Origin of the sequence: Cytobacillus sp. IB215665, from assembly GCF_033963835.1 — a bacterium.
GTDB lineage: Bacteria > Bacillota > Bacilli > Bacillales > SM2101 > Nanhaiella.
In genome coordinates this window covers 1-115,343 of sequence record NZ_JAXBME010000007.1, presented here as the reverse complement: position 1 = coordinate 115,343, position 115,343 = coordinate 1, and the positions used below count along the sequence as shown (strand labels likewise).

98 protein-coding genes, 1 pseudogene and 1 riboswitch (1 of these 100 running past the window's edge) are annotated in these 115,343 nt (G+C 33.5%); of the genes and pseudogenes, 59 read left to right on the top strand and 40 right to left on the bottom strand.

Features of this window, described 5'->3' with window-relative positions:
* Window positions 1-75: the 3' portion of a hypothetical protein gene (locus SLH52_RS11350; RefSeq protein ID WP_320209390.1), read on the top strand. The gene continues 90 nt to the left of window position 1, outside the view; 75 of the gene's 165 nt are visible here — the last part of the coding sequence; its start codon lies off the left edge, out of view; the stop codon is at window positions 73-75.
* A gap of 46 nt (window positions 76-121) precedes the next feature.
* Here SLH52_RS11350 and SLH52_RS11345 read toward each other — a convergent pair whose 3' ends face one another.
* On the bottom strand, window positions 122-1,885 hold the full coding sequence (locus SLH52_RS11345; RefSeq protein WP_320209389.1) for a B12-binding domain-containing radical SAM protein: 1,764 nt from the start codon (window positions 1,883-1,885) through the stop codon (window positions 122-124).
* 285 nt (window positions 1,886-2,170) lie between these two features.
* Here SLH52_RS11345 and SLH52_RS11340 point away from each other — a divergent pair, with 285 nt between their 5' ends.
* Window positions 2,171-3,169: a Gfo/Idh/MocA family oxidoreductase gene (locus SLH52_RS11340; protein WP_320209388.1), complete on the top strand. Its 999-nt coding sequence runs from the start codon at window positions 2,171-2,173 to the stop codon at window positions 3,167-3,169.
* Window positions 3,170-3,370: 201 nt separating this feature from the next.
* Here the strand turns inward: SLH52_RS11340 and SLH52_RS11335 are convergent, their stop codons facing one another.
* Genes SLH52_RS11335 through SLH52_RS11325 form a run of 3 tightly spaced genes read right to left on the bottom strand, consistent with a single transcriptional unit; the run spans window position 3,371 to window position 5,912 of the window.
* On the bottom strand, window positions 3,371-4,156 hold the full coding sequence (locus SLH52_RS11335; protein WP_320209387.1) for an SDR family oxidoreductase: 786 nt from the start codon (window positions 4,154-4,156) through the stop codon (window positions 3,371-3,373).
* 31 nt (window positions 4,157-4,187) lie between these two features.
* On the bottom strand, window positions 4,188-5,558 hold the full coding sequence (locus SLH52_RS11330) for an aldehyde dehydrogenase (protein ID WP_320209386.1): 1,371 nt from the start codon (window positions 5,556-5,558) through the stop codon (window positions 4,188-4,190).
* Between the two features lie 21 nt (window positions 5,559-5,579).
* Window positions 5,580-5,912, bottom strand: coding sequence for a metalloregulator ArsR/SmtB family transcription factor (locus tag SLH52_RS11325; protein ID WP_320209385.1), 333 nt, complete (start codon window positions 5,910-5,912; stop codon window positions 5,580-5,582).
* A 176-nt stretch (window positions 5,913-6,088) separates the two neighbouring features.
* On the opposite strand from SLH52_RS11325, the gene SLH52_RS11320 reads away from it, so the two are divergent.
* Both SLH52_RS11320 and SLH52_RS11315 read left to right on the top strand, forming a co-directional pair.
* Entirely contained in the window at window positions 6,089-6,805 is a 717-nt protein-coding gene (locus SLH52_RS11320; RefSeq protein ID WP_320209384.1) for a lysophospholipid acyltransferase family protein, read from the top strand.
* Between the two features lie 501 nt (window positions 6,806-7,306).
* Window positions 7,307-7,957, top strand: a complete 651-nt coding sequence (locus SLH52_RS11315; protein ID WP_320209479.1) for a peroxiredoxin-like family protein — start codon at window positions 7,307-7,309, stop codon at window positions 7,955-7,957.
* Between the two features lie 248 nt (window positions 7,958-8,205).
* Here SLH52_RS11315 and SLH52_RS11310 read toward each other — a convergent pair whose 3' ends face one another.
* A complete protein-coding gene (locus SLH52_RS11310) occupies window positions 8,206-9,222 on the bottom strand; it encodes an LCP family protein (protein WP_320209383.1) in 1,017 nt (338 codons plus the stop codon).
* A 629-nt stretch (window positions 9,223-9,851) separates the two neighbouring features.
* Between SLH52_RS11310 and SLH52_RS11305 the strand changes: the two genes are divergently transcribed.
* The 10 genes from SLH52_RS11305 (at window position 9,852) to SLH52_RS11260 (ending at window position 22,293) form a co-directional block, all read left to right on the top strand.
* The gene (locus SLH52_RS11305) at window positions 9,852-10,865 is read left to right on the top strand and encodes a 2-oxoacid:acceptor oxidoreductase family protein (RefSeq protein ID WP_320209382.1); all 1,014 of its coding nucleotides are present in this window, start codon (window positions 9,852-9,854) and stop codon (window positions 10,863-10,865) included.
* Window positions 10,866-10,870: 5 nt separating this feature from the next.
* Window positions 10,871-13,159 carry a thiamine pyrophosphate-dependent enzyme gene (locus SLH52_RS11300; protein WP_320209478.1) on the top strand — a complete coding sequence of 763 codons (2,289 nt, stop codon included), beginning with the start codon at window positions 10,871-10,873 and terminating at the stop codon, window positions 13,157-13,159.
* Window positions 13,160-13,602: 443 nt separating this feature from the next.
* Entirely contained in the window at window positions 13,603-15,792 is a 2,190-nt protein-coding gene (locus SLH52_RS11295) for a PAS domain S-box protein (protein ID WP_320209381.1), read from the top strand.
* A 301-nt stretch (window positions 15,793-16,093) separates the two neighbouring features.
* Window positions 16,094-16,216, top strand: a complete 123-nt coding sequence (locus SLH52_RS11290; protein ID WP_320209380.1) for a hypothetical protein — start codon at window positions 16,094-16,096, stop codon at window positions 16,214-16,216.
* 283 nt (window positions 16,217-16,499) lie between these two features.
* The gene (locus tag SLH52_RS11285) at window positions 16,500-16,745 is read left to right on the top strand and encodes an aspartyl-phosphate phosphatase Spo0E family protein (RefSeq protein WP_320209379.1); all 246 of its coding nucleotides are present in this window, start codon (window positions 16,500-16,502) and stop codon (window positions 16,743-16,745) included.
* A gap of 783 nt (window positions 16,746-17,528) precedes the next feature.
* Window positions 17,529-18,353 (top strand): electron transfer flavoprotein subunit beta/FixA family protein, encoded by an 825-nt coding sequence (locus tag SLH52_RS11280; protein WP_320209378.1) that lies wholly within the window; start codon window positions 17,529-17,531, stop codon window positions 18,351-18,353.
* A 72-nt stretch (window positions 18,354-18,425) separates the two neighbouring features.
* Window positions 18,426-19,451, top strand: a complete 1,026-nt coding sequence (locus SLH52_RS11275) for an electron transfer flavoprotein subunit alpha/FixB family protein (RefSeq protein WP_320209377.1) — start codon at window positions 18,426-18,428, stop codon at window positions 19,449-19,451.
* Window positions 19,444-20,739 carry an FAD-dependent oxidoreductase gene (locus tag SLH52_RS11270; protein WP_320209376.1) on the top strand — a complete coding sequence of 432 codons (1,296 nt, stop codon included), beginning with the start codon at window positions 19,444-19,446 and terminating at the stop codon, window positions 20,737-20,739. Before SLH52_RS11275 ends, SLH52_RS11270 begins: the two co-directional genes overlap by 8 nt.
* Complete coding sequence (locus SLH52_RS11265; RefSeq protein WP_214482118.1) at window positions 20,739-21,020, top strand: ferredoxin family protein; 282 nt, start codon at window positions 20,739-20,741, stop codon at window positions 21,018-21,020. Before SLH52_RS11270 ends, SLH52_RS11265 begins: the two co-directional genes overlap by 1 nt.
* A gap of 838 nt (window positions 21,021-21,858) precedes the next feature.
* The gene (locus SLH52_RS11260; RefSeq protein ID WP_320209375.1) at window positions 21,859-22,293 is read left to right on the top strand and encodes a DUF3888 domain-containing protein; all 435 of its coding nucleotides are present in this window, start codon (window positions 21,859-21,861) and stop codon (window positions 22,291-22,293) included.
* A gap of 342 nt (window positions 22,294-22,635) precedes the next feature.
* Here SLH52_RS11260 and SLH52_RS11255 read toward each other — a convergent pair whose 3' ends face one another.
* The 5 genes from SLH52_RS11255 to SLH52_RS11235 form a co-directional block, all read right to left on the bottom strand.
* Window positions 22,636-22,992 carry a hypothetical protein gene (locus SLH52_RS11255; protein ID WP_320209374.1) on the bottom strand — a complete coding sequence of 119 codons (357 nt, stop codon included), beginning with the start codon at window positions 22,990-22,992 and terminating at the stop codon, window positions 22,636-22,638.
* A gap of 144 nt (window positions 22,993-23,136) precedes the next feature.
* Window positions 23,137-23,898, bottom strand: coding sequence for a DUF4931 domain-containing protein (locus SLH52_RS11250; protein WP_320209373.1), 762 nt, complete (start codon window positions 23,896-23,898; stop codon window positions 23,137-23,139).
* 49 nt (window positions 23,899-23,947) lie between these two features.
* Entirely contained in the window at window positions 23,948-25,456 is a 1,509-nt protein-coding gene (locus tag SLH52_RS11245; RefSeq protein WP_320209372.1) for an ATP-binding protein, read from the bottom strand.
* A 144-nt stretch (window positions 25,457-25,600) separates the two neighbouring features.
* Window positions 25,601-26,809, bottom strand: coding sequence for an S-layer homology domain-containing protein (locus SLH52_RS11240; RefSeq protein WP_320209371.1), 1,209 nt, complete (start codon window positions 26,807-26,809; stop codon window positions 25,601-25,603).
* Window positions 26,810-27,147: 338 nt separating this feature from the next.
* Entirely contained in the window at window positions 27,148-28,722 is a 1,575-nt protein-coding gene (locus tag SLH52_RS11235; RefSeq protein WP_320209370.1) for a cation:proton antiporter, read from the bottom strand.
* Window positions 28,723-29,016: 294 nt separating this feature from the next.
* Here SLH52_RS11235 and SLH52_RS11230 point away from each other — a divergent pair, with 294 nt between their 5' ends.
* Together SLH52_RS11230 and map are read left to right on the top strand one after the other, a co-directional pair.
* Window positions 29,017-30,711 (top strand): M3 family oligoendopeptidase, encoded by a 1,695-nt coding sequence (locus tag SLH52_RS11230; protein ID WP_320209369.1) that lies wholly within the window; start codon window positions 29,017-29,019, stop codon window positions 30,709-30,711.
* A 268-nt stretch (window positions 30,712-30,979) separates the two neighbouring features.
* Window positions 30,980-31,744 carry a type I methionyl aminopeptidase gene (gene map / locus SLH52_RS11225; RefSeq protein WP_320209368.1) on the top strand — a complete coding sequence of 255 codons (765 nt, stop codon included), beginning with the start codon at window positions 30,980-30,982 and terminating at the stop codon, window positions 31,742-31,744.
* A gap of 1,066 nt (window positions 31,745-32,810) precedes the next feature.
* On the opposite strand, the gene SLH52_RS11220 is transcribed toward map, so the two are convergent.
* Window positions 32,811-34,370, bottom strand: coding sequence for an ATP-binding protein (locus SLH52_RS11220; RefSeq protein ID WP_320209367.1), 1,560 nt, complete (start codon window positions 34,368-34,370; stop codon window positions 32,811-32,813).
* A 700-nt stretch (window positions 34,371-35,070) separates the two neighbouring features.
* On the opposite strand from SLH52_RS11220, the gene SLH52_RS11215 reads away from it, so the two are divergent.
* Window positions 35,071-36,144, top strand: coding sequence for an aminopeptidase P family protein (locus SLH52_RS11215; RefSeq protein ID WP_320209366.1), 1,074 nt, complete (start codon window positions 35,071-35,073; stop codon window positions 36,142-36,144).
* Between the two features lie 297 nt (window positions 36,145-36,441).
* Here the strand turns inward: SLH52_RS11215 and SLH52_RS11210 are convergent, their stop codons facing one another.
* A complete protein-coding gene (locus tag SLH52_RS11210; RefSeq protein WP_320209365.1) occupies window positions 36,442-38,586 on the bottom strand; it encodes an ATP-dependent Clp protease ATP-binding subunit in 2,145 nt (714 codons plus the stop codon).
* 769 nt (window positions 38,587-39,355) lie between these two features.
* Here SLH52_RS11210 and SLH52_RS11205 point away from each other — a divergent pair.
* Window positions 39,356-40,444 carry an endospore germination permease gene (locus SLH52_RS11205; RefSeq protein ID WP_320209364.1) on the top strand — a complete coding sequence of 363 codons (1,089 nt, stop codon included), beginning with the start codon at window positions 39,356-39,358 and terminating at the stop codon, window positions 40,442-40,444.
* Between the two features lie 67 nt (window positions 40,445-40,511).
* On the opposite strand, the gene SLH52_RS11200 is transcribed toward SLH52_RS11205, so the two are convergent.
* Window positions 40,512-42,248, bottom strand: coding sequence for an aromatic amino acid hydroxylase (locus SLH52_RS11200; protein WP_320209477.1), 1,737 nt, complete (start codon window positions 42,246-42,248; stop codon window positions 40,512-40,514).
* 454 nt (window positions 42,249-42,702) lie between these two features.
* Here SLH52_RS11200 and SLH52_RS11195 point away from each other — a divergent pair, with 454 nt between their 5' ends.
* On the top strand, window positions 42,703-43,155 hold the full coding sequence (locus SLH52_RS11195) for a VanZ family protein (RefSeq protein ID WP_320209363.1): 453 nt from the start codon (window positions 42,703-42,705) through the stop codon (window positions 43,153-43,155).
* A gap of 29 nt (window positions 43,156-43,184) precedes the next feature.
* A complete protein-coding gene (locus tag SLH52_RS11190; RefSeq protein ID WP_320209362.1) occupies window positions 43,185-43,997 on the top strand; it encodes a DUF2268 domain-containing putative Zn-dependent protease in 813 nt (270 codons plus the stop codon).
* Window positions 43,998-44,213: 216 nt separating this feature from the next.
* Here SLH52_RS11190 and SLH52_RS11185 read toward each other — a convergent pair whose 3' ends face one another.
* The 4 genes from SLH52_RS11185 to SLH52_RS11170 form a co-directional block, all read right to left on the bottom strand.
* A complete protein-coding gene (locus tag SLH52_RS11185) occupies window positions 44,214-45,326 on the bottom strand; it encodes a Ger(x)C family spore germination protein (RefSeq protein ID WP_320209361.1) in 1,113 nt (370 codons plus the stop codon).
* Window positions 45,319-46,401 carry a GerAB/ArcD/ProY family transporter gene (locus SLH52_RS11180; protein WP_320209360.1) on the bottom strand — a complete coding sequence of 361 codons (1,083 nt, stop codon included), beginning with the start codon at window positions 46,399-46,401 and terminating at the stop codon, window positions 45,319-45,321. Before SLH52_RS11180 ends, SLH52_RS11185 begins: the two co-directional genes overlap by 8 nt.
* Window positions 46,402-46,460: 59 nt before the next feature.
* A complete protein-coding gene (locus tag SLH52_RS11175) occupies window positions 46,461-47,948 on the bottom strand; it encodes a spore germination protein (protein ID WP_320209359.1) in 1,488 nt (495 codons plus the stop codon).
* A gap of 138 nt (window positions 47,949-48,086) precedes the next feature.
* The gene (locus SLH52_RS11170; RefSeq protein WP_320209358.1) at window positions 48,087-49,166 is read right to left on the bottom strand and encodes a GerAB/ArcD/ProY family transporter; all 1,080 of its coding nucleotides are present in this window, start codon (window positions 49,164-49,166) and stop codon (window positions 48,087-48,089) included.
* Between the two features lie 631 nt (window positions 49,167-49,797).
* Here SLH52_RS11170 and SLH52_RS11165 point away from each other — a divergent pair.
* Window positions 49,798-50,016, top strand: a complete 219-nt coding sequence (locus SLH52_RS11165; protein WP_214482139.1) for a hypothetical protein — start codon at window positions 49,798-49,800, stop codon at window positions 50,014-50,016.
* Between the two features lie 639 nt (window positions 50,017-50,655).
* Window positions 50,656-51,114: a hypothetical protein gene (locus tag SLH52_RS11160; protein ID WP_320209357.1), complete on the top strand. Its 459-nt coding sequence runs from the start codon at window positions 50,656-50,658 to the stop codon at window positions 51,112-51,114.
* A gap of 198 nt (window positions 51,115-51,312) precedes the next feature.
* On the opposite strand, the gene SLH52_RS11155 is transcribed toward SLH52_RS11160, so the two are convergent.
* Window positions 51,313-52,845, bottom strand: a complete 1,533-nt coding sequence (locus SLH52_RS11155; protein WP_320209356.1) for an esterase/lipase family protein — start codon at window positions 52,843-52,845, stop codon at window positions 51,313-51,315.
* Between the two features lie 627 nt (window positions 52,846-53,472).
* Here SLH52_RS11155 and SLH52_RS11150 point away from each other — a divergent pair.
* The 4 genes from SLH52_RS11150 (at window position 53,473) to odhB (ending at window position 59,423) form a co-directional block, all read left to right on the top strand.
* On the top strand, window positions 53,473-53,592 hold the full coding sequence (locus SLH52_RS11150; protein WP_214482142.1) for a sporulation protein YjcZ: 120 nt from the start codon (window positions 53,473-53,475) through the stop codon (window positions 53,590-53,592).
* A gap of 355 nt (window positions 53,593-53,947) precedes the next feature.
* Window positions 53,948-54,754, top strand: a complete 807-nt coding sequence (gene proC, locus SLH52_RS11145) for a pyrroline-5-carboxylate reductase (RefSeq protein WP_320209355.1) — start codon at window positions 53,948-53,950, stop codon at window positions 54,752-54,754.
* A gap of 569 nt (window positions 54,755-55,323) precedes the next feature.
* Complete coding sequence (locus tag SLH52_RS11140) at window positions 55,324-58,161, top strand: 2-oxoglutarate dehydrogenase E1 component (RefSeq protein WP_320209354.1); 2,838 nt, start codon at window positions 55,324-55,326, stop codon at window positions 58,159-58,161.
* Window positions 58,161-59,423, top strand: a complete 1,263-nt coding sequence (gene odhB / locus SLH52_RS11135; RefSeq protein ID WP_320209353.1) for a 2-oxoglutarate dehydrogenase complex dihydrolipoyllysine-residue succinyltransferase — start codon at window positions 58,161-58,163, stop codon at window positions 59,421-59,423. Before SLH52_RS11140 ends, odhB begins: the two co-directional genes overlap by 1 nt.
* Window positions 59,424-59,475: 52 nt before the next feature.
* Here odhB and SLH52_RS11130 read toward each other — a convergent pair whose 3' ends face one another.
* Window positions 59,476-60,144, bottom strand: coding sequence for a TetR/AcrR family transcriptional regulator (locus SLH52_RS11130; RefSeq protein WP_320209352.1), 669 nt, complete (start codon window positions 60,142-60,144; stop codon window positions 59,476-59,478).
* A 188-nt stretch (window positions 60,145-60,332) separates the two neighbouring features.
* Between SLH52_RS11130 and SLH52_RS11125 the strand changes: the two genes are divergently transcribed.
* Both SLH52_RS11125 and SLH52_RS11120 read left to right on the top strand, forming a co-directional pair.
* Window positions 60,333-61,073 carry an SDR family oxidoreductase gene (locus SLH52_RS11125; RefSeq protein WP_320209351.1) on the top strand — a complete coding sequence of 247 codons (741 nt, stop codon included), beginning with the start codon at window positions 60,333-60,335 and terminating at the stop codon, window positions 61,071-61,073.
* 462 nt (window positions 61,074-61,535) lie between these two features.
* Window positions 61,536-63,197 carry a glutamine--tRNA ligase/YqeY domain fusion protein gene (locus SLH52_RS11120; RefSeq protein ID WP_320209350.1) on the top strand — a complete coding sequence of 554 codons (1,662 nt, stop codon included), beginning with the start codon at window positions 61,536-61,538 and terminating at the stop codon, window positions 63,195-63,197.
* Between the two features lie 117 nt (window positions 63,198-63,314).
* Here SLH52_RS11120 and SLH52_RS11115 read toward each other — a convergent pair whose 3' ends face one another.
* Both SLH52_RS11115 and SLH52_RS11110 read right to left on the bottom strand, forming a co-directional pair.
* Window positions 63,315-64,124, bottom strand: coding sequence for a lipid II flippase family protein (locus tag SLH52_RS11115; protein WP_320209349.1), 810 nt, complete (start codon window positions 64,122-64,124; stop codon window positions 63,315-63,317).
* A 176-nt stretch (window positions 64,125-64,300) separates the two neighbouring features.
* Window positions 64,301-64,606: a hypothetical protein gene (locus SLH52_RS11110; RefSeq protein ID WP_320209348.1), complete on the bottom strand. Its 306-nt coding sequence runs from the start codon at window positions 64,604-64,606 to the stop codon at window positions 64,301-64,303.
* A gap of 320 nt (window positions 64,607-64,926) precedes the next feature.
* Between SLH52_RS11110 and SLH52_RS11105 the strand changes: the two genes are divergently transcribed.
* Window positions 64,927-66,198 (top strand): MFS transporter, encoded by a 1,272-nt coding sequence (locus SLH52_RS11105; protein WP_320209347.1) that lies wholly within the window; start codon window positions 64,927-64,929, stop codon window positions 66,196-66,198.
* Here SLH52_RS11105 and SLH52_RS11100 read toward each other — a convergent pair.
* On the bottom strand, window positions 66,139-66,966 hold the full coding sequence (locus SLH52_RS11100; RefSeq protein ID WP_320209346.1) for an AraC family transcriptional regulator: 828 nt from the start codon (window positions 66,964-66,966) through the stop codon (window positions 66,139-66,141). The genes SLH52_RS11105 and SLH52_RS11100 overlap by 60 nt on opposite strands.
* 536 nt (window positions 66,967-67,502) lie before the next feature.
* Between SLH52_RS11100 and SLH52_RS11095 the strand changes: the two genes are divergently transcribed.
* Window positions 67,503-67,946: a hypothetical protein gene (locus SLH52_RS11095; RefSeq protein WP_320209345.1), complete on the top strand. Its 444-nt coding sequence runs from the start codon at window positions 67,503-67,505 to the stop codon at window positions 67,944-67,946.
* Between the two features lie 10 nt (window positions 67,947-67,956).
* Here the strand turns inward: SLH52_RS11095 and SLH52_RS11090 are convergent, their stop codons facing one another.
* The 5 genes from SLH52_RS11090 to SLH52_RS11070 form a co-directional block, all read right to left on the bottom strand.
* Window positions 67,957-68,190, bottom strand: coding sequence for a hypothetical protein (locus SLH52_RS11090; RefSeq protein ID WP_320209344.1), 234 nt, complete (start codon window positions 68,188-68,190; stop codon window positions 67,957-67,959).
* Between the two features lie 184 nt (window positions 68,191-68,374).
* Window positions 68,375-69,982, bottom strand: a complete 1,608-nt coding sequence (locus SLH52_RS11085) for a multicopper oxidase (RefSeq protein WP_320209343.1) — start codon at window positions 69,980-69,982, stop codon at window positions 68,375-68,377.
* Window positions 69,983-70,437: 455 nt separating this feature from the next.
* Window positions 70,438-71,292, bottom strand: coding sequence for an SDR family oxidoreductase (locus tag SLH52_RS11080; protein ID WP_320209342.1), 855 nt, complete (start codon window positions 71,290-71,292; stop codon window positions 70,438-70,440).
* 732 nt (window positions 71,293-72,024) lie between these two features.
* On the bottom strand, window positions 72,025-72,945 hold the full coding sequence (locus SLH52_RS11075) for a hypothetical protein (RefSeq protein ID WP_320209341.1): 921 nt from the start codon (window positions 72,943-72,945) through the stop codon (window positions 72,025-72,027).
* Window positions 72,920-73,486, bottom strand: coding sequence for an RNA polymerase sigma factor (locus SLH52_RS11070; RefSeq protein WP_320209340.1), 567 nt, complete (start codon window positions 73,484-73,486; stop codon window positions 72,920-72,922). Before SLH52_RS11070 ends, SLH52_RS11075 begins: the two co-directional genes overlap by 26 nt.
* A 987-nt stretch (window positions 73,487-74,473) precedes the next feature.
* On the opposite strand from SLH52_RS11070, the gene SLH52_RS11065 reads away from it, so the two are divergent.
* The 3 genes from SLH52_RS11065 (at window position 74,474) to SLH52_RS11055 (ending at window position 77,008) form a co-directional block, all read left to right on the top strand.
* Window positions 74,474-75,493 carry a phosphotransferase enzyme family protein gene (locus tag SLH52_RS11065; RefSeq protein ID WP_320209339.1) on the top strand — a complete coding sequence of 340 codons (1,020 nt, stop codon included), beginning with the start codon at window positions 74,474-74,476 and terminating at the stop codon, window positions 75,491-75,493.
* A gap of 90 nt (window positions 75,494-75,583) precedes the next feature.
* Window positions 75,584-76,060 carry a GyrI-like domain-containing protein gene (locus SLH52_RS11060; protein ID WP_320209338.1) on the top strand — a complete coding sequence of 159 codons (477 nt, stop codon included), beginning with the start codon at window positions 75,584-75,586 and terminating at the stop codon, window positions 76,058-76,060.
* A 237-nt stretch (window positions 76,061-76,297) separates the two neighbouring features.
* Window positions 76,298-77,008 carry a class I SAM-dependent methyltransferase gene (locus SLH52_RS11055; RefSeq protein WP_320209337.1) on the top strand — a complete coding sequence of 237 codons (711 nt, stop codon included), beginning with the start codon at window positions 76,298-76,300 and terminating at the stop codon, window positions 77,006-77,008.
* A 249-nt stretch (window positions 77,009-77,257) separates the two neighbouring features.
* Here the strand turns inward: SLH52_RS11055 and SLH52_RS11050 are convergent.
* A pseudogene (locus SLH52_RS11050) lies at window positions 77,258-77,554 on the bottom strand (Type 1 glutamine amidotransferase-like domain-containing protein); the annotation flags it as partial.
* A gap of 900 nt (window positions 77,555-78,454) precedes the next feature.
* Here SLH52_RS11050 and SLH52_RS11045 point away from each other — a divergent pair.
* The 5 genes from SLH52_RS11045 (at window position 78,455) to SLH52_RS11025 (ending at window position 85,190) form a co-directional block, all read left to right on the top strand.
* A complete protein-coding gene (locus tag SLH52_RS11045) occupies window positions 78,455-79,888 on the top strand; it encodes a carotenoid oxygenase family protein (RefSeq protein WP_320209476.1) in 1,434 nt (477 codons plus the stop codon).
* A 198-nt stretch (window positions 79,889-80,086) separates the two neighbouring features.
* Window positions 80,087-81,304 (top strand): acetyl-CoA acetyltransferase, encoded by a 1,218-nt coding sequence (locus tag SLH52_RS11040; RefSeq protein WP_320209336.1) that lies wholly within the window; start codon window positions 80,087-80,089, stop codon window positions 81,302-81,304.
* Between the two features lie 49 nt (window positions 81,305-81,353).
* On the top strand, window positions 81,354-82,544 hold the full coding sequence (locus tag SLH52_RS11035) for an acetyl-CoA C-acyltransferase (RefSeq protein WP_320209335.1): 1,191 nt from the start codon (window positions 81,354-81,356) through the stop codon (window positions 82,542-82,544).
* A 128-nt stretch (window positions 82,545-82,672) separates the two neighbouring features.
* Window positions 82,673-83,821 (top strand): acyl-CoA dehydrogenase family protein, encoded by a 1,149-nt coding sequence (locus SLH52_RS11030; RefSeq protein ID WP_320209475.1) that lies wholly within the window; start codon window positions 82,673-82,675, stop codon window positions 83,819-83,821.
* Between the two features lie 118 nt (window positions 83,822-83,939).
* On the top strand, window positions 83,940-85,190 hold the full coding sequence (locus SLH52_RS11025; RefSeq protein ID WP_320209334.1) for an ATP-binding protein: 1,251 nt from the start codon (window positions 83,940-83,942) through the stop codon (window positions 85,188-85,190).
* A 160-nt stretch (window positions 85,191-85,350) separates the two neighbouring features.
* Here SLH52_RS11025 and SLH52_RS11020 read toward each other — a convergent pair whose 3' ends face one another.
* Entirely contained in the window at window positions 85,351-86,109 is a 759-nt protein-coding gene (locus tag SLH52_RS11020) for a carbon-nitrogen hydrolase family protein (protein WP_320209333.1), read from the bottom strand.
* Between the two features lie 456 nt (window positions 86,110-86,565).
* Between SLH52_RS11020 and SLH52_RS11015 the strand changes: the two genes are divergently transcribed.
* Both SLH52_RS11015 and SLH52_RS11010 read left to right on the top strand, forming a co-directional pair.
* On the top strand, window positions 86,566-87,390 hold the full coding sequence (locus SLH52_RS11015; protein ID WP_320209332.1) for a LiaI-LiaF-like domain-containing protein: 825 nt from the start codon (window positions 86,566-86,568) through the stop codon (window positions 87,388-87,390).
* A 67-nt stretch (window positions 87,391-87,457) separates the two neighbouring features.
* Complete coding sequence (locus SLH52_RS11010) at window positions 87,458-88,039, top strand: GNAT family protein (protein ID WP_320209331.1); 582 nt, start codon at window positions 87,458-87,460, stop codon at window positions 88,037-88,039.
* A gap of 371 nt (window positions 88,040-88,410) precedes the next feature.
* Here SLH52_RS11010 and SLH52_RS11005 read toward each other — a convergent pair whose 3' ends face one another.
* Complete coding sequence (locus SLH52_RS11005) at window positions 88,411-88,680, bottom strand: hypothetical protein (protein WP_320209330.1); 270 nt, start codon at window positions 88,678-88,680, stop codon at window positions 88,411-88,413.
* 315 nt (window positions 88,681-88,995) lie between these two features.
* Between SLH52_RS11005 and SLH52_RS11000 the strand changes: the two genes are divergently transcribed.
* Together SLH52_RS11000 and SLH52_RS10995 are read left to right on the top strand one after the other, a co-directional pair.
* Window positions 88,996-89,799, top strand: coding sequence for an EcsC family protein (locus SLH52_RS11000; protein ID WP_320209329.1), 804 nt, complete (start codon window positions 88,996-88,998; stop codon window positions 89,797-89,799).
* A 121-nt stretch (window positions 89,800-89,920) separates the two neighbouring features.
* Entirely contained in the window at window positions 89,921-90,103 is a 183-nt protein-coding gene (locus tag SLH52_RS10995; protein ID WP_320209328.1) for a hypothetical protein, read from the top strand.
* Between the two features lie 207 nt (window positions 90,104-90,310).
* Here the strand turns inward: SLH52_RS10995 and SLH52_RS10990 are convergent, their stop codons facing one another.
* Window positions 90,311-90,703 (bottom strand): CPBP family intramembrane glutamic endopeptidase, encoded by a 393-nt coding sequence (locus tag SLH52_RS10990; RefSeq protein ID WP_320209327.1) that lies wholly within the window; start codon window positions 90,701-90,703, stop codon window positions 90,311-90,313.
* 466 nt (window positions 90,704-91,169) lie between these two features.
* Between SLH52_RS10990 and SLH52_RS10985 the strand changes: the two genes are divergently transcribed.
* From SLH52_RS10985 to SLH52_RS10960, 6 genes are all read left to right on the top strand, one after another.
* Window positions 91,170-91,307, top strand: coding sequence for a DUF6254 family protein (locus SLH52_RS10985; RefSeq protein ID WP_320209326.1), 138 nt, complete (start codon window positions 91,170-91,172; stop codon window positions 91,305-91,307).
* Window positions 91,308-91,798: 491 nt separating this feature from the next.
* Complete coding sequence (locus SLH52_RS10980) at window positions 91,799-92,230, top strand: DUF2383 domain-containing protein (RefSeq protein ID WP_320209325.1); 432 nt, start codon at window positions 91,799-91,801, stop codon at window positions 92,228-92,230.
* A gap of 124 nt (window positions 92,231-92,354) precedes the next feature.
* A complete protein-coding gene (locus SLH52_RS10975) occupies window positions 92,355-92,945 on the top strand; it encodes a TetR/AcrR family transcriptional regulator (RefSeq protein WP_320209324.1) in 591 nt (196 codons plus the stop codon).
* Between the two features lie 203 nt (window positions 92,946-93,148).
* A complete protein-coding gene (locus SLH52_RS10970) occupies window positions 93,149-93,856 on the top strand; it encodes an SGNH/GDSL hydrolase family protein (RefSeq protein WP_320209323.1) in 708 nt (235 codons plus the stop codon).
* Between the two features lie 195 nt (window positions 93,857-94,051).
* Window positions 94,052-94,870, top strand: a complete 819-nt coding sequence (locus SLH52_RS10965) for an SDR family oxidoreductase (RefSeq protein ID WP_320209474.1) — start codon at window positions 94,052-94,054, stop codon at window positions 94,868-94,870.
* Between the two features lie 124 nt (window positions 94,871-94,994).
* A complete protein-coding gene (locus SLH52_RS10960) occupies window positions 94,995-95,501 on the top strand; it encodes a ferritin-like domain-containing protein (protein WP_320209322.1) in 507 nt (168 codons plus the stop codon).
* Window positions 95,502-95,757: 256 nt separating this feature from the next.
* Here SLH52_RS10960 and SLH52_RS10955 read toward each other — a convergent pair whose 3' ends face one another.
* From SLH52_RS10955 to SLH52_RS10935, 5 genes are all read right to left on the bottom strand, one after another.
* On the bottom strand, window positions 95,758-96,417 hold the full coding sequence (locus SLH52_RS10955; protein WP_320209321.1) for an ABC-2 transporter permease: 660 nt from the start codon (window positions 96,415-96,417) through the stop codon (window positions 95,758-95,760).
* Window positions 96,414-97,271: an ABC transporter ATP-binding protein gene (locus SLH52_RS10950; protein ID WP_320209320.1), complete on the bottom strand. Its 858-nt coding sequence runs from the start codon at window positions 97,269-97,271 to the stop codon at window positions 96,414-96,416. Before SLH52_RS10950 ends, SLH52_RS10955 begins: the two co-directional genes overlap by 4 nt.
* Before the next feature lie 283 nt (window positions 97,272-97,554).
* Complete coding sequence (locus SLH52_RS10945) at window positions 97,555-97,860, bottom strand: YfzA family protein (RefSeq protein ID WP_320209319.1); 306 nt, start codon at window positions 97,858-97,860, stop codon at window positions 97,555-97,557.
* Between the two features lie 282 nt (window positions 97,861-98,142).
* The gene (locus SLH52_RS10940) at window positions 98,143-99,312 is read right to left on the bottom strand and encodes an ABC transporter permease (RefSeq protein WP_320209318.1); all 1,170 of its coding nucleotides are present in this window, start codon (window positions 99,310-99,312) and stop codon (window positions 98,143-98,145) included.
* 1 nt (window position 99,313) lies between these two features.
* Window positions 99,314-100,051, bottom strand: a complete 738-nt coding sequence (locus SLH52_RS10935) for an ATP-binding cassette domain-containing protein (RefSeq protein ID WP_320209317.1) — start codon at window positions 100,049-100,051, stop codon at window positions 99,314-99,316.
* Window positions 100,052-100,215: 164 nt separating this feature from the next.
* Here SLH52_RS10935 and SLH52_RS10930 point away from each other — a divergent pair, with 164 nt between their 5' ends.
* From SLH52_RS10930 to queF, 7 genes are all read left to right on the top strand, one after another.
* Window positions 100,216-100,917: a LytTR family DNA-binding domain-containing protein gene (locus tag SLH52_RS10930; RefSeq protein WP_320209316.1), complete on the top strand. Its 702-nt coding sequence runs from the start codon at window positions 100,216-100,218 to the stop codon at window positions 100,915-100,917.
* Window positions 100,918-100,929: 12 nt separating this feature from the next.
* Window positions 100,930-101,916: a sensor histidine kinase gene (locus SLH52_RS10925; RefSeq protein WP_320209315.1), complete on the top strand. Its 987-nt coding sequence runs from the start codon at window positions 100,930-100,932 to the stop codon at window positions 101,914-101,916.
* Window positions 101,917-102,624: 708 nt separating this feature from the next.
* Window positions 102,625-103,809 carry a DUF5692 family protein gene (locus SLH52_RS10920; RefSeq protein ID WP_320209314.1) on the top strand — a complete coding sequence of 395 codons (1,185 nt, stop codon included), beginning with the start codon at window positions 102,625-102,627 and terminating at the stop codon, window positions 103,807-103,809.
* A gap of 642 nt (window positions 103,810-104,451) precedes the next feature.
* Window positions 104,452-104,495: riboswitch (PreQ1 riboswitch) on the top strand.
* Between the two features lie 275 nt (window positions 104,496-104,770).
* Complete coding sequence (queC, locus tag SLH52_RS10915; protein ID WP_320209313.1) at window positions 104,771-105,439, top strand: 7-cyano-7-deazaguanine synthase QueC; 669 nt, start codon at window positions 104,771-104,773, stop codon at window positions 105,437-105,439.
* Window positions 105,436-105,873: a 6-carboxytetrahydropterin synthase QueD gene (gene queD / locus SLH52_RS10910; protein WP_320209312.1), complete on the top strand. Its 438-nt coding sequence runs from the start codon at window positions 105,436-105,438 to the stop codon at window positions 105,871-105,873. The genes queC and queD overlap by 4 nt, the downstream gene beginning before the upstream one ends.
* Complete coding sequence (queE, locus tag SLH52_RS10905; protein WP_320209311.1) at window positions 105,873-106,601, top strand: 7-carboxy-7-deazaguanine synthase QueE; 729 nt, start codon at window positions 105,873-105,875, stop codon at window positions 106,599-106,601. The genes queD and queE overlap by 1 nt, the downstream gene beginning before the upstream one ends.
* 94 nt (window positions 106,602-106,695) lie before the next feature.
* Window positions 106,696-107,193, top strand: coding sequence for a preQ(1) synthase (gene queF, locus SLH52_RS10900; RefSeq protein ID WP_214482190.1), 498 nt, complete (start codon window positions 106,696-106,698; stop codon window positions 107,191-107,193).
* Window positions 107,194-107,652: 459 nt separating this feature from the next.
* Here queF and SLH52_RS10895 read toward each other — a convergent pair whose 3' ends face one another.
* Both SLH52_RS10895 and SLH52_RS10890 read right to left on the bottom strand, forming a co-directional pair.
* Window positions 107,653-108,213 carry a hypothetical protein gene (locus SLH52_RS10895; protein WP_320209310.1) on the bottom strand — a complete coding sequence of 187 codons (561 nt, stop codon included), beginning with the start codon at window positions 108,211-108,213 and terminating at the stop codon, window positions 107,653-107,655.
* Window positions 108,214-108,539: 326 nt separating this feature from the next.
* Window positions 108,540-109,502 carry a DUF2268 domain-containing putative Zn-dependent protease gene (locus SLH52_RS10890; RefSeq protein ID WP_320209309.1) on the bottom strand — a complete coding sequence of 321 codons (963 nt, stop codon included), beginning with the start codon at window positions 109,500-109,502 and terminating at the stop codon, window positions 108,540-108,542.
* Between the two features lie 758 nt (window positions 109,503-110,260).
* Between SLH52_RS10890 and SLH52_RS10885 the strand changes: the two genes are divergently transcribed.
* Genes SLH52_RS10885 through SLH52_RS10870 form a run of 4 tightly spaced genes read left to right on the top strand, consistent with a single transcriptional unit; the run spans window position 110,261 to window position 112,452 of the window.
* A complete protein-coding gene (locus tag SLH52_RS10885) occupies window positions 110,261-110,497 on the top strand; it encodes a helix-turn-helix transcriptional regulator (RefSeq protein WP_320209308.1) in 237 nt (78 codons plus the stop codon).
* Window positions 110,481-110,828: a DUF2178 domain-containing protein gene (locus SLH52_RS10880; protein WP_320209307.1), complete on the top strand. Its 348-nt coding sequence runs from the start codon at window positions 110,481-110,483 to the stop codon at window positions 110,826-110,828. The genes SLH52_RS10885 and SLH52_RS10880 overlap by 17 nt, the downstream gene beginning before the upstream one ends.
* A gap of 45 nt (window positions 110,829-110,873) precedes the next feature.
* Window positions 110,874-111,743: an ABC transporter ATP-binding protein gene (locus SLH52_RS10875; RefSeq protein WP_320209306.1), complete on the top strand. Its 870-nt coding sequence runs from the start codon at window positions 110,874-110,876 to the stop codon at window positions 111,741-111,743.
* Window positions 111,727-112,452, top strand: coding sequence for an ABC transporter permease (locus SLH52_RS10870; protein ID WP_320209305.1), 726 nt, complete (start codon window positions 111,727-111,729; stop codon window positions 112,450-112,452). Before SLH52_RS10875 ends, SLH52_RS10870 begins: the two co-directional genes overlap by 17 nt.
* Window positions 112,453-112,987: 535 nt before the next feature.
* Here the strand turns inward: SLH52_RS10870 and SLH52_RS10865 are convergent.
* Together SLH52_RS10865 and SLH52_RS10860 are read right to left on the bottom strand one after the other, a co-directional pair.
* Complete coding sequence (locus SLH52_RS10865; protein ID WP_320209304.1) at window positions 112,988-113,566, bottom strand: hypothetical protein; 579 nt, start codon at window positions 113,564-113,566, stop codon at window positions 112,988-112,990.
* Window positions 113,550-114,083 (bottom strand): RNA polymerase sigma factor, encoded by a 534-nt coding sequence (locus SLH52_RS10860; RefSeq protein WP_320209303.1) that lies wholly within the window; start codon window positions 114,081-114,083, stop codon window positions 113,550-113,552. The genes SLH52_RS10865 and SLH52_RS10860 overlap by 17 nt, the downstream gene beginning before the upstream one ends.
* Window positions 114,084-115,343 lie beyond the last annotated feature (1,260 nt).

The following is a 115,343-nucleotide window of genomic DNA, read 5'->3' as shown; positions in this document are numbered from 1 at the left end:
CTAGGGGATTATAATGCAATGAAGCCCTATGAAGGGGCACTTGAGTCGAAAAACAAGAACTGTGACAAAGAGTAGCAACTTTTTATTCAAAGGTGGAGATACATCTCCACCTTATGTTAAATTATTTGGTGTTAGCTATATTATCTATCGTTGATGTAAAGTAACTTGTCTTGTTTGTCGATGGATCGAAATATACTAATAACAATGTTTGCTCATGAACAATTTTATTTGATAATAAATATTGTGAAAGATTAAAACTAAGCTCTTCAATGACGGTGTGCTTGTGTATATCTTTTTCACTAAGTTGTAAATGTGTAAATTGACGTCCAAAAACGTGAGGGTTGTTAACAATATCACGATAATATGCTGCTCTAATCGGTTTTTCTAGTGAATCATTCCACCACGGTTTACGTGGTTTATGCTTTTGCTTACGTAAATAATCATATTTCATTAATCCTGAAATAATGTCCATATCTTTTACATTTGTTTCGTGCAAAAATTGATATAACCTTTTAAATAAATCCTCCAATTGATGTCCAATTCTAATCCAGCCTTGTTCATCCCAATACGTACCGAATAATTGAAAGAAATCAAATGGAGTAGGATAGCTATTAGTTACAAGAAATTCTATCGTTTGATCCATTCTGTGGTCATTCCAATACTTTTCTAACACGTCTTCAACCTGTTTAATACGCATAATGTCGTCAAATGGTAAAATATCATTTTCCAGAATTTCATATGGTGATGTGTCCATATATTTATATCCGTGGTCATTTGCAGTTAGTCGAAGTCCTGTTCCTCGTAGCATTTTCAAAAAGCCAAGCTGCAGTTCTTCAGGTCGCATAGCAAAAACATCATTAAAAGTCTTACGGAATGATCCATAATTTTCTTCAGGCAGGCCGGCAATTAGATCAAGGTGCTGGTCAATCTTACCACCATCCTTAACCATCGTCACAGTACGTGTCAGCTTTTCGAAATTTTGCTTGCGCATGACAAGCTCGTTTGTTACATCATTTGTTGACTGAACACCTATTTCGAATCTAAACAGTCCAGGTGGTGCTTCTTGATTCAAAAACTCAATGACTTCAGGACGCATAATGTCAGCAGTAATCTCAAATTGGAACACGGTACCTGGCTTATGCTCATCAATTAAAAACCTGAACATCTCCATCGCATAACTTCTGCTTATATTAAAGGTTCGATCGACAAACTTTATTGTTCTAGCACCGTTATCCATTAAATAACGAATATCATCTTTTACCTTTTCCCGATCAAAATAACGTACCCCAACTTCTATTGATGAGAGACAAAATTGGCAACTAAAAGGACAGCCACGGCTTGTTTCAATATAAGTTACTCGCTTGGATAAACTTTGCCTGTCTTCTTCTAAACGAAAAGGTGAAGGCAGTAACTTTAGATCAAGCTTTTTTTGCGGACGCTTTATAACTTTTTGTTTTTCTTGTCGATAAGCAATCCCATCAATTTTTTCAAAATTATTGTCAAGATTAAGTTCGTCAAGCAATTGCTTAAAAGTTTCTTCACCTTCTCCGATGACGATAAAATCAACTTCAGGAATTTTATCTAACCATTCGCTTACATCATATGTCACTTCGGGACCACCTAATACGATCGTAAGCTTTGGGTTTATTTTTTTTAGCATTTTTATTACTTTTATTGTTTCTTCTATATTCCAAATATAACAACTGAAACCAACTACATCTGGTTTTTTTCTGTATATATCAGTCACGATATTCATTGCTGGGTCTTTAATAGTATATTCTGCAAGCTGTACATCATAATCTGGTTCAGCGTATGCCTTTAAATATCTAATTGATAGGCTTGTATGAATATATTTTGCATTTAATGTACTTAAAACTACATTCATTAGATTTTTTATCTCCTTTTACTTTCGGTATAGCAATAACACGTCGATTTATTCTATCATAATTTTAGCCGAAAATTGTATTCTAAAAACAAGCAGTTATTGTTATACAAGTTTTTTTCTTTTTCTAATGCTCATATCGTCTCAATTGTTGCAAAACTAACCAATATTTAACGGTGTTATAGGTTGTATATAGTTATTAAGCAGGAAAAAAGCATAACATTTAATTCACATACCGTCTTTTAATTTTTCTATTATAATAGAAATAAAAGTTTAGGAGATGAAAGAATGTATAAGAAGATTAGATGGGGGATACTAAGTACTGCGAATATAGCTCAAACTGCAATTATTCCAGCGATTCACAAAGCAAATAATGCTGAAGTAGTTGCTATTTCTAGCGCAAATGATCGCGTGAAAAGTGTTGCTGAATCATTATCCATACCTAATGTATATAAAAGCTATCAGGATTTATTATTAGATTCTAATGTTGATGCTGTTTACATACCTCTACCTAATGGTTTACATGCAGAATGGGTAAAGGAGGCTGCTACACACGGTAAACATATTTTATGTGAAAAACCAGCAGCACTGAATTCTTCAGAGATGAAGGACATCATTGACACATGTCGGAAGAATAACGTCATTTTTATGGAAGCATTTATGTATCAATTTCATCCACAACATAAAAGAGTAAAAGAAATTATAGCATCTGATGAAATTGGTGACATTAAACTAATGCGTTCAAGCTTTTCATTTACATTAAATGACCTTGAAGGTAATATCCGTATGGTTCCTAAATTAGGAGGGGGGAGCTTGTATGATGTTGGTAGCTACTGCATCAATGCAATTCAGTACATATTAGATTCGGAACCTATTGAAGTTTTTGCTCAGGCTCATATACACGAAGAATATCATGTAGATATGTCAACTTATGCTCTAATAAAATTACAAAACGGTGTGATGGTTTCTTTTGATTGTAGTTTTGAAAGGTCTTTTAGCGCATATTATGAAATGGTGGGTACGAAAGGCAAACTGGTTTTACCGAGGGCATTTACACCTAACTTATATAATAACGTAGGCAAAATAATCGTATCAAATGAGCAAGAAGAGTCTAGAGTAGAGTACTATGAAGCAGACCAATATGTTCTGCAAATAGAACATTTCTCTAATTGTATATTGAACAAATCGCAACCTATGTATACCGGAGAGCAAAGCCTAAAAAACATGAAAGTCATCGATGCATGTTTTCAATCTATAACAGCAGGTGAAAAGGTAAACATAAGCTAATATTTTATGAACCAGAGCAAATTTATAGGTCAAATTTACATGTTTATGGGTCAAATTGAAAGTTTATCAGTCAATTTCCTGTGTTTATGGGTAAAATTATTAGTTTTATCGGTCAATTTCCTATATTTATTTGTCAAATTAAGTTCTTTCTAAAAATCTAAAAGGAAAAGCTGTCTCAAATTTGAGACAGCTTGCTTCATGTTATTTAGTTGGTTCAACCATGCGTCGAACAATTTTAGGAATAAGTTTGCGAGGTCCAAATCTAACAGATGTCGCCATAATACGGTTCATTAAACCAGGTATGATTACCGTCTTGCCCTTCTGTAAACCATCATATCCTGCTATTGCTACTGACTTAACATCCATCACCTTGCCACCCGTGAAATTTTTTGAGTTATCCATGTCGGCAGCAGATTGAAAGCCAGTTTCAGTAGGTCCTGGACAAAGAACACTAACTGATACGCCAGTACCTTCTACTTCATTTGCAATGGCCTCAGAAAGAGATAACACATATGCTTTTGATGCCGAATAGTTAGATAAATATGGTCCAGGCTGAAAAGATGCTGTTGATGCTACATTTAATATTTTGCCAGATTTTCTTTTAACCATTCGTGGCAAGAATAGTTTAGTTAAATAAGTAAGTGCTGTGATGTTCACTTGAATCAATTCCAATTCTTTGTTGATATCCGTTTCAGCAAAGAACCCAAAACTTCCAAAGCCAGCGTTGTTTACAAGAACTTCAACATCAATCTTTTCATTTTCACAATAATTGTATATTTGCTGTGGCGATTCAGGGTTTGATAAGTCTTTTGAAAGTACCTTTGCTTTAATATTGTAGGTTTTCATTAAGTCGTTAGCTAAATCATTTAACTTTTGCTCATTTCTCGCGATAAGTAAAACGTTATGATTATCTTTAGCAAATAGATGGGCTAATTCAAAGCCAATTCCACCAGAAGCTCCAGTAATTAATACAAAGTTATTAGACATATAATAGCACCTTCCTAATTTACAAGAATTTTTATTTTAATATTTTTTTTGCCAGCTTTAGTCCATTTTTCATATTTGGGTAACGTAATGGTATGTCAAATTTAGTCGTTTGCTTTAGAACACTTTTGTAATGGGAGAACGTATCAAAACTATGTTTACCATGGTATGCACCTACTCCGCTAGTTCCAACGCCCCCGAATGGAAGGTGAGGAGAAGCTAGATGGTAGAGCGTATCGTTAATACATCCACCACCGTAAGAGATGTTGTTAATGATGTGCTCTTGAGCTTGTTTATTGCTAGAAAACAAATATAGTGCTAGAGGCTTCGGTCGTTCGTTTACCATGTTAATCACTTCACTCGCATCACTATATTCAATGACAGGTAGTATTGGACCGAATATTTCATCTTGCATTATTGAATCGTCCCATGTGATATGATCTAAAATGGTAGGTTCAATCGCATGCAATTTTTCATCTATATTTCCACCAACGATAATGTTTCCGTCACTTAAATATTTCACTAGGCGCTGAAAATGGCGCTCATTGACAATATGAGTATATTCTTCATTAGTAAGAGCATTATCAGAATAAAACTCATTGATTATTTTCTTCATATTATTGACGAGCTCGTCTTTTACACTATGGTGAACGAGCATGTAGTCTGGAGCAACACAAGTTTGCCCAGCATTAAAGAATTTACCCCATACGATTCGTTTTGCTGCAAGTTTTAAATCAGCTGTTTCATCAACAATTACTGGACTTTTGCCACCAAGTTCTAAAGTCACTGGAGTTAAGTTTTTTGATGCAGCTTCCATCACAATCTTGCCAACAGGGACACTGCCTGTGAAGAAGATATAATCAACGGGTTCATTTAAAAGTTGTGTACTTTCTTCTACTCCGCCCTCAACAACAGCTATATACTCTTCATCAAAGGTTGAAGACAGCAGTTCTTTTAAAATTGCTGAAACAGTCGGTGTTAACTCTGAAGGTTTTAAAATGACAGTATTTCCACCAGCAATTGCACCAAGAATAGGAGTGAGTGCTAGTTGGAATGGGTAATTCCACGGAGCAATAGTAAGGGTAACACCGTAAGGTTCAGCATATCGATAGCTTGATGCGCCAAAGTGTGAAATCGGGGTTTTAACTCTTTTTGGTTTAACCCATGACCTCAAGCCTTTTTGAATAACTGAAATCTCAGCTAATACTAAGCCGATTTCAGACATGTAAGTATCAGCTTCAGATTTGTTTAAATCAGCCTTTAACGCGGTAGTAATCCCACGTTCATTTTCAAGAATGGCTTCTTTCAACTTGCTAAGGGCGTTCAATCTGAAAGTAACATCTTTCGTTTTACCGGTGAAAAAAAACTTTTTTTGTTTTTTTACTAAATCGCTAATTTCAGTCATATTAAATTCCCCCTATACTTTTTATTTCAATTCACAGTTGTTTTCCAGTAATGAAATAAGATGTTTCATATGCTCTACTGCTTGAAGAAGGGTTAAGTAGTAATAATTACCTGTGCCCTGTTGTCTGACATCAACAAGACCAGCTTGTTTTAAGTTTTTTAAATGATGCGAAATTGCTGGTCTAGATAATGGGAGCTTTTCAGCTATTTCATTTACATTAAGTCCTGTTTCTTCATGTTCATCTAACAAAAGTATGATATCTTGTCGCGTTTTATCTGAAAGGACTTGGAAGGCAGGGATCGCTTCACGGAATACTGCTAAAATATCTTGAGGTTCTGTTTTATGTTGCTTCATGACGACACCTCGTTCTTTCGTTTAAACTTTTAAACCAAATGTATAATATTATAAACCAAATGTCAATGTATTCGATTCAATTGTAGTCTATAGTTGAAAAAATATTAAACTATCATTAATATAAATAGACGTGAGCAAGATAATTCTATAATTTATGAGAACTGGATGGTGTCAACATGATTCGTACAATCGTATGGTTTATCTATTTTTGGCTACATTTACTATTTACTGTCCCCGCCTTACTAAAAGCGAGACAGCTAGATAAAAGAGAATTGCACTCAGAAAGAGACCAAATCGTTTTAAGAGAAACAAGACGGTGGTCTAGAACATTAGTCAATCTTACAGGCTCAACGATCAATGTGAAAGGTAAGGAAAACATTCCAGATCATCAGCCTGTTCTTTTCGTAAGTAATCACCAAGGGAATTTTGACATTCCTATTATATTAGGTTTTCTAGACAAAAAAATGGGGTTTATTTCTAAATTGGAAATTAAAAAATATCCTATTATTTCTCATTGGATGTTATTGATGAGATGTGTGTTTATGGATCGTAAAAATATTCGTCAATCAGTTAAGGCAATCAATTTAGGGATTAACAATTTAAAAGAAGGACATTCACTTGTTATTTTTCCTGAAGGAACTCGAAGCAAAGGAAATGATATAGGTGAATTTAAACCAGGTAGCTTTAAGTTAGCGACTAAATCAGGCGTGCCAATTGTCCCAATTACGATCAATGGCTCATATAAAATCATGGAGGCTAACAAGAATATTCTTAAAGGAGCGAATGTTGAAGTAATTATTTCTAAACCTATTTCAAAAGAAGAGTACGATGGTATGACGATCAATGATCTTGCAACAAATGTACAAAATATTATTGAAAAAGAATTAGTATGAGCCTATCTTAATCGTATTTACATTAAGAGATATTTAGCCATAATAGAAGAGTCTGAAGCTAAGAGCAGGCTCTTTTATTGTCTTGAGGGAAGTTGTATTACAAATATATTTCACTCCGTAAGTATGCTGAGCATCCATCCGATCGTTGAAAGCTGCTTGAAAGAATCAGTCCGAAAGCTTGTTTTTGCATTGATGGTTGTTATTCGTTTTAAGAAATAAATACGTACACAGCTAAAGCTCGTGAAACCTTTTCTACAACGATAACTAACAATGTAAACTACTTTGCGGGCACTAATTTGGTTACAATAGCAACAAAGTTTACGAAATGAGCCTAAGAATTGAATTTGTGAAAAATATAAATTGTAAGCGAGCTTACAGAAAAAAATCGAAGGTAGATATAGAATAAAAAAATAGTGTTAAGAAAATCATATTGTTAGTAATTTGGAAAGTCCTAACCGATGGATGGTACTTGTTATCATTAAAGTGAATTTATTAAAAGGAGTGAGTATATTGACAACATTGGCAGAACAACTAAAGGCGTACAACGAAAATGCAGTGAAAAAAATGCCTGAAGAGGTTTTAAATAAAATGGTTCAAGCAACTACAGACCTTGCACAATCAGATATTGCAAAAGGATTAGAAATAGGTGATCATGCTCCAGATTTTACTTTGTCTGATCCGACAGGAAAAGAACTTAATCTATATGAGCAGCTAAAAAAAGGGCCGGTTATATTAACCTTTTATAGAGGTGAATGGTGTCCTTATTGCAATCTAGAACTTAGGGCATATCAGCAAGCATTACCGGAAATAAATGCTTTAGGTGCGCAATTGATTGCTATTAGTCCTCAAACACCAGATCATTCATTGTCAATGAAGGAAAAAAATGAACTGGCATATCCAGTCCTAAGTGATGTGGGATCTCACGTAATTAAGGAATATAATTTATTATTCGACTTACCAAAATATTTAGTTGAAGTGTACAAAGGTTTCGGTATTAATTTAGAAGAATTTAACGATAGTGACTGGTCATTGCCTGTTCCAGCAACATTTATAATCGATAAGAATGGAAAAATTAGGTTAGCTTCTGTCAATCCTGATTATACGAAACGTATGGAACCATCAGAAGTAATTAACGAACTACAGTCATTATAATTCTAAAGGGTCTAACCTCTATTTGAGTTAGACCCTCTTATTATATTGTTTATCATTGACTGAAATTCATTTTACTAAGAATTAAATTTACTTATATACTTAGCACTCAGGGCATCTTTTCTACTTTGGCTGATTTCACATTGCGTGTTGCTATAACGTTAAATGAGAGCAACTGCATAAGTTCATTTGTTGCTGTCCTATATTTTTTACAATAGCAACAAAGTTTGTGAAAAAGAGCTTATAGTAAGTTAGTTATTATTTTGTACTTTATCATTTAAATGGTTGTCTGCAGTGTTAGTCTCCACATTTGTTGTTTCAATATTTAAGTGTGCTTTTAAATCCTGTTTGATTATTTCGAACGCATCATAATCAACGATATAGTCGTATTGATCGTTTGAATAACCAGGTACTGTGTACGTTTCTATCGTTACGTCTCCTGTTGCATAATCATAGAAGGATAACATTTCATCAAATGTCAAATTTGTAATAATATTATCTCCAATTGCGTCAAGTACATTTCCGTATTTTGTTATAGAACCGAGTGATGCAGCTTTTTTTACTATAGCTTCTAAAATCAACTGTTGTCGTTTCCCTCTCTCCACATCGGTATCAATTTTCCTTGTTCTTGCTAAAGCGAGAGCTTCTTCACCGTTTAGTGTTTGCAATCCTTTTTCAAGGTTGATTGCTTTTGAACGGTCTTGACTATCCTGCTCTGAAAATGTAACAGGTACATCAACTTCTATCCCGTTGAGGGCATCTACTATATCCATGAAAGAGTTGAAGTTAACAGTAGCATAATAATCAACAGGTATATCAAATAATTCCTCTACGGTTTGTACAGCGCCATCTGCTAAACCAAAATGATATGCGCTATTAATTCGATGATTTTCTCCATCATAAAATTGTAAAGGAACATAAGAATCTCGAGGGATGTGCACAAGTTTAACTGATTTCTTGTCCTCGTTAAACGTAGCTAGTAACAATGCGTCAGTTCGTGGTCCTTCGCCTAATCTGTCTCCAATATTTCTAGTTTCACTGTCGTCAACACCCATTAATAAGATAGAAATATTGTCTGATTTAGGATCCACCTCATCAGTACGTCTTTCTGATTGTTCTCCTCTGTCAAGTTCTTTATGTGCTTTTTCAACAGTTGTTTGTGCTTTATTAAATAGAACGGATGCGTATACCCCTCCAGCTAATATGAGGAACAACAAAGGAATTGTTACGTATATAAGTAGTTTTCGACGTTTTGTATTTTTTAGCATTAGTTTCCTCCAAATTAAATCTACTATTCGTAAATAATAACATAAGCAAAAAACATAAAAGTTACAAGTAAGTAACAAAGACAATACAAAATGCTAGTTTTTAATACAAAACCTGCATATAAGGAGCAAGTTTCACTTTTTTTCGCACGGAGTTCCCTGATAAATTGTTGTTTTTCCTACTAAAAAATAACCATATATACAATTAGAGTACGCGGTATTTTATTTCTATAAAAACGACATCTTTATATCCTAGTTAAAGAACGATACCCAACTAAAGGTGAATAGATGCCCAAAACTTTAGTTACATACGTGTTTAGCTCCTATTACAAAAAGTAACACTTAACGCGAAAACAGCCTTTCGCATTAAGCAAGTTATCAAATCATATGAGGTTTGTATGAAATAAAATAGAAATTTTTGTGAAATTACCTAAACTGTATTATCACAGAAAATAAACTGTTATATATTATGTTAGCGTTTGCAAAACTTTAAAACTCAACAATTGCAGAAAAAAATAAAAATTGTATTACAAAAAAATAATAAATGTTTGACTTTTGTCACAGTCAAAAATCATATAAAAAACTACAATTAGATATAGGGGAATTCAGTAAAAAAGATTAGGGGTGATGTAATGTCAATACTACCGAAGAAAAATGAACTTGGTTTTTATGAAATTAGATTAGAATCAATAGGAGGCCTTGGGGCTAATTTAGCTGGAAAAATGCTAGCAGAAGCAGGTGTACTCGGGCTTGGATTGAACGGTTCCAACTTTTCCTCATACGGCTCAGAAAAAAAAGGATCGCCTGTAAAAGGTTTCGTTCGTTTTTGTGACCCAGATACAGAAATTAGAGCACATAGTCCAATCGAACAGCCACATGTCATCGGAGTTTTTCATGAAGCATTATATAAAATGGTCGATGTGGTCAGTGGATTGGCTTCGGATGGTATCGTATTAGTTAACTCAGTTCGAGAGTTCGATGCTGTTAAGGATGATTTACAACTTAAATATGGAACATTGGCGATTGTTGATGCTCTGGGAATAGCAGTTGAAGAAAAAACAAAGGTCAATACAGCTATGCTTGGTGCGTTGTTTAGAATATGCGATTTCTTAGATGCAGACGCTATGCGTGACGTTATTCGAAAAACATTTGAAAAAAAATATCCACATTTAGTAGAACCGAATATTCGAACTTTTAATCGTGGATATGAGCATGTACAGTTTAAAACATACGAAGTCCCAGGCGAAGTAGTTGAAAAACAGTTTAATAGATTAGAAGCAAAATTAGGGTATGATACACAAACTTCCGGTGGAATAATTACTGCCAATGCAAATAGTATTGTTAAAGATTTAAGTGGTTCTCGCCAAGGTTTCTTACCGCAATTTAACCAAGATAAATGTATAAATTGTGCTGCTTGTGATACAGTTTGTCCAGATTTTTGCTTTGTATGGGAACAAGGTGAAGACAAACGTGGTCGAGAGCAAATGTTTCTTAAAGGAATTGATTATCAATATTGTAAGGGATGCCTTAAATGTGTCGAAGCTTGTCCTACTTCTGCATTAGCAGATTTGCGAGAAGAGATTGGTTTCGCTGAAAAGAATCAAGTAAAGCATAAATTCCCATTAGTATCAGGAGGTGTTTTATAGTGGCAATGATAGAGGAAAGTGTAAATATAGTTAATAGAGCTGAGCAAGTCGTCACGTTTGAATCAGGAAATGAAATGGCCGCAATGGCTGCTGCACAAATTAACTATCATATAATGGGGTATTTCCCTATAACGCCATCAACAGAAGTTGCTCAATACCTAGATCAAATGAGATCAAGGGGAGAACATGACATCCAGCTAATAGCTGCTGATGGTGAGCATGGTTCAGCAGGTATATGTTATGGGGCATCTGTTGCTGGAGCTAGAGTTTTTAATGCAACGAGCGCCAATGGGTTATTATATATGATTGAACAATTACCAGTACAATCTGGAACTCGTTTCCCTATGGTTATGAATCTCGTAACACGTTCTGTAAGCGGGCCGCTTGATATTAGAGGTGACCATTCTGACTTATATTATGCTCTAAATACAGGGTGGGTTATTTTAACGGCTAGAAGTCCTCAGGCAGTGTACGACATGAATATTATCGCGCTGAAAATTGCCGAGCATGCTGATGTGAGGTTACCTGTAATAGTTGCATATGATGGTTTCTTTACTTCCCACCAAAAAAGAAAGGTAGAGTATTTCAAAGATCGGAAAGTTGTACAAGAGTTTGTTGGAGAATGTCCTACTGATTATCCTCGAGCAGTTGATATACATAAGCCTGTTACAATTGGGGCACATATGAATGGTGATGACCTAATAAATAATAACTACCAGCAATCAGAAGCGCTTTATAACTCATCAGAAGTATATAAGCAAATTACTCGAGAGTATGCTAAGTTATCAGGCAGAGAATATCCTATACTAGACTTATATAAAATGGAAGATGCAGAAGTGGCATTATTTCTATTAAATTCTGCCGCTGAAACAGCGAAGGATACAGTGGATAAACTTCGAAGTCAAGGTGTGAAAGCTGGGGTAATTAGTCCAAATATTATTCGTCCGTTTCCTACAGAAGAGGTTAAGCATGCATTGAGAGGTGTTAAAGCGCTATTAGTAGGTGAACGAGCTGATTCTTACGGAGCTAATGGACCAAATATCACACATGAAGTGAAATCAGCCCTCCAAGAAGATAGAGATAATAAAACGATTGTACTGAGTCGTGTTTTTGGAGTGGGTGGAAAAGATTTTTTTGTTGACGATGCAGAGGCTTTCTTTAATGAGGCAATTTCTGCGGTAGAAAAAGGATATGCCGATAAAGTATTTGATTACTACGGACATATAAAAGGATATCCAGAAGATTCACTTAAGCAAGTTATAAAACCAATGCACGGTGATACGTTTAAATCAGGACTCATTAAAGTAACTGAAGATGTAGAAACGAATAAATTAAAAGTGAAAATTCCTCCATTAAGAGCACTAACTAGCAAGCCAAAACGTATAGCATCAGGGCATGGTGCATGTCCAGGTTGTGGGATTTTTTCTGGGTTAGAGTTGTTCTTTAAAGGCATTGAAGGCGACATAGTTGTCTTATTTCAAACTGGTTGTGCGTATGTAGTAACTACAGCATACCCTTATAGCTCACATAAGCAAACGATGATTCATAATTTATTCCAAAATGGCCCGGCAACTCTATCAGGTACAGCAGAAGCTTTCTTCGAAATGAAACGACGTGGAGAGATCGATGTTGCAGATGATGTAACATTCGTAATGGTTACAGGTGATGGAGGTATGGATATTGGAATGGGCTCTGCGATAGGGACAGCTCTACGTAACCACAAAATAATTATGCTTGAATATGATAATGAAGGGTATATGAATACTGGCTCACAAATGTCATATTCTACACCTTTGGGGCATATGACGAGTACTACAGGTGTAGGTAAAATACAAAGTGGTAAAGCATTTCATCATAAGGATACTGCTCAAATAATGGCTGCTACTAATATTCCATATGTCTTCACTGGGACAGAAGCATTTCCGCAAGATTTGGTCAAAAAGGCAGCAAAAGCACAATGGTATGCACAAAATGTTGGCACAGTTTATGGGAAGATTTTAATCACATGCCCTCTAAATTGGAAGTCTGAGGATCGTTTCGGTCAGAAAATTATGGAAGCAGCTGTTCACTCTTGCTTTTTCCCACTATATGAAATTGAACGTGGAGAAACAGCGATAACATACAATCCAGAAACGAAGAACAAGCGAATTCCATTAACAAATTGGTTGAAATTTATGGGTAAAACTAAGCATCTTTTAAAGGAAGAAAATGGAGAGTTGCTTAGCGAGTTTGAAGATGAGGTAGAAAGAAGATGGCAACGTTTAAAAGCATTTAATGACAATCCATATTTGTAAATAAACAAGAGGCTAACTCATTAGAAGAGTATTGTTTGCTCGGTAAGGTCAATTGATATGTTGACTAAAACGAGTGACTATACTTTAAGAGTTAGTCTTTTGTTTTGTACTATAGTGACAAAGAAGTGTAAAGCATAGTTTCTATTTTGAAGTGATACAAAATATTTACATTAATACAAACTTTAACTATGATATAATGTATTATAATAAAAAATTCGACAATTTTGAATAATCCTACATTATTCAACAAAGATTGTTACTTGCTACATTTTGATTAGACCCATAAACGGTGCAACTTCGATTCCTGTATAAGAGAAGCTCTATGCAGTTTTACGTTACTACTATCTTTTTTAAGATGAGAAGAGGCTATGAAGCGTTTTTTCTAATGATGAAAAGACGACAAATTGAGACAGTATTTGTTTTAAAGGGGAGGGTTAATGAACTTGAATGAAACAACTCATGATAACGAAGTTGAAAAGTTAAAAAGACAAATATCTCAGCTTGAAAACAGTAATAAGCAGCTTCAACAACAACTACTTAACATTCGTACATACTATAAGAAAGCAAATGAAGCTATCGTTGTATTTGATAAAAAAGGTAATTTTGTGAAAGTAAATGAGATGGCATGCGAAATATTTGAACTTCCCGAAGAACAATTACTTACTAAGAACATGACAGATTTTCTAACTGTCATTCCAAAAGAAACTATGATTAAGAGATTGACCATTTTTGAAACAAATAAGCAAATATCTAATGAATTTCCGATAAGGTTGAATAATGGAACATTAAAATATATAGAATATGGAACAACCATAAACGATATTGGAGATTATTGTGTTTCACTATTTAGAGATGTGACAAAACGTAAAAAAATAGAGCAAGAACGTTCTATAAATGAACAAATGTTACTAGAATTGTTTGACCATACTGTAGATGGCATACTTATTTTCGACAAAGATGGTCAATTTATTGACATGAATGAACCTATGAGGACATATTTAAATATAAGAGAAAATCAAATACGTTCTTTTAATATTTTTCAATTTGTACATATGAATGACCAGCAATACATAAAGACTGTGCTAAAGAATCTTGTCATAAACCGTAGAAAGAAGGGAGTACTACATGTCGTACTCCTTGATGGTAAAGAAATATACGTTGAATACTCAGTTGCAGCAAATGTAAATAGTGGATCTAGGATAGCGATCATACGTGATATCACTCAAAAACGAGATATGGAAATTGAACTTGAAAAAAGTGAAGAAAGGTTCCGAGCGATTTTTGAGCATGCCCATGAAGCGATTATGTTATATGATGACAGTTTTCAAATAAAAAAAGCAAACCATGCTGCAAGTCGTACTTTCGAATTACCTCTTGATATTCTTATTTCAAAAAAATTGTCCGACTTTGTTGACAATAAACATCCTAAAATGAGGGATTTATTAGGGAAATTCCGTAATAATATTGAAATTAGAGATGATTTAGTTTTTTATATGCCTAATGGTGAGAAGAAATATCTTGAATTTACAACTAAGAAAGGAATTATAGATGGTTTAAACGTAGTTGTGTTTAGAAATATTAGTAAACGCATTGAGATTGAACATCAGCTTAGAGAAAGTGATCAGAGGTTTAGAAATACGTTTAATTGGGCGTTGGATGGCATTGTTTTTTGGGATCATCAATTCAATATCGTTGATGTAAATCCAGCAGCATGTGATATATATGGTTTAAGTCAAGAAGAATTAACAAGCTCGAATTTAACAGATTTTATAGATGACCTAGCATGTGAAAATGGAGGTCTAGTAAACTTTAACGAAGAAGGCGAATCAACGGGTAGATTAAAAATAAGGGATAGTAGAAAACAACTTAAGTATCTTGAATTTGCTGCAAAGCAAAATGTTGTAGAGGGGCTTAATATCACAATTGTCAGGGACGTTTCTGAACGGATCGGTATGGAGGAGCATATAAGAAAATCAGACACACTTAGTGTTGTCGGTCAACTTGCTGCAGGTATTGCACATGAAATTAGAAATCCAGTTACCGCATTAAAAGGTTTTATACAATTACTAGAAAGTAGTATTAAAGAAAATTATCAAATGTATTTTGAAGTCATTACATCTGAAATTAATCGTATAGAAACGATCATAACTGATTTTTTGATGTTGGCAAAACCTAAGCACGAATTATTTGTACATAAGGACGTATCAACAATTGTCAAAGAAACAATTGATTTATTATCCGCACAGGCATTGCTTCATAATATAGAATTTGTCACAGTTTTTGAGGATGGTTTACCTTTTATGTATTGTGAACCAAATCGACTGAAGCAAGTATTTATTAATATCATAAAAAATGGCATTGAAGTGATGAGTAACGGTGGAACGATTACTGTTAAAACCGAAATGAGAAACCAATCTGAACTGATGATTATGATTCGTGATGAAGGTAACGGTATGCCAAAAGAAATGTTATCAAGATTAGGTGAGCCATTTTTTACAACAAAAGAGTCTGGAACAGGTTTAGGACTGATGGTAAGTTATCAGATTATCGAAGAACACAAGGGCAGTATACATGTTGAAAGTGAACAAGGACAGGGTACAATTTTCTATATTACATTACCAGTCGAGAAATGATCGACCCTATTTCATATTCATTGTTATGTAACTCAGCATGTAACACGAGTATAAACTTTTGCGATTATAGCATCAATTAATAAGGCTGTTTACGAATTGTATGTTGCTTTATGTACTAAGGAATAAATACGTATAAATCAAACTTTCATGGAATTTTTTCTCATTAATAATAAAGTCAATTTTGTACTAATTTAGTTACATTTTACGAAATGAGCTTATTTTATTTAACATTTGTATATACCTTGTCATATAATTAACTAAAGTAAAAAATGTTGGTCCAGGTAAAAAGGGGGTCATATACATGAAAATCAAACAAAAGATTGGTTTTTATACACTACTTTGCTCAAAAATGAGTATCATTTCAAAAGCGGAACAAGAAGAAATCATGACAAAGATAAATAACAACAAAAAAATTAAATATTGATATATGCTCTAAAGCTAAAAGCTAGGTGAAGAATATAGGTTCACCTAGCTTATTTGTTGTTTATATGCCATTTATTGAGGATAAAAATATAATCTTTATTAGAAGATTTTGTCTAATTTTGCGAATCTATTTACAAGAAAAGAATATTTTGTAATAATTCACAAGTAATCATTTTTTTAGTATGTTTGGAAAACGACATTTAGAGTGAAGTAGATCATTTCATACAATTTTGTGACAACTTCCTCTAAAGATCGCATTTGAGGGGAGAATGGTGGAGAAATTTATGAATAAGCTTAATAGTCTTCAATTAAAGATTGATAAAAAAAGAAAAGATATGTTAACGTTAGCTTCAAAAAGAGATTACTCAAGTAAAGAGGTTGTTAAGTGCAGTCAAGAATTGGATAAGCTAATTTATAAGTACCAACAACTAACGTTGAAGAAACAAGAACGTCTATCTTATCAAGTATTTTTCTTTTGGGACAAGCCTATGAAGAAAGGTAATGTGAAATCTGGAACTAAAACAGGATGATTGCATATAGTTGAAGAAGATAAGATTGGATTTACCACTTTACAAACGTTAGAAAAATACTTAAAATAAGTTTATATAATATTAATTATTTTAATGTTTATAATAATTTAAATATTCAAACAAACTCCAATTAATACAATAATTTCACCTCCACATTTATATTTATATATGATGTATTGTGATGAACGTCACAGACTATCTTGCGAAGATTTGGTCAAATAAAGATTGAGATAACGCTTACATTATTCGACATCATATTCAGCATTTTAGAGACTCTCCAAAGAAACTCACCTAGACAAAACTTAAAACCGCCGTAGAATACTCAATACTCTTTTATCGATAAATAAATCTTATTGGACACCTAATAACCCGAGTACCAAGCATAAACACTATGCCGTTTTCCTTTTAACAAATGGTTGATTAGAATTAGGCTCTTTTCGGAAACTTTGTTGTAAATTTTCCTACATTATAACAGTTATAGGCTTTGAGGCTTCGTTCATCATATAACATAATGCCTCGAATACTATAGTACGAAAAAAAGCCTTTTTTATAGACATTATTGTGAAAATAATAACAAAATGTTATGGAGCATTCGTTTGAGAAACGTCAGGTTGGTTAGACAGCAGCATTATTGCTAATTGTTATTCACATTACACTATGTCTCAAATATTATAGCAAGATTTAGACGTACAACTGAATGATGTAATAGAGCTTATTCAAAAAAGCGCAATAGCTTTTTGAATGAACTCATTTATAAATTTTTTAGAGGAGTGAGGGTAACGAATGCACATCGTAGTTTGCGTTAAACAAGTACCAGACACAAAGATTATTAAAATTAATCCTAAAACCAATACGTTAGACCGCCGGAGTGCTCCCGCTATTTTGAACCCGTATGATGCTCATGCTGTTCAAGAAGCAGTCCGCTTAAAAAAGCTAGTAGGTGGGAAAATTACAGTATTATCAATGGGTCCACCGCAAGCAGATGCCGTAATTAAAAAATGTATTGAAATAGGCGCAGATCAAGGATTTTTAATTTCTGATCGGGCGTTTGCTGGAGCTGATACGTTAGCAACTAGTTATGCATTGTCGAAAGCTTTAGAGAAAATTAAGAAAGATCAACCAATAGATTTGGTGTTATGTGGAAAGCATGCCATAGATGGTGATACAGGGCAAACTGGACCAGGAATAGCAAGAAGGTTGGATATACCTCCGATTACAAATGTTATTGAAGTGGTGGAAATTAACCAGTCAGAAGAAACGATGTTAGTTAAAAGGAAATTATCAAATGGATATGAACTCATTCAAACAACTATCCCATCACTCTTAACAGTTGAAAAAGAAATAAATGATATTGAATATGCACCATTACCTAACATGATAATGGCTGCACGTTATTCTCCTATAGTTTGGACTGTTAATGACCTTGAAGATGTAGATCGAAAGCAACTAGGACTAAAAGGTTCTCCGACGATAGTAGGCAAAATGTTTACACCACCTAAGCCAGAAGGTGGAAAAATAATTGAAGGGACAGTTGATGAACAAGTCAATCAAATTATTAATCTACTTTTGGATAAGAAAGAGTTATTTGAAGAAAAAGTTGAAGGATGAAGAAAGCTGCTTGAACTATCAGATAACCTCTAACAACGACTACTTATCAAAGAATGAATAGGGGGAAACGATATGGAAGAAAACAGAGGTGTTTGGGTCTTTATAGAGCAAAATGATGGCAAGATAGAAGGTGTTTCATTAGAACTACTCGGAGCAGGTAGAAAACTAGCAGATAAACTAGATGTTGCTTTGGCAGGGGTTTTACTAGGTGATGGTGTGAAGGAGCTGAGCTCAGAGATATTTGCATTTGGTGCAGATGAGGTTTATGTCATTGATGATCCGATTTTGAAAGATTATCGAACTGAAACTTACATGGATGGGGTCGTGAAAGTTAGTGAAAGATATAAACCAGAGATTTTTCTATATGGTGCAACTCCGAATGGGAAGGACCTTGCGAGTGCTGTAGCAACAGATTTAAGTACTGGGTTAACAGCAGATACAACGATGCTAGACGTAAATGTCGATAAGAGATTATTAGAAGCCAGTCGTCCTGCTTTTGGTGGAAATATTATGGCAACGATTTTGTGTAAGAAGCATCGACCACAAATGGCTACTGTACGCCCGAAGGTTATGAAAGCGCTATTACCAGATTACGGTCGTTCAGGTAACATGATTGAAGAAACGATTGATTTACAGGAAGATCAATTGCGCACAAAGGTATTGCAAATAGTGAAAGATGTGGATAAGAAGGCAGCGCTAGCTGAAGCGCATGTTATTGTAGCCGGTGGCAAAGGTTTAGGTGATGAGAAAGGATTTCAACTCATTCATGAGTTAGCGGATGTAATTGGAGGTACAGTTGGAGGTACTCGTGATGTAGTAGAAGCTGGATGGCTACCACACGAAAACCAAGTTGGACAGACTGGAGAAACAGTAACTCCTAAAATATATTTTGCTATAGGAATATCTGGTGCAATTCAACATGTTGTTGGCATGAAAAACTCCGAATATATCATTGCCATTAATAAGGATGAAAACGCACCTATATTTGATGTGTCAACATATGGAATTGTAGGAGATGCGCTTGAAATAGTTCCAAAACTAATCGAACAATTCAAGAAGGCACGTACTCAGAAGGACGGTGAAGTTAGCTATGTCTGAAAAATTTGATGTAATAGTCGTAGGAGCAGGCCCAGCAGGCACTTCTTGCGCATATACTTGTGCTAAACATGGTTTGAATGTACTTCTTATTGAACGTGGAGAATATCCTGGCAGTAAAAACGTCATGGGTGGCGTGTTATATAGAAAACAAATGGAAGAGATCATACCGGAGTTTTGGAAAGAGGCTCCTTTAGAAAGGCCGGTTATTGAACAACGCTTTTGGATGATGGATAAAGAATCAATGGTTTCCTTTGGATATAAAGGTCTTGAATGGGGGAAGGAGCCTTATAATAACTTTACGGTTTTACGAGCTAAATTTGATCAATGGTTTGCTCAAAAAGCAGTAGAAGCTGGAGCTCTATTAATTAATGAAACCGTTGTGAAAGAATGTATCGTAGAAAATGGTAAAGTTATCGGTGTAAGGACTGATCGACCGGATGGAGATGTATACGCAGATGTTGTTGTTTTAGCCGACGGAGTTAATTCTTTATTAGGAAAACAACTAGGATTTCATAAAGAATTTAAGCCTGATGAGGTAGCGTTAACCGTCATGGAGGTGATTAATCTTCCGAAGGCTAAAATAAATGAAAGATTTAATCTCGAAGATAATCAAGGCTGTACAGTAGAAATATTTGGGGACTCAACTAAAGGGAATTTAGGTACTGCCTTTTTGTATACAAATAAAGATAGTCTAAATTTAGGGGTAGGGACTACACTATCGAGTATGATTAAAGCAAAGATGAAGCCATATGATTTACTCGATTATGTAAAATCGCATCCGATGGTCAAACCTTATGTTGATGGTGGTGAATCTGTAGAATATTTGGCGCATCTTATTCCTGAAGGTGGATATCATTCTATACCAAAAATCGTTGGTGATGGTGTTCTCGTTGCGGGCGATGCAGCACAATTTGTAAATGCAATTCATCGAGAAGGATCAAATATGGCAATGTCATCTGGACGACTTGCGGCAGAAGCAATTCTCCACGCAAAAGAAAGAGATAGCTACTCTGAAGCAACATTGAATGTGTATCGTGAGAATATTTATAACAGTTTTATTGGAAAAGACTTGAAGAAATATAAAGATGCAACTCATACATTCGAAAATAATCCACAATATTTTAAAGAATATTTGCCAATGATGAATAAAGCTGCAAGTAAGTTTTTCACAGTTGATGGAACACCTAAGAAGGATAAACAAAAGGAAATTATTCGAACAATTAGAGGTGAAAAAGGTACATTTAAACTCATGTCTGATATGTATCGTGCGTGGAAGGCGGTGAAGTAATGTCAAATACAATTGAAGATAAACAGTATTTAGTACGTTTTAAAGCAGATACAGAGTCCCACTTAACAGTTTTAGACCACGATGTATGTATCGAAAAGTGTCCTGATAAGTTGTGTACAGTATTTTGTCCAGCAGAAGTTTACAAATGGGAAGATATACGTATGCATGTAGGTTACGAAGGCTGTCATGAATGTGGAAGTTGTCGTATTGGTTGTCCTTACCAAAATATCAAATGGGAATATCCGAAAGGTGGGCACGGTGTAGTATTTAGACTAGCATAATAAGTGAAAAATGATCGACCGTGATTATGATAGTGACCTCGAAAACTATCCCTCTTATATTGTGAAATGAATTATTAAGCCGGGTTAGTACCGGCTTTTTTACATACCCAAAAACCGATGTAATCAACGTCATTGTTCACATTCCGAGGCACGTCTTTACATAAGTATTTTAACGCTTTTTAACCTTAACCACAGTCATTAACGTAACTAGGAACAAAATAGTCCTCTAGCTCTATTTCGATTTCTTTTCCAATTCAATTTGCGAGATATCCTCTTGTTCTAACCTGTGATTTTTTCAATTATTGGGATGATCGTTGTCGCCCTGATCCATGTTTATAAATAGCAAGTGCATTACCTGCGATTAATTAATTGCTAGTTCTAGTAACTAAAGCACCACCACAGTCTTTGTTTATTTGTTTAGATAGTCCATTTAAAACGATATGCGTAAGAATCTTACGTCGATGAGTTGAAAAAGACGCTAAAGAAAAGTGAACTATTCATCGCAATCACGCATTTATAAAGTAGAATAAAGGAATGGAAAGAGCTTCATATCGAGGCGATGTTGCCGGGCGTTGAAAGCTGAAGCATACAATTTCAAAAAATCACGGTATATTGCTCGAATAGTTGGAGCAATATGTAACCGGTGAACATGACGACTGTATTGTTGCAGTGAGCAGGCTATTTGCTTATTGAAGAAAGTATGAGAGCGAGTAAAGGAAAAACCAGCATGGTGTAATCACCAATTGCTGATATTGGAAAAAATAATAATGATAAATAACTAACTTAATCGTTAAACCTAAGGAATGAACCTAAAAGTTGCATTCATGGAGTGGTACTATTGAATAAGTATTATATAGTTGTTTTATTGACATTAGCCATGTTGTTAACACCCCCATTATTGACCTTAGCGGAAGAGTTACCAAAGCCACCTAAAGAATCGAGAGAAGAACTATATCACGATATGTTCCTTAGTTTGCTTTCATCCGAAATTGACAAGCCAATATTAGAGTATTACTCGAAATTAATAAATGAGCCCTCAGTCGTTTACACTTATATGATTGATGTAATTAGTGCTGAGAGGGTTTATGGTTATCGATCATTTAGATTTTATGTCACGTTAGAAGTTCATCCAGTTGTAGGGCCACATATCAGCGTAGGCAAAGATAGACTGAAATTTGATATTAGCGCGGGAAAAGCTGAATTAATTGAGTTTAAGCATTTAGAAACACATCAACTTCCAGAGCATTGGCAGCATATACTTTTAAATCAATAACTATACATTTTTAGTCGGTGATAAACCGGCTTTTTTTGAGTGGGCACTAAAATACGAAAGGAGGTGGTGCAATGTTCGAAATAGGCAAGCAGTTTCCGCCGACAGACGAGGTTGTACGCCTAGCAAAATTTAAGCGGGGCAAATTGTTTTTGACAGAAGACAACACGAACTCTATGAACATGCGTCCGAACTATTAACAGACACACCTTGCTGTGTTTATCCTAATTAGCTAAACAACAATCAATTGGGAAACATCCATTTTGTTATGAAGTAAAGGGGCTATGTAAATAAGTTATGTGTTAGTTTTCACATAATTGAATAAAAAGAGGAAAAGCAGATAAGTTAACCGACTTGTTTATTTGAGTAGTTAATTAAAAGGCAATCAGATTTTATATGTGTTTCTAACTCTTTTGCTAACTCAACAGCCTTGTGGATGGAATGAATAGATTTGATAAGAACCTGAGGATTTTGGTAATGAAACATTCCATCTACGTATGCAGGGAACACTATAACTTTCCATATATATATTTCTGAATTGTTGTCAATAGGTTCACCCTCTAAAGCTATTAGCCAATGAGTAGCCATATTCGTATGATCTACTTGGTCTTGAATTTGCTCAACAAATTTACTACGATCACTCTCGCCCATACAAATACATGATTTTTGATAAAAATCTCGATAATTAGGATGTGTATTCATTTCGCCACTCCTTTCTATCTAAAAAAATCTACATGCTTAAAAGGCTGTGACTATATTATATGACAAAAAATACAATTTTCATATCACATTTTTTAAATTTTCAGAAAAAGTTCACATTTATTATTGTTGTGTAACATAAGCAAGTCATTTAAAATATTTTTCTTGTATATTTTTTACTATTGTTGAAGTTTGATTTGAAACTTGTGGAATTGAATATCCAACAAACAACGGCGATGTAGTAAACCGTGGAATGACTTTAGCGTATATCTCATTTTCTACATAATAGAAAAAAAGATTATAACTATTACAGTTTTTGTGAAAGTGATTTAAAACATAATGAGTTGCTATTTGGATATAATCTGCCATGACTAAATGTTTCTCAAAAGATGGTAACTTGATATTTAATTCAACAAACCCCATTCGAGGAAAGGATGAAATATTGAACAAAACACCATCTTTTGAAGCAATAGGAATGCCTTCGAAATCCTTTATTGAAACATTTTGTGAGTAATCAACATCATTAAGACCTACAATTTGCATATGTGGGTGTCTTAACGATCCACCCGAATATGGACCATGGTTTTTAAAAAATATGACTGACTGATATTCGTTTGTGTTCATTAATTTTATCCAATGCTTTAAGCTGAAGGATAAGAGTCGATACAAATGATCTTTAGAATAAGTTGAAAGTTCTGAGTGACATTCATCGGTTTCAATTATTACGGTTTGATATGCGTCTTTTAGAACTGGATATTTATTCTTTAGTAGAATGATTGACCCATCATCGTCTATAATATTTTCCAAGCTATCACGATCACAGAATGGACATGATGCATTTTTATTTATTATATTTTCTGGTTTATTTGCACCTATAAGTACATTGAATTCTAGGTGTGTATTAGACACAACAAATTCACCTACTTTCTTACTTTTGAGATTCTGCTAGGAAGGAATGCTACTTCTTAGATGTACATAATGGGAATAAAATCTCAACGGTCGTCCCTTTGTTTTCAATACTATGAATCTTTATATGTCCGTTATACATATTAACGATCCTTTTACATACGACAAGGCCAAGACCAGTCCCTTTATCCTTCATTGTAAAAAATGGTGTGAATACTTTCGATAATACCTCTTCCGGCATACCTTTTCCATTATCTGTGATCTCAAGTTTACAGAATTTATCTCTTGTACATAATTGTATTTTAATTCGTCCATCATTCTTTATCGATTCAAGAGCATTTTTTGTTAGATTTAATATGACTTGTTTAATATGATCTTTTGAAAGGCGCACATAAACTTTATGTGTTGGCGTAATAACATCTAGCTCTACATTATATAAATTTGCTTCTGAGCGCAGAATAGGGTCAAGTTCATCTAAAATATCTACTAGGCAATACTTTTCATTTTTTTGAATAGTAGGTTTTCCAAGAACTAAAAATTCACTTGAAATTTCATTAATTCTATTAATTTCTGTTTGGATAACAGAGAAATAATATTGATCTTCTTTGTTTTTATATTTTTCACTTAACAGTTGAATGAGCCCTTTTATACCAGTTAAAGGGTTGCGAATCTCATGTGCAGTACTTGCTGCTAATGCTCCTACCAACTCAAGCTTTTGAGCATCATTCTGTAGGCGTTCAACTTTGGCTTTTCTTTTAAGTAAAATATATTCTCCAAATAAAAATATGATATTAGTAAAAAAGAACGTAAGCCCTATAATTAACAAACTTGTTTGAATGAGCTCTTTTTTCTCCAAAGCTAGAGGTTGAGCTTCTATGACCCAAGGTACTTCATTAAATTGTTCTTTAATTGGGAAAGGTTCGTTAATATTTTTAGCTTGCTTCGTCCCAAATAAAAATGGCTGATTGGAATCAGAAACTTTAATAATCATATTCGGAGTTAACTGATTCATGACATTTTCCATGTAATTAAGACGTAAACTCGCTAATAAATAACCTTTTATTTCATCCTTGTTTTGTGTTATAGGTGTGATAACTACTATGACTTCATCACCACTAACTCTACTAAAAAGGGATTTTGAGATTGTTGTTTTTTTAGTTTTTTGTGCTTCTAGAAAGTATTCTCGATCGTAGATTGGAACATTCTCAAGCATCGCAGTTGAGCCTACTGTGATAACTCCACTTTTATTCACAAAATACAATCCATCAAATCGAGGGTCTTTTTGTTGCGTATTTTGTAAAATTTGTGTTAAATTACTTTCACTCTCATCCAAATTGTTATAGACTAATGCAAGCGTTTCTAAACTAACTTTTGCCTCTCCGATAAAACTGTCTATATGATTTTCATGAAATTTGACAATCTCTTTCGTCTCATCATACAAATCTTTTTTTAAGTCATCTACAACATAGTTAATTACTATCGTAATAATTAATATTGATGGAATGATTACTAATAAAATATATAAATAAATGTGTTTAAATACTCCACGTTTTTTCTTCAAGATATACCTGCCCCTTGTTTTAAACATACGTATAGTATTATATCAAATCTAAAAGAAAAAGCTATAAAATGGTATAATAAAGTGGGTGGAAACAATATTTTGTTTCCACCCACATGTATTTTTTTCGTCTGTTGCAGACTTACCCTAGACGTTTTCCTCATCATCAGGAACATTACCCTCATCATCAGGAACATTACCCTCATCATCAGGAACATTACCCTCATCATCAGGAACATTGCCCTCATCATCAGGAACATTACCCTCATCATCAGGATTACCGGCCTCATCATCAGGAACATTACCCTCATCATCAGGAACATTACCCTCATCATCAGGAACATTGCCCTCATCATCAGGATTACCGGCCTCGTCGTCAGGGTTACCGGCCTCATCATCAGGAACATTGCCCTCATCATCAGGATTACCGGCCTCGTCGTCAGGGTTACCAGCCTCGTCGTCGACATTACCCTCATCATCAGGATTAGCTTCACCAATCGTATCATCATCTACTTCATCTAATTGAAAAGTTCTAAACAAAAATAGAGCGAATTGTGATCGTTTTACTTCGGAATGTGGTGAAAATGTTGATTCAGTTGTTCCTTTGGTTATACCGTTATTGAATAAAATTCCAATCATATCATCGTGACCACTATCTGTTATATCTGTAAATGGTGTCGTTTTATCACCTTCTAAATCAAATGCTCTAACTAAAACAGTAGCAGCTTGACCCCGTGTAAAAGTAGCAGTCGGATTAAAATTCTCTGCTTTTATGAATAATCCAGCTTCAACAGCAGCTGCAATTTCTTTGTAATACAAATCATCTGGGTCTACATCTTCAAACCCTGGGTCCTCAACATCAGTTGTATCCAATTCCATCATTCTAACAAACATTACAGCTGCATGCTGCCTTGAAATATCTTCCCAAGGTTGGAATGTGCCATCTTCATATCCGGTGATGACACCCATATCTACTAAATCGTTAATAGCTGAAACAGTTTCTTCATCCATATTTTCGAGAGAAACATCTGAAAAATTACTTTCAAGTGCCTCTTCAGTCTCTTCTTCTGCTTCAGCTGCTTCAGCTTGATTTCCTCCTCCAATTATCCCTAAGGCTGGACTAACTGCAAAGGATGTAACAAGCATTGAGCCAACAACGACTTTAACAGTAGCTTTTTTTAGGTTTGGAAATCTCTTTTTGACATAGTTCTGTACACTTTCTTCTAAATCATTTTTATCATTATTTTGCTTCGATTCAAATTCTGTTGCAAATTCTGTTCGGTGCTCATTTACATAAACTGTAATTGTTGTGTTGTTTCCATGTGTTTCAACTTCATGTCGTAAAATTTGTACCATTAAAAAAATCACCTCGTCTTGGAGTTAAACAACTACTAAATAGTTTGTAATACGAGGTGATTTTTATACACAATGATCATAATTTAGTTTTTGATTAGCTCTTTTCGTAAACTGTGTTGCTATAGTTCCTAAAATGGAAGATATAAAAGTCATTTTATTCAACAGTCATTGTTTTATAGAAAAAAAGATACCACTAACTATAGTGTGCACGTACATACTTTTTAGTTCGAAAAATAACATTCTATACGAAAACAGTTTGATACTTGCTACATTTTTTACAACAGCGTTGCTTTACATTGTTGTAATTTGTATATCGAGCAAAATTTTATAGAGCTTCGTTATTTTTCTTCTAGCTTCACAAGTTCGTTTGTAATCGTTTCTTGTACTGCTGTCCTAATCTCAGCTGAAATAATGTCTTCTTTTTCAAGTCGACTAATGGCTTCATGCTCCACATATAGAATGTGTTTTTTTAAAGCAGCCATTTGGTTTTCTTTTAATTCAGGGTGTTCCTTAAATAATTGGTTAAGATCTTTCTGTATATTTTCTATATGTGCGTCATAAGTAGCTAATAACTCCTTGTAAACTGGATGAGGGATATATAGTTTAGATTTAACATTATATAGCTCATCCTTTGATGCTTGGTATCGGTATAGTTGGGCTAAATATCTTTCATAATCATCAGAACCTTTTCTAGTAGAAATAACCCCTAGTTTTTTTATAAGTGGCTTAATTGTTAAACCTTGAAATACAAGGGAAAATAGTACAACACTGAATGCCAGAATTAAGATATCTTCTCGTCCGGTAAAGTCACGAGGTAAGCTTAATACGAGTGCAATGGATAGAGACCCTTTTAATCCTCCCCAATTCAACACATGCTTCCAATTTGCTGGGAAATTTCTGACGATTGATAAACTAGTATAGACCGCAATACTTCGACCAATTAATACGATGAGCAATGCTAATCCAATCATACCCCATCTGTCAGTTAGGTCTATTCTTGTTATTTCCAACCCGACCATTAAAAAGACAAGTGAATTGGCAAGTAACGCGGCGACATCCCAAAAATTATTAATATTTAGTTTTGTAGTTGGGCTCATCCCTATTTTTGATCCATAATTACCGAAGATAAGTGAAGCTACAACTACTGCGATAACTCCTGAAGCATGAACGCTTTCAGCTAATAAAAACGATCCGTAAAATAAAATAATACTAAAAATAATTTCAAGGGGATAATCATCAAAATATTTAGTTAATAGTGAGAAGGCAAATCCTAATGAACCACCAATTATAAGTCCTAGTGAGATTACCTTGACAAATTCCCAAGCACCTAGGCCGGCGCCTACCCAACCTTGATCAATATAAGAGAGTAAATAAAATGCAGAAATATTAAATAGAACAACTGCTAAGCCATCATTAAAAAGAGATTCACCTTCAATTACAGTAGCAAGGCGTTTTTTAACACCAACACTTTTAAATATTGATAATACACTTACAGGGTCTGTAGCACTCATTAATGCGGCGAATACGAAGGCCGCAGGTATAGATAAATTTAACAAGTAATGGGATGAAAAACCAATGATAAGGAAAGACAAAAAGGTTCCGCCAAATGCTAATGCAATAATGGGCTTTTTATTTTCCAACAAATGTGTGTATGGGAGTTTCAGTGCAGCTTCTCCTAATAAAGCAGGTAGAAACAATGTAATGATAACAAAGTTGAACACTTCTCCTTCGGTAATAAACTGCTTCAATGGTTCAAGTACAGGGATATTTACTAACCCAATAATAGTACCTACAATAACAAGCGCAATTGGATACGGTTGCTTAAACTTTTTTGCTATTGCAGTTATTCCTGCCGCAAGCATGATTAAAATCATGCCAAGTTCAAAAATGTGGTGCAAGTCTAATTCGTGCATTTCTTAATCCTCCTTTAAAATAAAAAACCTTTATAATAATTGCAACTTTCTTAATTATTCGTTCTTATCCTATCATACTTAGTGAGAAAAATTCACAAAGAATAACATTATTTTCATATGGCTTCAATTATTCGTGTGCATACAGAAGGCATTTATATTTTACAAAATATTCGTAATTTACAGTCTGTTTTTTTCGGAATTAAATTCATATTTTTCGAATAGTGTTTAGAAGGACTTTCATAAACTATGTAGAATAGTAGAAGTGGTTCAAAATAAAAATAAGGTGGGGAAAATATGAAATTTGAAACTTATACATACGAACGCCCTAATATGAAAGAAATTGAAGCCCAATTTCAAATGGCTATTAACAAATTTAAAAATGCTAGTAACGTAGATGAGCAAGGAATTGCGATGAACGATTTTAACAAAATTCGTAATGATGTGCTTTCTATGTTTAACATTTGTTATATCCGTCATAGTATTGATACAGAGGACGAATTTTACAAACAAGAGCAAGATTATTTGGATGAAGTTCAACCGCTACTTCAAGGGTTTGTATCAGATTATTACAAAGAGCTTGTCAATTCTAAGTTTAGAGTTGAGCTTGAGGAGAAGTGGGGTAAGCAATTATTTGCATTAGCTGATGCTGAATTAAAAACATTTTCTCCTGAAGTAGTAGAAGATTTACAATTAGAAAATAAGTTGAGTACAGAATATACAAAGTTAATAGCTTCTGCAAAAATCATGTTTGAAGGGGAAGAACGTACCCTTGCTCAACTAGGTCCGTTTGCTGAATCTACTGACCGAGATATGAGAAAGAAGGCAAACGAAGCACGATTTGGCTTCTACAAAGAGCATGCTGAACAATTGGATGAATTATACGATAAGTTAGTAAAAGTACGTACAGATATTGCTGTAAAACTCGGGTATAAGAATTTTGTTGAGCTAGGGTATTATCGAATGACAAGAACTGATTATAATGCAGATATGGTGAAAAATTTCCGAGATCAAGTGAAGGAATACATTGTACCGTTAGCTACCAAATTACGAGAACGTCAACAAGAGCGCATCGGTGTTGATACTTTAAAATATTTTGATGAGGGTTTTCAATATAAAACTGGTAATGCAACTCCAAAAGGAAGCCCAGAATGGATTATAAATAACGGGAAGAAAATGTATGAAGAATTATCACCTGAAACAAACGAGTTTTTCAATTTTATGATTGATAATAATTTAATGGATCTTGTTGCTAAAAAAGGGAAAGCAAGTGGGGGATATTGTTCATATATTCCAAACTATAAGGCACCATTTATCTTTTCTAACTTTAATGGGACTTCTGGTGATATAGATGTTCTAACTCATGAAGCAGGTCATGCATTTCAAGGATATGAGTCTAGAAATTTTGAGATGACAGAATATAATTGGCCTACTTATGAGGCTTGTGAAATACATTCAATGAGTATGGAGTTTTTCACTTGGCCTTGGATGGAACTGTTCTTCGAAGAAGATACGGAAAAGTATAAATTCTCTCATTTAAGTGAAGCGTTACTATTTCTCCCTTACGGAGTAGCAGTTGATGAATTCCAACATTTTATTTATGAAAATCCAGAGGCTACACCGAAAGAAAGGAAGTTGGCTTGGAGAGAGTTAGAAAAAAAATATTTACCACATCGAGATTATGATGGTAATGAATATTTAGAACAAGGTGGTTTTTGGCAACGTCAAAGTCACATATATCAAACTCCGTTTTATTATATTGATTATACGCTAGCGCAAATTTGTGCTTTCCAATTTTGGAAAAAGTCAAGAGAGGATCAGCAATCTGCTTGGAATGATTATGTTCATCTTTGCAAACAGGGAGGAAGCCAATCATTTACAAACCTTGTGAAAGTAGCAAATTTAAAATCTCCTTTTGAAGAGGGCTGTGTACAATCAGTTGTAGGGGAAATTGATGCATGGTTAAGTGGAGTAGAAGATAAAAAGTTGTAATCGTTGTAATGTGTTTAGAGGCTGTTGATCTATACAACAGCCTCTTTTACAATGGTTGATTTTTTTTCGTACTTAGAGATAAACAAGCATACTAACTTATGCATGTGGCACATTTCTTCTCATTAACAGTTCGCTAATAACCTCAACTTGTTGTTATAATTAACAATAATAAGAAAACTCCATAAGAGAAAAAACCTAGTCTTTGGTGACATTTTGTAAATCATAACAATATGAATATAAGAGAAGTAAACAGAAAAGGAGACATGCGATGATTCAGTTAAAAACATCTAGAGAAATAGCATTAATGGAAAAGGCAGGTGCTTTATTAGTTTCATGTCATAAAGAGATTGCAAAACTAATTAAACCAGGTATATCAACATATGAAATTGACCAATTCGTTGAAAGATATTTAAAGGAGCACGGAGCTACTCCTGAACAAAAAGGATTTCGTGGTTACGAGTTTGCTACTTGTGCATCTATTAATGATGAAATTTGTCATGGATTTCCTCGCAAGAAGCCTCTAAATGATGGAGACATTGTAACGATTGATATGGTCGTTAATTTGGATGGGGGATTAGCAGATTCGGCATGGACATATGCAGTTGGACAAATCAATGACAAAACAGAAAAATTACTATCCGTAACGAAAGAAGCTATGTATAAAGGAATTGAAAAGGCACATATCGGGAATAGAATGGGAGATATCGGTCATGCTATTCAAACATTTGTCGAAAATGAGGGGTTTTCAGTCGTACGTGAATTTGTCGGACACGGAATTGGACCAACTATTCACGAGGAGCCTCAAGTGCCTCACTTTGGTTTACCACATAAAGGTTTGAGGTTAAAGGAAGGTATGGTAATCACTATAGAACCTATGGTAAATGTTGGTACCTGGCAGTCAAAAATGGATGATAATCATTGGACTGCCCGTACGATTGATGGGAGTCTATCAGCACAATATGAGCATACTATTGCAATTACTAAAGATGGACCTCAAATATTAACTGACCAACATGAAAGAACTAATGTATAGCTACATTTTCACTTTATGATGACTATAATGGTTTGTTACAATCTTAAAGAGCTGTTAATAAGTTATATTACAAAGGATATTAACCATATTTAAATATGATTAGACACACTCTTTTAAGAGTCAATTGTAGTGATTAAACTTCAATTATAAAATTTATTTGAGTAAGTTGTGAAAAAAATATTTTGCATTAATTAAAAATAGAGCAGGATACAAGCCTATAATAATATTAACGAAGTAAGACATTGTGCAGTAAAATGAATTCTTCTTATAAATATGGTAAGCAATCAGTGCAAGTAACGATCCAAAGTAAGAAAGTGTACTGAAGAAGAAGTAACCATATTTTGCATCTAATAACTTGAATAGGAAAAAACCGAGTGTTGAACCATTAAAGAATAGAATAATGTAGGAAGTAAATAACAAACATATATGTATGCTCTTCATGTAAACACCTCACCCATAATCATATGAACAAGGTAAAACATCTAGAACAGAAGAAAACACGAATTGAAAAATTAGATCATATTTTCTCTTATATTAAGATTATTCCAAAAAAGTATAACCAAGTGATGAGCAGTAAGGGTGAAGTAGATAAAAAAAGATCTCATAGATTATGAGGTCTTTTTTATATTTTGGATTACAGAAGTATGAAATATTGACTACTAGGTTAGGGATGTTGCGGTTTGAAGTTGAGGACTGCTTGCTTGACATCTATAAAATATTCATAAACTTACTCAAATATATAATAGATTAACAAATATACCCGCTAACTTAGCGGGTATTTATAGAAGCTGTATCGTTGATGTTGGTCGTTGGATGAAAACTCATATACAAAAATTATCTATCGCTTGGACATTTTTCGATGACATTCGTACATACTCCAATCTGCTGTATTAATACTAGAGAAATTGCAACAACATTTGGAAAAGGGTTTTGCTAATGTTGAAATACGTAATAAAGAGTTTGAGGTGATACATGAAAAAGGTAATAGTTAACTAAGACAACAGATGTTAAAAGAGAAATGATTAGATGAAAATAATATAATATTGTTCACAATCAAAACATACATTTACTGTAGTGGAAGCCGGACTGTTACAGTTGTTCCTTCATTCTCTTTGCTAGTAATAGATAGTTCTCCTTTGTGGTCTTGAATAATCTTTTGGCTAATCATCATACCAAGACCTGTCCCACTTTCTTTCGTAGTGAAAAACGGGTTACCGATATTCTCAATAATTGAACTTGGTATACCTTGCCCATTATCTTGTACTTCTATAAGGAGGTTATTACTTGTGCTCGTGCACACTAAGTGAATAGTACCACCTGTTGGCATTGCTTCGATGGAGTTTTTTAATAAATTTATGAACACTTGCTTTAACTGGTTCGCCTCACATGTAAGGAGAGTAGATTTATTTGAATTCTCGTAATGGATATTGACGTCACGTAAATTACACTCTGATTGAAACAGTAAAATGACATCTTCTATAATTGTATTGATCTTTACTTGTTCGTATTTCACTGCCTGTGGCTTGGCTAAAATTAAAAATTCACTAATAATCAAGTTTATTCGCTTGAGTTCATCTAATATTAATTTGGAATAATATTTATACGGATTATTTTTATCACTATCTATAATTTTCATGAACCCTGATATGACTGTTAATGGGTTACGGATTTCATGTGCAACTCCTGCGGCCATTTCACCTACTACTGCCAGTTTTTCAGATTGAATAAGCCGTGCTTCTGTTTCCTTTTTACTACTAATGTCTCTGGCTATGACTGAAATAGCTATGATTACCTGTTGATCATTGTAAATGGGCGATAATGTAATTTCAGCCTCTATTTTCTTCCCATGTTTACCTTCATCACTGAATGGTAATGCAACAATCCTTTCTCCAGATAGGACTCGTTGTAATAATTCATTCCGTTCTTCTCGTTTGTAGGTAATTTTTTCAATGTGAAATCCTACAGCTTCCTCGTAGCTCCAGCCGTAAATTCGTTCAAATGCATCGTTCATCATAATTATAGTCCCGTTAATATCTAATAACAGTATAGCATCGTTTGAATTTTCGAAAAATGATTGAAAGTATTCTTGAATAGATATCAGTTGCTGCTTCAATATTTGCTCGCTATGTTGGGCACTTAACCAGAGCTGCCTCGTATTAATAGCCAAAAAAATAAAAAATATCGTAGTTAATACTGTAAAATAACCGAAATAGATATCTGTTGTGGCCGAAGGAGCTGCAAAATTTTCTTCGTAATTCGTTATAAAGAAAAATATTAGCATGCTGCTAGCAATAGCCCCAGAAAAAATGATGGGTAGAACCTGATGATAAAGAGTGGTGACTATGATCCCAAATATGATTAGAAAATAGTTCCCACTGTTTGGTGAGAAGAAGTTTAAGACAAAAAAATATGTGAACAATGAAATGATGATTACATACATCGTCAAAGTTGGATTGGCAGCTAGGATTATAAAGCTATATATTAAAAAAAGTAGGGCTAGTCCAATAAGCATGATAGTGTGAAACTCATTTATATAAATGGAGATAGCAATTTCTATTGCGTAAACAATGGCTAGCAATTTACTTAAAAATTTGTTCCTATTATGAATAAAGTCTTGTACATTCACTCGTCATCAGTCCTATTTATATAAGTATCTTAATATTACCATAATTATGAAGTATAATGATATGAAAAATCTAAAATTTCTAATAATTACGAAAGAAAAAATATATCTACTAATTTATACAGCAAGTACAAAGTGTTGTAAAGTTTTTTTTACACTGTAATTTTTTAGAAGTTTTCTAGTTAACGATGGTGCTTTTATTATTAAATTTTGAGTCTTAAGAGAGACTCGGTAGTCACGAAAGTTGATAGCTTGCTCTCGTATTTTTTTAGTGTTAAAGGAATTCAAGTGAATTGGGCAAATGTTGGCTGCTTGGCATAATAACTGCATATATAGTTTTAGTAGAGGTTTTTTTTCGCAATGATTGTTGTTTATCAAACTAAGAATAAACACGTAAACAACTAGCATTCGTTGTATCTTTTCTGCTCTAATGACCTATAAAAATCATATCATTGACATCAATGACTAAGATGCAGGATGTAAAAATCAATAGAAGTTACGAAAGGCTGTTTTCGCATTAATTATTGCTTCCCGTTATAAGAGTTGTACAGAATATAACTACCGGTAGGGGCATCTTTTCTTCTATAAACTAAAAAATCATGTCGTGTACACATCAGTAACTCAAATGTAAGTTGAAAAATTAAAGAACGTTTATGAGAAGATCCTTACGAAAAGTGCCTAATAAAAAAGAGAGGGAGATATGATGGATAAACATAAAGAACTTAGGAAACTTCTTCTAGAACTAAATTTAGATGGACTTCTTATAACTAGTGCTCAAAATAGGAGATATATAACAGGTTTTACTGGTTCGGCTGGAGTTGTACTTATTTCAGCAGATGAAGCTAAGTTACATGTGGATTTTCGTTATGTAGAGCAAGCGACCAAACAGGCAACTGGGTTTGACATTGTTAAACACAAAAGTAACACGATAAATGAGATCACTAATAGCGTGTCGATGCAGTCGGAGCTTATGGGTATTAAGAAGTTAGGATTCGAACAAGAGCATCTTTCATTTGGTGCATATAAAAAATATGAAGAAACACTTTCCCCTCAGCTAGTTCCAACATCAGGGATTATTGAAAAGTTAAGAATGATAAAAACAGATGAAGAAATTGATACGATTAAAACAGCAGCGAAGATTGCTGATAGGGCATTTAATCATATACTAAATTATATACGCCCAGGTATTAGCGAGAAAGAGGTAGCTAATGAATTAGAAATATTTATGCGAAAGCAAGGAGCAGACTCATCATCATTTGATACGATAGTAGCATCGGGGTATCGGTCTGCATTTCCACACGGTGTTGCCAGCCCAAAGATTATTGAGTATGGAGAGATGGTAACGCTAGACTTTGGAGCTCTTTATAATGGATATCGATCAGATATTACTCGTACGATTGCTATAGGTGAGCCTGATGAACAATTAAAAGAAATTTATTCTATCGTTAAAGAGGCACTGTCGTTAGGTGTAAAAGGAATGAAGCCAGGTTTATCATGTAAAGCGGGTGATAAAATTGTTAGAGATTACATTACTGAAAGAGGTTATGGAGAGTATTTTGGTCACGGGACTGGTCATGGTCTTGGTTTAGATTTACATGAACTTCCTTTTTTATCAACCATAGCTGATCATGTTTTACACCCAAACATGATTATAACTGTAGAACCTGGAATTTATATTCCTCATCTTGGTGGCGTAAGAATTGAAGATGACATTGTCATAACAGATAACGGTAGTGAGCGATTAACACATTCAACAAGAGAGCTAATTATTATATGATAGGAAAAAGATTAACAATAAAAAATACCGTATAGAGAGAATGTTCTCTTCTATACGGTACAAATTTAGCATTTAATCTTCCATTCTATTAAGGAGAGGCTTTAGTGAAACTTTGTTGCTAAAATTATAAAAGCTAGATGGTGTTATATACGACTGTCATCGTCTTATTATAAAAAAAGGCGACACGTATACTAGTTATATATATTGTTTTTCTTAGTTCGAAGCTGCATTAATTATTCACTTACTTCATATTGTTGTTGTGAGATGCTACTAAAAAGTTGATTTTAGTATTTAGACTTATACAATTTGTTTCTCTACTGGCTTAACTGCTATTTTTTCTGCTTTTATAACTGTGTGGAACTCTGTAACACCTTCCTTTTCGAGCAGTAAATCAGCGATTAGATCTTCAAGCTGTTCTTGGATGACTCGACGAAGTGGTCGAGCTCCAAATTGAGGGTGATAGCCTAATTCAGCAATTTTTTCAATTGCTTCTGGTGAAACAGTTAATATTAAATTTTGATCCTTTAATGTTTGCTCTAGTTCTGAAATTAATAGCTCTACTATTTTTTGTAACTGTGCTTTTTCCAATTGATTGAATTCAATAATGCTATCAAATCTGTTCAAAAATTCTGGTTTAAAGAATGAACCTAACGTATTTAGAATGTTACTTTCTTTAATAGCATCAGTCCCGCTATGTTCAAAGCCTACTGTAATAGTTTTATGTGTTGTTCCAGCATTGCTGGTCATAATAATTACTGTATCTTTGAAGCTAACTGTTCTACCTTGGCTATCAGTAAGACGGCCATCTTCTAAAATTTGAAGAAACATATGTTGCACATCAGGGTGTGCTTTTTCAATTTCATCTAATAAAATGATACTATAAGGATTTCTGCGGACTTTTTCTGTTAATTGACCTGCATCTTCATGCCCGACATATCCAGGAGGTGAACCTATTAATTTTGACACCGAATGTTTCTCCATAAATTCACTCATATCGAAACGAATCATCATATCCTTAGAGCCAAACAATTCTTCTGCTAGAGTTTTTGTTAGTTCTGTTTTGCCAACACCTGTTGGACCTACAAATAGAAATGATCCAATTGGGCGATGTTTTGCTTTTAGGCCAGCTCTGCTTCGACGAATAGCTTTTGCAACCTTCTTTACAGCTTCCTCTTGTCCAATTACTTTTGATGATAAGTTTTTCTCCAAGTTCTTCATTCTATTATGTTCATCTTGTTGTAACTTCCCAACAGGGATACCTGTTTTTTCTTCAATGATTTCTTGAATAACTTCCGTATTTACCAATGCTTTCTGTACATTATTTTGATCTTTTAGTTGTTTTTCTAGCTTGATTTCTTCGTGTCGTAAATTTGCAGCTTCTTCGTAATTTTCTTCACTTGCTGCAATCTCCTTTTCTTTTGTTAATTGAGATAGACGATCTTGTAGAGCTTGTTCATCGGTATGACCAAACTCTAAATTAATTTTCGATCCTGCCTCGTCAAGTAGATCAATTGCTTTATCAGGTAAGAAGCGATCTTGGATGTAACGATGTGATAAAGTGACACATTGTGTGATTGCTTCATCAGTATATTTCACATGATGGTAATCTTCGTACTTTTCTTTAATACCATGTAATATTTGTACCGCCTCATCATTTGTTGGTTCTGCTACAGTAACCGGTTGAAAGCGTCGTTCCAAAGCAGCATCCTTTTCAATTTTGCGGTATTCATTAAGTGTTGTTGCTCCAACTAATTGCAACTCGCCACGAGCAAGTGCTGGTTTTAGTATATTACCTGCGTCCATAGAGCCTTCGGCTGAACCAGCACCAACTAATAAATGGATTTCATCAATGAAAAGAATAATATTTTTCCTTCTTTGAAGCTCTCCAATGATTTTTTTTATACGATCTTCGAATTGACCACGCACACCAGTATTTGCTACTAAAGATGCAACATCAAGTAAATATACCTCTTTATTTAACAGTTTAGGCGGGACATTGTTGTCAGCTATTTTTAGCGCTAAACCTTCAGCTATTGCTGTCTTACCAACACCCGGTTCACCTATGAGTACTGGATTATTTTTGTTGCGTCGATTTAGAATTTCAATTACTCTATTTATTTCTTTGTCTCTACCGATAACAGGGTCAATTAAGCCTGCTTTGGCAGCATGTGTAATATTGCGTCCAAATTGATCTAATAATCCTCCGTTGCCCCCGTGTTGAGTTTGTTTTCTATGTGCTTTGGACTCAGGTGATGATTGAGAACCTTGAAACATATGCTCAAAAGGGAATTGCGAAAATCCTTGGAAACCAGAAGGTGTATTTAATTTATTACGTTCATTAATAAAGCATTCTTGGCATAAAGGTAATTGTTCCTGGTTACCGTTTATGTTTAGTTTTACTACAATAGCAGCTTCTTTATTTTTACAAACTTGACATTCCATAACATAAAACCTCCACTTTTTAAAATTTAGTGTTATTAATAAACTCTGATATCAGTTGAAATAAAATTTAGGTTAGACTTTGACTAACTTTGACTTTTAATATAAAAAATAGACCGATTGAATCGGTAGGTGTTTGACTAACTTTGACTTAATTATACTCTGACCTTTTTTGACATTCAACTATTTTGTCTTGATTTCTAATAATTTACTTAAGGTCCATAAATGTTATTGGAAATGTCGTTTTAGAAAACATGTGTGAACTTATACTCATTAGCATGAACAACGGTAGGGATTGATTGTCAATTTAAGCTAAGTCTCTTCTCGTAAACTTTGTTGCTTTTTTTACTAAAAATGGGTAGAAAAATAAGTTTTTGACAACTCAATTATTTTAAAAGTAGAAAAGGTGCCACGAACGATCAATATTTACATGTTTATATCTAAGAACGAAAAGCAACAATCAATGCGAAAACAGCCTAAACGAATAACCTAAAGATTCTAGTTAAAGAACTGGATGTGTAAAGGCAAAACAGCTGATAGTCGTGCACTAAATGTGGATAATGGGGGATGTAGGAATAATTTAGGAAATTATCATCATACTAACATCAAAGGAATAAATATGTAATTCATTATTAGTCAAGCTCATTTTTCTTTTAAGTTTTTAGTACTTCAAAAGAAAAGGCACTATTGGAAGCGTGTTTAGTTCTTATTAGGAAAAGCCACAATTAAAGCTAAAACAGCCAAAAAAATTAATAAGCAAATGAGGCACATGATGAAAGAGGGACTCAGTACATTTCAGGTTGCTATAATGGTTTTTATGATACAAACAGGCATTGATCAATTAAGTTTACCACGTTATACTGCAGAAGCATTTGGGACAAATGGGTGGATTGGAATTTTAATATTTTCTGTGCTTGTCATTTTGAATTTAATACTTATAGCGTTAGTATTTCGTTTTGGAAAAGATAAAACCATATTTGAAATATTGGAAGATGTAATATCACCAATTCTTGTAAAGCCACTATATGTCTTTTTGGCTTTGTTGTGGAGTACAACTGGGGTCTTAGTTTTAAAGTATTATGACTTATTGTTACGTACCTTGTATTATCCAACTATGCCCTCACTTTTATTTATTATCTTTACTTTAGTTATTACATATTGGCTAGTTAGAAGTGGAATTTACCATATCGGGAAAACAACTGTTGTATTTTTTGGGCTTACAATATGGATTGTGTTGTTGTTTTTCTATCTAACACCTGAATTTAGAATTTTAAGATTTACACCCTTTATTTTTGAAGGGGAGAAAAAGATTATTGATGGCGGTTTTGGTGTGTTAGATGCATTTTTAGGTTATGAGCTAGTTATTTTAATCATCCCATTTATGATGAAAAAGAAATCAGCTTTTAAAGCATTGATATTCGGGAATATCATTACAACATTCATTTTTCTTGTAAATAGCTTTGTTGCTTACGGTTATTTTAGTTATGACCAATTGGTAAATGACACATATCCATTCATCACTATGATTGAATATTTTCAATTGCCTTTTTTTCAACGCTTAGATGGATTTATTGTTAGCTTATATTTTCTAAGAGTATTGATAACTATCGTTGTTTATTACTGGTCTGCAGATTTAGTACTTAGACATGCTGTTCCATCAATTAAGCCTCGTTATACGCTCTTATTCTTAATAATTTTAACTTTTTGTTTGTCCTTCATACCAAATCTCTCAAGAGAGTTAGATCAATGGGATATTTGGTTAGGACTAATAGAAGGAGTGGTATCGATCGCTCTGCCAGTTTTTTTATTATTGTTACTTAGTATTTCTCACATAATAAAGAAAAGAAAAGGTGTATCATAAAAACTCATTTTCAATTGTCAATAGAAAAAACGAGCAGCTATTTAAAGCGCTCGTTTTTCAACATCAACTAGATTAATTTCAAACCATTTTCGATGAGCTGAGATATTGACTTTTCTTCACTTTTTAAGCGATGTAAGTCTTTATGAATTTTATCTTGTGCTTTAGGATTCAGATCATTTTCAGCTAGAATTTCTAAAATTTCTAATCGTAATAACCAATCATTTGGAAATTCTTTATCTAATTGATCTATCACTTCAAGTAAAGCTTCAGATGAGTTTGTATTATGACTGTTATCCTCTCTTATTTCACGTACTTTTGTATATAAATGATCTAATGGGCTTAAGGAGTTAGTTATGTTAGAATTCACTTCTTCAGCCTCTACCATGCTTTCTGATGAAAAATAAGCTTCAGGATCTGCTGCACCAGCATAAACAGATGTAACATGTGATCCGACCGCCATATCATACATACCCCAATCTGGTTGGAAAAGTGTTTGATTGTCATATGTGACTGAAGCATCTTTGAAACGAATGAGAATTACTTTGCTGTTCTTTCTTATCACTTCATGAACTATTCCGGTAACGATGACGCCGCTTTCATACTGTAGTGTTGCTTTCTCATCAGTAATAATTCCATGCTGCTCTAATTCAACATCAGAAAAGTCTTCTAAAGGTTTATCTTCTCCTTTTAGCTTTCCAACTGGAGATCCGAAGCCATCAGCATGAACATCTTTCCCATGATTAGCAAGTTGTTTGTCATCATATGATAAGATAGACTGACCTGACGTATTTAAATAAACTGCTTCTTGTTTTTCATCCTTAATTAGTTTTGAAACAGTCCCAGTCAGCTGTAAGCCTGAACTATACTCAACTGTTGCTGTTGCACCAGATTGTACAGCTTTTTCTAGACTCTCTGTGCCGCCGACATAAAATGCCATCCGCTTTGCATATTGTTTAACAGCATCAATTAATTGATCAAAATCTTCGCAAACAAACAGTTGAGGCTGTTTTGTTGTGATATCGAAACCAGTTGAAATAACATGATCTAGATCAAATGGAATTTTTTTAACTTCATCTGTTAAACAACTGCTACTCTCTCCAACTGATGATAGTAGGCCCGCACCATATATTTTAGGGTCGCTGATGCTTCCTATTAGTCCGTATTCTACTGTCCACCAGTAAAGTCGTGATATTTCTTCAGCTTCAGAGATTTGTGTAACAGCTTTCTGTTTTTCTTCAAGATTTCTTTCAGCTTCAGCAATTTCTTCTTCAGTTGTGCTTCCTTTTTCTAATAAATTTGATAATGTACGAACTGCTTCAAAAACGTCATGTTCTTCCTTTGTTGCGATAGCTTTCCGCCCAATTTCACCAAAGGTTTTGACGTATTCAGCATATTTTTTATCACAAAGAATTGGTGCATGTCCTGCGGCTTCATGAATAATATCAGGAGCAGGTGTATATTCGATATTTTCTAATTTACGAATATCAGTTCCGATCGGGAGTAGCCCATGAGCTTGGAAGTCAAAGAAAATTACTCCAGGAATATATCCATCTATTGCAACCGCACCCCAATTAAATGGCTGAAGGCTATTATGCATTTCTTCCACTCTTGGTATACGTTCAATGTTCATGCCTGAGGCTGTTACACCATTTGTATAAGCTTCGTGAGCGACATCTTTAAAGAAATTTACATTTTGTCTCATCACATAACGCCAAACAGCGTGATTAATAGGAGTGTACGCATCGTACTGCTGTTCAATAACATACTCTCTTAAATGAGCTGGAATCTCGCTTTTTTTTACTATATTCATTGTTATTTCCTCCCTTACAAATAAAAAGTTATGAAGTTATTTGTGTCAAAATAGTGACGGTTAATATTATATCACACAAACGCTTTTAAGCTGTTGTGTGATAAAGAAATTTTATATTTCTTTACTTATTAAATAATGTATACACGAAAACATAAGATAAATGCTTCATTTTAGGCTATAAATACTGGAACCTTCTTAATTAATTTAAAATTATATATACGTTAGAATTCGTGTTATTTAATGATTAATATAATATTTCAATATTTAATAAAGAAATCCTGTTTTGTATTCTAATATTTTTGAATAATTAAAAATTATACATATTACTTTTGAATTTTGTGTGATTTATTGATTATACTAATTTTACCAAAGGATATATGGTATGATATGAAGAGATCATTTAAGAATATTGTTGCTTTGTTAGTTATAAAAACATAGGGGAATGGGTATGTCAGATACGATACATTTGACAAAGGACAAAAAAATGATATTGGGATGGTTGTTATTTGGCATTTATTTTTTGATGCTCATTTACGTGATGTTCTTTGGATTTTCTAGAAGTAGTTATGAAGAAGCTTCGTACAATCTTATTCCATTTAAAACAATAGCTAATTATGTGAACAGTATTGGATACTATAATACAAGTGTAATAATGATAAATCTAATTGGGAATGTCATTGTTTTTATTCCGTTCGGATTATTTTTGTCTTTATTAATCCCTAACCTGCGAAAAAGCAGTTTGTTAATTTTAGTATTCATATGGTTGATTGGCAGTCTAGAATTACTTCAATATGTTTTTAGCCTAGGTAGTTTAGATATTGATGACATTTTGTTAAATACAGTGGGTGCTTGGCTTGGATTAAAGGTGTTTCTAACAGTTAGAATGGCATTGAAAAATTAAAGATAATAATGGAAGGAGCTTATTTCATTATGGTATCTATTACTCAATTCGCCCCACATAGCTTAATAGAAAAAAAGGGTTGCTTAGCAAATTTCTTTCGCGATCATGACTTTAATTTCGAGTTTATAGAAGAGAGCAGTAAAGGTAGTAGGTCTTTAATTGATGATACAAACCTTCATAACTTGCATACATTAACAAGTGAAGAACTTGTTGCATTACAATGGAATGAAGAATTAATCGAAACTGCTATACAAAATGTCATGAGCTTAGTAAACAAATATATTTATGTCGAAAACGTAGAAATAACAGTAGTCCCAGCTCTTACAAAACCTCATCATATACCTCAGTCACTTCGTATTTTTGCCTATAAAAATCATCATGGTAATATACTCATTTCCGTTCCACCAAACCCAGATATCGATTATTTAAAATACGTGTTAGCACACAGAGCTTTTTACTCTTCTCCACAAAACCCAGTTAATCAATTGAAAGGCAATTTTACTTTAGCTGATTGGTTTAAACTGGAGGGGGCAGCACAGTATTTTAGTCTATCCTTCTTTGAAGATAAAAGATGGTGGGCTTACGACACAATAGATGAAGAGAGATACTGGGCTAGTGTGAAAGGGTTGCTTCAGTCAACAGATGTACAATTAAATAGGAAAATTTATTATGGGTATTATGACGATGATGTACCTACATATACTGGGCAGGCATTTGCTCATAATACCGTTACCTCTTATATAGAGAAGTACCCTATTAACTCTTTTACAGAGTTATTTAATATTGATGTACAACATATATTTGAAATTTATAAGGACCGCCTTTCACAATGTAATATATAATCGTAAGCTAACTTGAATAGTGAAGGATTTTTTTTAAAACTTTGCTGTGATAATGTGAATGAGTTTTATGAAAGTTCAATATTCGTTGTTAACGATTTAATGAAAAGCAACTAACAATATACAAAGCACCTTAACGAAAAATAACGAATGGCAGACCTTGGATAGGTGTGCCATTCGTTATTGTAACACTTTAAAGTTGCTGGGATCAGTCCCCAATTAGTTGCTCACGTCATCCTGATTAAATTTACCTATGTTTCGTATTTTTACATCTGATTTAATTGTGACGTCAATTTCTGGATACACTTTATCCCAATCAAGGCTTTTCCACTCTTCATATGTAAGGCTATTTCTAATTTTTTGCCCTAAGCCTATCACGTCAACATTATTCTTTTGTAGAAATTCCATTACAGCCATAGTTTCTTTATCAACAAGCTCTTTTATTATTTTTTCTAATTTCTTTTGTTCTTTAGGTTCTTCAATATTCAAGTCACCGGTATACTCTTCTAAAGAACCAGTAACATGGATATCAATTTCTACTGAAAAGTGATCATCTTCTTTTTTGGTAATATGTATTTTATGTTTGTTACGTACATATGAAAGGTGAATATGATCAGCAATATCCCCCTCCATTAAATCGATATCAAGTAAGCCTTTACGAAAGTTTTCTCTTAAAAAAAATAAGTAGACAGCTTGTTTTCTGGAGATTGTCGTAATTAGTTTATCTTCATTAAACAAGGCAAAACTGTCAAACTCAATATTATTTGAAGTTGCTGAAAATACTGGTAAAAAGGGGTCAATGCCATCATCAAAGTAAGATCTAGAAAATTGATATAAATTAACAGATGGAAAAACAAATGTCTTTTCGAATTTATTTAACATTGTATCTAAATATAAACCTAAGTTAGGTTCTTTTTCTAATTTCTTTGTAATGATTTGATCTGCTTTTCCTTTTGTTACAGCTAGCTTGACTCTAGAGCCAATGCTAGGATCTCGTAATGCTGTATGAATAATCGGTAAAATTCCTTCTTTTGCTAGTTCATCACCAAATAACATAATTTCAAGCTGACCATTTACGATCTCAAAGCTTGATTGCGCCATCGTATCGATTTCAATATCCTTCGTCGAATTCCCAGATGCTTGTAGTGTTTCAAATACGTTTCCAGTTTCTGTAGCTCGTGGGTATAAGGCTGTAACATCAAGATAAGCATCCTCCTCTTCAGAAAGGTCATAACCTATTGCATTTATCATAGCTAAGTCATCAATTCCATAACTACTATAACAGCCACTTAATATGACAATACATATTGTTACAAAAAATATGTTACGCATTTTTTTTCCTCCTCATATGTGTGATGCTTATAAGTACTATAAGGATAATTGGTAATAAAATAGCTATTCCGATTTCAATTCTTGCAAGTATTGTTAAGACTAATTGAACCTCTCTTATCAATGTCAGTTTCAAAGAAATTATAAACGTAACGATTAACAATAATGCAAATGAACGACTTGGCTTTATTTTTGGTAATGCGTGCTTTAAAGCTTCGTTTGCTGACCAATAATACATAACTACAGTAACTAAAACAGATAAAGAAGCTAGATTATACAGAAAGCCTTCAATTCGTTCCACAAATGGAAATCTAATATAATCTAACAATGTCAACGAAGGAAATGTTTCATTTCTTAAATAATCAAAGCTAAAATAACCAAAAGATACAATGCAAACGAAGAAGTAGACCATCGTTGTAATAACATTTGCGTAGAAAAATGCTTTTACTGTAGATCTCTTTACAGCCAAATAAGGAAATAAGAGCAAGATAATTTCATACCCTAAAAAAGCAGTAAACACGCCACTACCACCTTCAACTATTTTTTTGCTACCTTCAAAAATAAATGGCGTAAATCGAAAAAACTTAAATTCAGTAAGGTGGAATAATAATAAAGGTACAGTCCATATTGATAAAAAAAAGAAAATAACAGTTGCTTTACTAATATGATAAATTCCTCTCGTTACGAGCCAATACGTTAATAATATCGATAAAAAGACATATCCTGTAAATGGCATCGTAGGATAATATAACATTCTCAACAACATTTCAAAATCCTTTGCGATAACAACTGCCAATGTACCCCATTGAAGAGCTAAAAGGAGATAAAAAGGTCGCAACAATGATATTGGTAAAGCATCCTCAAATATGTTAAATATCGATCTCCCTTTACCGAAGTGAAAAACGAGACTAATGAGTACTATATTTAACATGACAATTAAGGAGATAAGTAAAACTCCAATCCACCCATTAGTTCCAAAAGCATCAGCTGCTACACGAGGTAAGCTGAATAAAATAATCCCTGATTGAACCATATGGATAAGTATAGCTGTTGGAAAAGGTTGGAGTTTTTCTTGCATTCATAAGTCCCCTTTTCTTACAAAATCTTGTTGTTAAAGCTACTCTCAACTAGCTTTCGTTATTTTAATTTTTTTCTTGTATCATTTATAGGGCTACTTATGTTAGGGCGGGTATTAAAAATACTAAGAGGCCCTCTAATGATTGTATCTTTCCAACCACTAGGATTTGTTGGTGAAATAGGCCAAAAATAAGGTGCTTTTAAGTTAGTTAATCCAGTTAGGTGAATAACTAAACAAGCTATGCCAAATACAATACCTAAGTTACCTAACAAACCAGCTAATAAAATAAAACCAAACCGAATAATTCTAATAGAATTACTCATGACATAACTTGGTATGACAAAAGAAGAGATAGCAGAAATTGAAACAGCTATAATTAAGATATTACTTGTAATACCAGCGTCTACTGATGCTGATCCAATGACAATTCCACCAACAATGCCGATTGTTTGACCAATCTTAGTCGGTAGACGTGCTCCAGCCTCTCTTAATAGTTCAATGGTAAATTCCATTAACAATGCTTCCATTATTGGTGGGAAGGGAACATTACTTCTTGATGTAATTAAGCTAATTAATAGTAAGTCGGGTACCATTTCATAATGATATGTAGTTATTGACACATACAGAGCTGTAAAAGAAACAGTTACAAATAAAGCAAAGAGTCGTAGCAACCTTGTGGCAGATCCCACAAGCCAACGTTGGTTATAATCATCTGTTGACTGAAAGAAATCAAAAAAGCTCGTTGGAGCACTGAACGCATAAGGACTGTTCTCCATCATGCCGACAACTTTACCTTCAGTTAGTTTAGACGAAATGACATCTGGACGTTCAGTCGTGTGAAATTGTGGAAAAGGTGAATTTGGCGATTCATCGATTAGTTGCACGAGCATGTTAACGTCATAAATAGCATCAATCTCTATGTTTTCGATTCTTGTCTTAGCATCTTGAACAATTTGTTGATCAGCAATGCCATCAATATATAATAAATACACGTTACTTTTTCCTATTTCACCAACCGAAAGTTTTAGTACTTTTAAATGAGAGCTTTTCACTCTGCGTCTAATTAGGGATAGATTTGTATCTATTAGTTCATTTAATGCATCATGTGGACCCGTTATAATTGTCTCAGATTCAGCTGTTTGAATCGCGCGAGTTTCTAACTTCGTAGCTTCGAATATATACGTATTATTTTCGTGAAAAATTACAGCATTACCATCTAAGATTGCTTTTACTACTTCTTTATTTTCGTTACTTGGCTGAAATTGGCTTTGCTGTAGAAACGAGTGCACTTCTTCAGGTTCGAGATCTTCTAATTTATCAATTACATCGCTGTTTAATGTTTGTTTGTCAACCATATACTCGAAATATATTAGCCTTACATTTACTCGCTTACAATATTTCTTAGATATGTCAGTACAATCCGTAAATTGCTGCTCAATATGTGAATAAGTAGGTTCAGGGTTACTATCATTCATTTCTAGTTCATTGTCGGATGTCTGCTTCTTAGCTGTGTCATTTTTCATCCGCTTTTTAAAAAAAGTAAACACTTTATCACCCCGAATTTATAGTATTTTCTAAAATATGTGAACAGATTAGTTTTAATTGATGTTTTGTCCTTAGTATGGACTTCTATAGATTCTCTATTCCAAGATAGGATTTACCATTATGTCATTTAAGAATTTGGATTAAATATTTTGTTTTTGACGTAAATGAGATATTCCTAATGTTAATAAGAGTAGGGTAGGAAGTAATACTGCAATGATTGCTTCAGCAAAACCTAGTCCGAGTAACCACTTATCAACTTCAAGAGAGCCATTAACAAATAGTGATATACAAAATGAGACGATGATTAAACTTAAAATCGATTTTCTAGGAGAAATCTTTGGAATAGCTTGTCTAAGGACTTGATCAGCACCCCAATAAAAAAAGATAACAGTGATAATCACTTCTAATATAAAAAAGTGAAAAACAAAGCCTTCAACCCTTTCGATGAATGGAAACTCCAAATATTCAAGCATAGTTAGGATCGGGAATTTATCATTTAACAATTGTCGATAGCTAAATAAGCCAAAAGCAACAAAACATGTACTAACATAGACAAAAGTGACAATAGCATGTCCGAGCAATACTGATTTTACAGCTGTTTTTGGTTTCAGCATATAAGGTATAAAAAGAAGGGTTAGCTCATACCCTAAAAAAGCCGATACAACTTGTATCCCACCTTTGAATAGCTCTTTGTCACCTTTAAAAACGAATGGTGTTAATCTTGTAAATCTAAACTCGGGTAGGAGAAATCCTAGTAATAATGTCATTAAGATGACAGCGAAGAAAACAACTGAAGCTTTGGCGATGTGATAAATTCCTCTTCGAACGAGCCAATAAGTAAAAAAAAGAGACATTAATACATATATGTATGCTGTACGTGTTGGATAAAAAAATAAATTCAATTGCAATTCGAAATCTTTTGCTATTAAAACTCCAAGAGTGCTCCATAATAATGCTAAAAAAAGATAAAATGGTCGCAATAAAAATTGTGGGAGTCCTTCATCCAAAATCTTAAAAATTGATTTTCCATTGCTATAAAAGAAGACTAAACCAATTGCTAATATGTTCACTACTACTAGCAGAGATACAATTATTACCCCAATCCATCCATTCGTCCCAAAAGTCTCAGCACTGATACGAGGTAAAGTAATGATGGTAATTCCAATTTGTATCATATAAACAACGATAGTGACTTGATAAGGATGAAGTTTTTCTTGCATGTTGTATCTCCTTATTTTGTTACATGTTTTATTGAGCTTTGATTAGTATTAGCAATTGAGCTTTAACTATTCAAAGAACAATTACGATGTATAATCTAAACAATATAGGTGAAACGTGCATTTAGAGGAGTAATAGAAAATATATTGGAAGTTTAGAAATGCTGCTATGTGTTATAGGTATTTTTCGTAAACTTTGTTGTTATTTTTTCATTTACATTTTAGTAACTGATGTGTTTAATATGACCTTCATCATCTTTGAGAAGAAAAGATGCCCCGAACGAAAGTAATATTTGTGTTGAGCTCTTTTTACGAAAAGCAACTATTAATGTGAAAAAACAACCTATAACAAACACCTAAAAATAGACTAAGAAAATTTTTGGTAGGCATAGGGGGATGTCCATACCGATTATTGACTACATACATATAATAGATAGAAGCGGAAGGATGCTGTTAAATATGTATAGACAGTTACCCTATGTTAAAAAGTAGCTCTTTGCATCGGTATTAGGCTAGCTTTTTAGAATGGGTAATAATCATCAATATAAAATCACAGTATTTGAGTATTGATAAATCTTTTCTAGTATTGCTATTTATCCTTCTCGCAAGATTTAGTTAGAAAGGAGGAATAAATATGCTACATGAAGAACACATCAGTAATTTAACAAATAGGTACTATTATCAACCAGTTAGAGTGATGGGAGTTGGCGGCTGGAGTTATGATGGAGTCATCGAAGGTAGGACTGGAACGGGTTTATTTGTTCGTGGTCGTGGTGGAAGAAGGTTCTTTCCATTTCGGGCTGTCGCAACGATCTTTTTGTTGAGTGCACTATTCCGTCGTCGCCGTTTCTAATTTCCACATACTAAAAGGCTATATTCCCATTGATTGTTGTTTTTCGTATTTAGAAATAAACACGATAGGCATCTTTTTATCTACAACGTTAACTAACAACCACTTATTTGGTACTATTGTGAAAACAATAGCAACAAAGTTACGAAAAGAGCCTAATAAAATTAATGTTAGAGGGCATTAATCCCACAGTCAAGATAACCTTTTGTATTCAATATATATTGATTGTGGGGTCCGCCTAACATCTAAAAATATGTTAGGAGATGAATAAATCAGTTGTTTATCTCTAATTTATAGCATTTTTTGGTTTTGAAGCTTTTTGTGAATCTTACTAAGGAAAAGAAAAAATTGTAGTATAGATTCATTAATGTGAAAAACGAGAATGTATAGCTGAGTAATGATGATATCGTATAGGTTGTTTATTAATGCTAAAGAATAACCACACATACATTCAGTCTTTGTGCTATTTTTATTCTTATTTTATGATAGTCGTGTAATATACAAAAAGAGACTTAACAATGACTTCGTAAAAGAGAAAACTATCGTTTAAATAAGAAAAGCTTCTTAATAAGTATTATCATTTTAAAGCTATAGGTATTTTCTATATAATGGATGTAATAACATTTACATAGGAGATGGCAGATGAATCACAAAATTAGAGTGTTAGAAATTCGGCTAAATGATCGTTATAAAGACTATCCTGCACTATATCATTATAAAGATATCGATCGAGAACAAATATTTGTCAGGCGTGAATGTGAGTATTATGTGAAGGACGGCATAGTATATGAACAAGTATCATCAGCATTAGAAGATGACCGTTTCGTTTTATACGTGAACAAAATTGGAGATGATACTATCGATCACAATGCACGTGTGAGAGAAAACTTATGTGTGGAAGTAAGGGAGTATAGAAGGATTGGAGAGCAAAAGCTTCTTAAAATATATGATTGTCGTGATCATATGGACGTTTTAGGATATATAGGTAATACATTTATATATATAGAAGGAAAAGAGTATAAAAGGTCGTCGGTAGAGGCAGATGAGGATCGGCAAACATATATTTTATACGTAAATGATACTGGTACTGTCCTTGAATGATATATGAGTAGAATTATAATGGGTACATAAAATATATAGAAGAAAAAGAGCTTGAATGTTGTATCAAGCTCTTTTACGCAACAGTTTAGTTTAATAGATAAAAGGTTAATGTTAAATACGAGTATAAAGTCGCAAATTATTATTTTCTAACTCCGATTTAATTAATTTACGAACCTAATTCAACAAAACAAATTGACTTTAATTTTCATCATATTGATAATAAGATTTCACAGCAGTTCGGTAAAACGTTTCACCACTCTCGGTTGTTCCAACAATTTCATAGGTTACATTGTACGTATCAGCTTGGATTATATCAAGGATTTCATTAGAAATATCTCCAGGGATTTTTTGCTTAGATTTATTTTTCTTCACTTTCTTATCAATCTTCAATTTTTTACCTTTCTTATCTTTATTTTTATCTTTTGCCTCTTTTTCAAGCTCTCCCCAGTCTATGTTAAGTGCATTTGACCCTTGAAAATTTGTAACTATAAAATACGCATCTTCGTTGCTACTATTTAGATCTATTTGCCATTCTCCAGCACCAGGTTGGTCTATAGTAAATGTTTGAATATAAGTGTTTTTAAAGTAATTCTCTCCCTCAGATTGAATGTACTGCTTTGATTTTTTTGTATACTCTTTTCCTTTCGGAGATATAAGCTTTACATTCACATCTTCGCTAGCTGTTAATATTTGAAATACAACTCTATTATTATCGGATTCTACAGGGATAAGTTCTTCTACTAGGTGATTAGTAGATAAACTACCGCCGCGTAATAATTGTTCAGGTACATATTGTGAGTCAGATGAAGCAGCTGTGAACCAATTTGCAGATGTGTGAGTAGATGTATCATTTAACAAAGTTGCGATTCTATCAAAGGAGCTGTTGCCCATTCGAATATTATCGTGATCTATGTCGTCTCCTCCACTAAAAAAGTGAGTGCCATACGGTAGCCTTGAACTCCATACAGGAACAAGACCGTCGTTATCACCGCCTAAATACGCACCACCAAACCAAAGAGCTGAGAAGAGAGGCCCCCATCCAGTGCCAGAAGCAGTATAATAGTTATTATTGTATGCGCTTTCATTTTCATCAGTAATTAGACGAAATTTCTCCATTTCTCCTGTTTGCATTACAAATGTTCCTTCATCAGTTCTGCCAATCAAGTCTGCTAACCAATTTGCCCAAGAACTATATGCCAAATCAGCTAAAGGAGAACCATAGTGTGGAGAAGATAATGTAATGACATCGTTTACGTATGGCCATGCTTCAAAATGGACGAGCGCTGTTTGTGTATCGACCCCTCCCTTACTATGAGCGATAATAGTAACTTGCTCTCCAAAATAGTCGTAAATTTCCTCTAACATCGATGCTAGCATTTGACCATTATGCCACATATCCGCAGCATCACCACCAGTTGCATCCTCAAGTTGTACAAAAGCTGTTCGATAGCCATTAGCATATGCGTAATTGTACATATCGTTTTCACCGTAATAAACTGTTTCTTCCCACCAATCCTTAGCGTTTCCGTGTAAACCTTGGACGAATACGAGAGGAGATTTGTTCATATTCACATTGTCGGGCAATGCCCCTAAGTACCAAGTTCCAGGTGTGTCGGTTACATTAATTGGTTTTGGAATAGCATCTGTTACAATAGCACCTTTTACAATGCTAGGTGGAAATACTAGCATCACAGTTAATAGCACGATTAATAGATAAGTACGGATTTTCATTTATCCAACTCCTTTTATTCATATTTTCTACTATATAGTAAATGCATATAGTTAATTGTAATATTACAAATATTCAGTGTATTTATCAAGATTGATAGTATTTTCACAAGTATTGTAAGTTATAGGCTAAGTAAAAAGTCTTATTTTGTTTCAGCATTTATTCTCCTAAAAGTTCATAAGTAAGAATCATTTCGAAAACTATGTTGTTTTTTCACTTGCATTTGAGTGACTGAATTGTTTATATGACTTTCATAGTCTTTAGTGAACAAAGATGCTCCGAGCGTTAGGTTCATTTGTATTTAGTCATTATTACTAAAAGCAACAATTAATCTGATAATAGCTTTTGTTAAGAAAAACAATAAGCTACACACAAGCAGAAAAAAACAAGGAATTTTGTTGTATAAATATATATGTAAGGAATGGTATTGTTTGATGTCAACTGTAAGTAACAAAGGTGGCTCAAATCAAATTGAATCAGTGATTGTTTCTAAGTTCGAAAACAACAAGCTATTTGAAAAATAATAAAAGATGATCATAAATTGGGTGTTTTCATCATGTGCATTCGTACAGTCAGTTTTTTTTTATACACATAAACTGAAAATATAACTAGAAAGGAGGAATGGTAATATGTATGGTTATGGTGGTTATGGATATGGTGGGCATGGACCTTTTGGTGGATTTGCGTTTATTGTAGTATTATTCATACTGTTGATCATTGTACTTGGAGTTGTGGTACGCCCTTATTAGAGTATACAAGTGAACAGCACCTTTCATTCAAGGAGTTGGATGTTTCAATAGTGTAAAACTTGAATAGGTTGATCGCCTATATGGCTTTTAAGGTAGTACTCTTATAAAAAGAAGAGTACTCCTTTATTTTGTTTTGAGGACTTAAATAGTTTTCACGTTGAAAATAAATACTATTACAGATCTTAAGCAAGCAAAGTCCATCAAGGTTTATCGACAATATAATTAAATACTTCATTATTAATAGTGACTACGTTATAATCGTTTATTGTGGTAGTTAATGATCAAGAAACACATATGAAAATAAGAAATATTGATTAGATCAACAAATATATCTATTAATGGAGTGGAACATTTAATGAAAAAAAAGATCTTATTTATCGGTGCAGGCAGAATGGCCGAGGCCATTTTTTCTGGTTTACTAACATACAAACAAGAGTATATTGATGAAATTATTGTTACGAATCGAACGGATGAACAAAGATTATTTGATTTGAAGGAAAAATATGGTGTCACAACATCAACAAAATGGCAGGATGAGGTCGCCCATGTAGATATCATTATTTTGGCTATGCCTCCTGAAGCGCACAAAGAGATACTAGAAGATTTGTCTTTATGGATTAAAGGACAATTAGTTGTCACTATAGCAGGTGGAATAGGCATACAGCTACTAGAAAATATTCTGCCTGAGGAGACGCCAGTTGCTTGGATTATGCCAAACACTGCTGCAAACATTTCTCAATCTATGTCTTTATACACTTTTGGCAAAGCTGTTAAGGAGAAGCATCGCCAAGAGTTAGAGCTAGTATTAACTGGAATAGGTGATGCAGAACTATGTACAGAGCAACAAATACATGATTTAACTGCTATTACTGGAAGTGCACCAGCGTTTTTATATCGTTTTGCTGAGGCGTTAGAACAGTCGGCGTTAGAATACGGTGTTACAAAAGCCCAAGCACGCAAGCTCGTTACGCAGATGATATATGGATCAGCTGCTATGTTGAAGGAAGGACATGCTCCCGACGAACTACGTGATCAAGTGACATCACCTGGAGGTTCTACAGCAGCAGGAATAGAAGTGTTAGATCAAAATCAATTTACAAATATTATTGAGCAAGCGGTTATCGCAACACAAAAGAAGGCACAACAACTGGCAGGTAAATAAATAACTATTCCTCGGTACGTGACCTCGTTTTACTGAGTAATATTAACAAAAAAGTACAATAAAAAGCCTAAAAGAAAGATACCTCGACAGCCAATCATCTGACTATAATGAGGTATCTTTTACTGTCTTATTAAAGCTCTTTTCGTGAATTTTGCCGTTTTTTAGTTAAATTTGAGAAGAATGTAGTGTATTATATGATTTTTGTAGTCTTTAGAGAAAAATAGATGCCTCGAACGTTTGTTATATTCGTCTATTAGGTAAGCAACAATTAATGGAAAAACAGCCTTTATTAATAATTAATACTAATTAAATTTAATGATAAAAATAAGGTTATGTCAAAATGGCTGTCGCTTATCAAACTAAGGCATAACCCCGTATGATAATAGTAAAAATAATAATGAAGCTTACGAGAAGAGGATTGTTAACATTAGTTATTGTTTTAAGCATTATTTTTGTAATATGTGTGCGTTTCTGTTATTTTTTAATTGAGAACTAAATTCAATTAAATATCATACAACACTTCTTATAGTTACATCATATTCGTTCATATTAATGGGAGGGTAACTAACATGACAAACAGAAAACATGGCTTTCAATGGCAATCGTTTTCTGGACCAAACATTGCGTATGTTCAAGAGCAATATGAGTTATATTGTATTAACCCTAATCAAGTGGATGATAGTATTAAACAATTATTTGCTAAGTGGGGACCGCCTACTTTTTCGACTCCTAAGCATTGTGAATCTCAAAACAACCAATCAGACCAATTATCAAAAGTTGCTTCGGCAATCCAACTTATAACAATGATCCGAACAAAGGGACATTTGTATGCAAAAATTAACCCGCTCCATCAGCATTTAAATGAAAATGCTTCTTCACCTAACTTTCTAAACTTAGAGACGTATCAATTAACGGAAAATGATCTGAACAATATGACTGCCGATATTATATGGGAGCATGCACCTCACTCAATACGTACCGGATTTTCAACTATCGAAAAATTAAAAGAGCTCTATACAAGTTCATTATCATACGAATTTAATCACGTACAAGACTTAGAAGAAAGAGCATGGCTATATAAAGTAGTTGAAGCTGAGTCTTTATATGAAGAATTGCCACAAGAGCAAAAGGTAAGCCTTCTTGAGCGTTTAATTGAAGTTGAGAGCTTTGAAATGTTTTTACACAAAACATTTGCAGCTCAAAAACGCTTTTCAATTGAAGGGCTTGATATGTTAGTTCCAATGTTAGATGAAATCATTTATGCAAATGCAAAAACAGGGACTAAAGATATGTTGATAGGGATGGCACATCGAGGTAGATTAAATGTGCTGGCACATGTTTTAAGAAAACCTTATGAAAAAATCTTTTCTGAGTTTCATCATGCACCGAATAAACATCTTGTCCCATCTGAAGGATCAACAGGGATAAATTACGGTTGGACGGGTGATGTTAAATACCATTTAGGTGCAGACCTTGATATTCACGAACAAGAAAGTATTCACACAAAAATACACCTTGCGAATAATCCTAGCCATTTAGAATTTGTTAATCCTGTTGTCCAAGGGTTTACCCGTGCAGCCCAAGAAAATCGACAAAAGCGAGGATTCCCGATACAAAACCAAAGTAGTGCATTAAGTATTCTCATTCATGGTGATGCTGCCTTTCCAGGAGAAGGGATAGTAGCAGAATCCTTAAATTTAAGCCGTTTAAGAGGATATCAAACAGGCGGTACGATACACATTATTGCAAATAATCAAATTGGATTTACTACAAGCCCTGTTGACTCTCGCTCTACATTGTATGCAAGCGATATAGTCAAAGGTTTTGAAATACCCATCATACATGTAAATGCTGATGATCCGGAAGCTTGCTTAGTAGCTGTACGCCTCGCTTCACAATATAGGGAGAAATTTAAGAAAGATTTTCTCATAGATTTGGTAGGTTATCGTCGTTATGGCCATAATGAGACAGATGATCCAATGGCAACACAGCCTTTAACGTATAACTTGATTCATAAGCACACTCGAGTAGCTGAAAAGTATGCTGAGCAACTATATGAGAAGGGACAGTTCAGTGTTGAGCGTTACAATAATTATAGACAATTTATGAATAACAAATTAACCGAAAGTTATAAACAAATAACTACACAAGAAAATACGAATGATAAGACCAGCTTAAATGAAAGGTTATCTTCTAACGTTTCTGAGCAAAAAACGCCAATAACTGAAAAAGAACTATTCGATATTAATACTTCATTAGTCGAATGGCCTGAAGACTTAAATGTATATCCGAAATTGAAAAAAATACTGATGAGACGAAAGGAAGCGTTGAAAGAACAAGGAAAAGTTGATTGGGGGTTAGCTGAAGCGTTAGCGCTTGCATCAATTATTTCTGATGGTACACCGATAAGAATGACAGGCCAAGATATTGAAAGGGGCACATTTGCCCACCGCCATATTGTTATAAATGATTTTCAAACTGATAGAAAATTTTCTGCTTTACACAACATGGACAATAGCAAAGCATCTTTTGCGGTATATAATAGTCCATTGTCTGAAGCGGCCGTACTAGGTTTTGAGTATGGATACAGTGTTTATGCTCCAGATACATTGGTAATTTGGGAGGCACAATTTGGAGATTTCGTGAATGCTGCTCAAGTAATCATTGATCAGTTCATATCAGCTGGAAGGGCTAAATGGGGACAGAAGTCAGGGTTAGTCATGCTACTTCCACATGGATACGAGGGACAAGGGCCAGAGCATTCAAGCGCTCGGTTAGAACGTTTTTTAACGTTGTCTGCAGAAAATAATTGGACAGTGGCTAATGTAACTTCCTCTGCACAATATTTTCTCATTCTCAAAAGGCAAGCAGCTATGTTAAGTGATGGGGGGGTTCGTCCACTAATTATAATGACACCGAAAAGTTTACTACGTCATACAAAGGCAATGTCATATATTGAGGAATTCACTAATCAGCAATTTCAAGAAGTTATTGAACACCCGCTTGTTGAAGAAGATCATGAGACTGTGACACGGCTTATTCTTTGCACAGGAAAAATTGCAGTAGATATAGTTTCTGAGTTGGAAACGAGATCCACGAAAGCATCAAGTTATATTCATATATTGCGTATAGAACAATTATATCCTTTTCCAAAAGAGGAAATTATTCAAATAATACAACGCTTTCCAAATTTAGCTGATGTCTTTTGGGTACAGGAGGAGCCTAAGAACATGGGGGCTTGGGAATTCATTTATAAATTGTTACAACCTTCCTTACAGCATGTGAAATTTGATTATATAGGACGACCATATCACTCAAGTCCTGCAACAGGAGAACATGTAATTCATAAGGTGGAACAGGAGCAAATTATACAACAAGCACTGAAAATAACAGAGGAGTGGGCATAATGAAAGAAATTAAAGTACCGGAACTCGCAGAATCTGTTACAGAAGGTACGATTTCTGAGTGGTTCAAGCATAAGGGTGATTCCATTTCCGAAGGTGAAGCGATAGTTGAGTTAGAAACTGACAAAATTAATATAGAAATTTATGCAGAATATGATGGTGTATTAGAGGATATTCTAGCTGAGCAAGGTGAAGTTGTTTTTGTAGATCAAGTAATTGCGAAAGTAAATGATAACAGAGAAGTTCTTACTTCAAACGAGTCATTTTCTAAAGCTGCTACCGAAGAAACAGTTCAGGATGATCAACCGAAAATTGATGTACGTGAGGGAGAGCAAACGAACAAAATGCCTTCACAAAATGAGCGTCCGATAGCGACACCAGCCGCTAGGAAAAAAGCTAGAGAATTAGGGATTGATCTAAAAAAAGTTGATTCAAGTGATTTGCTCGGTCGTATTAGACCTGAAAACGTCATAAACTATGCTACTTCAATCGAAGAAAAGCAAGATAAATCAACTGTAACTGACAATGCTCAATCACCTTTCACTAACCTTAATCAAACTAAACAAATTGAACGGGTTCCAATGTCACGGCGCCGTCAAACAATTGCACACCATTTAGTGCAAGCGCAACAACAAGCAGCGATGTTGACTACTTTTAATGAAGTAGATATGACTGCAATTATGAGTTTGCGTAATAGAAAAAAGCAAAGGTTTGAAGAAAAATATGATGTTCGCCTTGGATATATGTCTTTTTTTACGAAAGCAGTTGTAGGTGCATTGAAAGCCTTTCCAATGTTAAATGCTGAAATTCAAGACAACGAAATTTTATTAAAACGATATTATGATATCGGGGTTGCTGTGTCAGCAGAAGAGGGCTTAGTTGTTCCAGTTCTCCGTGATGCTAACCAATTAAGTTTTGCAGACATTGAAAAAGGAATAAGGAATTTGGCCTCTAAAGCTAGAGAAAAGAAATTATCACTTCAGGATTTACAAGGTGGTACATTTACGATTACTAATGGTGGTGTATTCGGTTCATTATTTTCAACTCCAATATTAAATGCACCCCAAGTAGGGATATTAGGGATGCATAAAATTCAAAAAAAACCGATTGTTATTGATGAAGATGATACGATTGCAGTTCGACCAATGATGTATATTGCTCTTTCTTATGACCATAGAATCATTGACGGCAGAGAAGCAGTGCAATTCCTTGTCCATGTAAAAGAACTGGTAGAGGACCCTGAATCATTATTACTCGATGGATAAGTTATGATGATGGGAAAGGGTGAGATTAATATTTAATCTCACCCGAAAAATATTATAAATATGACGTTGCTAATTTGCGAGAAAGATGTTCAATAATCTCTGTCATTACTTCATCGTTTGCAGATAGCAGTGTTTCACTTTTGATGATTTGTATTTTTTTTGCTTCGTAATAATCTAATAAAGCCTGTTTAGTTGTTAAGCCTTCTTCTAATAAATAGGTTGGTTCTAGTAACTTTCTTAATGCAACTTCATCTTGCATAAGCAGAATTTGAGGATTTAATGGATGAAAAACTCCTTCTTTCATCCCTTGTTCATAAAAATATTTAATGGTCGTTTTTCTTTTTCTTCTAGCATAAATAATTTCTTCATATAAATTTGGAAAACCAATTTTCAATTCTTCTAAAAACAATTCAGAAATATATATAGCGGTTAGTACTTCTTGCTCAAAAACTTTTTGGAAACGTTCTATATAAGTAAATTGATTATTTTCAATAGTTTGTTCGCCTTGCTTAAAATATTCAATATAGTTTTTCGTTATTTCATTTAATATTTCTTCTTTTGAAGAGAAATAATTGTAAAGTGTCGCTTTGCTAATTTGCATATGCTCAGCTATATCTTGAATTTTAAGTGAATTAAATCCTTGAACTCGAATGATGCTCATTAATTTTTGTGCATATGTTTTTCTCATTTGTTCCCTTAACTTAGGATCAATCTTACGCATAGAAAATCCCCCTTAACAACTTAATTATAACATATACTAATATAGCCCTGTAATAAACACTTTAGACAGAATATGTTTTTTTAGTTTACAATGTTTAATAATAGTGTTATATTTACATATGTAATACATTTTAGACTAAAAAAACATTATTAGTATAAAAGTTAAAATATTAAAGGAGTTGTTTTACTATGACAAACAAAGTGGCAATCATAACAGGAGCGAGTAGTGGTATTGGTCAGGCAACAGCTTTAAAGTTAGCAGAGCAAGGATATCAAGTGATGTTAGCTGCAAGACGAGAGGAAAGATTAAAGGATTTACAAGCACAAGTTAAGGAAATTGGTGGTCACGCTTCATATCATGTGACAGATGTAACATCGTTTGAGGAAATGGAAACTTTAGCGAAAGAAACGATCAATGTTTTTGGTAAAATAGACGTACTAGTAAACAATGCAGGGATTATGCCGTTGTCATTTTTGAACAAAAGAAAAGTGGATGAATGGGATAAAATGATTGATGTGAATATAAAAGGAGTACTTTATGGGATCGGAGCGGTTCTACCGTATATGGAAGAACAAAAATCAGGGCACATCATCAATATTTCTTCTGTAGCAGGGCATCGAGTTGGGCCTGGAAGCTCTGTTTATAGTGGTACAAAATATGCTGTAAGAGCTATTACCGAAGGGCTGCGACAAGAAATGAAATCTGGACAAAATATTCGTACAACAATTATTTGTCCTGGAGCAGTTGCAACAGAACTCACTCATACAATTACAGATGAGGATGTTATCCGTAATTTCCAAGAAAGATATGTTGATTTAAAGACATTACAAGGAAAAGACATTGCAAATGCGATTGCGTATGCAGTTCAACAGCCTGATCATGTTGATGTAAATGAAATCATCGTTCGTCCAACAGATCAAATGTTGTAATATAGTATCATTGCTAATAAATTATATACATGAACAGAGTCTGTCGTTAAGCTTCGCAATAAGTGTAAAAAGATTTTATTACACTAAATTGAGCTTAAGCTTCAGGCTCTTTTTATTAGGCTGTTTTAGATGGTTTATTGTCACTAAACTAGTATAGTAAAAAGGGATTTGAAAATTTTTACAATCAAAATAAATCGCCAACGATAGTTGTGTACTTGTTTATTACTTAATTTTAGAAAACAAATTAATGAGAAAACAGTCTTTTAAGTTTAGCTTTTGTATTTTCCAAATAAGCTAAACGGCTCACATGTATTATTATAGTGAGACAACCTTTCTTTCTTGAAAGGTTGTAATAATTCTTGTACAAAAGCTTATTGGCAAAATATAAATATATATGATATAAATATTAATAAATCTAAAATGGTACATAAATATTTATTTCATACGAGAGGTTGAAAAATTGTGGACAATAACTCATCTAATTTTATTAGACCAATGATAAAGAAGGATTTAGAAACTGGAAAGCGTGATCATGTCACTACTCGTTTTCCACCAGAGCCAAATGGTTACTTACATATAGGTCATGCTTTAGCTATTATTACGAATTTTGATTTAGCTGATGAATTTAATGGGAAAACAAATTTGCGCTTTGATGATACAAACCCATTGAAGGAAGATATTGAATTTGTAAATTCAATAAAACAAGATATAGAATGGCTTGGTTTTGATTGGGATGGGTTATTTTTTGCTTCAGATTATTTTGAAGAAATGTATAACCGTGCTATTTTATTAATTAACAAAGGCAAGGCATATGTAGATGACCTTTCTCCAGATGAAATCCGTGAATACCGTGGCACTTTAACTGAACCAGGTAAAGATAGTCCATATCGGAACCGATCTGTGGAAGAAAATCTTGATTTGTTCAAACGCATGCGTGATGGTGAATTTGCTAATGGAGAACGCGTGTTAAGAGCCAAGATCGATATGAGTTCTCCTAATATAAATTTAAGAGATCCAGTTCTTTATCGTATCTCACATACGACACACCATAATACTGGAGATAAGTGGTGTATTTATCCTGTATATAGTTTTGCACATCCAATAGAAGATGCGATAGAAGATGTAACTCACTCACTTTGCTCATTAGAATTTGAAGATCAAAGGCCTTTATATAATTGGGTCGTTGAAGAAAGTGAAATGGACAGCAAACCACAGCAAATTGAGTTTGGGCGTCTGAACTTAACGAATACTGTAATGAGTAAGCGGAAACTAAAACAATTAGTTGAAGAAGGATATGTTGATGGGTGGGATGACCCACGTTTACCAACTATTTCTGCATTGCGAAGAAGAGGGTATACACCTGAATCTATCCGTGCTTTTATTCGTGAATTAGGTGTAACTAAAGGAACAGGTGAAGTAGATTCAAGAATGCTTGAACATTTTATTAGAGCAGATTTAAAGTTAACTTCACCACGTACGATGGGGGTACTTCGTCCATTGAAGGTTGTCATTACCAATTATCCTGAAGGACAAGTAGAGATGTTAGATGCTGAAATTAATCCTGAAAATCCTGAGATGGGCTCAAGACAAATTCCATTTTCACGAGAGATATACATTGAACAAGAGGATTTCATGGAAAATCCACCAAAAAAATATTTCCGACTATTCCCTGGTAATGAAGTGCGATTGAAGCATGCTTATTTCATAAAGTGTGAAGAGGTAATCAAGGATGATGACGGTAATGTTGTTGAAATACATTGTACGTATGATCCTGAAACGAAAAGTGGCTCAGGTTTTACTGGACGTAAAGTGAAAGGAACCATTCATTGGGTTGATGCAAACGAAGCGATTCCTGCAGAATTCCGCTTGTATGAGCCTTTGATTTTAGATGAGGACGAGCAAGAAGAAGAAAATCAGGAAGAAAAAACATTTATTGATCGTGTAAATCCTAATTCTTTGCAAATTTTAAATGGGTTTATTGAACCTAATATGAAAAATGTAAAACCACAAGATAAATTTCAGTTTTTTAGACACGGATATTTTAATGTAGATCCTAAGCATACTTCTGATGAACAGACTGTTTTTAACTTAATTGTTTCATTAAAAAGCTCATTTAGATTGTAAGAGTTTTTCAAAAGAGGGTCAGCCCCACTAAAACACAGTGGAGCTTGACCCTTTTGTTTCTTTCTCAAGTAATGTAAATCATCTTACCAGCTGTATAAATTACTGTCCAAGTTAACATTAATATATTAATAGATTAGTTAATTTAGTTATCCATACAATCATATACGCAGATGGAATTAAAAATAATTGCGCTAATATTGTGCCAAAAAGCCTTGATATCATTAACCAGCCATATGTTTCAGCCATCTTATCAGCACCTTTAGGATGAAGCATTGATTTTTCTGTTAACAATGCAACTTGAGGATCTAAAAAGATAGTAAGTAAAATAGTGGCAAAGCCATTTATAACCCCTGTAGTCATTAACGAAGCTGTTGATGTTTCATCATTTAGTAAAGAAGCATATAACGATGCGAGAACCCCTGAAGTATAAATAGCAGTTACTATCATATTAGTAAGTAATATTCTTTTCGGTATTCCGCCAATCCGGAGTCTATGTAACATTTGAAATCTAGGGTATTTTACGTATTTATCTGTATGTTTTAGTTTTTGAATATTTGTCGTACTAAAAAGCCTGATAACAGACCCCTCTATTTCAAAACGTTTTATGATCTTAACTGATAACCTTGTCATAGTAGGAAATAGCAAAATCGCAATAAATGTTCCAATGGTTGCACTTAAAAGTACTAATCGTAAAATAGGTATGATATCAATACTTGTATTCACTTTAGCTTGATCAATGATTCCACCGAGTAAAACTACATGAAACATATTCGATGTCCTTGCAACTAGTAAAACAACGCCTGTTAACGATAATGAAACTGCAAGCTTTCTAAGTCGAACCCCTCCTAAACGAATGCTATAAGATAAAGTTTCAACACTGTGTATAACAATAGTAAAAAAAATAATAATAGAAATTATTGTAAACATATAATCACCTAATGCTATCATATTACAATTGAAGACAAATAGATATACATAAAAACGAAAATATAGCGGATATAAACCTTTATAGAAAAATCTAAAAATGTCATATAAAAGTGAGGTAGACTATTTTCAATCTAACCTCACTAGAAGATCAATTTTATTCAGATCGATACATTGACCTAATTTTTGCTTTCTACATAAGGCATGATATCGTAAGGAGTAAGTATGGTTCTCTTTTTTCTTTCATCTGTATACATAAAAACTTCTTTCCCATTTACTTTCCATTCCTTTGATTTTAGGTGTTTTATAATGGCATAGTTTAGTGAATACATTTGTTTAAAAGAATTATAGTCGAGTAAAAGTTGGCCTTCTTTATTGAGTGTAACATTTGTTTCAATGAACATTGATTCTGCTTTTTTTACTGAAACGATAAAGTCAAAGAGTGCTTTTGAATTTTTATATTCAGGTGCATTAATATCCCCCAATTAATTCACTCCCCGTTTGCTTAATAAAATAACACATTTTCTACACTCTATAGTGAATGCAAAATTTAGCCTTAATGTTACGATTAGACGAACTTTGTTAATCAGGTTGCTAACTGCCTGTGTTAAGTTTGTATTGACTCAGAACTTACATATATGTAAAAGGGAATAATGCATATGTTGTAGAAGGGGTTAACATTCTTGTCATATTATTGGTTAAGTAAAGGGTAGCTAACTATTCGTTAACTCATATATTTTCAGTTATCACTAAATATATATAAATATTGTGGAAATATACAGCAATATTTATGAAGGAATAAAACATGGTGATTGCTATCATAAATATTGAGGTGATGATCATGTATAAAAAAATATTTCAAAATCGTAATTTCCTTCGCTTCTTTTTAGGGGGAGCTGTATCACAATTAGGAGATCGGTTAACTGGATGGGCATTTTTATTTTTGACAATAGAAATGACAGGTTCTGCTCTTCATACTACAGGTATGGTCATTGCAGAGACAATTCCATACGTTTTATTCGGTTTAATTGGCGGAGTGGTAGCTGACCAGGTAAATAAAAAGAAGCTATTAATTATAATTGACATGTTAAGAGCACCGATTATTTTATCCTTAGTTATTATAGAATATATGAATTTATTAACATACCCTGTATTACTTGTTTTCGCGTTTATCATCCAAAGTTTCGGCTGTTTTTTTAATCCGTGTCATCGAGCGATGCTCCCGGCGATTACATCAATTGACGAGAGAACAGTTGCAAACAGCTTGATTGATACAGTGTCTAGAGGAATTTCGGTATTAGGCCCGTTTATAGCTATCTTATTAATAAATACGGTTGGTGTAATACACTTTTTTACATTTGATGTGTTTTCATATCTCATTAGTGCCTTCTTCATTTACAAAATGCGAATAAATGAAGAAAAATCAATAGTTATTAAGAAAAGTTTGTTTACAGCATATGGATCAATTAAAGAGTTTTTTATGTGGGTACAGAAAAATGTACAAGTGAGAAATTTGTTCACTATTACTTTTATCGTTGTTTTTTTTAATACGTGGGTTTGGGATGTAGGAATACTGTTAATGATAGTTGAACTCAGTGATAAGAGTGAGACGATCTATTCTATGCTGCAAGGGATTTTTGGGTTAGTAGTCGTAAGTGTTAATTTACTTATTCCTCTTATCTTTAAACAAATGAATTTGAAAACGTATTTATGTGGGTCACTTGTATGGGGAATAGGTATTGTGATATTAACATGGACTACACAATTATATACGATATTTATTGCTATTATCATTATTGGGATTGGTATGCCAATGTCTGGCCTTTCTCGAGTATTTCTCATTCAAAAGTTAGTTCCAGAACACATGCACGGAAGGGGTTTTAGCTTCAATGCTGTACTATTATATTTAGCAAATGTTCTATCGTTAAGCTTATTCGGAATTTTAACGTTATTCATTAACATGCAAACAATCTTTTTTCTATCAGGATTGATAATCATATTGACTTCATTATATTCTCTATCGCGCATACTTTTTTCTAAACATAGTTGGGGTAATATTGTACACTTTTTTAAATAATTGATTATAAGTGTGAATTGATGAAAAACCACAAGCTAATGCGATTTCTATAATTGTTTTTTTAGAATGAACGAGTAAATGTTGACTTTTATATAAGCGATATAATTGAAGCCATGAATAAGGCGATATGCCGATTTTTTCTTTGAAAATATGAGACAATTGGTATTTACTTAGATGGGCGATAGATGCCATATCATCTAACGTCCATTTATGGTTATAGCTTTCCTTCATGGCCTTAATCGTCTTTTGGATTTGTTCATTCGGAGATTCAAATAGTTGACTAGGCCAATTCGGTGAGTGGCTATTAATGGAATATTTCATCAGCATTATTGTGAGCTGTGATATACTATGATCTATAAAACTCTGTAATGAATCTAGGCTATCATTTTCAAGGCTCACGAAATCTTTCACAAACTGTACCCACTTTGTCAGTTGCGGATTGTAGTGGGGCATTTGTGCAAAGTAAATATCATTCCCACCATATTGTAATATTGACTCAGATGCAGCTTGAAGTTCTTTAACATCTAATTCAATTAGCAATTTTTCTTTATCTATAGATAATTGTTTATGATCTTCCATTGGATTAATTAATAGAAAACTATTTTGATGTAGTGTAACATCTGTTTGTTTCATTTGATAATGACTCTCTCCATTTATTGAGTAAATGAATTTGTAAACAGGATCATTCCGCCAGCTTCTTTCTCCTAACTTAGTTGTCCTATTTAACAACAGACCATTTTTATGTTCAATTATCAGATTTGTTTCCATAAATGTTCTCCTCGTTAAAAAATGAATAGTATAATTATAGCATGCTTGGAATTTATGGGGATGTTGTTTTTGTGTTTTAATTCAAGGGTCTTTTCGTAAACTTTGTTGCTATTGAGACTAAATTAGAACAGCAATTAATAATGTTATGCAATTGACCTCACTTTATAGGAGAAAAGATGACACAAATACTTGGTTTTTACGTATTCAGTTCTTAGTACAAAGCAACAATCATTGCGAAAATAGCCTAGATAAAAAAATGATTGATGCTTTTTTAGAAAGTATACAGTATATACAATTAATTCCAGATGAAAACCCAAGAACAAAGAGATGGTTTTACGTATGCGATTACTTTATATGAGGTGGAAGATGTAACTTTTAAGTTTAGTTTAACAAAGGTTGAGGGTGTATATTATCATACAGAGCCTGACATGTTTTCCAATTGTAGGTGAGTTATATAACAAATTAAATATTGAGGATGAATAGTATATTAGCACTTGAATAAGAGATTTCAACAATAGTTAAGGAGTTGATTACCAATGAAAAAAATAATGAACTTATCAATTTATTGTACCTTAGTTTTATTATTTAGTTGTACAAACTCAATTCCGAAAGGGGAGCATAATGATTTAAATATTAATCTTCTAACAAGGGTGGATGTACAAAGGCCAACATCGAATGGGGGCTATGAAGATGAAGTTATGATGATTACAAACAATGAGTTAATTCAAGTAATAAGAAATGTCTTTAAAAATATTAAATGGGAGAGAAAGGTGGATACTAAAATATCTAGACAAGAAGATGTGAAAGCTACCTTTTTCTATAATTATGATGAAAATATGCCTGAATTGTTAACCGACTATTATATTTGGTTTGATGAATTCAATCAAACAGCTATTATTATTGAGGAGGCTGCAAGTTCTCTTGGAACAATTGACGAAGACCATGCCATACTTTTAAAAGAGTTATTGTTAAGCCAATAAAAAAGACTCCTCAACGCTTATTAAATAACGGATCTAGAACCTCTTTCTGAAAACTTTCTAACAGATCAATTTGTGAAGTATACATCATTGGTGAAAAACTTAAAATTAATTGTTCGTGTTCATCCTCAACGATTGTTACATAGTTAATATCCTCATTATTTAAACGCTTTTTTAATTCTTGCTTTAGCGTCTCTAATTCACCCATGCCTTCATTAACGTCGATAGCGATATTTATCCTAGCCATATGTTCAACACCTCTTGTCATTTTTAAATGTTTTAAGTTTTTAAACAGTATAGACAAAGCCTTGAAGTGATAAACGAACAATATTAGAGGTGCTGAATATGGCATTAATATAATCAATCTATTAATATAAGTTTCATACAACTAATAAGAGGGTAAAATAAATGATTATACGAAAAATAAAGTACTAATCTCTGTTATGAAGTTCTTTCCTAAAAATCTTATAGATCATCTCTTTCCATCTTTTTCTTTTATCTTTTCTAATAACTACGTCAAATGGCCTCATCATTTCATAATCCTCATGCTCTAAAATGTGACAGTGCCAAACGAATCTACCCGTGTATGGTGCAAATTTAGCAATAATGCGAGCGGTCTCACCGTGGAAAACGTTAATAACGTCCTTCCACCCGTGATCATTAGCTGCTGGGGGCATTCTTTCACTAATATATTTAATTTGTTTTGTTTTCTCGTAATGCTCAACATCAAATAGTTGTTTATCTAATATTTGAAATTTCACAAGGTGTAAGTGAATCGGATGACCTCCAGTTGTTGGGTTACTCAAGCTCCATATCTCAATATCGTTTAATGCTGGCTTTTCTGTGATTGGATCATCCCAAGTTTTATAATCTAATAACCGAATTCTGCGACCATATCGGTCGTCTTGGGCGATAAGCTCTAAATGTCTTGTTCTAATTGCTTCTTGCTCTTTATAAAAATTGATGTTTGTTAATTTTTGTGGAATGGTACTAGTGTCATTGCTTAATAAAGGTAATGTTACACGAAATTGCATTATAAACCGCGTATTTGACCGATTAATTTCGGGCTCTTCTGGGAATTCATCTTTCGCGTCATTTATTAAGACAATTTTGTTGTGCTTTTGTGAAGAGAAGTCGATAATGACATCAGCTCTTTCAGCAGGGCCGAGGATAATGCTTTTTATAGTTACAGGCTTTTCTAACAACCCTCCATCAGTACCAATTTGAAAAAAAGGTTGATTAGAGTCAAGTCTTATCTTATAATAACGAGCGTTCGAGCCGTTGATAAGTCGGAAGCGATATTTTCGTGGTTCAACTTCTAAATATGGCCATACTTTTCCATTGACAAGAATATTTTCCCCCATGAATTTTGCAACAATTGAGGGATAAATATTTGTAGGGTCATCTGCTTCTTTACTTGGATAATATAAAGAGCCGTCTTTATTAAATGTACGGTCTTGGAGCAAAAGCGGTATTTCATATTTATCTTTTGGCAGGTTTAATGACTGCTCATGTTTACTACGGATCAGATAGTAGCCGGCTAATCCCGCGTATATATTGAGTCTCGTTATACCGATAGCATGATCATGGTACCAAAGCGTTGTGGCATCTTGTAGATTTTCATATTCATACACTTCTTGTTCAAAGAAAGGCCCCACTTGTTTAAATCCATTTGTAAACCAAGCATCTGGGTAACCATCGCTATCTGCAGGGGTTATTCCTCCATGTAGGTGGACAACTGTTCGAACTTCCGGAGTATCTTTTCCTGCGCCATGTACGGTTTTATCGATAGGCAAAAAATGCTTAGAAGGTAAATCATTAATCCATTTTACTCTAATTCTCTCACCCTTTGACACTTCGATCACTGGTCCAGGGTAAGTGTGTTCATATCCCCACACACGTGTTTTTGGCATAGAACTATGGAGGGACTGTTGAAATTCTGTCATTGTTACCTCATAATATTTTATCCCATCCTTCACATGAACTGGTTGTAATACTCTCGGAATTGGTAATTTATCGATAAATTTTAGCAGATTCATCGCATCTTCACCTTTTCTATAAATAATTACTAATATAGTCTATTTTATAAATAACACAGTCATGAATGAAAAAATGGATTCGCAAAAGTAACTATACAAGGTCAAGCAAAGAGAAGTGTTTTAATTATAGCTTAGATGTTTTTTGTTGCGGAGTCATGTGAGGGTATGTAAATTAAGCTTTAGCTCTATTACGGTTGACCTTTTTAGACAGGTAGAGTTGAGTTTCCACCTGTCTATTATTATGATTCTTTTCGTAAACTTCGTTGCTTTTTTCACTTACGTCTGAAGTAGCTAAGGTGTATTATATGATTTTTATTTTGGAGAAAAAAGATACTACGAACCCTCATTGTGTAAGTGTTGTTACTTCAAATGCGAAAAAGCCTTCATTAATGAATTATTTCTAATATAACAAGCTAAACCTATTACTGATGGTTGGGTTTTTACCTTACATCTCGTTATTTACCTAACATTTGTTGAATAACATCTTTTGTTTGAAGTAGGCCAGTCGGATCTTCTTTTGTTTTATACTGGCAAAATTTTTCAGACCAGTCTGATGTTCTAATCCTTAAAGGAAGCGGATTCGTACTTAGTTGAGATAGGATAACATCTGCAACTTCTGATGGGGTTTGATAAATATTATCAGATCGATTTGTCCTTGAGCCCATATAGTCATTAACAACTTGTTCAAAATCATCCTTAGGAAAGCCACCTCCACTAGAGACGCCTGCAAGAACACTTTTAGCGAATTCAGATGAAATACCGCCTGGCTCAACAACCATGAACTCGACTCCGAAATACGGAGTTACATAAGTAGCAAGGCTCTCATAGTAGCCTTCAAGAGCAAACTTTGTCGCACAGTATATTTCATTTAAAGGTTGTCCTACTAAACCACCAACTGATGATATTGCTACAATTCTTCCTTTTTTCTTCTCACGCATATAAGGAAGTACAGCTTTTGTACAACGAATTGCACCAAATGTATTAATATCAAATACATTGATATATTCTTCTTCAGAAGATTGTTCAGTCGTTTTGATATATCCAATTCCTGCATTATTTACTAATAAGTCTATATGTCCTTCTTGACTAATTACAGTTTGAATAGCTTGATCTACTGAATCTTGTGACTGGACATCTAACTGCAATAACTCAACAGTTAAACCTGATTGTTGTAACTCTCTAATTGCTTGACCTTTCTCTAAATTTCTCATTGTTGCGTAGACCTTCCAGCCTTCATTTGCCAACTTTTCTGTTAATGCAAAACCAAGACCAGTCGAGGTTCCTGTTATTACTGCAATTTGTTTTTCCATAATTCATCCTTCTTTCTAATTTATTTACTAACTTGTACTATCCTAGTAATGTAAATGAGGGATTAGCAATACTTTCAGATATTGGACAACAATGCTTAGCTTATACTGACGTGAATTTTTTAATTACACCCATTTATTCTGTACATAATAAAATACTTATATAATTTATCATGGCATATTGTCTTTTTCACAATAGACATAGAATGTTCTTTTGCTAAGGCTGTTTTTCTTGATAATAAATAAACACGTATTTAACAGTAGTTTCGTCTCTTTTAAAATGATGACGAGTTCAGAAACCCTAGTTTAGTATGTCTATTCGTATATATAACAACAATGCTTACTAAAAGAGCCTTCTATTTTAAAGGAGCATTGCTAATCAAGCTGATTATAAATATTAGAGTATACTCTAAGTCAAGAAGAATAAGCTAAAAAATCATTTTAAGAAGTGTAGGTATGTTTATGGTTAAGTGGATATAAATAAATTTCGTGAAAGAAAGAGGATTTTAGTAAATGGAGAACTTCATATAATGATAATAGCCTGTCTAACAAATGACAGGCTATTAGTTTTATCTATCTTGGGATATATTGGTAATTTACTCTTGCTACTGAATCATACTACTCACATTTTCATGGTTAAAATATAAAGGATAGACATGCTACAAATATCGCTTAATTTTTTTCATGAAAATGAATCAAAATATCATTTTACACTTCTCATTTCGCAGAATTACTTTATTGCTGGATCAAGTTCTCTGTTAATTCAATTATATAAACTTCATTTTCTAAACCTCCACCATTAACAATATGGTACATCCATTTTGATCCATTATGCTCTCTCACAAAGTCTACATGAGCTTTTTCGGGATCATATAAATACTCAATACCGTCATGTTCCCTTTTCTCTGAACGCTCCAAATCTTCTTGAGGTATAGATAAGATAGGAGTATATGATGTTGGTGCAGTACTAATTATTACATTGATCTCATCAGAATTACTAGTTTTTTTATATTTTATACTTATCTCGCCTACTAAAGAATTGTGATTTACTTGTCTAGTGATATATTGTAATCCTTGTTCTTTTGCCTCTAAATACATATTCTCTGCAAGCTCAGCTATGTTTCCTTCCCATGCCCCACCATATGTTACAGTTGCTTGAGCAAATTGGTATGTCTCAGGAAAGATTGTTGGTATAATAATCTCCTCTCCTATAGCCTCTTTTAGGTCTTGGAAGTCTGAAAACTCTGATGGTTTATAGATAGGAGTGATCGCTGTCACTCCAAGTTCTTCATATTCATCTACTGCAATAAAATATTGGAATTCACCTGGTTCAATTGTCTCTGTTAGCTCTTCAATCACATCATCATACGTAAAACTTCTTTGATCACTATACCCAGTAACTTCCATTAATTCTTCGTTGTTTGAGTTAACAAATGTCCAACCAGACAGTTTAGCTGCAACACTAACTGTTCCAGTTAATATTAAGAATATGGCTGTTGTAATAAATATTAGTTGTTTATTGACAGATGAAATTTTCTTAGGGCTTTGAAATTGTTCAGATATGGCATCATGTATTTTTTGTTCGTCCATTTCAGGGACATGTTCGCTTTTATATGCTTGCTTAAAATGTTCAATTGATTGAAATTTTTTCATCATTAACACACCCCATTTCATTTGAAGTTGTATGCTTTTTTAATTTTTTTATCGCACGTTCATAACATTTTCTTACTGCTGACTGGCTACTATTAACTATTGTTGATATTTCAGAATATGGAAATTCATTTATCACCTTCATTGTGACTATTGCACGCTCTTTTGATGTTAGTTTCCGTAGCAAATACGATATTTCTTCGTTAAATTCAAGTTCGCTATTGATATACTCTTCTTCTGGCAATAACTTAATATCTGTCTGATAAGGGATAAAACTAATTAATTTTTTTCTTTTTAATACATTTAAACAATGTCTATAAGCAATAGTATAAAACCAAGGTGATAAAGTAGATTGAGAATGAACTTTGTGGAAACTTTTGTATGCTTTTAGAAATACTTCTTGTGTTGCATCCTCTGCATCTTGTCGGTTTCTCAGTAAATGATAGCAATATTTATGTATTTTCTGGTGGTATTTTACAATACATTCAGTAAAGTCGTTCTCCTGTGTTGTGGCTATACTATCTTTAGTATTCTTGAATACTTGCACTTTTCTTCCCTCCTTTTTGATGTTCTACTTATTACCACAATCTTGTGACTTAATATGTGACATGTTTTTAAAATTCGCATAATAATTAGTGAAATTAATAAACTAACACACTTTATCATGAAGTTTGTTTGTAACTGCTACATTTAATATAAGCACTAACTTCATACTTATTTTACTTAGTTTAATTGGTTACTAGATAGTTGTAAAAGCAAATGATGCATCATAATGATAATAGCGAGCAATATTTGTGAAAAAAACCTACTTATTAAATCAATTCAAAAAAAATGCCCTTAGTAATAATATCTAAACACGAATACATCTAACATATATACATACTAGTTGCTCGAATATAAGTGTGAAAAAAATTTACGAAAAGAGGCTTCCGAAAAAATAACTTTAAATGCTTCTAAAGATCCTATATAACAGAAGAGGACAAACAATAGCAAGATTGCTGTTCTTGTTTTTTAACTATTATGGATACTTCAACGGTTGATTTATACTATTATAATTGGTATAATTTTCTTACTATTATAGAAGGGAGTGAGAGTTAGTGATGACTAATTTAATGAGGATAACCTTGGGAATTACATGTATTGCCTCTCACTCATGCGGAATAAATCATTAGCTTGTTTTTAAATATATGTGTTAGAAATGAGTATGGTGTGAGTATGGATTTTTAAAAAAGCTGTTATGAGTCGATTTGGTGTTCGTAAAAAGTAGATTAGTACCAAAGAGTTAACAGTGACTATGAGAAGGATGAGTTTTTAAGCCACAAGGTTATTTAATATAGCCTTGTGGTTTTTTTAATGCACTCATAAAACAGTTAAATAATACTTTAGCTTCATGTCCAGTTGTTCCTCAATAATATAAGTCAAACAAAGAGTGGATAGTTACGAAAAGCAATTAGTAGAGTAACAAAGATTAGCTATAAAGAGAAGAAACTTTGAGGAGAAATTAAATAACAAAAGAAAAAAGGAGCCTTTTCTAATGATGAAAGTTAAATATCTTTTTATTAATGTAGATTTAGCAGAGATGTTAGTGCAAAACTGGGAAAATGATATAGGTTCAATAGCAGCTTTGAGAATATCCACCAATGCGATTTACACGTTTAAGTACAAAGGTGAGACAAGGTTTTTAAGATTTTCACCCAAAACAGAAAAGTGTAGAGAGAACATTTTAGCGGAGCTTGAATTTATTACTTACTTACGCAGTAAACGATACGACGCATTAGAGGTCGTAAATGCACAAAATGGTGTGGATCTTATTGAGGCACAAACTCCTTGGGGTGTTTATTATGCTTCTGTATTTAAACGAGTAGCAGGAGTACCTATAAATAAGACTGATTTTAGTGATCATGTCTTGTTTAGCTATGGCAAAGCACTAGGGAAACTTCATCAGTTAGCTTGTGATTATAAGCCTGTAAGGAACACACGCTGGTCGTATAGTGATGTGTTACATTGGATAGATCATACGTTGAGTCACTTTCCAAACGAAACTGCAGCTAAGGTGGAAACATCTATGCTTAAGCAATATTTTAAAACTATTCCTGTAACAAAACACGACTTTGGTTTAGTTCATTATGACTTTGAATACGATAATGTTTTCTACGATGAGGCTTCACATTCCTGTCATATCATCGATTTTGACGACGCTATGTATCACTGGTATGTTATGGATATAGTTCAAGCACTTGATAGTATAAAAGAATGTATGTCTGATGACAACTATCAGGTAATGAAGAAACAATTTTTGGCAGGATATCTTACAGAAAATGAAATCTCAGAAGATATGATGTCAATCATTCCTGCATGTAAACGTTTTGCTAACTTATATGGGTATGTACGTGTCTTACGATCAGTAGATGAACAATGGAATCATGAACCTCAGTGGCTAATTAAGCTGAGGAAAAATTTAAGCAAATCTATAAAGATTAATTCATTAAACTTTGGAACAGAAATAAAACAAGAGGGGAGTTTTGGCATTGTAGATCAAAGCACCACACTATAATAGTTTAATATTCAGAAAATGATTTACAACACTTTTTCAATCAATTAAACTAAGACTTGTATAAATTAACAATTTTTTGGAGGTGGAAGTATGCAAAACATAGACCATATGAAGCCTGTACTTATTGAACATGAAGAAATAAAGCTTATAGGAATTCCGTGTATAAGCTTAAAGGACATGAAGAGTAAATATGAAAATGCAAAGGAAAGCTTGTTTGCTATATCCCAGCATATGCCACAAGTTGTGAACGGGCGAATTCATTACGGAATTTGGCCAATAACAGAATTACAGGATAATCCTGAAACACATGCATATATTCTCTGTGTTGAAGTAAAATCTTATGATGGCATACCTGAGTGGTTTACGAAAATCACTCTACCTAAGCAAAGCTGTGTTGTAGTAGCAAACAACGACCATGATTTTAATGCTGCAGGAGAAGCACTGTATTCTTTTGTAGAAAAAAATAACCTAGAGTTAAGCTCTAACGGTCGAAAGTATCGAATTTGTGAAAAATACGACTATGATGTAGATGGATATGTACGTTATTCGCTTCCAATTGTTTCATAATCTAAGCTACAATTTATATAATTGTTAGATAATAAAAGGGCTAAATACGAGCCCTTTTATTATTTGGGTGTATCTCGTTTAAGATAACTTTTAAAGTCTTCTTTTTAAGCTTATAGAATTAGAAAATAGTATCGTTGTTTAATTGTTCTAAAATAGCATATATATATTCTTATTTAGGAACGATACTTAATTATTATATTAATATGAGTTTTGATGTTTTTAGGAGGGGGGATAAACATGCCCAATAAAACTGCTGAAACGTTTAATCTGTTAGCTAAAACATACGCAGAGAATGTTGATAATGACAGTCCTTATAACGCTTTTTATGAACGGCCAGCAATGATGGAATTGTTGCCAAAACATTTACATAATAATAATGTTCTTGATGCTGGTTGTGCAGCTGGGTGGTATGCAGAGGCATTAGTTAAACGAGGAGCTAGTGTAACAGGAATTGATATAAGCCCTCGTATGGTTGAAGTAGCTAAGCAAAGGCTTAATAATAAAGCAAGTATATTGTGTCAAGACCTGGAAAAGAGCTTGCCATTTGAAAATGATGAATTTGATGTTATTGTTTCATCATTAACACTTCATTATATTAAAGACTGGGAATTCACATTTAGTGAGTTTAATAGAGTATTAAAGCCTCATGGAACTTTGTTATTTTCAGTACACCATCCTTTCATGGAACTTACTCATTTCAAATGTGAGGACTATTTTGAGCAGAGGGTGATATCAGATATATGGAGAAAACAAAATATTACAATTGAGGTACAATATCGAGGTAGACCTCTACAGCAAATTATAGCTGATACGGTAAAATTTTTTAGTATAGAAGAAGTGGTGGAACCTCAACCGTTGGAAATAATGAAAGAGGATTATTATGATGCTTATAAGTATTTAATGAAAAACCCTCACTTTATCATTGTTAAAGCAGAATCAAAAAAGTGAGTACAATGCTAATTAGAATTGAGTGAAATATCAATTATTTAAGGTGCAGTTGGATATTAAAAAGCCCTTTTTGGGCTTTTTTCAAGTAACATGAATGGTCACTTTTTTCAAAAGCGAATTTTAATTGTAAAATACAAAACTAGAATTTAGTGGTTTCCTAATTCATTGTTGTTTAACAAATTCTAGATAATTAGGTCAATATGTGCTTAGTTCCCTTGCTAAAATAAAAAATATTGTTAATAGGGGTAATTATATGTTCTTCCCACAATATTGCACTGCCATCGGGTATAGCGTATATTTCCTTATTTGCTGATAAAAGAGTAACTCCCGATCAATGTTTTCGTCATAGTGAACTTCTACACAAAAGTCTACTAACTCTATACCTATGATTACTTGAGTTTCTGGATAATCGTCATCCTTTGTGATTAAACAGTTTTCACTAAAAACTAAGGCTCCTGCACTAACTCCGACCGTTATTCCTGAAGAACTTTTAATACTGTGTAGCAACCCTTTCGTAAGCAGCCTTTCAATTAACTTTTCAGGTCTTCCTCCTGTGAAAAAAGTATATTATGACTTTTTATTTCATTTTGCAGCTTCACTTGAAAGCTGATAATCAAGAAGTTTAATATGTTGAATCCCGAAATTGTTAAATGTTTCTCTTACAAAGTTATACCATTTATCAACTTTGAACTCTTCTGTTGCTAAAGGAATTATTAAAAGTCTATCTTCTACTTTGACGTGATATGCTAAATAGTTTATTACAACATCGAGTTCCCGTGTATGAGGATCTCCTCCCCCGATAAAACAAGTTTCATTTTGCGTTTCTCCACGTATTTTATTGTATTATACCAATTTTTAGGTTTCTTATTAGAGTAAATTTCCAAGGTATAAAAATTGAAAGTAAGGCATGATCAAAAAGTCATATAATCATAAACCAGCATTTATTAAATGAGCTTATTTGTCTAAAAAACTCGAATTTTTTTACTAGATATAGCTCCGATATTATGTCATTATTATGAATAATAAGTTATTTACTCAAGAGTAAGTAAGGTTGTTTCTAATAATAAATCACCTATCTCATTACCTACAAATCTATTAACTTCAACCATATTAACATCTATTCTCCAACTTTGATTTAGGCTCTTTTCGTAAACTCTGTTACTATTTTTTTGTAAATGGAAAATATGCTGAGTTTTATTAGAGCTTTAGTACTGTAAAAGTAGAAAAGATGCCCCGAACACTTACGCGCTTATATCTAAGAATCTACAGCAACAACAGATGTGAAAACAACCTTGATTTAAGTAGGACTTACGTAGATGAATTTTCTAAACGCAAATGGTGTGTTTTTTGTCGCTTTGTAAGAAAATTTCTTATATAACTGATAATTCGGTTTAACGACACGAATTGACAAGTTAATAATTTATGTAGAGGGGGAAAAGGGTGAAGATGAAAAATGATATGATTGATTTCGCACTAGAAACAAATGTGAATCCGTATTTATTGGGAAAATATAAGCCTATACATGATGAAGTTTTTGTTGAAGATTTAGAAGTCATTGAAGGGGAGATTCCTAGAGATATAAATGGAATTTATGTGAGGAATGGTCCTAATCCCAAATATGAAACGAGAGGCAGATATCATTGGTTTGACGGTGATGGTATGCTTCACTCAGTTCAACTTCGTGATGGAAAGGTAAGCTATCGAAACAGATGGATTAAAACAGCTGCTTTTGAAAGAGAAGCCGCTGTAGGAGAATCAATATGGTTTGGGCGTATGGAATCTATGGTGAAAAACCCAAAGGATATGCCATTGAAGGACACATCAAATACCGATGTTGTTTTCCATAATAAACAACTGATGACCTTGTGGTATATGTCAGGTAAACCATACAAAGTTGATCCACAAACGCTTGAAACGTTAGGAATTGAGGATTTTGGAGGGAAGTATAAAAATAATATATCAGCGCATACGAAAGTAGATGAACAAACAGGTGACTTAATGTTTTTTGATTATGGACCATTAAGGTCATCGTTGACATATGGAGTTGTATCGGCTTCGGGCATTTTAACGCATTGTGTAGATGTCGATTTACCTGGTCCACGCCTTCCTCATGATATGGCAATTACAGAAAATTATTCGATATTAATGGACTTACCGTTATTTGCTGATCCAAATGCAATTAGCAAAGGCCGATACAAAGTCGAATTTCACCGAGACGTACCTAGTAGGTTTGGTATTATTCCTCGTTTTGGGTCAAATGAAAATATTCGATGGTTCGAAGCAGAGCCTTGCTATATATATCATACGATCAATTCTTGGGAAGAGGGAGATGAAATCGTCTTCCTCGGTTGCAGGGTTGAGGAACCAATGCCTGAAGTAACAAAAAATGCTAGTCCGCTTGCGAGAATGTTAGCCTATTTACAGTTAAACGCTAGGTTATACTATTGGCGTTTTAATTTAACAACAGGCTTGGTTAAAGAAGGATTACTTGATGATGTAAATACGGAATTTCCTACCGTGAACTTGAACTTCGTAGGCAGAAAATCACGCTATACGTACAATGTTCATATTTCTAACGAACAAACGTTATCGTTTGATGGCCTTGTAAAGTATGATACCGAAAAACAGAACTCTGAAACGCTCATGTTTGGGAAAGGACGATACGGAAATGAAGCAGCTTTTGCTCCACGGCAGTATTCAAATTCAGAGGATGACGGTTATTTAATTACGTTTGTTCACGACGAAGTAGAAAATCAATCTGAGTTATTAATTATAGATGCTCTTAATTTTGCTAATGGGCCAATCGCAAGGGTGAAAATTCCTGTAAACATTCCGATAGGGTTTCATGCATGCTGGGTCCCAGGTGAAAAGATAGATTAAGATACTGAATAGTTAGTCAGCAGTAAAAAAGGTATGCTTGTTTGAAGTTCGTATAAAAAGGGTGCTATGGTTAAAACAATTTAACTAAGGTTTTTTTCGTAAACTTTGATGCTAATGTTACTAAAAAATACAGGTCCCACAAAGGTTAGTTGTGTACGTAACGACTACAGCTTAGATGAAAATATAGGAGGCAATTTATTGTATATATTAGGAGGGTACCAAACAGATTTTGCGAAAAATTGGAGTCGCCTGGATTTATCTGTATTTGACATGCTGAAGGAAGTAGTAGAAGGAGCATTGGCGAATACAGATATTTCCCCCCTTGAAATTGATACTGCACATATAGGAAATTTTGCTGGGGAACTATTTAATAAACAAGGACAATTAGGAGGTTTATTTGCAGCTATCCATCCAGAATTTGCTGGAATCCCAACATCACGTCATGAGGCTGCGTGTGCTTCAGGTAGTATGGCGATACTTACAGCTTCTGCTGAAATTGAGGCTGGACGTTACGATATAGCTTGCATTATTGGAATAGAAGAGATGAGAAATGTTCCAGCAAGGAAGGCAGCAGAATACTTAGGATCTGCGTGTTGGTTAGGGAAGGAGGCGGTCAATGCAACATATCCATGGCCATATCTCTTTAGTGAAATTGCTGAAGAATATGATAATAGGTACGGGATGTCTAATGTGCATTTAGCTGAACTTGCTAAGAAAAATTTATATAATGCGCAAAGTAACCCAAATGCACAAACAAGAAACTGGAAACTAGATAAAGAGAATTTTCTAGAAGATGAACAAAAAAACCCAGTAATTGAAGGAAGGCTACGGCAAATAGACTGCGGGAGAATTACTGATGGTGCAGCATGTATTATTCTAGCTTCAGAAGCTTATGCAATTGAATATGCAAAGCGTAAAGAGATTAGATTATCAACAATACCTAAAATTAAAGGATGGGGACATAGGACTGCTACCATGCTTTTAAGCGATAAAATGCGAGAAAGTAGAGATTCACCGTATGTTTTTCCTCATGTAAGAAGAACAATTTTAGATGCTTTGTTTAGATCGAATATTAAAAGTATTGATGAACTAGATGTGATAGAAACACATGATTGTTTTACGATCTCAGAATATTTGGCTATCGATCATTTTGGTTTAACAGCTCCGGGGAGAAGTTATGAGGCAATTGAATCTGGCATGATAACAAAAGATGGAAAGCTCCCAATTAATCCAAGTGGGGGGTTGATAGGGGCAGGTCATCCAGTTGGGGCAACAGGGGTTAGAATGCTTTTAGATGCTTATAAGCAGGTGACGAACACGGCGGGAGATTATCAGATAGAGGGCTCAAAAAATGTTGCTACGCTGAACATAGGTGGTAGTACAACTACAAGTGCAAGTTTCGTAGTAGGGGTGTAGCTTACTTCCCTATTTTATACACCATCAATAATATGAAGGTGGGGAGATAATGGAAGCATATATTTTTGATGCAATTAGAACACCGAGAGGTTCAGCCCGAAAAAATGGCTCTTTACGTTCGATCAAACCTATCAATTTAATAAGCCTGTTGTTAAACGAAATTGTCCTACGAAACGACTTCGATGCTAAAACAATCGATGATATAATTCTAGGCTGTGTTACCCAAACGAAGGAACAAGGTGCAAATATTGCTAGAGTAGCTGCACTTCATGCTGGGCTACATCATTCTGTTGGTGGAATGACGGTAAATCGATTTTGTACTTCTGGATTAGATGCGATCAGTATTGCAACACAAAAAATTGCAACAAAAACTGATCATTTAATCATTGCAGGAGGTATAGAATCAGTTTCTCGCGTGCCAATGTTTTCTGACAAAGGAGCATGGTTCACGGATAGAGAAGTAATGCAAACAACTCAGTTCGTTCATATGGGTGTTGCAGCCGATATTATGGCATCTTTGTATTCAATTTCAAGAAGAGACGTTGATTTATATAGCATTGAATCGCATCGAAGAGCTAGTAGAGCAACGAGGGAAGGATATTTTAATAAATCTCTCATACCTGTGTATGCACAAGATGGTAGTTTATTATTAACGCAAGATGAATGTTTTTTAGAGCATGTTAACGATAAAACTTTTTCTTCCATAGAACCGAGCTTTAAAGGAGGTGAAACAGATAAAAACGTATTATCTTCTATACCATCACTAACTGAGGTTACTCCTACACACCACTGGGGAAGTTCCCCTGCTTTAGCTGATGGTGCTTCTGTCATTTTAATAGGTTCAAAAGAAAAAGGAGAAGAACTTGGACTACACCCGAGAGCTAAAATACGCACGACTGCAACTACGTCAGTGCATCCTCTTCTACTTACAGGGGGACAAAATGCACTTGCCAAAGCACTTGATAATACGAATTTAACTGCCAAAGATATAGATATTTTTGAGTATAATGAAGCTTTTGGCGCTACTGTCTTACACTTCATTAATGATTATAATCTTGATCATGAGAGAGTAAACAGAAATGGCGGCGTCATATCAATGGGGCATGCATTAGGTGCAACCGGAGGAATGCTCCTTGCCACTTTGTTGGACGAAATGGAGAGAGTAGATTATGAGCTTGGTGCAGTAGGGATAAGCGGCGGGGCAGGTGTAGGGTCAGCAATAATTATTGAACGAGTATAACTATACACATTTTCTAGGTGTAAAATTGTATCCATAGAGATTAATGGAAACGATAACATTACTAAGTGAACCATTGTTATTGTATAGAATAATAATTATTAGGGGGAATGTTAGTGAGTACTACAGTTATGCAAGAAAATAAATTGTTTAACAAGGAGCACCATATATTTCGCCGTTCATTACGAAAATTTTTGGAGAAAGAAGCTTTGCCTTATTTTGAACAATGGGAAGAAGAGAAATGTATTCCTCGAACATTTTGGAAGAAGATGGGTGAGCAAGGATATTTATGCCCATGGGTTGACGAAAAGTATGGTGGAATCAATGCAGACTTTGGTTACTCGGTTATCATTGGAGAAGAGCTTGACAAAGTAGGGGGAGGCCTAGGAGGAATAGGCTTACATAATGATGTTGTTATGCCTTATATCGACTCTTATGGGACAGAAGAACAGAAGAAAAGATGGTTTCCACCAGCTTTAACAGGTGATCTTATTTCAGCAGTAGCAATGACCGAACCTGGCACTGGTTCAGATTTACAGGCTGTAAAAACAACAGCTATTGGTGACGGCGACTCCTACATTCTGAATGGTGAAAAAACATTTATAACCAATGGGATACACTCTGACCTCGTCATCGTCGTTTGTAAAACAGATCCACAAGCAGAACCTGCATATAAAGGTGTAAGTTTAATCGTTGTTGAAGATGGCACACCAGGATTCAAAAAAGGAAAGCAACTAAAGAAGGTTGGGCTACATAGCAATGATACTTCAGAGTTAATATTCCAGGATTGTCGTGTCCCAGTTACAAATTTATTAGGTGAAGAAGGAAATGGTTTTTATTATCTTATGGAAAAGCTTCAGCAGGAACGACTCGTTTTAGCAATCGCAACCCAGGCTTCGTGCGAAAGAATGCTCGAAATAACAATAAACTATGTGAAGCAGCGTGAGGCATTCGGTAGACCTATCGGTAAATTTCAAAACACGCGTTTTAAATTGGCAGAGATGGCTACTGAAATACAGATTGGTAGAACATTTGTTAATGATTTAATTAGCAAGCATATGAATGGTGAACATGTCGTTACTGAAGTTTCAATGGCAAAATGGTGGATTACTGACCTCGCTAAAAAAGTAGCGACTGAATGTATGCAGTTACATGGTGGCTATGGTTTTATGGAAGAATATGAGATTGCTAGAAGGTTTAGAGATGTACAAGTGGGCTCAATATACGCTGGTACAAACGAGATAATGAAGCAAATTATAGCAAAAAACATGGGGCTATAATGGACTAATTCCATAAAAACAAAATAATGTGCAAAAATAATTAATATGTAAATAGCACAAGTACCATGGACAAAATCCCTTTGAAGAAAGTAAAAAAAATGATGTGGAGAAAATTTCAATGTTAGCAGAAAAGTTGTTTTTACATGTATTAATTATTTTTGCACCAGTGTTATTTTATTTTGTTATTTTTGAAAACAAAAAACTAAATATCTTTAATCCTTATATATATGGTTTGATGCAAGGTACAGCAGCAGCGCTTTGTATGTTATTTTCAACATATAATTTTGGTTTGTATTGGGATTTAAGATATGTCCCTCTCGTATTATCATTTTTATACGGAGGACCAATAAGCGGGGGCATTGTAGTATTTTTTATTATTATTACTAGAACATATATGGGTGGAGAAGCTCTATTTTATGGATATATAAGCGTGCTGTTGGCAGCTTCCATTCCAATGTTCTTTTCTATGCGCTTTTGGAATTTTGAGAAGAGTAAACGTATTGTTATTGCAGTCATAGTAAGCTTTTGGCCTGCATTTATTCAGCTTGGGATCTTAGTTAGTTGGCTTATATTTGATGGCAGTATAGATGGGGATGTTAAACAGTTACTTATTTATATTATTGTTTTTGGAATCATCCTTAACATAGGTATTGGATTTGCAGCTAAGCTGTATGAAGTAGTTATAGAAAGAGAAAGAATGAAACAAGAAATACAAAATGCTGAGAAATTAAACACGATAGGAGAGTTAGCTGCTTCCATCGCCCATGAAATTAGAAATCCATTGACAGTGGTTAAGGGGTTTCTTCAGTTAATGGAGAAACAACAAAAGAGTGAAAATCTGGAATATCTCAGAATCGTCCTTAGTGAACTTGGAAGGGCAGAATCTACTATTAGTGATTATTTGAACTTTGCGGAACCTCAGTTTGAAAAAATTGAGAGTTTTCCTTTAAATGAGGTTATTATTGATGTTTGTAAATTACTAGAGCCATTTGCTTCTAAAGAAAATATACAATTGAAAACTTCGTTGAACTCTAGTGATCATGTATTAACCGACCGAAATCAAATTAAACAAGCCTTCGTCAATATTATTAAAAACGCAATTGAGGCCTCGGAAAACGGAGGAAGTGTAAATATTACTATAACGAGTGATGGTATGTACTTCTATATAATAGTCAAGGATACTGGAAAAGGGATGACTAAAGAACAGCTTAATAGAATAGGAACATTATTTTATACAACCAAGGATAAAGGTACTGGGTTAGGTACGATGGTTTCGATTAGAATAATACAATCAATGGACGGGAGAATTACTTTTGAAAGTCAACCTGATGTAGGCACAGAAGTAAAGATCATCATACCACAAAGGTAATAATAGTCCCAAACTATGGTAAGGGACTATTATTGACTGTTTTTTTTCATACTAAGAAATAAGCGATATACATTTTTTAAAAGAATAATGCAATTAAATCTTTGCTAAATAAGCTACTTTAGTAAAACTAGAATCTAAGCGTTTTGATTTAATATGGAGCTTATGATAATAAATCGGGTTTGAAACGCTTTGCTAGCAATCTAGTCGCTAGCTTTGTGTCAATATCATAAACTAATAATTCCTGTGTATTCTGTTGTCCAACTATTAATCGTTCTCCTGATGGAGAGATTAAAGATGAGGTGCTTTTTTGATTTTCTAAAGCATAATTTACACTCGCAAAATAAATGTCATTTTCTAAACTTCTACACACCATTGCTTGATTAAAAAATTCGGAATTATCTACATGACCTGTATATTGAGGATGAAACACAATGCTCGCACCACGCATAGCTGCCCACCTAACAGTTTCTGGATATCTAAAACCTTCATGGCAAATGACAATGCCAAATTTCACATTATTAATTTCGAATATATAACGCCCATCTCCAGGGACATAACCGAAAAAGTCTTCGTCTGGAGCAATTTGGTTTTTAGTTTGATACCCTAGTATTTCACCATTATTATTTATTACAAACGCAACGATATGGAATCCAAGTTCATCTTGCCACTCCATGGGAATAATTATGGCAGTTTTTGTTTGCTTAGCTAATGAACAAATTTTTTCTAATGCAGAGATTTGAAAACTGTGATTATATTCATCAACTTTATAACCTACTCCTCTTAACCCAGGAATGATAGATTCAGGAAAGCAAATAAGGTCACAGTGATCATGAGAGGTCTGGTGTATCATTTGCTTAACAGTATCTAACCCCTCGCTTGCTGATTTTGGAAACCTTGTTTGAGCCAATCCGATTTTCATAACCAAAACCTCCATTTGTGTAAAGAATAAGTATATAAACCTTTTTTCTTTAGGTTCTTTTCGTAAACATTCTAGTTTTTTTCACTTCATCTGAGCCACTTAAACCAGGATGCATTTTCAAGATATTTAGAAGAAAAGATGTCCACAAATTCAAGTTGTAACCCGCTTAGTTTTCTTAGCACATAAACCAATAACCAGTGAGAAGAAATGGAGTCACGAGCGTAAGGTTTATACAAAACGATCATTGCAATTAAAATAAGTATATCATAAAGAAAAATATGGAAAAGGCTTACTGTTAATATATGAAATAGCAAAACCTTAATCGTTGTAAAGAGCTCCCTAATGACAAAGCTTACTTGGATGATTATGGGTTGTAGACTAACAATTCCCAAGAATATGAATTATAATAAATATATAAGCATACCATTGTAGTACGATCAAGAGGGGGAGATAGTAATGAGTAGAATAACTAGCGGCTTGTTATTAATAATTATTGGTATCTTTTTTTTGCTAGATACATTTGATGTGATCAATAATTTTTGGGTAACTCTTTGGCCTTTGACATTAGTTATTGTAGGTCTTGGATTTCATATTGGATTTTTCGCAGGGGGAGCTAAAAGGAGCTCTGCTGGGGTTCTCGTACCTGGGGGTATCTTACTCGTTATTGGCTCAGTAATGCTCTTTCACACAACATTCGGTTGGGGTTATGCCATAAATACTTGGCCTATATACTTGCTGGCAGTTGCTTTAGGGTTATTTGAATTATGGCTATTTGGAGGTCGGGAAAACGGTTTACTAATCCCAGTCTCTATATTATCATTTCTAGGTATCTTTTTATTGCTTGATACATTTGACGTGATCAATAATTTTTGGGTAACTATTTGGCCTTTGACATTAGTTATTGTAGGTCTTGGATTTCATATTGGATTTTTCGCAGGGGGAGCTAAAAGGAGCTCTGCTGGGGTTCTCGTACCTGGGGGTATCTTACTCGTTATTGGCTCAGTAATGCTCTTTCACACAACATTCGGTTGGGGTTATGCCATAAATACTTGGCCTATATACTTGCTGGCAGTTGCTTTAGGGTTATTTGAATTATGGCTATTTGGAGGTCGGGAAAACGGTTTACTAATCCCAGTCTCTATATTATCATTTCTAGGTATCTTCTTTTTTATCGATAACTTATTACCAATATCAATTTTTGAGTTTTGGCCTGTAGTGCTAATTATAATTGGACTTGGTATGTTATTTAGTACCAAAAAGAATAAAAATATGGACATTTAATGTATGGCGTATGTTCAACAGCAGAAAATTACTCTTAAGTTGAACAGTCTTTGAAAGGAATTTACATATGAAATTAGTTGGAAATAAAGTAATATTAAGATCAATTGAACAGCAGGATCTACCAGTTTTATGGGATTTTATCTACGGTGAAGATGAACCAGAATGGAAAAAATGGGACGGACCTTATTTTCCTTTAAAAAAAGAAAGTATAGAAGAGTTTAAAGTGAGTATGGCAATGCAAATGCAAGAATCGAGTTTGTTTGCAATCGAGGTGAATGGCAAACTAGTAGGTACGACAACTTATTATTGGGAATATAAGCCAACTAGATGGCTTGAGGTTGGCATAATTATTTATGACCCAAATTATTGGAGTGATGGTTATGGAACTGATGCTTTAATATTGTGGGTGACAGAAATGTTTAAACGTTTTCCGATCGAACGAGTTGGTTTAACAACTTGGTCAGGTAATGAACGAATGATGAAATCAGCAGAAAAGCTTGGAATGAAGCTTGAAGGACGTTTGAGAAAATGTCGTTATCATAATGGCATTTACTATGATTCTATTAAGATGGGTGTTCTACGTGACGAATGGGAGCAACTGTACAATGTTGATTTGAGAAACATTCATAACGAACAATCACAACCGTAAAAGAGACTATTTTTTACAATAGTGCAGTAATAAGCTATCGATTGGAAAATTCATATTCTTACATAATATGTTTTACGTGTATATTCATGGAGTTGTTAATTGTGGATCTAAAAAATTTAGACGTCCAAATTTGACGGTTTTGTAGTTGTTTCTCAGCTCTAACTACGAAAAGCAACAATCATTGCGAAAGCAGACTTAACTAAGACTTTTTTCGTAAACAGTGTTGTTTTTTTTACCTATATTTATGTTTAACGGATTTGTATTAAATGATTTTTTAGAGAATGCACAGAGTGTTAGTTATATTCGTGTTAAGCTCCTAATTACGATAAGCTATATTTAATAAAAAGAAGCCTATAAAAAAGAGGTCTAGCTCAATGTTTTTTTACTAGACCAATAGTTGTTGTGAACATCCCTCCCAAAGTAGTTAAGATCCCAACTGATAAACAGCTAGCAAAATATAATTTAGTAGCCAATAACATATCACTCGGGTCAGGGCTTCTTACGGATGAACGACTAAAAAATTTATTACGCATGAGATAATCTGCAAAACTATAGCTTTTAAATATAATTATGATACCAAATAATATTAAACCAGTTCCTGCAACAATAATAATAATCTTTGAAAGATCCTTTTGTGACAATGCAATCCCCCCTAGAGAGTATTGTAATGGAACAATCTCCCAACGTAAATCTTTTTTATACACTTTTACAAAATTACGTTTCCAGCTGTTGAAAATTTTAAAGGCGATTGATGGAGAAGTATAGTTATTACTTTGTTCAGTCGTATAGGACAAATTGTAGAAGTACATAATAGGTTAAGAGTTTGAATTGATTGATTTTGTTTGATTGATAGTATGACACAAAAAGGGATTGTATAACACACTTTAAACCTTTATTATTTTAGTACGTATGTTAGTAAATCTACTATAATTCCATCTTTGAAAGGACGCACATAAATGATCGAAACGATAACATATTTAAGAAGCGAGTTAAAGACTTGTGAAGACTGGGAAAAAGATCAGAGTGATTTATGGTTTTGGGATAAGCTCGGACGACTACCTTTCAAACTGATTGACAGATTCACACCTAAATTCATCCAAAAGAAGGTTGGGTTGATTCTGGATGAGCTTGGCTCATATATCCAATCAGGAGGCACGTATTTAAGCTCGATAGCTGCATTGAAAAATTATTATCCTAATCAAAATATCTTAACTTTAGAGGATGTAGAAAACCTGCCTATCACGTGTATGGATGAAGCTGCTGCAAGGCTGTCAATAAATCGAAAAAGAGCAGCCACATTGCAGGGGGCAAGTACTGGAGTTGGAGGTATATTCACTCTAACTATTGATATACCTATGTTGCTCGGCATACAATTAAAGACTCTTCAGGACATAGCTATCTGTTATGGTTTTGACCCTACAGATAAAAATGAAAGAATTTTTATCGTGAAAGTTTTGCAATTTATTTCTGCTGATATTGTTGGCAAAAAAGCTATTTTACAGCAGTTGTCGATGTTCGACTCTAATCAAACTGAACAAAGCAGAGAAGTTGTTTCAGAACTTCAGGGATGGAGAGAGGTTGTATTTTCATATCGTGATCAAATTGGCTGGAAAAAGCTTTTTCAAATGATCCCGATTGCTGGACTCCTGTTTGGTGCTTTTATAAATCGCTCTGCAGTAAATGATATAGCCGAAGCAGGAACCATGATGTATCGAAAGAGAGCAATCCTTAAGCGCATAAAATTGCAAGAAGAAGAATAACTAAGAGCAAGGGAGAGTATGTCTTCTTCTACATTGAAGCTAATACGGACATTTAAAGAACCATGAGTAAAATTTTGTTACATAACAAGAAAATGTCTTTGTAAATAGAAGGAGTATTGAATTGGGGATTGTTCAAATAAATGTACTATTACTAATCAGTGGTATCATAATGTTAAACATTGGGTTTGATATAAGAAAAAGGTGGCTGATTTTTCTAGCCATCATTTTTCTTGTGATATCAATTGGCTTCTTTGGAATATGGTTTATCTATACAATATCTATGATACCAATTGATTTTCATTGAAAGGTCAATATCTTAAAGCTATGCAAGTAGATGGAAGGCTATTTGAGCAAAAAAACGAATGTTTATACAACCTATTTTCATGGGATAAGGGAGACAACGTCTTTACAGTAAAAAAAATACGTAGATTTTTAGCATTTTTTCCTTCTATTACAGCGACATTTGCTCAAATCACCATCTAGTTGCTCAACAATCCTTTTCGATAAAAGTTTATGAAAGTGGGAAAAGTATGACTAAAAACAAATCAAATATTAAATGAGAACTGATAAGTAAAACCATGTTCCTTTTCCACACATATAAGCTACCCCATATTATACCTCCGAATAAAGCTGCAAGAACTAAAACAATATTACCTGCATAAATATGTGCAGATGCGTATAGAATAGCTCCTACAAATATGGCTTGTTTTGGCTTAATTAAATATGAAAGACGTTGTTGAATCAATCCACGCCAAAAAAGTTCTTCTCCAGGGATAATAACGCAAAACAATACAAAATAATGCCACCAAAGGGTTGGATTTACTGTTTCGTAAAGAGCTTGAATTTGATCAATGAATGGTAATTGTAAAATTATTATAACTACCTTTCCAACTACAAATATCAAGTACAATGCTACCCCTGAGCAGCAACCTATTATTAAACTCCTTATCCAACTTCCTTCAAAGTGCATTTTTTCAATATTTAGTGATATGTATGATAATATAAACAACGATATTGGAAGTGTGTACCAAAATAATGGTAGAAAACGAAAGGCTATAAATAATAATAAGTGTGCTAGAAGGATGATGTATAATAATTTGCGATCTTTAATATCGGTACCCTCACTTTCTAAAGAATGGTGTTTACAATGGTTAGAAGAACAAAGTCTCCTGAAAATCAATCAGACAGAATTATAAAAAAAATTTCCCATTGATTATTGTATTTCATACTAATTAATAACGATCTAAACAGCTGGAATTATGATGTTATTAAGACGTTGAATCTCCGACTTAATTTAGTTTAGTAACAAAGAATAAAATTTACCTACATTGACATCATAACAAAGGACAAGTATTCATAGGAGGTTTTTTATGACACAGTCAAAAGGGCAACAAGAAAGACAATGGTCTGTTAGGAAGCAAGCTCAAAATCCTCATGGCAAAGTAAAATCGTATGACGAACTAGTGAATGAAGCTACAACAAATAAAAATAACAATGGAAAACAGTAAGTTAATTTTTTACACGCACTCTCTTGTTAGTGCGTGTTTTTATCGGTCAAAAGTCCCTACTTCAAACTGAAACTAACGAAGCGAGTGGTGGTTAAGTAGGTCATGAATGACTGTAGTACCTCAATCTAGGAAAAAATAAAATATGTAACTCCCGCTCTAACCTTTTAAATGGTCTCCATTTCTTACAATGACTCTTATTTTATATTCATCGTTAATTCAGCTTCGGTCTTCGTGTTTATTATAGAACGGTCATTTCTAAATTAAAATAGGGACTATACAAATTACAACCAATCACAATCGTTTAATTATGAAGTTTTTATAAAAAAAAATTTTTTCAGGGTGAAGAATAGAATAATTATCTCTTATGTCAACCAGTTGTTAATAATTAGGCGAGAAAAAGAGATGAGGTTTGTGTAGCATGTCCTATATAACTTATGTATATGATAATTATTGATTTGATCATACTAATCACATGTAAGGAGGGATACATGATGGAGAACAATGTAGTCATTAAAGAATTAAATGCATTATTGAAAGGAAGGTATATGGGTATACATGCATATGAAAGTTATATGCAAAATGTAAAAGATGATGAATTAAAAAAGGATCTACAAAAAATACAACAAAATCACAAAGAACATGCAAATTTATTAGCTGAAAGGATTCAAAACTTAGGAGGTAAACCTGCAGATAATCCCGGTATAGTGGGTAATATGAAAGAGCTTGTTAGTGAAATCAAAGGATTTCCGGATACAAAAGAAGGAATTATTCAAGGGCTTATTGATGGAGAAAATACATATTCAATTAAAATGTCAGAGGATATAGTAAGAGGAGATTTAGATGATGAAAGCTTAAGAATAGTTGAGAAAATCATTGATGAAGATAGGAGTCATGTTCAGCAATTAAAGAATATTCTTCATTAATAAATATAAATAGAACTATCCTATGATTAATTGTTTGAAAATTCTTGAATAGTACCTAATGATATGGTACTATTTTTTTGAACAATCGTTCAAATATATGTTTATATAATTATGGAGTGATTATTTGGATAAGAAAAACTTGCCAAAAGAAGATGCTAAGTCGAAAATTATCTTACATGCAACTTCAATATTTTCTCAAAAAGGCTATGCAGCTACTTCGATAAGCGATATATCCAAAGCTACTGGTTTAAGCAAAAGCCATATTTATTATTACTTTGAAAATAAGGAGATGCTATTTGTATTTTTAGCTAAAAAATCAATGACTGAATGGAGGGAGAAATGGCAGCGCACAACAATTTCATTTGAAAATGCAACTGAGAAACTGTATGGAATAGCGAAACATGTGTTATATAATTTTGAAACCCCATTGCTTCAAGCAGGAAGAGAAATGGCTACTAATGGTCAAGTTGATCCTAATACTGTTCAAAACTTATATACAGACCTTGCTGCTGTTCCCTATGAAACTTATCTTGAAATATTTCAAGAAGGCATTGAGGGTGGAGAATTTTCTATAAAAAATATCCAAGAAACAACAATGTTATTTAGCTCCTGGATGGGCGGTTTATATGCATCAATTGGTATTCTTGAATTTGAAACTTTAGAAAGACTTTTTATTGAAGCCGTGACAATATTTTTGGAATCAATTAAACCTTAACAACAACGATATTTTTTTAACTGAAATTGAACGAACGTTCAAAAAGTATCCATTTGAAAATCATCATTCCTTCTTAACTCATTCTTGTAGTCAATTAGATGCATGGAAGAATAATGAGGTGGGACTCGGGTTATTAGCTGATGAAAACTTAAATGAGATTAACGAAATTGTGTTTTCAAAACATTATAAAGGAGGGGCTATTAATGCGTATTGCTTTAATAGGAGATAGTTTAACTGAAGGAAGACCAGGTGTTTCTTTTTCATCAATTCTACAAAAGAGAAATAAAGATATCTTGATAGATAACTATGGAAAAGCAGGGGATACGGTAATCAGTTTAAACAAACGTTTAACAAATACAACTTTTCCGTTAGAATACGATTTAACGTTCTTGTGGATAGGAATCAATGATGTATATTCACAATTATTAGGTGTCAAACCACAGCCTTTTGCAAAAAATCATCAAGAATTTAAGCAATACTATCATCAGATTCTTCGTATCTTGTCTGAATCATCAACTAAGATTGTCACTGTCACACCATCAGTTATAGGGGAGAAATTGGACAATGATTCTAACAAAACATTGGAACAACTATCTTCTTTGATTCATTCAATCTCTAAACAATACGATAATGTAGCATGTTTAGATTTACATTCCCACTTCAAAAATGAACTCGATGGTCTTAATCCTTCAAATTATATATCAACTAGTGCTATTAGAATTTTAGTTGATGTTCTCCTTTATAAAAAAGCTGTACGAATTGATCATATTTCATCAAAAAGGGGGTTATACCTAACTCTTGATGGTATTCACTTAAATTCTATTGGAGCTACATTTGTAGCTGAGCAATATGAGAAAATGGTCTACACGTCAATTCAAAATGGTATACAAAAGGCTGATGTTATTAATTAATACTGTTATTAATTGTTGTTCCTTTCAATGGGTGTATATATTAGAAATCCTGTTATGACAAACGAATTAGACTGTAGATTAGTTTTGTATGAAAGCCAATTTTCTACAACGTTTATAGTAATAAAAAATGGTTTCTCATGTAGTTCTGTTTCTCCAGTAAACTATAAATCTCATTAAATAGGAGGGTTTTACATGATGAGCGGTAGAAAGGTAGCAATTGTAACTGGTGGTGCATCAGGAATAGGTAAGGCAATTTGCAATGAATTAGCCTCAAGGAACGTGTTTGTAGTCATAACAGATATTAATGAGACAAACGGAAAGCGTACTGAAGATGAACTAAACAAAGACGGTGTATATGCTAAATTTATATGTCTAGATGTAACAAATGAGAAAATGGTAAGGAGCGTTTATTCAGAAATATATAGTAAGTACTACAGGATAGATTATATTTTTAATAATGCGGGTTTTGCGATGTATGGTGAATTATATGATATGTCCATTGAACATTGGGAAGAAATCATGGATGTAAATGTGTGGGGGGTTATTTATGGGACTCAATTTGGTTATCAATTAATGAAGGAACAAGGGTGGGGTTATATAGTTAACACTGCATCTGCTGCTGGACTGGGTCCATCCCCGTTAAGTGCAGCATATGCTACGACAAAACATGCAGTAATTGGTTTGACTACATCTCTTCACTATGAGGCCGAAAATTACGGTATTAACGTAAGCACATTATGTCCTACATTCGTTCGAACAGCAGCATTTGACAATGCAAAAGCAATTAAAATGGACAAACTAATGATGACTAATCAACTTAAAAAACAAAAAATGATGTCTCCAGAGAAACTTGCAACAATAGCTATAGACGGTGTGCACAAAAATAAACCGATTATTTGTCCACTGCCAATGCGAAGAACGATAGATATTATGTTTTCGATGTTCCCGTTTGCTCATAGAATGTTAATGAAATTAGTATGTAAAGTTGGACGAGAAGCGAAGGTCACTACGTAAATTGTCTTTGTACTTCCTCATTCATTAGCTCAATATTAATTATCAACATCTTATCCATTGACAGGCACATGCCTAGTTTTTTTTTCGTATGATACATATATGAAAATGAAGGAAGGATGATTGTATGTATTATTACACTCCACAGTACCCGAATCAACAAGCTCTTGTCCACCCTCAACAACGACATTTAAATACACAAGTAAATAATCGATCTGATCAAGAAGTCATTACACAGCAAGTTGTTGAAGCGTTAAATGAAGCTGTAATAGGTGAAGCAACAGCAATTGATTTTTATGAAAGACTATTAAAGGCTGCACCGAATGATCAACATAAGAAAGATCTTTCACATGCTTTAGAAGATGAACGAGAGCACCTAAAAATATTTTCAGACTTATACACCGTTTTAACAGGTAATGAGCCTAAATACAATATTGATAAGGTCGTTTTTAGAACATACCGTGAAGGGTTAAAGCTTGCTTATGAAGATGAACTAAAAGCTTATGAATCATACCGTAATAGCTATTTGTTAACAAAAGATTTAAGAGTTCGTGATACATTCTTTCGAGCATTCACAGACGAAATCGAACACGGAATTCGCTTCGGTTTTTTGTTGTCAAAAAGCAGAGGATGACCAGAGAGTAGAAAACGTGAATGAAGGTGACTTTATTCACGTTTTTTATTTTGCTACTAATTAAATTTTTTCTTTGTTTAATGATGGTGATGTACTGTTCGAAGACATGCTAGTAGACCATTTAAATTTACTCTATTAACCTGCTTTATTATCAGAAAGCTATTGTACAGTGAAGTCCTAGAATTATTGTGTTTACAAAAATTTCGACACGCTTTGACTCTTGGAACTTTGACGTCCTATTTTGCAAATATGCCGCTCAAAACTCTTTTCTTTTATAAATTTGAAGCGCTATCGTATAGGATACAAGGAAGAATACTAGTGCAACTATCCAAAATAGAGCTGAAAATAACACCTCATAATTTACGCTTAGTATAGGGTCAGATGATACATGTTTCCAAAACAATTCAAACAACGCGCTACTAAGAAAAAACACCACAATTCCTGCAATTACACTAATTATTTGTATTATATCAGATTTTTCTACTCCTAAATGGTACGTAAGTGGAAATATAAAACAACCTAAAAAAAGAGCCAGTCCACCACCATTCATCAACCAGGTAATCGTATAAATAGTTAAAATATCCCCAATAAAAAGTTCGCTCAACATGAATACGATAATCGCTACTACTGAACCAATAAGCACCATAATGAAATAAAACAAATATTGGCTTTTCACAATATGACTTCTTTTCAATGGTAGCGTATTCATATATTTATTCCATCCAGACAGTGCATCAAGCTTAAGTCCCTCAAATGCAGCTTGGACAATGAAGAGAACTGGAGTAATTCCAGCAAAACGAAAAGTTAGTTCATTTTGAATAAAGAGCAAAATTGCAGTTATTACAACACTTAAAACTAAATAGAACTTAAAACTTTTCTCAACAGAATAATATTGGTTTAACAACAAAGCTTTCATACGTTTTTACCTCGCATTAATAAAAGTGTCACGTCGTCAATGGAAAATTTTTTTCGCGTTATTGAAAGGGAAACTCGCTCTAGATCACTGACAAGCACATCAACTATATCATCATTCTTTTCATACGCAACAATCACATCTGACTCAATTTGATCAAATTCCCTATATTTACATTGCAAGATTGCATATTGTGATAACAACGTCTCTTTATTAACTTGTAGCAGAATTTCACCGTCTCTAATAAAAATTAAAGTATCTGCTATTTTTTCAATATCGCTTGTTATATGCGACGATAACAAAATACTGCGCTGTCCATCTTTCACATATTCCTTTAACACTTGTAATAAATTCTCTCTGCTTGATGGATCAAGACCCGCTGTTGCTTCATCTAAAATGAGTAACTTCGCATCATGAGACAGGGACACTGCTGTAGATAGCTTCATAGACATCCCTCTTGAGAAGTCACTAATCTTCTTTTTTTTCGGTAAAGAAAAAAGGTCAATATATTGATTAAATGTTTCTGGATCCCAATTCTGATAAATATGCCGAAATACTTTTCCTAATTTTTCAATATTCAATTGCCCAGGCAAATACATATCATCAAAAACAACGCCGATATCTTCTTTTAAATAAAACCTTTTTGAATCAAGCTCTTCTCCAAATATCCTGATGAGCCCACCATCCTTATGTAATGTACCTAAAATCAATCCCATTGTTGTTGACTTTCCTGCCCCATTGTCTCCGATAAAGCCGATGATAGTACCATAAGGAATGGCGAAAGAGATATTTTTTAACATGAAATCTTTATCTACATACCGTTTGCACAATCTTTCTACTTCTAAAACATTTGCCATAAATACTCTCCTTCTAGACAATATCTGCCTTTAGTAGTGATACAAGCGATGGTGTTACATCAAAACTTTTTCTATAACAGAACAATAGTTTTTTAATTGCTCACCATTAACATCTGCATAAACCATTTGTAAGGTAGAATCTCACTTTTAAAATGTTACAGAAAAATTGAAGCTTACTATCATAAGCTAGAGCTTCTTCCTTATTGAGATATTGTATTTGTCTGCTAAAAAAATGCAGTGTTTTTCACTAAAAGGTATCCCAGTAATCTCTTGAATCTTTTCTTTATTTTTTTGATAACATAATTGATACGATGTCTAGTCCTGCATGAACGAGCAAAGCAAAAACATAAATTGTCATAAACAAATTAAAAAACGGAAAGGAATATGGCGTAATCCATTGTGTAAATAGTTTCGACTCCAGAACCCATCTCCCAAACTTAGCAATTAAATGATCACTATCATTAATGTTTGGCTCTAGGAAAGTGCCATCAACTGCGATAAAGATCAATTGAACAATTAAAAATATCCCAATGGTTATCATCCAGCGTTTTGCTAGGTTAGTATTATATGTTTTTTTTGTACCTGACATTTTACCCCTACTTTTCTTACGTTCTATAATTTTTAGTTTTTTTATTCCTTCAAGCATCAGTTGGTTTAACGAAACACCATTCGTTACCCACTGAGTCTATTAAAATCAAGTTACACGGTTTTGCTAAAACATATATCTCAACTTTCACACATAAAAATACTAAGATTTCGAATTTCAAAAATCAGGCGGAGCAGTGACCACCTGATTTTTTGATCTTTATGTTTACTAGAACGAGTTCACTGACCTGCTGTTAAAAGATCACATATAGGTAAAGCTAGTATGTCACGCTCCTTTTCCTAATACCCAGCGGTCTTTTTTGAACATGAATGAGCCAAGTAAAAATAAGATAGCGATAACGAGAACTGAGCTTGCTACTACCATTCCTATGCTTTCAATAGAATACACACCGAAAATTAATTGTTTAATTAATGCGAAAATATTGAAAAATGGAATGAGAAAATGGGTTGTAGTTATTTCATTTACAGATAAGCCCATTAGTAGAAAGAATGGAATCATCGCTAACATAGACAAAGGCGATACATAGTTTCCTGCTTCCTTAACTGTATTTGCTAATAGACTTAGCATCATCATTATGCTAGAAATTAAGGGAGCAAAAGCTAAAATTCCAATACTCATAACCCCGATGAATGGTGCCACTTTGTCGTCTGGTATAACATTCGTTAGTCCTTCGGTAAATAATTTGGTCGTAATAACGAACATCACTGTAGCAAAAATTCCACTAAACGTACTTAAGGTAGAAACGGTTAACCATTTACCAAAAAGTATGTTTGTGCGTTTTACTGGTGTCATTAATAATGCTTCCATCGTGTTTCTTTCTTTCTCACCCGCAAATAAATCATTACTAGTAGGAATTCCACCCGTAATAATAGACATCACAATAATTAGTGGAGCAAGAATGCTTAGGAGAAAGCTTGATGTATCTTCCTCAGATTCAGAAATGCTATTAATCGAGAAAAGAAAGGGTTCAAATGCATCAGCGTCTAAATTATAATCTTCATACCTCTTTTGTTGGACGGTTTCTTTTAAAGTGTTTAGGTGAGAGTTTATCGTACTGGTAGCTAGCTCGCCTTTTTGACTAAATTGATCTACGTATATATCAATAGCAGGTGACCCACCTTGTTCAATCTGGTTAAGAAAATCTTGGTCTGCATATAAGGCAATCGTTGCTTCTCCGTCTTTCACAGTTTGGATAGGATCGGTCACCTTTGACACAGTTACACTTTCTAAATTAGAAAACCAATCATATGTTTTATCATCTATCGTGTTCTCTACAGCAACTGTATAGTTTTCGGTTGAGTCTTTAAAGAAGAATGCCTCGTAGAAAAACACCATCCCTAAGCTAAATAACATTGGAATGAGAATACTAAGCATGATTGTCTTGCGATCACGAAGCGAATCAATTAATTCTTTTTTGTAAATTGTCCAAATCATTTTAAGCACCTCTCACTAATCTTGACATAAATATATAATTTAAATCTTCACTTTCTTCTTGTTTATACAGTTCATCAATAGCACCTTGATATACGAGCTCACCTTTATGAATCATAATAATTGACTGACATAACATCTTTACCTCTTCCATAATGTGGCTTGAGAAAATAATTGTTTTACCCTCTTTACGGAGTTGGTGAACTAATTCGCGAAACATATTTGCTGACGTAATATCAAGGCCTGTAGTAGGTTCATCAAATAAAATAATGTCAGGATCATGAATAAGTGTTCTTGCGATTGCTACCTTTTGGCGCATTCCTTTAGAGTATCCACCAACTTTTCTGTCGATATAATCCTTCATACCAAAGCGCACAGCTAATTGATCTATACGGACATTCGTTTCGTGCTTACTAATACCGTAAAGTGAAGCGAAATATGCTAAATTTTCTCTTGCTGAAAGGCGATCGTACAATCCAGTTTCACTGCCGAATAAAACGCCGATTTGCTGCTTTATACCCATTGTTTTCTTGGATATATCAATACCATTAATCTTTATAGATCCATTTGTAGGCTCCATAATTGTTGATATCATTCTTAACAAAGTTGTTTTCCCTGCACCATTTTCTCCTAATAGACCAACGATCTCACCCTTTGAAATAGAAAAAGAAACATCCTTTACAGCCGCAATCGTCTTTTTCTTTTCCTTAAATTGTTTGGATACGTTTTTCACTTCGATCATCCATCGTTCGCTCCCCTCATTTATAACTGTCTTCACTTTACAAAACCTTATGAATTTTACCAACCATGTTGTCGTGAAACATTCTTTTCCTGTCGTGAAAATTCCATTTATGGTATTTTATTTATGTTAGGATAAAAAAAACAGATTAGTTTCGGAGTGAGGATATGGTGAAGGTTGGTCTAGTTGACGATCATAAGTACGATTTGGAGAAACTTGAAGCATTATTAAGAAAAGAAGAGATGTTCTCGATTCATTTTTCAACAACTGATTCTGAAGAAGCTTATGAGTTTATTAAGAAGAATGAGATAGATCTCCTGATCACCGATATTGAAATGCCAAAGCTTTCAGGTTATGAATTAGCTGATTTTATTCAAACTTATGCTTTGGACATAAAAGTAATTTTTTTAACTGGTCATAGTGGATACGCTGTTCATGCATTCGAATTGGATGTTCTTGACTATATTTTAAAGCCATACTCTAAAGATAGACTAATGAAAGGTATGAATAGATATAAAAGGCATATGGCACCAACAAAAGATGAAGGGAAGTTAGTGTTAAAACAAAAATCTGAAATGAACTTCATTGATAAAAAAAACATTCTCTTTATTGAAAGAACAGGTCGATCATCAAAGTTAGTTACTATAGATGGAGAGTTTGAAACGTACCAATCATTAAGCGATTTAGAAGATCAGTTGAATAACCGAAATTTCATTCGCTCTCACCGATCTTTTATTATTAACCTACATTACGTAAAAAATTTCTCAATATATGCTAAAAATTCTTTTTCTATCTCTTTTCAGCATACGAATCAAACAGCGATTATTACCAAAAGTAAACTTGAATACGTGCAAGAAAATTATTTTTAAAGGGGTACAATTGTGAACTTAAAGATATTTCATACGAGTATGATCTTTATTGTACTTTTATTATCATCATTAACAGTTATACATAAATTATTTCTATCTATTAACGTGACAATTACATTCTTAATCGTCTATGCTGTTGTGTGGTTGTTTCTATGGAAGAAGGTTCAAAAAATATTCTTCCAAGTAGAGGTTATTTTATTGTTAAGTAGCATACTTTGGCTCATTCAAATTATCATAGTGTTTCTTCAATTTTATAGTAATAAGCCTATCGTGTTTACTAGTTTATGGGTCGTTAATATGTTAGTTGAATGTTTCAGATGGTCATCATTGGGTAAAATACAGCTTTTATTATTGAATGATTCAGTTTTGCAAGAAGAGAAGATGAGTATACAAGATGCTTTTCGAGAAATCAGGAGTCAAAGGCATGACGTGATGAAGCATATGAATGTTTTTCAATACATGCTTGAAGAAGAAAGATTAATAGAGGCGAGATCATACGTTGAATCGCTGATAGGTGAATACGAAAATGTTAATTTGACCATTAAAGGTGAAAAAGGACATATCACAGCACACTTACATCATTATTATGTCGAGGCTATGAAAGAAGGGATAGATGTAACCTATCAGTTACAAGTTCCACTAACACTATTACCAATGAGCAACTTAAATCAAAGTAAGTTAGTTAGTAATTTACTTGAAAATAGTGTCGAAGCTGCCGTTGGATATTCAAGAGTTCATAAAGAAGGTTCTGTCGTATTGAAGTCATCAATGGTAAGTGGTTTTTACATACTTGAGTCAGTAAATCACACCCAGCATATTCCAAAACAAATTATCGATTCTTTATTTACATCATATGGTCGGTCTTCAAAAGGAAAACATAGAGGGCTCGGTACGACAATTATAAATGATATTATTAATGAGTATCACGGTAAAATAACTTACAAGTATGATTCACCATTTTTATATATTAAAATTAAAATGCCAATTGTTAAAAGTTAAATTCTATTTTAATCAAAATCTTATATTCAACACTTTTACGCAAAGTAGATGTATTCGTAGGTATAAAACTATGGCCTGTTCTTCTATAAAAAGACGGCGTTCTCATTAAAGAAGCAATATAGTTATGAAAAAGGCTATATTCATAATAATTGTTTCTTTTTAAATAGGCTGTTTTTGAAAAGCGCATTTTGTTCTCTAAAACCAATAATACATACCAGTTCCTCAGATGTAAGTGAAACAAGCAACAATTTAAGGAAAAGTGCCGTAGTAATAATAATTGTTTCTTTTTGTTCAAAGTTTTAAGCATGTATACCTGTAGCCTACGTGGCATCTTTTCTTTTATAACCATGTTGGAGCGACCATAAAACTCATCATATTCCATTATTAGTAACAATCGCAACAAAGCTTAAGAAAAGAGACTTATGAAAAGAAATCTATGATCTGATTTTTAGGTAACCACAATGAAAGGGTTATATTTATAATAATCCTTTCATTGTGGTTATTTAATATATATTATTGAGCAATTTATGAACTTTATAGAGAATAAACTACCCGATTAGCACATTATAGTAAAATAAAAATATGCAGTATATACAATATATAATATGTTAAGAAGAAGCATGATTAATACTCCAGATATACCTGCTCAGTGAAAAGTCTGAATAGTATATCATATATTATCCTACAAAAGTATAGGAGGGGTACACCATGTGTAAACTGGCACGTTTGAAACTAAGTTTTATTTTTGGATTAATTTTTATGTTATTTTTTAGTTTTTCAACTTCTAATGTCGTATTCGCAAGTGAAGCTAATGCAGATGAACTGTTAGGAACATGGCAAATGATAGTAGATGGAGAATCTGGAGAGGGGGCATTTTTCTATCGTTTTGAATTTAAGGATAATAATAAAGTGACTGTAATTAAGCAATATGGTGGTCATAATGTAGAAGAAGTAAAGTCATGGACATTAAACGAATCTGTTTTAAGTATGACTAGTGAAACAGGTGCACTAATTACTGAGTTTGATAATATATCACTTATAGTTAATAAAGATGGAGATTTATCATACAAAAATGGGTTTTATGAAGGCGTTGCCAAAGAGCATAATAGTCCCTTATCAATTTTTCATTGGGTAATGATTCTAATTGTTTTAATGGGCTTAAACGAATTGTTTAGAAAATCAAAATGGGCTGGAATCATCTTTTTTTTCGTTTTACCGATAGCCTTATTGCCTATTTGGACAAGTTACGGTGTTACTTATTGGTTCAAATGGGTAAAAGTATATTCTGTTGTAGGTGCAAGTGTATGGTTCATTTTAATGAGATATTCGAAGCTTGGTGGACTTACTTCTGCAAAACTAGTAGCAGCATTATTTTTAGCATTAAACATTGGAGAGGCAGTAACACAAGATTTTACTATGGGATATTTACCTAACATTTTAAATGGTATAGCAGGTGTGTTGTCAATTGCTACGCTATTTTATGGATTTAAAGGAATATATATTGATAATAGTAAAGAGAAGGATATGCTGTGGCCGAAAATGCCTCTTTTATGGATAATCGCTTATGATATTTGGAATTGGGTATTTGTTTATTTAAATTTCCCTGGATCAGCTTCTGCTCAATTTATGGTGCTACTATCTTGTACATTACCTGCTATGTTCATTAAAAAAGGCACATGGTTACAAGCGCGTGCATTCACATTGGCAGCTTGGTTTATGTATTATTTTACATTTCCAAGATTTACTGAATCAGTGGAATTATTAGTACCGCGTAACGATTTTTTAATGCTTTCAGTAGCTGTAATTAGTTTAGTAGCAAACGGGGCATATGCATACGTTTATGTGAAGAGAGTTGTGAAAATGAAGAAGCAAGGTGAATTTGCTCTCGTTTAAACATGAAATAAACAAAATGTATAAATAATTTAACAAAGGGTGACTGGTGATAGTAAGTTAAAGGTTGTTGAATGATTGTTACCTTATCCTGAGTTACAGTTACCCTTTCTTTGGGCTATTTTGGATGTTTGCTGTTTATCATACTATAGAGTATACAATTCTTGTTCAATGTCTCTTTTCTTCTATGGAATAATAGCAATGAGACATAAATTCCACTTTGATGTTGCAAAAATTATCACAAGAGCCTTTGTATTTAATTTAGGCCTTTATCGTAAACTTTGTTATTATTTTTTAGTAACAAAGATCGGTATGAAGAGTTGTAAGAAACCTCAATTATTGTAAAAGTAGAAAAGATGGCACGAACGCTAGGTTTATACGTTCTTATTTAGAACGATAAGAAACAATCAAGACGAAAACAGCCTTAATTTATATAGTAAGCAATAATAACAAAATTGCAGTATGAGAAGAGTAGTTTGAGAATACGTTATATTAGGAATGATAAAACAATCCAGTTAGAAATATTAGACCGAATCAATTCACATGCAAATAATTTCTATGGAGTTTTTCGTTTAGTTGTGATATATTAACCTAGTGAAAAATTGAAAAGAATACCGTAAGTACTTATGAAATTATCCATAATTTACGGGAGAGGTTCTAGAACACCCTCTATAAAAAACTAAGGAAATAGCTGCGTCCTTAGGGTGGAGTTTTTTTATTTGATTTTATAACAATCAATTTAAAAACTACATCGTGTTTGACAAATGCTTTTTTTGTTTGGCTATTTTCTGCTCACATCAGATAAATAGCATCAAAATAAACGAATAGAGTTCGTGATATTTACTAACTAAATTTAATTAGTAAATATAACATTGCTGAAAAAAATTACCTAATAATGGATTGATATAACTCTTTGAAAAATTGAATATGACAAGGATTTAACAGTAGAGAGGGGTCACACATAATGAAAAATGAAAAAGCTGTTGTAGTTTTTAGCGGAGGACAAGATAGTACTACTTGCCTTTTCTGGGCAATGAAAAGATATAAGACTGTTGAAGCAGTTACGTTTCAATATAATCAACGACATGACAATGAAATTGAAGTGGCAAAAAACATTGCCAATGAATTGGGTATAAAACATACAGTTCTTGATATGAGCCTTCTCAGCCAATTGGCTCCAAATGCATTAACACGTGATGATATTGCTATTGAAGAAAAAGAAGGTGAATTGCCTACTACGTTTGTTGATGGTAGGAATTTATTATTCTTGTCTTTTGCTGCTGTGCTAGCGAAACAAACTGGTGCTAAACATATTATTACTGGTGTTTGTGAAACAGATTTTAGTGGATATCCAGATTGTCGAGATGTGTTTATTAAATCATTAAATGTTACGTTGAATCTCGCTATGGACTATCAATTCGTTATTCACACACCTCTCATGTGGCTTGATAAAGCAGAAACGTGGGAATTGGCAGACGAATTAGGCGCATTTGATTTCGTACAAAAGAAAACTTTAACATGTTATAACGGCATAATTGCCGAAGGTTGTGGGGAGTGCCCTGCATGTAAATTGCGTAAAAGAGGCCTTGAACAATACGTTTCTACGAAAAATAGGGGTGAAAACAAGTCATGATTCAACAAATCTATCCTCAAGTACAACACCCTTATCAATTTGAATTAAATAAGGATATGCAATTCGCAGCTGCGCATTTCGTTCCGCATGATGAGGCAGGAAAATGTAGGGAATTACACGGACATACGTACTTTGTGAATATAACGATTGCTGGTGATGATCTTGATCATACAGGTTTCCTAGTTAATTTTCAGCAAGTGAAAAAACTTATTCACGGCAAATTTGATCATACTGTAATAAATGATCATAAAGAATTATTTAATGATCAAAACCCAAATGATTTTCCTACAACAGAAGTTGTTGCAAAAAAGATATGGGAAATTATTCAGGAACATTTAAATACGTTGCCAAATAGCCCGAAATGCCTTCAAGTTTTTGTTCGTGAAACACCTACGAGTTATGTTGTATATCGTCCAAAAGCTGGTGATCGATGATGGAAAAAACAATCCCAGTATTAGAAATTTTTGGTCCTACAATCCAAGGTGAAGGCATGGTTATCGGTCAGAAAACGATGTTTGTTCGTACAGCAGGATGTGATTACGCATGTAGTTGGTGTGATTCTGCTTTTACATGGGACGGGTCTGCAAAAAGTGAAATAGAGCAACTATCTTCGGAGGAAATATGGCAGCGACTAGTTGAACTTGGAGGAAATCGATTTAACCATGTTACAATTTCTGGAGGAAATCCAGCATTACTTAAGAATCTTGAACACCTACTAACCTTGCTTAAAGAAAAGGGGATTAGAGTAGGGTTAGAAACACAAGGAAGTGTTTGGCAGGATTGGTTTCTACTAATCGATGATTTAACTATATCACCTAAACCACCTAGTTCTGAAATGAAGACGAATTTTGAGAAACTAGATTTTATTATTGACAGGTTAGTCAGTAGAGGCAGACAACAGCATGTAAGTCTAAAAGTGGTAGTATTTGATGATAAGGACCTAGAATATGCAAAAATGGTACACAAGCGTTATGAACATATTAATTTTTATCTGCAGGTAGGTAATGAGGACGTTATGTCAGAGGATCCAGCCATTGTTAATAAACTACTTCACAAATATGAATGGTTAGTTCAAAAAACAATAGATTCTCCTGAATTGAATGACGTAAAAGTATTGCCACAGCTACATACACTCGTATGGGGCAATAAACGGGGTGTATAATCTCGTTTTACTAGATCCCATGTATGTGGTCAAATAAGTGATTGTCAATGAAACTGTGAAATAAATGAATAATGATAAATAGGAGAGATGTAAAATGCAAGGAAGAAAAGATGAAGAACTTAAGGATATAACGCTATTAGGAAACCAAGGAACAAACTATATATTTGAATATTCACCTGACATTTTAGAGGCTTTTGATAATAAACATACGAATAGAGATTACTTCGTAAAAATGAATTTTCCTGAATTTACTAGCCTGTGTCCAAAAACCGGTCAACCAGACTTTGCAACTATTTACATTAGCTATATTCCAGATGTAAAAATGGTGGAAAGTAAATCTCTTAAACTATATTTATTTAGTTTTAGAAATCACGGAGATTTCCATGAAGATTGCATGAATATTATTATGAATGATTTAATTAAACTGATGCAACCAAGATACATCGAAGTATGGGGTAAATTCACTCCTAGAGGTGGTATCAGTATTGATCCTTACTGTAATTACGGCATTCCTGGCACTAAATATGAAGAAATGGCTAACTACAGATTAATGAATCATGACCTATATCCAGAGAAGATTGATAACAGATAATTCCTACATTATCCTAAAATATCCTGTAAATGGTCACAGTTTTATGACCAAAGTTGTGACCATCAAGTAAAATGTGACCAAAGTTGTGACCATCAAGTAAAATGTGACCAAAGTTGTGACCAAAAATATGACCACTAAAATAGGAAATGTGACCTCAATGGTCACATTTCTTTATTATATCTCGATTCATTTATGTTCAAAATGAGAGAAAAGGAGGGCGTATAGTATGAAAATCCATCCTAAAGCATGGAGCAGGTTAACAGTTGATGAAAAGGTATACCTTTTCACCAACCACATCTTTACAAGTCATATGTAAAGTCTTGAAATCTATCATAACAGGCCGTTCAGTTTTATTGCTGGGAGTTGATCAAGTTTAACCGGAATAGAAGCAATAGGTCTAAGATGGGAATTAAATAATAGTATGTGGAAAAGATGTTTCAAACTGTAGATTAACTCAATTTATTCAATTACTTCATTGTTCTTATCAAACAATGTTAATTCAGCAGGAAAAGGAGTATCTAATCTTTCAGTAAATTTATGATACCTAACAAAGAGTTCCTCAGTTGATACATCAACATTAAAGTTGTAATTTTCAAACATGATGTTAACTAGAATATTATCAATTTTTTTCTCTGGGTTTTTTCCGATCAAAATTGCATATAATCCCTTGTTCGTTTCTATTTCTCGATATTTGATTTCGTTAGTACCGTGTCCTGCACCAGCCATTTTTAATTTGCCATTTAATCCTTCAATTAATCGAACATAACCAATGTTATCGTTTTCTAATTGAAATAAACCAATATGAGTTGATGTATCATCTAATTTAAATTTCTCTATAAGTGTAGGATTCTTTATAGGAGTAGGATTTAATTGACGCTGTTGACTTCTATTTAACCACTCTTTTAAACTAGACTCAATTGATTCATGTGTATTTTCAACTTGATATCTACTATCGATATAATAAACTGAGTATCCAAATCCAAGAATCAACAATAACGTAACAACGTATATTTTTTTCATCTATTATAATCATCTCCACAAACAGTTCAACTCCTTATATTGTACACCAAATGTGTCACATATCGATAGTTTAACTGATGATGGATTACGTGTATCAAAGAAAATAAAAGGTAATTCCTCCTTATAAAATAGATACCTATTATATAAGTGAATTGTCCTAATTTTCTTTTTATTATTAACCGCAATGAACATTTGTGATCATCAAATTAGTTCTATCTTGCACACACCAAAGAGTGAGGAGAACATAATATAAAGTACATTTACAACCATGACATAGCAAAGCTAAAATAACTATACGAATCGCTCAGGCTTAACTGAGCGTTTTGTTATTGGTAGTTATCTATATAGTTGCCATCGTCGAAAATTTCTCTGGCTTCAATAGGAGTCCACTCTTCTGGCGAAAGTTCTGGGTGTAAATCGAGATAGGATTGTACCATTTTATAACCTTCGCTATAACCGTAACCAAGAGGTAACCCATTTTCACCTCTGATTATTTCTAAAGCCCTATTCAAATTAACTGTATGAAGATTGTTTTTGATTTTTTCCCAGTTTTCTTTGTCATAGCTCTCATTTATTCGGGTCAATTCAACTTCAGGGTATATTAACTTTTCGAACGTGACGGCCTTCCCTTCAAAGATGATATTATCTAAAACAGTGAAAGGTTTATCGTTATTTAAGTATCTCTCTGTCCAAACACTATGATGATATTCATGAGCAGTTCCTGCTTTAATGAAATTATTGTCAAAATAGTAGTTGTATAGAATAATAATTTTCCCAGCTCCAACCGTAAACATAGGCGAAGTATTAGAGTTAGTGGTGGTAAACAGACACACTGTAGTTTCCTTTGAAGATGGAAGAATATTGGATGATTTGATTAACGCTTGCTGTATGGCTTTCTCAACTTGTTTTTCCTCAATTTTTTCACCTAGTATAGTCAACGGTGTGAACAAATCGGGTGCTGAATGTAAAATTGAATCCGCCATATTTGGATATTCTGCGTTCGCAAAACAGTCTTGATAAATGGGGTCAATAACCACTTCCTTATATACATCCAACTTAGAACGCTCAGAGCTTTCTTCTGTTTTTTCTCGTAATCCTTCAAAAAGCTTATAAGCTTTCACGATTTTAAATTCTTGATTCGTTTGAGGATTTTTAAATGATAAAATGAGGCTTTCTTTGTTCACTTCCTCCTTTTCATCCGTTATACCTCTCTCCTCATTTGTTGGTGAGCAAGCGTATAAAAATAAGAGCGCTATTGTAGCAGCGAAACCCATAATCGTTTTGTTCATGCCAAAACCTCCATCCATTTAGACGATTATCTTCTCGTTCTAAATTTCTATTATTATATTATTTACCATTTATCTTTTTGAAAAATAGTCAACCATTCTTTAGGGACTATCTAAAGTTAAAATTGTAGAAACAAAATATATTATTATTGTTGAAATAAATACGACCTTATTTACTAGTAAATTCCTTAATAACCAATAAATACCCTTTTAAAAATTTACGTTTTCTCTCTTAAAAAGTTTCAATTATATTAATTAAAATTACTATTTTATAAGGTATATCCCATAGTTCTAGAAGGTCATTGTTTTTATCATATGAAATAACAATAAAGAAGTGGAAACAATTATGTTATTAGCGTTAAACGGAAATATAAAATTTTTTCTAATGTGATACGAATTAATATGTTAGAAATCTAGTAAAAAAGGTAATCCTCCAAACACTTAATGCAAAAGGACATTTTTAAGTTGGTAGTCGTGAATATAACTGGAGGAATTTTCTTGACCCTTAGGAAAAAGCTGATTTATCCAAATTATTGTTAGGCTGTAAATATTATCACCCGACTGTACCATTGAATATCAATAATTCACCAGATTGATATGTGAACCTGACGAAACATGAAATTCGTCAGGTTTTTTATGCATTTTGGCTCTTGTTAAATTAAAGTAATATAAGAAAATATAAAAGTATATAATATTTTTGTATAAGTTTACTTTACTTTTATAAAAATAGAGTTTATAATTTCATTCAAGAGGTGATGGTCATGAAGAAAGATTTTGGTGATTCGATATCAAATAAGGTTTATGAATATCGTGTGCTTGCTAGAATGTCTCAGCAAGAATTAGCAGACAAAGTCGGGGTTTCCAAACAAACAATCTTCGTAATGGAAAAAGGTAATTATGTTCCGACTCTGCTGTTAGCCTTTCGAATTGCCGAATTTTTTAATGTTGATGTAAACGATATTTTTACTTATGCGAAAGGAAATGATCAAAATGTTTAATTATATCACTAACGCAATATTTTCCCCTTTAAAGTCTTGGGCTGAGCAATCTCAAGAAAACTTTCAAATTCTCCTTGGAGTTGGTTTTTTACTGTTCATAGGTAGTATTATTTTTGTTTTAGTATTGTATAAGAAGATTGGGAAAGACGACGAACGAACAAATAGAATCTATATGAAAAGCAGTTACTGTGTGCTGATGGTAATTGTACTATGTGACATGTTTTTTCCTAAAGAGTATATGTGGAACATTTTTTTCTTGTACAAATATGGATTGGCATTTCTAGCTGGTGGAATTTACTTAGCCATACAATATAAAAAGGATTTTTTATAAGGAAAGATAGAGGGCGAGACTCAGTCATGGATGGGGGATTAGACAATGTTGATAAATATGCTAACTAAGCGATATGGAAGTTCAATAGTTCTAAACGATCTTTCTTTAGATTTCAACCAAGGAGAAATCGTTGGTTTGATTGGGAGAAACGGCGCTGGAAAAAGTACCTTGATAAAGATTATAGCGCAAACTATTCAAACTTATGAGGGATCAGTTGCAGACAATCATCACGTAGGGTACTTGATTGAGGAACCAAAGCTATTCAGTAATAAGACGGGATTATTCCACTTAACTTATTTTTCAGGAATTTACGGAAACACGTTCAAACTCAATGAATATGAGGAGCTCTTGCAGAACTTGCAATTATTCGATGTGTTGAATAAAAAGGTGAAGGAATATTCTTTAGGAATGCGACAGAAGTTAGGTATCGTTATTAGTCTACTAAATAATCCAAGCTATATAATATTAGATGAACCTACTAACGGTATGGATGTGGAAACGTCTTTTGAGGTTTTGCAGGAATTGAGAAGAATGGCTGATGAACGAAATGTCGGTATTTTAATTTCTAGTCATAAATTAGAGGATATTGAAACGATTTGCGATCGAGTTTTATTTTTAGATAATGGCGCGATTGCTGGTGAACAGCACTTTAAGAAAATTAAGCAACGAACTATCAGCTTAGTCTTTGAGAATTCGGTTGATTTAGCTACATTCGCTTCGAAACAACACTTTGGGAACGTAATCCATTCAGGTGACAAAGATATCCGGATTGAAACAACTGTGGACAACGCTGAGGTTTTCGAAATGGTAAATCGACTAGGTCTCAAACTAATTGATTTTACTTCGGAGAAGAACACCCTGCGTAATGTCTATATGAACAAATTCAGAGGTGAATATCATGACATTCAGTATTAACAAATATGTGGTTTACAACATGAAAGAGCTGCTTAAAAATGGTTATCTATTTGTTGGTTTGTTGGGTGCTTGTGTACCCGCATTGGCTGTGGCTTACTTTATCCTTAACGAGACCACCACCTTTAACATCAAATATGTTTCAAATTTTTATGGTATGCTCGGTATGCTCGCAGCAGTCTTAATGCCGCTTTATTTTATCAATAGAGACTACTCGACTAAAACGATTTCTCTGATCAATAATTCGGTGCAAAATAGGAGAAACTATGTTTTCGCAAATGGTATCATCGCTCTTTCGGTAAGTTTACTTTATATAGTGATAGGTATTGTACTACTTCTAGTTACGAAATCACTGGGTGTTCCTGGTGAATTAAAGCTCTCTTTCCTGGCTGGATTCTCTGTGAATGTCTTTCTCTTGGTAATGACATATTTCTTATTTGGGTATCTTCTATTTTTATATGGTGTTCGTAGTGGTGCGGTATATGGTATCTTAACAGCCATGTTGTTGTTTTTACCAAATGCCTTGTATATAATCAAAGGGATGATTCATAGCGAGTTTCTTTTAAAGTTAATTGAGAATTTTCCCGGCTATTTCTATCCAGCCATGGTGGGATCAAATCCGTTCTCTCCACTACAATATGCTATTGGATCGCTTACATTATTTGTTTTGTTAGGGGTTGTCCTTAAAAAGAGTGCAAAAATCGAAGTATAGGAATCTTTTCCAAACGATGATGCTCCATCAAATTAATTTGGCCAATTTGATAAGACGATAACATCAAGATATAAGAAAAGAGTTCCAAAAGGAACTTTCGAAAAACTATTGGAAACTTTATTTTTAGAACCGTAGTTATGGTTTTAACTACAGGAGGAGCTACCCTCGACTTAATAAACAAATAAATTGAAGAACAAGGTGAATGAAGACCTTAGCGACTAAACTCCATTAAATCAAATAGATTTTGAAGGGGAATGCGTCGCTAATTTTTTTGGTTGGAGAAACAACTCGAAAACAGCCTTCTAAAAAGATGTTTTTCGCATTAATTGTTGCTTTTCGGAAGCTAAATCCGAATATTACTAACGTCCAGGGGATTGTTTTCTTCTCTATAGACTAAATATAACAAACTAAAGTGTATGTGAAAAATCAACAAAGTGTACGTAAACAGCCCTTCCATAAGAAAAATAATCATATTGTTTATACAACAATAAGGTTTTATTTTGATCATCATATGATATGTATCCAAAAATCTTTCTTAGAAATTTCTGACTCTTAAATGATATTTCCCTCCGATATTACCTGCTGGAGTATACACCTTGATTTTATATTTGCCAGATCCATATTGGTTTAAATCTACTGAATATAATCTCTCCTGTGTACCAGCAGATGTAGATTCTCCTACTAGATTTCCATCTGGAGCATACACTTTATATTTATAATTGTAACTATCATGAAGATTGTTTAACCAAAAATTACATTCTGATCCTTTATTAAGATCTAATTCTACGTAATGTATGTTAAAGTTCCCGTTTAATATACCCTCAACATCAAGGTCAGCAACTGCGATGTTATTTTCAGTGTTTGCTGCAGTACTTAGGACTGGTTTGTCTTCATCTAGCAATATAGGAGCTAACAGAATAGTAACGATGCAAACTGAACTAACCACTCCTAGAAATGGAATTAAGAAAAGTGTGAATTTTTTACTTCTATTTTTCTTATGTATGTTATTCTCTAACTTTTGTCTAAGTTCTAATTGTTTTTGAGGGTTCCAATGTATGTGGTCATCTAGTTTTTTTACATGGTTAAATGGATATTCTTTAGGACGATTGTTCATAAATATGCCCTCCTTTCTCTAATTCTTTATGAAGAAGTTTCATAGCTCTAGATAAAGTAGTTGTAACTTTACTTTCAGACCACCCTAAAACTTCACTAGTTTCTTTAATTGATAGTTCTTCTATCTTCCTCAGGATAATAATTTCACGATATGTGGGTTTTAGTTTGCTAATAACATCATACAATTCTCTAACACTTTCATTGATAATTATTACTTTATCTAACGAGGGACTACTTTCTTTCTTTTGCAAGGTTGGAACAATATGGTCCAAGACACTAAATCTTTTTCTTCTAATATGATCCATTGATAAGTTATGAGCAATTTGAAATAACCAAGTTTCCACTTTTTCCTTATCCTTCAGCTGATCATATGAGTTATTAACCTTTATAAATGTATCCTGTGTTAAATCTTCAGCTGTATGGTAGTCCTTAGTAAGCACAAAAATAAATTTCAAAATTCGACTACTATACACGTCGTATAGATGAAGTACATCATTCTTGATTTTCTCTTGTTTCATTCTAGTCCCCCCTAACAGTTGATTATAAAAAACCTTAACACAAATACTTTAGAGATTAATTTTGGATATTTAAGTATCTCATGGATTATAGAAAGAAAAACTTCCAATTTGCTCAATAATTCGATAAAAAGAATAAATATATTTATATTTTCTGATAATATTCTATTTTTCTTCTTTTTTTAAAAAGTGTGACAAATTACATGCACATACGTCTTACATATGTATTAAAAAAATTAGGAGGAAAAATTATGAACGTATTTACTTACAGCTCCGCATAAAGAAGAACATAAAAGCAACAAAAAAAAGGATTAATGTTGATTTTGAAAATTATATTTGGAGGATATAAAAGTTTAATGGCTAGCTGAGGAAATTCGAGTTCGTATTTTTCGATTTAAGAGGCTTTTAATCTACACTTAATGTAGGTATAAATTAGTCTCAAATACCTTACAGTTTAAATATGAGCTTTTAATGACATTCACTAGTTTTAAGAAACGTTTTTAAGAAAATTCTTTCCAAAAAACCACCCATATTATCGTATATTTTGATATTTCTACTAGATGGTTTTCGGTTGACTTATGGTCAAATAAAGCACGAAAATCTGTAGTAGCAATCCGTTCAATTAGACTATCATAGGCAGGTTACATTAAATAACTTGTTATTCTACCCATACTCAGTCAACACCCCCTGATCCTACAAATGCACTCCTTTATCTTCCTTCTAAATAAATTATCGATCGTTGTGTCAATTTTTTCATGGCAAAGTGAACGCATAATTTTATAAATATCTGCTTAGCTATGATAAGAAATAATCGGGAACAGTGAAGATATGTATGAGGGTTGATTAGGTACGGACGATTAATCACAAAATCTAATTCTAATACAGTTCTAGTTATTGCTTAATAATGTAACGTGATAAGTAAGTATTGCTGTATGCTTTTCCACCACTTGTTATAAAGAGCGTAGATTCATCTTCAGAATCTAATATGATATCTAATTCTCTTATATTGTGAAAGTCCACAATGCTCTCAAATACCTTTATCTTTAAAGGTGCGGTCCGTTTTATCTTCTCTTTGCCAATGAAGCAAACATCTGAGAATCAATATATGTATGAAAGTTCTTTCAAAAGGGAATTCATAAAAAATCTGGTTTCTCGCCGAGGAGGGTGAGGAATCGTTAGAATTGTCCTCATTAAAGTAAAGAGGCTGGGACATAACTAGCTAAAAAAATAAAGAGAGGTGAATTTGAGCTTACTAAAATTCAC

What these genes read in the sequence shown, in the direction of transcription:
- SLH52_RS11055 (WP_320209337.1), top strand. Translation starts at nt 76,298, where the DNA reads ATGCCCAATAAAACTGCTGAAACGTTTAATCTGTTAGCTAAAACATAC.
- SLH52_RS11000 (WP_320209329.1), top strand. Translation starts at nt 88,996, where the DNA reads ATGATCGAAACGATAACATATTTAAGAAGCGAGTTAAAGACTTGTGAA.
- SLH52_RS11130 (WP_320209352.1), bottom strand. Translation starts at nt 60,144, where the DNA reads ATGCGTAAGATTGATCCTAAGTTAAGGGAACAAATGAGAAAAACATAT.
- SLH52_RS11100 (WP_320209346.1), bottom strand. Translation starts at nt 66,966, where the DNA reads ATGGAAACAAATCTGATAATTGAACATAAAAATGGTCTGTTGTTAAAT.
- SLH52_RS10935 (WP_320209317.1), bottom strand. Translation starts at nt 100,051, where the DNA reads ATGATCGAAGTGAAAAACGTATCCAAACAATTTAAGGAAAAGAAAAAG.
- SLH52_RS11165 (WP_214482139.1), top strand. Translation starts at nt 49,798, where the DNA reads ATGCTACATGAAGAACACATCAGTAATTTAACAAATAGGTACTATTAT.
- SLH52_RS11340 (WP_320209388.1), top strand. Translation starts at nt 2,171, where the DNA reads ATGTATAAGAAGATTAGATGGGGGATACTAAGTACTGCGAATATAGCT.
- proC (WP_320209355.1), top strand. Translation starts at nt 53,948, where the DNA reads ATGAAAAAAAAGATCTTATTTATCGGTGCAGGCAGAATGGCCGAGGCC.
- SLH52_RS11150 (WP_214482142.1), top strand. Translation starts at nt 53,473, where the DNA reads ATGTATGGTTATGGTGGTTATGGATATGGTGGGCATGGACCTTTTGGT.
- queF (WP_214482190.1), top strand. Translation starts at nt 106,696, where the DNA reads ATGCAAGGAAGAAAAGATGAAGAACTTAAGGATATAACGCTATTAGGA.
- SLH52_RS10970 (WP_320209323.1), top strand. Translation starts at nt 93,149, where the DNA reads ATGCGTATTGCTTTAATAGGAGATAGTTTAACTGAAGGAAGACCAGGT.
- SLH52_RS11335 (WP_320209387.1), bottom strand. Translation starts at nt 4,156, where the DNA reads ATGTCTAATAACTTTGTATTAATTACTGGAGCTTCTGGTGGAATTGGC.
- SLH52_RS11125 (WP_320209351.1), top strand. Translation starts at nt 60,333, where the DNA reads ATGACAAACAAAGTGGCAATCATAACAGGAGCGAGTAGTGGTATTGGT.
- SLH52_RS11155 (WP_320209356.1), bottom strand. Translation starts at nt 52,845, where the DNA reads ATGAAAATCCGTACTTATCTATTAATCGTGCTATTAACTGTGATGCTA.
- SLH52_RS10880 (WP_320209307.1), top strand. Translation starts at nt 110,481, where the DNA reads ATGATCAAAATGTTTAATTATATCACTAACGCAATATTTTCCCCTTTA.
- SLH52_RS11025 (WP_320209334.1), top strand. Translation starts at nt 83,940, where the DNA reads ATGTTAGCAGAAAAGTTGTTTTTACATGTATTAATTATTTTTGCACCA.
- SLH52_RS11290 (WP_320209380.1), top strand. Translation starts at nt 16,094, where the DNA reads ATGAAAATCAAACAAAAGATTGGTTTTTATACACTACTTTGCTCAAAA.
- SLH52_RS11065 (WP_320209339.1), top strand. Translation starts at nt 74,474, where the DNA reads ATGATGAAAGTTAAATATCTTTTTATTAATGTAGATTTAGCAGAGATG.
- SLH52_RS11045 (WP_320209476.1), top strand. Translation starts at nt 78,455, where the DNA reads ATGAAAAATGATATGATTGATTTCGCACTAGAAACAAATGTGAATCCG.
- SLH52_RS11210 (WP_320209365.1), bottom strand. Translation starts at nt 38,586, where the DNA reads ATGGAATGTCAAGTTTGTAAAAATAAAGAAGCTGCTATTGTAGTAAAA.
- SLH52_RS11230 (WP_320209369.1), top strand. Translation starts at nt 29,017, where the DNA reads ATGAAATTTGAAACTTATACATACGAACGCCCTAATATGAAAGAAATT.
- SLH52_RS10875 (WP_320209306.1), top strand. Translation starts at nt 110,874, where the DNA reads ATGTTGATAAATATGCTAACTAAGCGATATGGAAGTTCAATAGTTCTA.
- SLH52_RS11020 (WP_320209333.1), bottom strand. Translation starts at nt 86,109, where the DNA reads ATGAAAATCGGATTGGCTCAAACAAGGTTTCCAAAATCAGCAAGCGAG.
- SLH52_RS10920 (WP_320209314.1), top strand. Translation starts at nt 102,625, where the DNA reads ATGTGTAAACTGGCACGTTTGAAACTAAGTTTTATTTTTGGATTAATT.
- SLH52_RS10885 (WP_320209308.1), top strand. Translation starts at nt 110,261, where the DNA reads ATGAAGAAAGATTTTGGTGATTCGATATCAAATAAGGTTTATGAATAT.
- odhB (WP_320209353.1), top strand. Translation starts at nt 58,161, where the DNA reads ATGAAAGAAATTAAAGTACCGGAACTCGCAGAATCTGTTACAGAAGGT.
- SLH52_RS10965 (WP_320209474.1), top strand. Translation starts at nt 94,052, where the DNA reads ATGAGCGGTAGAAAGGTAGCAATTGTAACTGGTGGTGCATCAGGAATA.
- SLH52_RS11160 (WP_320209357.1), top strand. Translation starts at nt 50,656, where the DNA reads ATGAATCACAAAATTAGAGTGTTAGAAATTCGGCTAAATGATCGTTAT.
- SLH52_RS11270 (WP_320209376.1), top strand. Translation starts at nt 19,444, where the DNA reads ATGTCTGAAAAATTTGATGTAATAGTCGTAGGAGCAGGCCCAGCAGGC.
- SLH52_RS11015 (WP_320209332.1), top strand. Translation starts at nt 86,566, where the DNA reads ATGAGTAGAATAACTAGCGGCTTGTTATTAATAATTATTGGTATCTTT.
- SLH52_RS11080 (WP_320209342.1), bottom strand. Translation starts at nt 71,292, where the DNA reads ATGGAAAAACAAATTGCAGTAATAACAGGAACCTCGACTGGTCTTGGT.
- SLH52_RS10985 (WP_320209326.1), top strand. Translation starts at nt 91,170, where the DNA reads ATGACACAGTCAAAAGGGCAACAAGAAAGACAATGGTCTGTTAGGAAG.
- SLH52_RS10860 (WP_320209303.1), bottom strand. Translation starts at nt 114,083, where the DNA reads ATGAAACAAGAGAAAATCAAGAATGATGTACTTCATCTATACGACGTG.
- SLH52_RS10870 (WP_320209305.1), top strand. Translation starts at nt 111,727, where the DNA reads ATGACATTCAGTATTAACAAATATGTGGTTTACAACATGAAAGAGCTG.
- SLH52_RS11195 (WP_320209363.1), top strand. Translation starts at nt 42,703, where the DNA reads ATGTCAGATACGATACATTTGACAAAGGACAAAAAAATGATATTGGGA.
- SLH52_RS11345 (WP_320209389.1), bottom strand. Translation starts at nt 1,885, where the DNA reads ATGAATGTAGTTTTAAGTACATTAAATGCAAAATATATTCATACAAGC.
- SLH52_RS11010 (WP_320209331.1), top strand. Translation starts at nt 87,458, where the DNA reads ATGAAATTAGTTGGAAATAAAGTAATATTAAGATCAATTGAACAGCAG.
- SLH52_RS11140 (WP_320209354.1), top strand. Translation starts at nt 55,324, where the DNA reads ATGACAAACAGAAAACATGGCTTTCAATGGCAATCGTTTTCTGGACCA.
- SLH52_RS11090 (WP_320209344.1), bottom strand. Translation starts at nt 68,190, where the DNA reads ATGGCTAGGATAAATATCGCTATCGACGTTAATGAAGGCATGGGTGAA.
- SLH52_RS11170 (WP_320209358.1), bottom strand. Translation starts at nt 49,166, where the DNA reads ATGCAAGAAAAACTTCATCCTTATCAAGTCACTATCGTTGTTTATATG.
- queD (WP_320209312.1), top strand. Translation starts at nt 105,436, where the DNA reads ATGATTCAACAAATCTATCCTCAAGTACAACACCCTTATCAATTTGAA.
- SLH52_RS11185 (WP_320209361.1), bottom strand. Translation starts at nt 45,326, where the DNA reads ATGCGTAACATATTTTTTGTAACAATATGTATTGTCATATTAAGTGGC.
- queC (WP_320209313.1), top strand. Translation starts at nt 104,771, where the DNA reads ATGAAAAATGAAAAAGCTGTTGTAGTTTTTAGCGGAGGACAAGATAGT.
- SLH52_RS11330 (WP_320209386.1), bottom strand. Translation starts at nt 5,558, where the DNA reads ATGACTGAAATTAGCGATTTAGTAAAAAAACAAAAAAAGTTTTTTTTC.
- SLH52_RS11255 (WP_320209374.1), bottom strand. Translation starts at nt 22,992, where the DNA reads ATGAATACACATCCTAATTATCGAGATTTTTATCAAAAATCATGTATT.
- SLH52_RS10890 (WP_320209309.1), bottom strand. Translation starts at nt 109,502, where the DNA reads ATGAACAAAACGATTATGGGTTTCGCTGCTACAATAGCGCTCTTATTT.
- SLH52_RS11305 (WP_320209382.1), top strand. Translation starts at nt 9,852, where the DNA reads ATGTCAATACTACCGAAGAAAAATGAACTTGGTTTTTATGAAATTAGA.
- SLH52_RS11215 (WP_320209366.1), top strand. Translation starts at nt 35,071, where the DNA reads ATGGATAAACATAAAGAACTTAGGAAACTTCTTCTAGAACTAAATTTA.
- SLH52_RS10955 (WP_320209321.1), bottom strand. Translation starts at nt 96,417, where the DNA reads ATGAAAGCTTTGTTGTTAAACCAATATTATTCTGTTGAGAAAAGTTTT.
- SLH52_RS11030 (WP_320209475.1), top strand. Translation starts at nt 82,673, where the DNA reads ATGCAAGAAAATAAATTGTTTAACAAGGAGCACCATATATTTCGCCGT.
- map (WP_320209368.1), top strand. Translation starts at nt 30,980, where the DNA reads ATGATTCAGTTAAAAACATCTAGAGAAATAGCATTAATGGAAAAGGCA.
- SLH52_RS10940 (WP_320209318.1), bottom strand. Translation starts at nt 99,312, where the DNA reads ATGATTTGGACAATTTACAAAAAAGAATTAATTGATTCGCTTCGTGAT.
- SLH52_RS11240 (WP_320209371.1), bottom strand. Translation starts at nt 26,809, where the DNA reads ATGGTACAAATTTTACGACATGAAGTTGAAACACATGGAAACAACACA.
- SLH52_RS11280 (WP_320209378.1), top strand. Translation starts at nt 17,529, where the DNA reads ATGCACATCGTAGTTTGCGTTAAACAAGTACCAGACACAAAGATTATT.
- SLH52_RS11205 (WP_320209364.1), top strand. Translation starts at nt 39,356, where the DNA reads ATGAAAGAGGGACTCAGTACATTTCAGGTTGCTATAATGGTTTTTATG.
- SLH52_RS11310 (WP_320209383.1), bottom strand. Translation starts at nt 9,222, where the DNA reads ATGCTAAAAAATACAAAACGTCGAAAACTACTTATATACGTAACAATT.
- SLH52_RS10865 (WP_320209304.1), bottom strand. Translation starts at nt 113,566, where the DNA reads ATGAACAATCGTCCTAAAGAATATCCATTTAACCATGTAAAAAAACTA.
- SLH52_RS11035 (WP_320209335.1), top strand. Translation starts at nt 81,354, where the DNA reads ATGGAAGCATATATTTTTGATGCAATTAGAACACCGAGAGGTTCAGCC.
- SLH52_RS11060 (WP_320209338.1), top strand. Translation starts at nt 75,584, where the DNA reads ATGCAAAACATAGACCATATGAAGCCTGTACTTATTGAACATGAAGAA.
- queE (WP_320209311.1), top strand. Translation starts at nt 105,873, where the DNA reads ATGGAAAAAACAATCCCAGTATTAGAAATTTTTGGTCCTACAATCCAA.
- SLH52_RS11265 (WP_214482118.1), top strand. Translation starts at nt 20,739, where the DNA reads ATGTCAAATACAATTGAAGATAAACAGTATTTAGTACGTTTTAAAGCA.
- SLH52_RS10980 (WP_320209325.1), top strand. Translation starts at nt 91,799, where the DNA reads ATGGAGAACAATGTAGTCATTAAAGAATTAAATGCATTATTGAAAGGA.
- SLH52_RS11095 (WP_320209345.1), top strand. Translation starts at nt 67,503, where the DNA reads ATGAAAAAAATAATGAACTTATCAATTTATTGTACCTTAGTTTTATTA.
- SLH52_RS10930 (WP_320209316.1), top strand. Translation starts at nt 100,216, where the DNA reads ATGGTGAAGGTTGGTCTAGTTGACGATCATAAGTACGATTTGGAGAAA.
- SLH52_RS11300 (WP_320209478.1), top strand. Translation starts at nt 10,871, where the DNA reads ATGATAGAGGAAAGTGTAAATATAGTTAATAGAGCTGAGCAAGTCGTC.
- SLH52_RS10950 (WP_320209320.1), bottom strand. Translation starts at nt 97,271, where the DNA reads ATGGCAAATGTTTTAGAAGTAGAAAGATTGTGCAAACGGTATGTAGAT.
- SLH52_RS11180 (WP_320209360.1), bottom strand. Translation starts at nt 46,401, where the DNA reads ATGCAAGAAAAACTCCAACCTTTTCCAACAGCTATACTTATCCATATG.
- SLH52_RS11105 (WP_320209347.1), top strand. Translation starts at nt 64,927, where the DNA reads ATGGTGATTGCTATCATAAATATTGAGGTGATGATCATGTATAAAAAA.
- SLH52_RS11075 (WP_320209341.1), bottom strand. Translation starts at nt 72,945, where the DNA reads ATGATGAAAAAATTTCAATCAATTGAACATTTTAAGCAAGCATATAAA.
- SLH52_RS11325 (WP_320209385.1), bottom strand. Translation starts at nt 5,912, where the DNA reads ATGAAGCAACATAAAACAGAACCTCAAGATATTTTAGCAGTATTCCGT.
- SLH52_RS10895 (WP_320209310.1), bottom strand. Translation starts at nt 108,213, where the DNA reads ATGAAAAAAATATACGTTGTTACGTTATTGTTGATTCTTGGATTTGGA.
- SLH52_RS10960 (WP_320209322.1), top strand. Translation starts at nt 94,995, where the DNA reads ATGTATTATTACACTCCACAGTACCCGAATCAACAAGCTCTTGTCCAC.
- SLH52_RS10945 (WP_320209319.1), bottom strand. Translation starts at nt 97,860, where the DNA reads ATGTCAGGTACAAAAAAAACATATAATACTAACCTAGCAAAACGCTGG.
- SLH52_RS11320 (WP_320209384.1), top strand. Translation starts at nt 6,089, where the DNA reads ATGATTCGTACAATCGTATGGTTTATCTATTTTTGGCTACATTTACTA.
- SLH52_RS11285 (WP_320209379.1), top strand. Translation starts at nt 16,500, where the DNA reads ATGAATAAGCTTAATAGTCTTCAATTAAAGATTGATAAAAAAAGAAAA.
- SLH52_RS11235 (WP_320209370.1), bottom strand. Translation starts at nt 28,722, where the DNA reads ATGCACGAATTAGACTTGCACCACATTTTTGAACTTGGCATGATTTTA.
- SLH52_RS11275 (WP_320209377.1), top strand. Translation starts at nt 18,426, where the DNA reads ATGGAAGAAAACAGAGGTGTTTGGGTCTTTATAGAGCAAAATGATGGC.
- SLH52_RS11085 (WP_320209343.1), bottom strand. Translation starts at nt 69,982, where the DNA reads ATGAATCTGCTAAAATTTATCGATAAATTACCAATTCCGAGAGTATTA.
- SLH52_RS11115 (WP_320209349.1), bottom strand. Translation starts at nt 64,124, where the DNA reads ATGTTTACAATAATTTCTATTATTATTTTTTTTACTATTGTTATACAC.
- SLH52_RS11190 (WP_320209362.1), top strand. Translation starts at nt 43,185, where the DNA reads ATGGTATCTATTACTCAATTCGCCCCACATAGCTTAATAGAAAAAAAG.